Genomic DNA, 113,376 nt, shown 5'->3' on the forward strand with positions numbered 1-113,376 from the left:
CGGCTTCCTGGGTGAGCGACGGGCCCGCCCGATGGTTCCACCACACAGGTGACGAAGAAGACCACTCGCGAGGAGCGCGCCAGCCAGGCAGGTCGAGGGCGCGCAGCGCCTCCCGCGCGTCGGCCACCAGCATCAGCCCTGCGTGCTTGGCCGCGTCGAAGGCCGCCACGTTGATGTTGACGAACCGCGCCTTGCCGAACAGCGTCCGCGAGGCGGTGGTGAAGTCGCTGTAGCGGGTCCCGATCCCGATGACCAGGTCCGCCTCCCTGGCCAGCGCGTTGGCCGCCGACGTCCCCGTGTGCCCGATCGCGCCCACGCACAGCGGGTCGTCGTACGGCAGAGCCCCCTTGCCCGCCTGCGTCTCGGCGACCGGGATGCCGTAGGTCGCCGCGAAGTCCCGCAGGTCGTCCCACGCCTCGCTGTAGATCACCCCGCCACCGGCCACGATCAGCGGCCGCTCGGAAGCCCTGATGGCCTCGATGACCCTGGCCAGCGCCGCCCGCTCGGGCGCCGGACGCGCCACGTGCCAGACCCGGCGATCGAACAGCTCCTCCGGCCAGTCGAAAGCCTCGGCCTGCACGTCCTGCGGCAGCGCCAGCGTGACCGCGCCCGTCTCCGCCGGATCGGTCAGCACCCGCATCGCCGCCAGCAGAGCGGACGGCAGCTGCTCGGGCCGGTTGATCCGGTCGAAGAACCGCGACACCGGGCGGAACGCGTCGTTGACCGACACGTCGTAGGAACGCGGGTCCTCCAGCTCCTGCAGGACCGGGTTCGCCACCCGCGTCGCGAACACGTCGCCGGGCAGCAGCAGCACCGGGATCCTGTTGATCGTGGCGAGCGCCGCCCCGGTGACCATGTTCGTCGCGCCCGGCCCGATCGAGGTCGTGCACGCGAACGTGGACAGGCGGTTGCGCATGCGCGCGAACCCGACGGCCGTGTGCACCATCGCCTGCTCGTTGCGCGCCAGATAGTACGGCAGGGCCGACGACAGCCCCGCGCCCTGCGCCGCCAGCGCCTGCCCGATCCCGGCCACGTTGCCGTGGCCGAAGATGCCGAAGCACCCCTCAAACAGCTTGTGCTCCACGCCGTCGCGCTCGGAGTACTGCACCCCGAGGAACTTCACCAGCGCCTGGGCGACCGTCATCCTCATGAGGCACCTCCGAAGGGAACGCGCGGATCGAGCGGCTGCCCCTCCCACGACGCGCGGATCCACGCGTGCCGCGGATCGTCGCAGAACGCCATCGACCGCTCCTCGGCCGGGCCGGCGAGCACGTTGAGGTAGTACAGGTCGTAGCCGGGAGCGGCCATCGACGGGCCGTGGTAGCCGCGCGGCACCAGGACCACGTCGCCGGACGCGACCTCGGCGAGCACGTCGTGCCCGCCGTACACGCGCTGGTAGCCGGGGCCGCCCTCGAAGTAGTAGATCTCTTCCAGCTCGGCCTCGTGCTCTGAGGCGGTGTCGTGCTTGTGCGGCGGGTAGGACGACCAGTTGCCACCTGGCGTGAGCACCTCGACGGCGACGAGCTTGTCGCATTCGAAGGTGTCGGGGGCGCAGAAGTTGTTGACCTGCCTGCTGGCCTGGCCTGCGCCGCGGATCTCCACGGGCACGGCCGAGGCCGGGCCGTACCTGACCGGGAACCTGTTCCTGGCCATCGCGGACGGCAGCGCGAAGCGCCCTTCGCCGGTGATCCGCACGTGGGCGGAGACGGGCAGGTAGGCGAAGTCCGTGACCTCGGCGAAGACGGACTTGCGCCCGGCCAGCTCGATGCGCACGCCGTCCGCCTCCACGACGCAGCCCCCGCAGAGGGGAAGCACCAGCATCTCCTCGGTGCCCGTGTCGAACTCCACGCTCTCGCCCGAGAGCTGCAGCACGCGCAGGCCGCTGTAGGTCCATCCGGCGGAGATCGGGGTGATCTCCAGCGCCCACGGCGAGCGGGCCGTGGTTCCTGCGGCGATGAAGCTCACGAGGCCTCCAGCATGGAAACGGCGGTGTCGACGGCCGAGGCGACGTCGTCGTCCGGCGGGTAGAGCAGCGCCCGGCCGACCACGAGCCCACGCACGCCGGGCAGCCTCAGCGCCTTGCGCCAGGAGGCGTAGGCCATGTCGGGCGTGTCGCCGGGGTCGCCGCCGAGCAGCAGCGTCGGCAGGGTGGTGGCGCGCATGACGCGCTCCATGTCCTCCACGACGGGGATCTTCAGCCAGGTGCGCGCCGAGGTGGTGCCCAGCGCCTGGCCGACGTTGATGGCGTGGATCACGCCCTCCGGCGACAGGTCGTGCCCCCGCTTGGAGGACCAGAAGGGCTCGACCATCGCCACCAGCCCGTTGCCCGCCAGCTCGGACACGGCCTTGCTGCACGCTTCGAGCGTGGCGGCCGTGCCCATGTCGTCGCGGGCCACGCGGCAGAGCATCTTGCCGCCGTCGAGGCGCATCCTGACGATCGTCGAGGTGTCGTAGGCGGTGAACCGGTCGTCGAACTCGAAGACCGCGCCCTGGATGCCCCCGCGGTTCATCGAGCCGATGACGACCTTGTCGTGCAGCGCGCCGAGCAGCAGGAGGTCCTCGACAATGTCCGGGGTGGCGAGCAGCCCGTCCACGCCCGGCCTGGCCAGGGCCACCCGCAGCCGGTCGAGCAGCTCGAATCTGCTGCCCATGGCCAGCGCGCGCGAGCCGACGCCGAGCGAGCCGCGCGCCGGATGGTCGGCCGCGATGATCATGAGCTGGCCGCGCTCGCCGAGCAGCGGGCGGCGCCGCCGTACGGCTGCCGCCTCCACGATGCGCTCGGGGAACCTGGCCCTGATCTCCTGCAGGTCGTCGTAGTCAGCCAACGTCCAGCACCCCCTCGACCTCAGCTGCGGTGGGCATGGCCGGCGCGCAGGCCAGCCGTCCCGCGACGATCGAACCTGCCGCGTTGGCGAACCTCAGCACCCGCTCCAGCGGCCACCCGGCGAGCAGCCCGTGGCAGAGCGCCCCGCCGAACGCGTCGCCGGCGCCCAGCCCGTTGACCACCTCGACCGGCACCGGCGGCACGGATACCGTCTCGTCCCTGGTCATACCCAGGACGCCGGCGCCGCCCTGCTTGACGACCGCGAGCTCGACGCCCGCGTCGAGCAGCGCCTGCCCTGCCTTGTACGGCTCGCGCAGCCCGGTCGCCACCTCGACCTCGTCGAGGTTGCCCACCGCGACGGTGACGTGCGGCAGCGCCTTGCGCACCTGCTCGCGGGCGGCGTCGGCCGAGTCCCAGAACATCGGGCGGTAGTCCAGGTCGAGCACGGTGAACCCGCGCTTGGCCCGCGCCTCCCAGGCGTGGAAGTGCGCTCCGCGCGAGGGCTCCTGCGACAGCCCGGTGACCGTGGCCCAGAAGAGCTTGGCCTCTCTGACAGCCGAAATATCCAGCTCCTCCGGATTGATCACCAGATCGGGGGCCTTGGGGAAGCGGTAGAAGAACAGCGGGAAGTCCTCCGGTGGCCGGATCTCGCAGAACGTCACCGGTGTGGGCAACCCCTCCACGGCGGTGACGAACGCATCATCAACCCCGTATTCCCGCAACGCGTCGTGGATGAACTCCCCGAAGGGGTCCTTCCCCGTTCTGGTGATCACGGCGGCGGCCCGCCCGAGCTTCGAGGCGGCCACCGCCACGTTGGTCGGGCTGCCGCCCAGGTACTTGCCGAACGTCTCGACCTCGCGCAGCGACACCCCCACCTGCAGCGGATAGATGTCCACGCCCACCCGTCCCATGGTCAGGACGTCTGTCATGCGAGGGTCTCCAGGTAGGCGAGGCTGTGCCGTACGTTCTCCATCGGGTCGTCCTCCGCGTCGGACAGGACCACGTCCTGCTCCATGACATACCACCCCGTGTACCCGTCCTTGTCGAGGCGGGACACGATCCCGGCCACGTCCACGTCGCCCTGGCCGAGTGGCTGGTAGATGCCCTGCGCGACGGCCTCGGTGTAGGTGAGCTCGCCCGCCCGCACCCGCTCGGCCAGCGGCAGCGACACGTCCTTGAGGTGCACGTGCGCCACCCGGCCCGGGTCGACGTCGAGCGGGTCGGTGCCGCCGATGAGCAGGTGTCCCGTGTCGAGGCAGAGGGCGACCCCGCTGCCGTCGAGCACCCTGGTGACCTCCGCGCGGTTCTCGACCATGGTGCCGACGTGCGGGTGGAGGGTGACCATGCGGTCGAGGTCCATGGCCCGGTCGAGGTTGCGCAGCAGCGTCTCCCAGCCGCGCGCGTCCAGGTCGGGCCGCGCGTCGTAGCCGTCCATGCCGGTGGCGGCGGCCAGCACCAGCACCTCGACGCCGGGCTGCGCCAGCAGCGAGGGGATCGGGTCGAAGGACGGGTCGTGCAGGACCACGGGCACGAAGGCGCCGATCCCCCGCAGGCCGTGCTCCTCGAGAACCTCAGCCGTCAGAAAGCCGTCGGGCCCCAGCTCCGTCGCCCGCAGCCCCAGTTCCCGCATCTCGGCGGCCACCCTGGCGGGTGGGAGCTGGTAGCCCCAGCCGGGCACCTCGCACACACCCCACGAGATCGGGGCTCCCGCGATCCTCATCTGCGCACCTCCGCGACCCGCACCGGCCGTCCTTCCGCGCGGGACAGCTCGGCCGCCTCCGCGATGTACAGGGCTTCGAGCGCGTCGTCGACCGAGCACAACGTGCTGTCGGCGCGCAGGAAGCCGTCGATCTCCGCCTCGTAGGCGACCCTGAACCTGGCCACGAAGTCGGGCCACGGGTCGCCGGGCGGCTGGAACCCCTCGGTGCTGGTCAGCGGCGACCACGGGCTCAGCCCCACGGCCTGGGTCCGCTTCGTACCCGCCAGCTCCATGCGCACGTCGTAACCACCGCCGTTGTAACGCGAGCCCTGCACCGTTACTAACGTCCCGTCGTCCAGCGTGAGCAGCGCCACGCTGGTGTCCACGTCGCCCGCCTCGGCGAAGAACGCCTCGCCCCGGTTGGCGCCGGTGGCGTAGACGGTGTCCACCTCGTGGCCGGTGACCCAGCGCAGGATGTCGAAGTCGTGGATGTGGCAGTCGCGGTAGATGCCGCCGGACTTCGGGATGTACTCGGCGGGCGGCGGTTTCGGGTCGGCGGTGATCATGTGGATCCGGTGCAGCGCGCCCAGCTCGCCGGCGCGGCAGGCGGTGGCCGCGGCGACGTAGCCGGGGTCGAAGCGCCGCTGGAAGCCGATCTGCACGAAGGCGCCCCGCGCCGCCTTCAGCACCTCGATCGTCTCCTCGACGCTGCCCGCGACGGGCTTCTCGCAGAAGACCTTGAGTCCTCGCTCGATCGCGCGGGTCAGCAGCTCCGCATGGGTGTCCGTGGGCGTGGCGATCACTAAGGCGTCGGCCTCGAACGGGTCTCCCGGTCTCCCATGCGGCGAGCTGCGCACGGGGTCGGACACGATCAACTCGTCGACCAGCGGGTGCGCGGCCAGGGTTTCGGCGTGGAATGCGCCGATCCTGCCCAGGCCCAGCAGACCAACACGCATGGCGCCTCCAAGGGGTTCGGTTTTCCTTTCTAAGCGAGACCTTCCCCCGCAGTCAATGATTTGTCCTGACATTCTGACTTAGAGCCCCCAACAGAAGGACCTCCCCCACAAAAAACTCTCCTCTCACAAGGGAAAGGAGCAGAGATGGGAGGGTCGCCCCTCCCGGAGGGTTGTGAGCTCTATCGGCGCGACGACGTCAGGGAGCGGAGCGCCGCTATGGCTTCCGCCGTCTTGTGGACCGGCAGCCTGGCGAATCCCACGACGATCGCCGGAGGTCCTGGGGTGAAGCGCATCGGCCCGACCGGCTCGGCAGCCAGCCCGAGGCTCTGCGCCGCCAGCGCCAGCCCGTGCTCGTCCCAGTCCGGCGGCAGCTCCAGGTACACGTGCAGCCCCGCCTCGATGCCGTGCACGCGGACCTCGGGCAGGTGCTCGGCCAGCACCTTGACCAGCGCGTCGCGCCTGCGCCTGTACTCCCTGCGCGCCTTGCGCAGGTGGCGGTCGTAGGCGCCCGTGCGCAGGAAGTGGGCCAGCGCGTACTGGTCGATGACGGGCGAGCCGAGGTCGAGCTCGCCTCTTGCCTGCCGTACGCCATGGGCCAGGTCGGCCGGGGCGGCGACCCAGCCGATGCGCAGGCCGGGGGCCATCGACTTGCTGATGCTGCCCGACAGCACCACCCGGTCGGGCGCGAGCCCCTGAAGACAGCCGACCGGGTCGCGGTCGAAGCGGAACTCGGCGTCGTAGTCGTCCTCCAGGATCAGCCCGCCCCAGGCCATCAGCTCGGCCCTGCGTCCCGGCGACAGCACCACGCCCGTGGGGTACTGGTGCGCCGGGGTGACGAGCACGGCGTCCGCGCCGCTCGCGCGCAGCGCACCGACGTCGATGCCCTGCTCGTCGGCGCGCACGGGGACGATCTCGGCCCCTGCGCGGCGCAGCAGCGGGATCTGGCGGTTGCTCGTCGGGTCCTCGACGGCCAGCCGGATCCCGCCGAGCACGTGCAGCGTCAGGCTCAGCCCCTGGGCGACGCCGCCGACGATCATGAGGTTCTCCGGATGCACGTCGGCCGCCCTGACCCGCCTGAGGTATCCGGCCAGCTCCTCGCGCAGCTCGGGAACGCCACCAGGGTCGCCGTAGTCGAGGGCGTCCGAGGGCACGTGCGCCAGGACGTGGCGCAGCGAGGCGAGCCAGCGCTCGCGCGGGAAACTGCTCAGATCTGGCGAGGTGGCCCGATGTCCGTAGAAGGGCGTGCAGACGGGTGGCGGCTGGGGTGGCGCCGGGGGCTCCTCGCGCGAGCCGGCCGGGGCGACGACGGTGCCCACGCCGACCCGCGACAGCAGGAACCCCTCCGCGACGAGCTGCTCGTAGGCCTCGACCACGACTCCGCGCGAGACCTGCAGATCAGCGGCGAGGTCGCGAGTGGCGGGCAACCGCACTCCTGCTTCCAGCCGCCCCTGCCTGATGGACTCGCGCAGCTCGCAGGCGATCTGCGCCGCGATCCCACCCTCTTCGCGATTTATCGAGATATGCAGGTCAGCCAATTGGTCCACACTTTCGCCGCCCGATTGGACCCTCCCACCGAGCCATTAGCCTCATAACATCCTGACACATGACAAACGGAGTGATCAGAGCGGCGACCGCGATGTTCCTGGTCGGGACGCTCGCGGGGGTCTCCGGCCTCATCAAGGACTATCCGGTGTACGGCGGGCAGGCCGTTCGCTACCTGGTCGCGGCCGTCATCCTCATGGCGGTGATACGGGGGCGGTCCGTCCGGCTGACCGCCCGCGAATGGCTCTATCTGATCGGCCTCGTCGTTCTCGGCCTGGTCGTCTTCAACGTGGCCGTCGTCGAGGCGACCCGCGCCTCGGGCCCCGCACTGGTCGGCACCGTGCTCGGCACCGTCCCGCTGGCGCTCGCGCTGCTCGGCGGGAGGCCCTCGCGCCGCCTGCTGGCCGGGTCCGTGGTGGTGGTCGCGGGCGCGACCATCGCCACCGGGCTCGGCAGCGGGAACCTGACCGGCCTGCTGTGGTCGCTGGCGGCGTTCGTCGGCGAGGTGAGCTTCTCGATGCTGGCCATCCCGCTGCTGCCGAAGCTGGGCGCGGTCCGGCTGTCGGCGTACTCGACGGCGCTGGCCGTCCCCATGCTGGCCGCCGTCGGGCTGGTCGCCGAGGGCGGTTCCATGCTGCGCGTGCCCACGACCGCCGAGGCGCTCGGCTACGCCTACCAGGCGGTCGTGGTCACCGTCGTCGCGTTCTTCCTGTGGTACTCGGCGCTGCCCAAGCTCGGTCCCGGCACGGCCGGGCTGTTCGCCGGGCTGATCCCGGTGGGCGCGATCATCACCGGGCTCGTGCTGGGCGTCGCCGTACCGGCTGGGGCCGACCTGGTCGGGGCCGGGCTGGTGGTCGCCGGGATCGTGGTCGGGCTCAGCGCACGACGAAGCCGCGGTAGATCACCCGCCGCCGTCGCAGTACCGGCCACTCCTGCGTCCTGATGCCCCTGAGCACCAGGACCACCGTCGGCACGGTCAGCGCCAGGCCGACCACCGCGGCCATGATGAGTGCGAAGATCATGATGAGCTCCAATCTAGTTGAACTTTTAACTAGATTGGAGTGACGGTTATTTCCCCGGCTGCAGCAGGCCCGTCTCGTAGGCGGCGATGACGGCCTGGACCCGGTCGCGCAGCCCCAGCTTGCTGAGCACGCTGCTCACGTGGGTCTTGACCGTGTGCTCGCTGACGATCATCTCGGCGGCGATCTCCGCGTTCGACATGCCCCGACCGAGCAGCACCATCGTCTCCCGCTCGCGCTCGGTCAGCACGTCCAGGCTCCGGTGCACCGGGCCAGGCCTGACCTGCTTGCGCACCATGTCGTCGATCAGCCGCCTGGTCACCGCCGGAGCCAGCAGCGAGTCGCCGGCCGCCACGACCCGCACCGCGTGCACGAGGTCGTCGCGGCGCACGTCCTTGAGCAGGAAGCCGCTGGCCCCGGCGTTGAGCGCGTCGTAGACGTAGTCGTCCTGGTCGAAGGTGGTGAGCATGATCACCCGGGTCGGCGTCTCCGCGCAGACCAGCCTGGCCGCCTCGATGCCGTCCATGCGCGGCATGCGGATGTCGAGGAGCAGCACGTCGGGCGCGTGCTCGCGGACCTTGTCCACGGCCTCCTGGCCGTCGCCGACCTCGGCGACCACGTCGATGTCCGGCTGCGCGTCGAGGATCATCGCGAAGCCGCTGCGCACGAGCTCCTGGTCGTCGGCCACCACTACCTTGATGCTCATGCGGGCAACCGTACGGAGACCCGGAAACCACGGCCACCCGGGGCCTGGCCGAACGTGGCGGTGCCGCCGCAGGCCGCCGCGCGCTCGCGGATGCCGATCAGCCCGTGACCGCCGCCGCTGAGGTTGGCCGAGGTCCCGTTGCCGTCGTCGGTGACGGTGATCGTCAACGCGTTGTCCTTCCAGTCGAGCCGCACCTCGACCTCGCCCGCTCCCGCGTGCTTGACTGTGTTGGTGAGCGATTCCTGAACGATCCGGTAGGCGGCCAGCTCGATGTCCTGGCCGATGGGGACGGGCTCGCCGGTGACGACGAGCGTGGCGCCGTCGACCCGCGCGACCAGCTCGGGGAGCCGGTCGAGGGTCGGCTGCGGATCGCGGACGCCCTCCTCCTCCTTGAGCAACCCGAGCATCCTGCGCAGCTGACCCATGGCGTCGCGCCCCGCGGCCGCGATGGCGTCGAACGCCGCCTCGGCCCGCTCGGGCTTCGTCCGTACGGCCAGCGGCCCGGCCTCCGCCTGGACCACCATGACGCTGACCGCATGGGCCAGGATGTCGTGCATCTCGCGCGCGATCCTGGTGCGCTCCCGCTCGGTCGCCTCCTGCTGGCGCATGACCAGCCGCTCCCTGTGCATCGCCGCCGCCCTGCCGATGGCGTACGCGCCGGCCCAGCTCACCAGCCCGCGCACCAGGGTGTCGAACGAGCCGGAGCCGATGACCGAGCCGACCACGGTCAGCACGATCACGCCCATGCGGATCCTGAACGGTGACCGCTCGGCGATCGTGTAGGTCGCGATGAGGAAGGCGTACCAGTTGGGCTGGCTCGGCATGCCGCGGCCGAGCCAGTCGTAGGACGACATCCCGAGCAGGATCACCAGGAAGCTGATCAGCGGGAAGCGCCGCCTGGCCAGGATCGGCAGCGTGGCCACGAGGATGGGCAGATACTGCAGCGGCGTCCAGGTGCCGGCGCGCTCGTCGGAGACGTACGGCGCCGACTGCGCGACGAGCGCGCCGATGGTCAGCGCGAGGTCGATGACGAGCGGCGGCAGCCGTTTCAGGTCATCGACGATCCGCCGCAAGAGGGGGAAATCCGACACAGCGCCCAAAGGTATCTCCCCCGCGCGGGGGAGCCGCACAACCGCCCGCGTCGGCGATGTGCCTGAGGTCGGATTTTTCGAGACTTAAGGCATGAAGATTGCTCTTATCGGCCTGGCCCTTTCCGCACTGCTGCAGCCCACCGGCGCGGACCTGAAGTCCCACGACGTGACGTTCACGACGAGCGACGGCGAGACCCTCGGCGGCCGGATCTTCGAGCCCGCCTCAGCCACGGGGAAGCTCCCCGCGATGCTCCTGGTGCACGGGTCGGGCAAGGGCAACAGCTGGCAGGAGCTGCAGGTCGAGGCGGAGGCGTTCGCCCGCCAGGGCATCGCCGTCCTGGCCCCCGACAAGCGCAGCGGTGGTTACTCCTCGACGAAGCGGGACTTCTCCCAGCTCGCCGACGACGCGCTGAAGGCCTTCGCGGTGCTGCGCCAGCAGCCGGAGGTGGATCCCGCCAAGACCGGCATCTGGGGCATCAGCGAGGGCGGCTGGGTGGCGCCGATCATCGCCTCCCGCTCCTCCGACGTGAAGTTCATGGTCACCGTCGGCGGCCCCGGCTACGGCGCGCTGCGCACCCAGGCGTGGAACATGGCCAACAAGCTCAACCGGGCCGAGGTCAAGGGTTCGGTGGTCGGCGCGCTGGACAGGCAGTTCTTCCGCCTCGTCGGCGACGCCGGGCTCTTCCCCGAGGCCTACCGCGACCCGTCGGCCACGCTGAGCCAGGTCAAGCAGCCGGTGCTGGCCCTGTGGGGCAAGGAAGACAACCAGGTCATGGCCGCGGAGAGCGCCCAGGTGTTCAAGAGGTCGCTGACCGGCAGCCTGACCGTGAAGTTCTTCCCCTCCGGCCACTCGCTGGGCACCGAGGGCGTCCTCGTGAAGGGCTACCCCGAGGCGGTCGGGTCGTGGGTGCGCGACGTGACCTCGGGCGACGTGCCCGCCTCGTCGGCCGAGCCGCTGCCCGTGCAGGAGACCGCCAGCCGCGACCTGCCGCGGTCGGCGTGGTGGGAGTCGTGGCAGGTGCAGATCGGGCTGATGCTGGCGATGACGCTGGCGTTCGCCGGGTACCTGGTCACCGGGCGCGGCAAGGTCCGGTCGTGGCCGGCGCGGATCCTGGCGGTCTGCGGGCTGCTGGCCGTACCCGGGTTCCTGGTCTCCATGGTGCGGATGAACGGCGCGACCGACGGGAGCGGGATCCACCTCGGGCCGCTGCTGGCCGGACGGCCGATCGACTGGATCGTGCTGCAGGTGCTGGCGTTCGTGACGCTGATCTCCGGGGTGGTCCTGGCGACCCGGTGGCGGTCCACGACGGTCAGGCAGCGGGTGCTGCTGGGGGCGTCCGTGCCGTTCGTGGCCTGGGCGCTGTACTGGGGACTGCTGATCCCCTGACAATGGCGCATGCCCCTGATGGTCAACAGCTTCCACCTCGACACCGCCCCCTCGGCGGTGTTCGAGCATCTGACCACCCCGGCGAACTACGTCGGCCTCTCGCCGCTGGTGGTCGAGGTCCGCGACGTGGACACCTCGGCGGCCGGGATGATCCGGTACACCGCGGTCGAACGGTTCCCGCTCGGGATCACCAACCCGATCGACGTGGAGCTCTTCGTCGAGGGACTGTCCGTCTTCGGCCAGGTCCGCAGCCCGGGGAATGTACGGCTGGCCTACCGCTTCGACCTGAGGGCTTCAGGGTCGGGCACTCAGGTGGAGGACCGCCTGGAACTCACCGCCCCCTGGTACCTCGTCCGCTTCGCCTCAGGACAGGCACGCAAGGTCCAACTCGCCAGGGCCCGCATCCTCGAAGAACGGCTGTCGGTGCACTGACCCGTTGCGGCGCCCGGCCACGTCCGCTCGGTGAGCGTCACCCTCCCGAGGACCCCAGCCCCGTGCGGCGGGCGGCGGATCCCACGGCTCCGCCGTACCCACAGAAAGGTCTTGGACACCACCCGGTGGTCGTACCCTCAGAAGGGACCGAAAGGATCGAGTAATGCCCGAGTTCGACTACACCGACCTGCTTCCGCTTGGCGCCGATGAGACCGAGTACCGGTTGATCACCAAGGAGGGGGTGCGGACGGTCGAGGCGGCGGGCAGGACGTTCCTCGAGGTCGACCCCGAGGCCCTGCGCCTGCTCACCGAGACCGCGATCCACGACATCTCGCACTACCTGCGGTCGTCGCACCTCGCCCAGCTCCGCAAGATCATCGATGACCCCGAGTCCAGCGGCAACGACAGGTTCGTCGCGCTCGACCTGCTCAAGAACGCCTCGATCTCGGCCGGCGGCGTGCTGCCCATGTGCCAGGACACCGGCACCGCGATCGTCATGGGCAAGCGCGGCCGCCACGTCCTCACCGACGGCCGCGACGCCGAGCACATCTCGCGCGGCGTCTACGACGCCTACACCAGGCTCAACCTGCGCTACTCGCAGATGGCCCCGCTGACGATGTGGGACGAGAAGAACACCGGCAACAACCTGCCCGCCCAGATCGAGCTGTACGCCGAGGGCGACGACGCCTACAAGCTGCTCTTCATGGCCAAGGGCGGCGGCTCGGCCAACAAGTCGTTCCTCTACCAGGAGACCAAGGCGGTTCTCAACGAGAAGCGCATGCTGGCCTTCCTGGAGGAGAAGATCCGCTCCCTCGGCACGGCCGCCTGCCCGCCGTACCACCTGGCCATCGTCGTGGGCGGCACGTCGGCCGAGTTCGCCCTGAAGACGGCGAAGTACGCCTCGGCCCGCTACCTCGACTCCATCCCCACCGAGGGCAGCGCCTCCGGCCACGGCTTCCGCGACGTCGAGCTGGAGGCCAAGGTCTTCGAGCTGACCCAGAAGCTGGGCATCGGCGCGCAGTTCGGCGGCAAGTACTTCTGCCACGACGTCCGCGTCATCCGCCTCCCTCGCCACGGCGCGTCGTGCCCGGTCGCGATCGCCGTGTCCTGCTCGGCCGACCGCCAGGCGCTCGCCAAGATCACCCGCGAGGGTGTCTTCCTGGAGAAGATGGAGACCGACCCGGCGCGCTTCCTCCCGGAGACCACCGACGAGCACCTGTCGGACGACGTCGTCCGCATCGACCTCAACCGCCCGATGTCCGAAGTGCTGGCCGAGCTCACGAAATATCCGGTGAAGACCCGCCTGTCGCTGTCCGGCCCCCTGGTCGTCGCCCGCGACATCGCGCACGCCAAGATCGCCGAGCTCCTCGACGCGGGCGGCGAGATGCCCGCCTACCTCAAGGACCACGCCGTCTACTACGCCGGACCGGCCAAGACCCCCGAGGGCTACGCCTCCGGCTCCTTCGGCCCGACCACGGCCGGGCGCATGGACTCCTACGTCGAGCGGTTCCAGGCGGCGGGCGGATCCATGGTCATGCTCGCCAAGGGCAACCGCTCCAAGCAGGTGACCGACGCCTGCCAGAAGTACGGCGGCTTCTACCTGGGCTCGATCGGCGGCCCTGCCGCGCGCCTGGCCCAGGACTGCATCAAGAAGGTCGAGGTGCTCGAATACCCCGAGCTGGGCATGGAAGCGGTCTGGAAGATCGAGGTCGAGGACTTCCCGGCGTTCATCGTGGTGGACGACAAGGGCGACGACTTCTTCACCGACAGGACCGGCCCGGTCCTCTCCATCGGCCGCCGCTGACCTTCGTAATTTCTCTCCAAGAGGAGCGTGTCCGTACCCCGGGCCAGGACGCCCGGCCGATCATGGCTGCATGCGAACGGTCATGGCGGTCCTGCTGCTGCTCGGCGGTACGGCGTGCGCGGCCCAGCCGCCCGCGCGGGCCGACGTGGTCCGGGTGCCGCAGGACGCGAGCACGATCGCGCGGGCCGTCACCCAGGTGAACCCGGGCGGGCTCGTGCTGATCTCGCCCGGCCTCTACCGCGAATCCGTGCGCGTCGCCGTACCCGGGGTGACGCTGCGCGGCCTCGACCGCAACACCGTGGTCCTGGACGGCGAGGGCACCCGCCCCGACGGCGTGGTCGTGACCGCGCCCGGGGTGTCGGTGGAGAACCTGACCGTCACGCGCTACGCCTTCAACGGGGTGCTGGTCACCGGCATGACCGACAGTTCCGGGGCCGGGCTGGGCCGGGGCAGCACCGGTTACAAGCCGCTCGACCCGGCCAGGTTCCCCCTGCTGGACGGCTTCGCCGTCCGCTATGTCACCGCGACGGACAACGGCCTCTACGGCATCTACGCCTTCGACGCCAGGAACGGCGTCATCGAGCGCAACCACGCGTCCGGCGGCTCTGACTCGGGCATCTACCTCGGCCAGTGCAAGCCGTGCGACACGGTCATCCGGGACAACGTCGCCGAGCACAACGCGGTCGGTCTGGAGAACGCCAACGCCTCCAAGGGCGTCTACGTGCTGGGCAACCGCCTGGTCGCCAACCGGGTCGGGCTGAGCATCACCTCCGACTACCAGGAGGCGTTCATCCCCCAGCAGGAGTCGGTGGTGGCGGGCAACCTGATCGCCGACAACGCCTCGGCCGACTCCCCCGCGCACGCGGAAGGGGCCTTCGGCGTCGGGATCGGCATCGGCGGCGGGCAGGACAACCTGATCGTCCGCAACCGTATCGAGGGCAACCCGTCCGTGGGCGTGATCGTCTCCTCCAGCGAGGACCTGTCCCCCATCGGCAACCGCGTGACCGGCAACGCCATGACACGCAACGGGACCGACCTGGCCTACGTGCCCTCGCGCCGCGCCCCCGGCAGGGAGAACTGCTTCCTCGCCAACAGCGCGCACCCACCGGCCCGGCTGCCGCGCTGCCCGGGCGGGACGCTGCCGCACACCGCGCCACGGGCCGTGCGGGCACCGGCCGGGATGTCGTTCCTCGAAGTGCCGCCGCCGCCCGCGCAGGTGTCGATGGCCGACCCCGCGACAGCGCCGCACCCGCGCGCGGCGGGCGTCACGGCGGACTGGCGGGCGCTGGCCGTACCGGGACCTGGATTGCTCGCCGAGGGCGGGCGCCGGTGACCTCGCGCCGCACCCTTCTCGGGGCCGGGCTGGCCTGTCTGCTCGGTACGGCGTGCGCACCGGCGTCCGGCCCTGCCCTGCTCACGCGGCTGATGGTCTTCCAGGCCGACCGGCTCCCCACGGGGTTCGCCGAACGGCTGGCGCGGCTCGCCACCGGCGACCTCACCGCGATGTACGGCCTGGGCCCCAGGCTGAGCGGCGAGATCGCCGAGCTTCCCGCGTTCGCCCGCGAGCACATCGCGCCCGAGTGCCGGGGCGGGGACCTCCTCGTGCAGGTGTCCGGGTCGGATCGGACGGCGCTCTCCCGGGCGGCGACGGACGTGAACGCGCTGCTCGGCCGCCGCCCGCGATGGGTCCAGGACGGCTTCCGCTCGGGACGCAACCTGCTGGGATTCCACGACCCGATCGTCAACCCCGCCACCGAGGCCGAGTTCCGGTCCGAGGTGTGGCGTCCCGACGGCTCGACCGTGGCCGTGGTGCGCCGGCTCCGCCTGGACGCCGACCGGTTCCTGGCGCTGACGGTCGAGGAGCAGGAGCGGGTCGTCGGCCGGCGCAGGGACGACGGCGCGCCGCTGTCCGGCGGCCCGCCGCGCGGGCTGGCCGACCTGCATGCCAAGACCCCCGACGGCCAGTGGCTCATCCCCGCCGACGCGCACGTGCGGCGGGCGCACGCGCTCGCGTCGGGCAGCGGCATGATGTTGCGCCGAGGCTTCACCTACGACAACGGCCCAGCCGACCGCGGCCTGCTCTTCGTCTCCTACCAGCGCGACCCGCGCACGTTCACCGCCACCCAGGCCAGGCTGGACGAGGGCGACGCGCTGATGGCCTACGTGACGACCACGGCGTCGGGGATCTTCTGGGTCCCCTCGGCGGTCAGGCCAGCGGTCCCACCGGCGTGATGGCGGGCGGGGACCCCCGCTCCAGCAGCACGGTCATGGGCTCGGCCGTGCCCAGGGTCAGCTCCAGGCGGTGCAACCGGCCGCGCCGGTCGATCCAGTACCTGATGCCGCCGCCGCGCGAGCCGTCCCGCCCCGAGTTCGGGCCGCGGAAGCCGTCCAGCTCGCCGTCCTCGCCGATCCAGGCTGCGCCCTGCTGGAGCAGGAGTTGCGGGTTGTCCGGGCGGTCCGCGGCCAGCCCGAGCATGATCGCCAGGAACGAGTCGAAGGGGCTGCCCTGCGGCCCAGGCCTGAGCGGGCGCGCTCGCCACTGGCCCTGAGGGACCGGCAACGGCGGGACCTCGGCGGGCTGCTGGAGCTCGGCCAGCGCGCCGGGCACCGCCTGGACCAGCATCGCGCCGTTGACCGCCGCGTAGACCATCGGTCTGCGCCAGTCGACCCAGCCGCGGATCGCCAGCTCCCTGCCCTGGTCCACCAGCGTGGTGGAGAACGCGGCGCCGCGCTCGTTGTGGTTGGCCAGCCGGACGAGGGCCAGGCGGTTGGCCTCGTCGCCGGTGACGGGGCGGCTGTCGACGCCCGCACACGCGGTGAGCAGGACCGCGGCGGCGGCGAGGGCGATTCTCACGTCCCTCATCTCTCCCCGGGTGCAGGTTCTCAATCGACCTTGACGTTGACTTGGGCGACTCCCGGGCAAAGCCATCTGGTAACCGCGTGTAATCACACGTGTGCACCTATATTCAGATAGGCACTTCGATGGGGAGATCAGTCCGCAAGGGCCTGGGCGCGGTGACTGCCGTCGCCGCCGGGCTCGCGGGGATGGCCGTGATCGCGGCCCCCGCACAAGCAGATGACGGGGCGGTCAGCGTGACCGTCGTCCGCGACAACGATTCCGACGGCAGCTACACCGCCGCTCGTGAACCGGGCGTGGCCGGCATCACGGTCAAGCTCTACGACGACACCGGGGCCGTGGCGAGCGCCACCACGGACGCCCAGGGCGCGGCCGCCTTCTCGCCCGCGACCGCTGGGCTGACCGGCGGCAGGTACCGGGTCGAGGCGACCATTCCGAGCGGCATGCCGTATCTCAAACCGGCCCCCGCCTACGGTCCAGCGCCGTCGCTGTCCCCCCTGACCAGCTTCGTCGACGTCAGCGGTGGCCAGGCGGCCGCGGTGACGATCGGCGTGCACAACCCGGCCGACTACGTGCAGGCCGACCCCATGCTGGCCTCGCCGCTGCACCGCGGCTTCAACAACGACCAGCAGAAGGAGGTCGACCCCGCCCTGTCCGCGGTGGTGAGCTGGCCCTTCGACAGGACGGGCGACCGCAACAGCGCCCGCCCCGACCTGCGGGCGAACCAGGGAGACGTCGGCACGACGTACGGCCTGGCCTGGCAGCGGCAGAGCAAGCTGCTCTTCACGAGCGCCATGGCCAAGCGGCACACCAAGTACGGCCCGCTGGGCAGCGGCGGCATCTACGTCGTGGACGCCGGTGGCAAGGCCTCCGGCTTCGCCAAGCTCGCCAACGCGGGCAGCACCGAGCACGGTCAGAACGGCATGCTGCACGACTCCGCCTTCTACGACGTGCCGGGCAAGCAGGGCCTCGGTGACCTCGACCTGTCAGAGGACGAGAAGACGCTCTACGCCGTCAACCTCGCCACCCGCCAGCTCCTGACCTTCGACGTCGCCAAGGTCGACCCGGGCACCATGAAGGAGCCCGCCACCACGACGGCCATCCCCGACCCCGGCTGCCCGAACCCCGGCGACTGGCGGCCGTGGGCGCTCGGCGTGCAGGACGGCAAGGTCTACGTCGGCGGCGTCTGCTCGGGCCAGAGCACCCAGAGCAAGGCCGACCTGGCCGTGCACATCCTCACCTTCAACCCGGCCACCAAGACCTTCCGCAAGGTCTTCTCGCACCGCCTCGACTACGTGCGCGGCATGGCCTGGACGGACGCCGCTTCCAAGGGCGAGTGGAACCCCTGGCAGGGTGCCTGGGATCCCAGCAAGTGGCAGGGCAACGTCGGCGGACCCGCCTACCCGCAGCCCATCCTCACCGACCTGGAGTTCGACAGGGGCTCGCTGCTTCTCGGGTTCCGCGACCGCTTCGGCGACCAGCTCGGCAGCCAGGCCCTCGGCGTCGACGCCAACGACGGCCAGAACAGGGAACCCACCTCCGCGGCCGGCGACATCAAGCGCGCCTGCTGGAACGGCAAGGGCTGGGACTTCGAGGGCGAGGGCGCCTGCCCCAACCACTACGACGGCACCTTCGGCGGCAACCAGCCTCCGGGCACCGTCGAGTACTACCCCAACGAGGAGTTCTTCGACGGGGGAGGGCACCAGGAGATGGCGGCCGGGGCGCTGGCCAACGGGCCGCGGTTCGGCGAGGTCATGACCACCATCGTCGACCCGTGGTACGGCGAGGTGTGGGCGAACGGCGTGCGCGCCTTCGACAACAACACCGGCAGGGTGAACCGCAAGCCGTACACCGTGGGCAGCTGGTACAACGACCGCACGCTGTTCGGCAAGGCGAACGGGCTCGGTGACCTGGAGTTCCTCGCAGCGCCCGCGCCGGTCCAGATCGGCGACCGCGTCTGGTTCGACGCCGACGCCGACGGGGTGCAGGACGCTCGTGAGGACGGGGTCGGTGGTGTCGAGGTCGCGCTGGCCTGCGACGACGACACGGCCCGCATCACCACCACGGGGGCCGACGGGTCCTACGCGTTCAACAACGTCCCGGCGGAGACCGCCTGCACGCTCACCTTCGACGCCTCGGACGCCGCAGGGCTGCCCGAGGGGGTCTCCAGCGACGACCTGAAGCTGACCAAGCGGGGGGCGGGGGCGGCGAACACCGACTCCAACGCCGACCCGGCCTCGGGCGTCGCCACGGTCACCGTCGGGGCGGCAGGGGCCAACGACCACACGATCGACGTGGGCTACACGGCGGGCGCGACCACCTCGGAGCCGCCGGTGGTGACGCCTCCGGTCGTGACACCTCCAGTGGTGACGCCCCCGGTCGTGACACCTCCGGTCGTGACGCCCCCGGTGGTCACGCCTCCGGTGGTCACGCCTCCGGTCGTGGCGCCCAAGCCGTACGACAACCGCCCGCCGACGGCGCCGCGGCCGAGCGAGGCGACCGTCGCCGGAGCCGTCGGCACGCCGATCACCGGCCAGCTCACCTCCGAGGACCCGGAGGGCGGCAAGGTCACCTTCGAGGTCTCCAGCGGCTCGCTGCCGCCGGGGGTGAGCCTCGGCAAGGACGGCAAGATCACCGGCACGCCCACGGAAGCCGGTCAGTTCCGGCCCACCATCAAGGCGTGCGACGCGTACGGCCAGTGCAGCTCCACCGTCGTGACGTTCTCGATCTGCGGTTCGTGCGCGCCCGCGCCCGACCCTGACGAGACCGCCGGCAGCGTCTACCGGCGCAAGTGATCCCTCTCCGGCCCAGGTGATCCACCTGGGCCGGAGCCCTCACTCCTTGAACCGCTCGCGCAGCACGTGGATCCCGGCGGCCAGCGCGGGTGGCACGGTGATCACGAGGGTCAGCGCGTCTCCCAACCGGCTCATCGCCGTGTCGACGACCAGCCAGGCGAGCGGAGGCGTCAGCAGTGCCCACACCCGGACGTCAGACGCGACGATCCACCGCGCGAACCCGCCCAGCCGCATCCGGCGCAGCGTGGCGGCCATCCGCGGCATCCCCCAGAGCAACTGCGCAGCGAACCACAGCCGCGCCCGCCCGGCGGGCAGGGCGTGGAGCTCACCGAGCCATTCCCGCAACCAGCGCGCCCGCGCCTCGGCGGGCAGGATGACCGCCCCCGCGGAGATCAGCCGAAAGGAGCCGCCGGGCGGGCCCGCGAGCTGTTCGAGCTCCAGCGCGACCTGGTCCATCCCGAGCCACCTGGCGACGGGCGCGTAGATCTGCAGCGTCTCCCTGGACTTGCGCCGCTGCTTCTCCCGGGGCAGGAAGTGCATCGTCCGCTGGTTGTGCAGGCGATCGGCGAGCTTGAGCGTGAGCACCCGCTCGTCCACCCGCCGCTCCCAGCCACCCTGCCCGTCGAGGGCCGCCACGTCACGCACCAGCCCGGCGATGCCCGGACCGAACTCGCGGGCCAGCTCCTCCTCGCTGAGGCCGGTGTCGTGCAGCAGGGCCGCGCACAGCATCTCGTGGTCCTGCCCCAGCTCGGCCAGGATCGCCGCCACGGCGACCGGATGGGAGATGTACGGCTCGCCGCTCGCCCGCCGCTGATCCCGATGCCAGTAGGAGGCCACCACGTGGGCCCGCTCAACGAGCTCCCGCTGCTGGTCGGGCAGGCCGTCCAGGATCTCCTGAATGCTCACGCCCCACCCCCGGCCCATCCGGGCACCGGCCGGCGCCGTCCCCTGTAGGCCCGCGCGATCGCCTCCCGGGCCAGCGCGGCGCCGTCGGGGGTGATGCGGTAGTAGGTGCGAGGAGGGCGCTTCTCGGCGATGTACGCCTCAGGCGCCTCTCTGCGGCTCTCCAGCCATTTCCGCTCGTCTTCGAGGTAGGCGAGGATCGGGTAGATCGTGCCACTGGCGAGACCGGTCGCCCTGATCACCTCGAGCCCGTAGAACTCCCGGGTGGGATCGGCCAGGAACACCTGGAGCACGGCCTCACGCGTGGAGGTCATCTTCACCGCGGGATCCGACATATCTCGGAACCTACATAGGTAGAACTGACGCGAGAGGTCCCTCGGAAGTAAGGGAAGCAAGGCCTATCCTCGGCGGCGGTCAGGCGGCCGCGAGAGTGCGGGCGCACCGCGAAGGGGTGGGGCGGGTCAGGCGGCGGCGAGGGTGCGGTGGGGGGCGACGACGGTGCCGTCGGGCAGCAGCAGGCCGGTGTCCTCGAAAAGGACGATCCCGTTGCACAGCAGGCTCCAGCCCTGGTCGGGGTGGGCTACGAGCACGTGCGAAGCCTCGCGGTCAGCGGCGTAGGCGGTGGGGCAGGTGGGCTGGTGCTGGCACATCGTGACACCTCTCAGGTGACGCTCCTGTGGATCTGTGTTCAGTAGGGCAGTTGGCGCCCCGATGGTGTGCGGAGGTCGATCGTGTTCTTGGCCGGGCGTTTCGACGGCCGCCTGCTGATCTGCACCTGTCGCATCCTCATCACGTCCTTCAGCGAAGTCGGTGAAACTCGGTCGCACGACCTCATTCTGACGTCCATCACCGACATTTTCCGGCCTGTTCGTCGAGGTCATGTGATGAGCATGCATCCATACGCTTACCAGTCGCCTACAGAACGCTGACGATGGCCTGCAGGGTGCTTGCCCACCTTCACGTTAGGCGCGCAAAAGGCGCCCGGTCCTGAGTAAACCCCTACTCACCACAGGACGATCAGAGGCGGGAACGAGCGCGAGGCCAGGGCCAGGACAGGGCGGATGCGGGCAGGTCGAAGGGCCTGCCCGCATCGCGCTCGGGACCAAACAAGCCCATCGTAGTCCTAGGTCGCAAGGCTGATGCAAGTGCGAATGACTTGCAATAGTGTCGAGATCTCTTGAAAGGAGCACTCGATGGGTGACTACCGCCTGCCCGACATGCCCTACGACTACGCGGCTCTGGAGCCCGCCATCACCGGCGAGATCCTGGAGCTCCACCACGCCAAGCACCACGCCGCGTACGTCAAGGGTGCCAACGACACCGTCGAACGGCTCGCAGAGGCGCGCGACAAGGGCGACTTCTCCAACCTCGTCGGCCTGGAGAAGACGTTCGCGTTCCACCTGTCCGGCCACGTCCTGCACTCGATCTTCTGGGAGAACCTCTCCCCCGACGGCGGCGACCGCCCCGACGGCGCGCTCGGTGACGCCATCACCGAGCATTTCGGCACCTTCGAGGCCTTCCAGAAGCAGCTGACCGCCGCGACGTCCGGCGTGCAGGGTTCCGGGTGGGGCGTGCTGGCCTGGGAGCCGCTCGGCAGGCGCCTCGTGGTCGAGCAGATCTACGACCACCACGGCAACGTGGGCATGAATTCCACACCGCTGCTGGTGTTCGACGCTTGGGAGCACGCTTACTACCTGCAGTACCGCAACGTCCGCCCGGACTACGTGGAGAAGCTGTGGGGCCTCGTGAACTGGGACGATGTGGCGCGCCGCTTTACTGACGTGACGAGTCAGACAGCTTGACAGAAGTTCGCAATATTTTATCGGCCCGGCCTCTACTTGTCAGAATCCACAAATAGGTAAGCTGCCTGCCATGCGTGCGCCGTCCGGTTACCTCCTTGCCGCGCGCTATCGGCTTATGGAGCCGGTCGGGCGCGGCGGCATGGGTACCGTTTGGCGGGCGCACGACGAGCTGCTGAACCGCGACGTGGCCGTCAAGGAGGTCAGGCTGCCGGTGGTCCTCGACGAGGACCTGCGCGCCGAGCTCTGCGCCCGCACCGAGCGTGAGGGCAGGGCGACCGCGATGGTCGCCCACCCCTCGGTGATCACCGTCTTCGACGTGGTGACCGAGGACGAGCGGCCCTGGATCGTGATGGAGCTGCTCCAGGCGAGATCCCTGGAGCAGCTCATCCAGGAGGAGGGCCCGCTGCACCCGCGCAACGCCGCGGAGATCGGGCGGCAGATCCTGGGCGCGCTGCGTGCCGTACACGCCAAGGGGATCCTGCACCGCGACGTGAAGCCCAGCAACGTGCTGGTGACCGAGGACCGCGCGGTCCTGACCGACTTCGGGCTGGCCGCCCTGGAGGGCGACGTCTCGATCACCCAGGCGGGCATCGTGCTCGGCTCTGCCGGTTACATCGCGCCAGAGCGGGTGCTCGGCGCGAAGGCCAGCCCGGCCGCCGACCTGTGGTCGCTCGGCGCGACCCTCTACACGGCCGTCGAGGGCCGGGGTCTGCACGGCAGGCGTACGGCTGCCGCCGCCCTGGCCGCGCTCACCAGCGGCGAACCAATCCCCATGGCCAAGGCGGGCCCGCTCGCGCCGATCCTCGACGCGCTGCTCCGCATCGATCCCGAGACCCGCATCGACTCCGTGCGCGCCTCGCTCATGCTGGCCAGGGTCGCTGCCGGCGGCTCGGCCGAGGAGCCGCTGACGCCCGTCGCGCGCAGACCTGTGCGCATGTCGCCGGTGCTGACCGCGCCCACCTTCGCCAGGAGGCCCGCCCACCGGGGCCTACACAGGGCGGAGGCCACCGCAGCCGCGCTGGCCGTCCCGCCCCCGAGGAGCACCGGTTCGCACAGGAAGCAGGTGGAATCCAAGCCCGCTCCGTCCGCTTATGCCCGCTTCATGGCTGCGGTGATAAAGTTGTGTCTTCCTCGGCGGTTCTGGCCACGAGAACTTCGCAAGCGAGGGTAAAGCACTTCCCAAGCGAGAATCGATATCTTCTTCCCATGCCGGAACAGCAGACCCGCCTGCTCGCGGAGCGCTACGAGCTGATCGCGCCACTTGGTCGGGGGACCATGGGTACCGTCTGGCGCGCCCGCGACCGTGCCCTCGGGCGCGAGGTCGCGGTCAAGGAGATTCGCCAGGATCCGGGTCTCACCGAGGAACAGCGCGCCGAACTGCGCGAGCGCATGGTCCGCGAGGGCCGCACCGCAGCGCGCATCAACCATCCGTCCGTCGCCGCGATCCACGACGTGCTGATCCAGGACAACAGTCCGTGGATCATCATGGAGCTCATCGAGGCCCGCTCGCTGGAGCAGGTGATCGACGAGGAGGGTCCGCTGCCGCCCAGGCTGGTGGCCGAGATCGGCGTCGACCTGCTGGGCGCGCTGCGGGCCGCGCACGCGCAGGGCATCACGCACCGCGACGTGAAGCCGGGCAACGTGCTCATCACCGAGACCGGGCGGGTGGTGCTGACCGACTTCGGCATCGCCAAGTCCGAGGGCGACACGAAGCTCACCAAGACCGGCATGGTGATCGGCTCGCCCGGTTACACGGCGCCCGAGCGGGCGCGGGGTGAGTACACCGGGCCCGAGTCGGACATCTGGTCGCTCGGGGCGACGCTGTACTTCGCCGTCGAGGGGCGTCCCGCCTACGAGCGGGCCACGGTGTCGGAGACGCTGGCGGCGCTGATGACCGAGAGCGCGGACGCGCCCACCCAGGCGGGGGCGTTGCGTCCGGTCCTCGAAGGGCTGTTGCACAAGAACCACAAGCAGCGGTTCACCGCCGCCAAGGCGGAGACGTTGCTGCGCATGGTCGCCGACACGCCGACCAGCGAGATGGCGGCCATCGTCATCGACCCCCCGGCGCCGGAGGAGCCCCCGGCAGCACCGGAGTTCGACGCCGACCGCACGATGGCGGTGAAGCGTCCTGTGCCGCCCAAGCCTCCGGTGCAGGAGCCGCAGAAGCCGCCGCCGTCCGACGACGAGGGTACGGTCACCACGACCCGGTTCCAGCCGCAGCAGCAGAACGGCTCGCCGGGCCAGCAGGTCTACCCGGTCCCCGCGCCTCCCCCGCGGACGCCGTCCGGCTGGCCGACTCCCCCGGGCCAGACCCCGCCGAGCACCCCACCGCGCAGCGCCCCACCGGAATGGCCCCCGGCGGTCCAGCCCCCCGCAAGCCACCCAGCCGCAGGCCAGCCCCCGGCAGGCCAGCCGCCGACGGGCCAGCCCGCCATGGGCCAACCGCCGACAGGCCAGCCACCCACGGGCCAGCCGCCCACGGGTCAGCCGCCCATGGGCCAGCAGCCCCAGAACCAGCCGCCGTTCCCCGGCCAGCAGCCGCCGCGCGAGCTGGAGCCGCAGGACGAGACCATCGCCCACGGGCGCGGCGGGCTGGGCACGGACCTGTTCGCCATCGCCAACACCCCCGAGCAGCCCAAGAGCGCCAAGACCGGCATGCTCGTCCTCATGGCCGTGGCAGCCGTCGCGGCCGTCGTCATCGCCGTCCTGATCATGGCGCTGCTGGCGAGCTGATGCAGACTGGGACTCATGAGTGAGTTCCGCATAGAACATGACTCCATGGGCGAAGTGCGCGTCCCGGCTACCGCCAGGTGGCGCGCGCAGACCCAGCGGGCCGTGGAGAACTTCCCCGTGTCCGGGCGGACCCTGGAGCCGTCCCACATCGCCGCCCTGGGGCTGATCAAGGCGGTGGCCGCCGAGGTCAACGGCGAGCTCGGGGTGATCGACAAGGACCTGGCCGAGGCGATCGCGCAGGCGGCGGCCGACGTGGCGGAGAACGAGCACGACGACCAGTTCCCGATCGACGTGTTCCAGACCGGGTCGGGCACGTCGTCCAACATGAACGCCAACGAGGTGATCGCGAGCCTGGCCGAGGAGCGGCTGGGCCGTCCCGTGCACCCGAACGACCACGTGAACGCCTCGCAGTCGTCGAACGACGTCTTCCCGACCTCGATCAGGGTGGCCGCCGCGACGGAGGTCTCCTATCACCTGTTGCCGTCCTTGCAGCATCTCGCGCGGCGGTTGCGGGTGAAGGCGACGGAGTTCGACGGCGTGGTGAAGGCAGGGCGCACCCACCTGATGGACGCCACCCCCGTCACGCTTCGTCAGGAATTTTCGGGCTATGCCTCGCAGATCGAGCACGGCGTCGAGCGGGTCAGATCGGCCATGGCGCACGTCGTGGAGCTCCCCCTGGGCGGCACAGCGGTGGGCACCGGGATCAACACCCCGCCCGGGTTCGCCGAGGAGGCGATCAAGAAGCTCAGCGCCGCCACGGGCATCGTCTTCGTCGAGGCGCCCGACCACTTCGAGGCACAGAGCGCCCAGGACGCGATCGTGGAGCTGTCCGGCCAGCTCAAGGTCGTCGCCGTCTCGCTGAACAAGATCGCCAACGACCTCCGCTGGATGGGTTCAGGCCCGCGCACCGGTCTCGGCGAGATCAACCTGCCCGACCTCCAGCCCGGCTCCTCGATCATGCCCGGCAAGGTCAACCCGGTGATCCCCGAGGCGACCGTGATGGTCGCGGCGCAGGTCATCGGCAACGACGCGGCCATCACGTTCGCCGGCGCCTCGGGCAGCTTCGAGCTCAACGTGCAGCTCCCGGTGATCGCCCGCAACATCCTGGAGTCCATCAGGCTGCTGGCGAACGTCTCCCGCCTGCTCGCCGACCGCTGCGTCGACGGCATCACGGCCAACGTGGAGCGGATGCGCGAGTACGCCGAGTCGTCGCCGTCGATCGTGACGCCGCTCAACCGGTACGTCGGTTACGAGGAGGCCGCCAAGATCGCCAAGCAGGCCCTGGCCGAGCGCAAGACGATCAAGCAGGTGGTCGTCGAGCGCGGCCACGTCGAGAGCGGCAAGTTCACCGAGGAGCAGCTCGACGCGCTGCTCGATGTCCTCTCGATGACAAAGCCCTAGGGGTACGGCTGTCGCCGTGGGGACGGCCACCCGCCGACGCGGGTGGCCGTCCGTGCGTCATGGCAGGCAGTCTGACGTGGTTGCCCGCCGTGACATCGGGGCGTCCGGCCACATAGGCGGTAAGACCGCTATGTGGGGAGGTGCTATGCCGTGATCCGTGAGCAGGAGTTAGGGTCCGTGGCATGGAGCTGACCGGGCGCACGGCGCTGGTGACGGGGGCCGGGAGCGGGATCGGCCGGGCGTGTGCCGTCAGGCTGGCGGAACAGGGCGCGCGTGTCCTGGCCGTGGACATGAACCCGGAGGCGGCGGAGGCGACGGCCAAGGAGATCCACGGCCAGGCGGTCACGGCCGACCTGAGCGATCCCGGGTTCGTGGAGCGCATCCCCGACGAGCCGATCGACATCGTGGTGAACAACGCAGGGTTCCAGCACGTGGCGCCGATCGAGGACTTCCCGCCCGAGATCTTCGCCAGGATCCTCAAGGTGATGGTCGAGGCGCCGTTCCTCATCGCCAGGCACACGCTGCCCGGCATGTACGCCAGGGGCTGGGGCAGGTTCGTCAACATCTCCTCGGTGCACGGCCTGAGGGCCTCGCCGTACAAGTCTGCTTATGTGGCGGCCAAGCACGCACTCGAAGGCCTGTCCAAGGTCATCGCGCTGGAGGGCGCCGAGCACGGCGTGACCTCCACCTGCGTCAACCCCGCCTACGTCAGGACCGCCCTCGTCGAGGCGCAGATCGCCGACCAGGCCAGGAGCCACGGCATCCCCGAGAGCGAGGTCGTCGAGGACATCATGCTCAGACCGGCCGCCGTCAAGCGCCTCATCGAGCCCGAGGAGGTCGCCGACCTGGTCGCCTACCTGTGCGGCCCGAGCGGCTCGTTCATCACCGGCGTCTCCCTGCCCATAGACGGCGGCTGGTCGGCCAGATGAGCGTCTACCTGGAGCTCCTGGCGCGCGAGGCGTCGGCCGTGGAGTTCGAGGGCCCGGTGCTCAAGGCCAGGGCCGAGGGCGCGAGCGCGCAGGTGATCGAGGAGCTGGAGCAGGCGAAGGTCGCGGCGCTCAAGGTCAGAGCCCTGCTCAGGCGCAGGGCCAGGCGCGAGGCCGAGCTGTCGGCCCTCTACGACACGGCCAGCGACCTGGCCGCGCTCAGGGACCTCGACGCCGTCCTGGAGGCCATCGTGCACCGGGCCAGGCAGTTGCTCGGCACCGACGCCGCCTACCTGACGCTGCACGACCCGGAAAAGGGTGACACCTACATGCGGGTCACCGACGGCACGATCTCCGCCAAGTTCCGTGCGCTCCGGCTGGGGATGGGCGCGGGGCTGGGCGGTCTGGTGGCGCAGACGGCCACGCCGTACGCCACGGCCGACTACTTCGCCGACGCCAGGTTCAAGCACAAGCACCACATCGACGAGGCCGTCCAGGAGGAGGGGCTGGTCGCCATCCTCGGGGTGCCGCTGCGGCTGGGCCAGCGGGTGATCGGCGTGCTCATGGCGGCCAACCGCAGCGCCAGGCCGTTCCTCCAGGAGGAGGTGGCGCTGCTGGGCTCCCTGGCGGCGCACGCGGCCGTCGCCATCGACAACGCCCGCCTGCTCCAGGAGACCAGGAACGCGCTGGAGGAGCTGTCTGAGGCGCACAGGAAGGTACGTGAGCACGGCGACGCGGTCGAGCGGGCCGCGCTGGCGCACGACCGGATGATGTCCCTCGTGCTGCGCGGCGGCGGCATCGAGGACGTCGCGGCCGTCGTCGCCGAGAGCGGCTCGCTGACCGTGCTCGACGACCTGGGCAGGGCGATCACCGGCGACCTGGGCGAGCTCGACCCCGGCGTGTTCGAGGCCGCGCAGGCCTCCAGGGCGCTGGGCCGCACGGTACGGCGGGGCGACCTGCTCATCGCGTCGGTGGACGTCGGCGGGGAGCCGCTGTGCACGCTCATCCTGCGCAGCGACGACGCCGACGAGCGCATCCTGGAGCGGGCGGCGCTGGTGTGCGCGTTGCTGCTGCTGTTCCGCAGGAGCGTGGCCGAGGCCGAGGGGCGGGTGCGCGGCGAGCTGCTCGACGACCTGATCTCCCGCGCCGCCGACGACCCGGACGGGCTGACGGACCGGGCGCGCAGGCTCGGCGTCGACCTCTCGAAACCGCACGTCATGATCGTCGCCAGGCACGGCGGCCAGCGCGAGCGGGCCGCCTTCTGGGCGTCCTCGCAGGCGTCGATGCGCCACGGACTGGCGGCGGGCATCGGCAGTGAGGTGGTCCTGCTGCTGCCCGGCGACAAGCCGGGGCACCTGGCGCAGCGGACGGCGGCCGAGCTGACGGCGTCGCTCGGCACCCCGGCCACGGCCGGCGCAGCCGTACTCGAAGGGGGTCCTGAGCGCGCGGGAGAGGCGCATCGGGAGGCCCAGCGGTGCGCGGAGGCGCTGATCGCGCTGGGCCGGGCGGGAGACGGCGCGAGCGCCGCCGAGCTGGGCTTCGTCGGGCTGCTGATCGGCCAGGGCCAGGACGTCGGCGGCTTCGTCGACTCGGTGCTCGGCCCCGTGCTCGACTACGACGCGCGCCGGGGCACCGCGCTGGCCCGCACGCTCGCCGCCTACTTCGGCTCCGGCTCCTCGCCCTCGCGCACGGCCGACGCCATGCACATCCACGTCAACACCGTCACCCAGCGCCTGGACCGCATCGGCCAGCTCCTCGGCGACGGCTGGCAGGAGCCGGAGCGCGCCCTGGAGGTGCAGCTCGCCCTGCGCCTGCACAAGCTCAGCGACGCCGCCAGTCGTCGCAGCCCCTGACCAGCCGTCCGAGGGGTGAGTCGAGCCGCGCACCGACCGCGCCCACCATCGCGCAGATGACCAGCGCGCCGCAGAGCACGGCCAGCCACGACTCCAGCGCGAAGACGACGCCGATCGCGCCGTACTTGCCCTCGTTGCCCTTGAGCACGATGGGCATGTAGACCGACGAGACCACACCGAGGATCACCACCGCGACGGCGGACATCACCCCGGTGGGCGCCAGCGAGCGCCACCGCACCCGCCCGCCGAGCAGCACGTACGGCGTCCACCACCACAGCAGGAACGCGCACACCAGCACCAGGAGCGGCTTGAGGAAGGCGGCTCCCGAGGTCATGCTCACCGACAGGTAGAGGATCTCCAGGTAGGCGAAGAGCCCGAGCAGCCACACCAGCCCGCGCCAGCTCCCCTTCAGCCCGAGCGGCGGCAGCTCCCAGGACCGTTCGTAGACGCGCTGCAGCGCCCTGGTGAAGCTCGTCGCCGACACCAGCGCCATCAGCAGGCCGATCACCGTCACCCAGCCGTGCCCGCTCGCCTCGGTGCCGCCGATCAGCTCGCGCACCGCGTCGCCCGACGGCCCGCTCAGCCCGAGCCGCTCCCGCATGACCTCCCCGATGCCCGCCACGATCCTCGGCGTGAAGAGCGACATCACCAGCAGCAGCGGGAACACCGACAGGAACAGGTGGGCGGCCAGGATGAACGCGCTCTCGGTCGGCCGCACGTGCCCCCAGGAACGCAACACCGGGCCCGACATGATCGACCTCACCCGTCGAGGCTAACCAGCGCCGGGCCGGATGGCGCCGACCGACATACCACCTGCGAAGACTGTGGAGATATGACCCATATGAGTGACCCCCGTCACTCCTTAGCGTGAGCGGCACACCCCCCGCGACTTTAGGTGCGTGACATGGCCACTCCTCTCAAGAAGATCGTCGGCGCGAGCATGATCGGCACCACCATCGAGTGGTACGACTTCTTCCTCTACGGCCTCGCGGCCGCCTCGGTCTTCCCCAAGCTGTTCTTCCCCACCGCCGACACCTTCGTCGGCACGATGCTCTCGTTCCTCACCTTCGCGCTCGGGTTCGGCGCCCGCCCGATCGGCGGCCTGATCTTCGGTCACTACGGCGACCGCATAGGACGCAAGACGCTGCTGGTGGTCAGCGTGCTGATGATGGGCGGCTCCACCGCCCTGATCGGCGTCCTGCCGACCTACGAGGGCGTCGGCGTCGCCGCTCCCGTCATGCTCGTGGCGCTCCGGCTGATCCAGGGCGTGGCGATCGGCGGCGAGTGGGGCGGTGCGGTGCTGATCGTCTCCGAGCACGGCGACTCGGACAAGCGCGGCTTCTGGGCCTCGATGCCGCAGGCGGGCGTGCCGATCGGCAACCTGCTGGCGACCGTCGTCCTGGCGATCATGTCGGGCGTGCAGTCGGAGGAGGCGTTCCTGTCGTGGGGCTGGCGCGTGCCGTTCCTGCTGTCCGGCCTGCTGGTGCTCATCGGCTTCTGGATCAGGATGTCGATCAGCGAGCCGCCCGTCTTCGAGGCGAGCGAGAAGACCCGCCTCCCGATCGTCGACGTCTTCCGCTTCCACTGGCGCCAGGTGCTTGGCGCGATCGGCGCGCGGCTGGTGGAGAACATCTCCTACTACGTGATCACCGCGTTCGTCATCACCTACGCCACCGCGCCCGCCATCGGGCTGAGCAAGTCGTTCGTGCTCAACTGCCTGATCGTCGCCTCCGTCGCGCACCTGATCACGATCCCGATGTGGGGCGCGCTGTCGGACCGGGTCGGGCGCAAGCCGGTCTACCTCTTCGGCGCCGCCGGGGTCGGGCTGTGGGCCTTCGCGTTCTTCCCGCTGGTCGACTCGGGCTCTCCGGTCAACGTGACGATCGCGGTGACCGTCGGCCTCGTCCTGCACGGCGCGATGTACGGCCCGCAGGCCGCCTTCTTCACCGAGCTGTTCGGCACCAACGTGCGCTACTCCGGCGTCTCGGTCGGCTACCAGCTCGCCTCGATCGTGGCCGGTGCGCCGGCGCCGCTCATCGCGGTGGCGCTGCTCAAGTCGTCGGGCTCCAGCCTGCCGATCTCGATCTACCTGGCGATCGCCGCGGTCCTGACGATCCTGGCCGTGGTGCTGGTCAAGGAGACCCGGGGTCGCGACCTCGCCACTCTGCAGGAGAAAGTGAAGGTATGAGAGTCACCACGTCCAGGCTCGTCCAGAACGTCCTGACCACGGGCAACGACCAGGGCGAGCCTGTCGTGTTCGTGCACGGCAACGTCTCCAGCGCCGCGTTCTGGCGCGACACCATGGCGACGCTCCCCGAGCGCTACCGCCCCCTCGCCCCCGACCTGCGCGGCTTCGGCCAGACCGACCCGGAGCCGGTCGACGCGACCCGCGGGCTGCGCGACTACTCCGACGACCTGCTGGCCCTGCTCGACGCGCTCGGCCTGGAGCGGGTGCACCTGGTCGGCTGGAGCATGGGCGGCGGCGTGGTGCTCCAGGCGCTGCGCGACCGTCCGTCAGTCGTGGCGAGCGTGACGCTGGTCAACCCGGTCTCGCCGTACGGCTACAGCGGCACGGAGGGCGCCGAGGGCAGGCTCACCCACCAGGACGGCACCGGTTCAGGCGCGGGGGCGGCCAACCCCGACTTCGTGGCCAGGCTGCAGGGCGGCGACCGCGGCGACGAGGCCCCCACCTCGCCCAGGTCGGTCTTCCGCAGCTCCTACGTCGCCAAGCCGGTCGCCGACGAGGACTTCTACGTCGAGTCGATGCTGACGACCAGGGTCGGCCCGGCCCACTACCCGGGCGACGCCGTCTCCTCCGACGCCTGGCCTGGCGTGCGCCCGGGGGTGAGCGGCGTGCTCAACGCGCTGGCACCGACCCACTTCCGCCTCGACGACCTGCACGAGCTGGAGGTCAAGCCGCCGATCCTGTGGATCAGGGGCGCGGACGACGTGATCGTCTCGGACACGTCCCTCTTCGACCTGGCCCACCTGGGCGCGCTCGGCGTCGTGCCCGGCTCGCCGGGCACCGCGGCGCAGCCCATGGTCACCCAGACCAGGGCGGTGCTGGAGCGCTACGGCCCGTACACCGAGGTCGTGCTCCCTGAGTGCGGCCACAGCCCGCACCTGGAGTACCCGGCCGAGTTCCAGCAGGCGCTCCAGGCGCATCTCAGTCGGTGAGGTAGCGGTGCTTGCCCGCCCGCGCCAGCCGTACGGCGTGCCGTGCGCCGGGCACGCGGCGGGCGATGCGCCGCAACAGCGTGTCGCGCCCGTACGGCGAGCGCCGCTCGGGGTCGACGTCGCCCGACGGGCACACCTCGACCTTGCTGCCGCGCATCTCCAGCCCGAACCGCAGCTCGGTCTCCTCCTCCTCGGTGCGCAGTGACGACATCCACGCGCCGGGCCCCAGGCTGTCCTTGCCCGGCAGCAGCCGCTTGACCGGCACCTTCGCCACGAGCTGCCCGGCCATCCTGCCCGGCAGCCCAGGCTCGACGAGCGCGGGCGCGCACACCTCGCGCAACCTGCCCTTGGTGGTGCGCAGCACCAGCTCCAGCGCGGGACCGCCGCTGGGCGGCACGTAGGGCACGGGCACGACGACGTAGAGGTGGTCGTCGCGGCGCATGACGCTCGCGCCCGGCGAGACCAGCGCGATCGACTCGGAGAACGAGCGCGGCTCGATGCACAGGCCGAGCTCGCCCGAGTCGGTCCAGCAGGGCACCACCAGGCGCCTGCGCGGGCGCTTGGCCAGCACGCCCAGGCAGTTGAGCGGGCCGTCCGGGCGCCTGACCCTGGTCCTGGCCTGGTGGGCGCCGCCGTACATCCTGACGTGCACCTCCCACTGGCCGGACCGCAGCGGTTCGCCCAGGGCCGCGCTGCCGACGTCGAGGCGCGCCTCGCCGACGATCTGCACGCGCACCTTGCCGCGCTCGGCCACCCGCTCGACCCGGAAGGCGACGGGCGCGAAGTAGTTGACGCCGGTCTCGGTGTGCCGGACGTAGACGTCCATCCTGGCCCGCTCGACCGCGTCGGTGACGTCGGTCAGCTCCTCGGGCAGCAGGCGCGCGTCGACCGAGTCCGGCGGGCACCACGACAGCCCGCCGGCGAACTCCTTGAACAGCGCGGGCCGACCGGTGCCCTCGAAGATCTCCGCGGTCAGCCCCATGACCAGCACGCCCGCGTCCCAGCTCACCTCGCGCAGCTCGGCGCGCAGCGAGCTGCGCCTGGTGGCGTTGGCGAAGCTGGTCAGCATGTCGAGCCGGCCGGCGCGGACCAGCGCGGCCACCGCGCGCAGGTGCACGGGCAGGTATCTGTCGAGGCGCGGCGGGAAGCGCTCGACGACCAGCTCCCGGTAGGCGGTGAACATCGCCCCGCGGTCCACGGACGACCCGGCGAACCTGTTGCTGACGAACGGCTTGAGTACGGCGGAGCGGAACCAGTGGGCGTACATCCGGTCCCGCTGGCGCCCCTGCTCGGTGTAGGCGTCGATGACGTTGAGCAGCCCGCGCACCTCGGCCACCACCAGGCGCGGCTCGTCCGCCACGTCCGGCGTGTCGCCCAGATGGCAGCAGACCTGGTCCGCGACGACCGCGATGACCTTGGCCGTGAGGTAGGCGCGGACCGAGAACGCCTGCTCGGCCACCCGCCCCCCGGGTACGGCGAAGCCGAGCCCGCGCTCCTCCAGGAACGCGCGCCGGTACAGCTTGTGCGGCGTGAGCAGGCCGAGCAGCCGGTCGCGCAGGATGTCGGCCCGCGCCTGGTTGGCGGTGAAGCAGGACATCGGCGGGCCGAAGTCGCGCACCAGCCGCCCGATGAGCACGTCGGCGTCGGCCTCGACGGCCCGCTCGTACATCCGCTCCAGCGCCTGCCGCTCCAGCCGGTCGCCCTGGTCGAGCAGGTAGACGTACTCGCCCTTGGCGCTGGCGATGCCGACGTTGCGCCCGCGGGCGGGCGAGCCGGTGTGCGGCAGGTGCAGGACCCGGACGTTCTGCCTGACCGCCGCCACGGCGTCGAGCCGTTCCGCGATGCCGTCCGTGGACCCGTCGTCCACGAAGATCACCTCGTAGGCGTCCGCCTGCATCGTCTGCTCCAGCACGGAGCGGATGCAGGCGTCTGCGCCGGCACCGGGGTTGTGCACGCTGATGACCACGCTGACCTTCACACCCATGCGGCCTAGCGTGCGACGTCACCCGCTCGCGGGCGCGCAGGCTTGCCGATCTCAGGTGGTGTCAGTACCAGCCCTTGGCCTGCGAGTGGCCCCAGGCACCACAGGGCGTGCCGTACCGGCCCTTGATATAACCCAGGCCCCACTTGATCTGGGTGGCCGCATTGGTCTGCCAGTCGGCGCCCGCGCTGGCCATCTTGCTGCCCGGCAGCGACTGCGGGATGCCGTAGGCGCCGGAGTAACGGTTCATCGCCCGCTCGTTCCAGCCGCTCTCCTTCTGCCAGAGCGCTTCGAGGCAGCCCCACTGGTCGGCGCCGAAGCCGGCCGAGGCGAGCATGGCCTTGGCCGTGGCCTTGTTGGAGCCTGGCGAGGGGTCACTGCCCGCGGGGAAGTTGGCGGGCGGGAAGCCGTCGCCGCCTGGCCCCTTCTTCTCGATGATGATCGGGTCGAGCGCGGCGACGCCCTTGCGCTCGGCCGCGAGCTGCTTCCTCTTCGCCGCCGCCACTCCGGCCGCCTTGAGCTGGTCGGCCTCCGGGTCGGGGGCGTAGAGGTCGCCGTTGGCGATCCTGCCCCAGTCCTCCAGGTCGAGGCCCTCGGGACGCGGAGCGTTGGCGTTCTCGACCGCGCGGTAGGCGACGAAGCCGCCGCCGCCGAACACGATCACCACCGTCGCGCCGATGATCGCCACCCGCTTGGGGGTCAACCGGCGAGCCGCCCGCGATCGCGGGGGCGCCGGACGCTCTCTCAACTGCGGACCTGGGCTCACGAGCAATGAGCTTGCCCTGTCCTGGGGGGTGGTCCGCAACCGAAACGTGGCATTCGGTTGGCGTTCCCTTGGCTAACCGCCAGGTTGGAGAGGACTTTTCGGAAAAGTGTGATTTCCGTCACATTCCCCCTTCGTGCCCCTGTGACCGAAGGGAGTGGAGTAACCAGGATGTCGTTTGATGTTCCACAGCACGTCACAGTTTTATGACGGAACACGGATATTGGCGACATGGAAGAATAATGTGCGCGTGGCTGGCATCCTTCTGGTCGAAGACGACCCCTCCGTCCGCACGGCCCTAGAGCTGGCCCTGACGCGGCAGGGACACTCCGTCACGTCCTACGCGACCGGGGAAGAGGCGCTCGACCACGTACGGTCGCGGCGCCCCGAGATCGCGATCCTCGACGTCATGCTCCCCGGGATCGACGGGGTCGAGGTGTGCCGCAGGATCCGCCGCCTGGACCAGCTCCCGGTGATCCTCCTGACCGCGCGCGGCGACGACCTCGACGTCGTCGTGGGCCTGGAGGCGGGCGCCGACGACTACGTGGTCAAACCGGTCGAACCCCGGGTGCTGGACGCGCGCATCCGCGCGATCCTGCGCCGGGTCGAGTCCGCGACCTCCGACCGCATCGCCTTCGGCGACCTGATGATCGACCGGGGCGCGCTGAAGGTCACGCTGGCCAGCAAGGAGATCCATCTGACGCCCACCGAGCTGCGGCTGCTGCTGGAGCTGGTGCGCCACCCCGGCCAGGTGCTCAACCGCCGCTACCTGCTGCGCGTCGTCTGGGACCACACGCACGTCGCCGACTCGCGGCTGGTCGACGCGTGCGTGCAGCGGGTGCGGGCCAAGATCGAGCCCAGACCGGCCGAGCCGGTCTTCATCCACACCGTCCGCGGTTTCGGCTACCGGTTCAACCCCCCGTGATGCGCCTGCCCACCGGGTTCAGGGCGCGCCTCGTCATCACCTTCACCCTGGTGGCGGTCGCCGCCTCCGTACTCGTGGCCGGAATCGGCTACGAGCTGGCCAAGGCCGCCCTCATCCAGCGGACGGAGGACTCGGCCATCGCCCTGGTGACGCGCGAGCTCACCAGGATCGACTTCCCCATCGGCTACCGGAGCGCGACCGACAGCGACCCCAGCCACGCCGACATGCAGAAGCTGGCCAGCTCGCTCAACGGGTCGGGCAGGTACGTCGCCATCGTCAACGACGCGGGCGACCCCGGCTACAACATGGACCCCCTGACGATCGACGACGTCCCCGCCGACCTTCAGGGCAGGTCCAAGAGCTACCTGACGACCCAGCGGGTCGTGCTCAGGGACGAGCTGTGGCTCATCGTCGGCGCCGAGGTGTACACCCAGCCGCCGGAGACGCCGATCCGCACCGGGCTGCGTGTCTACGTGTTCTTCCCGCTGCGCGACGACGAGGCGCAGCTCGCCGACCTCAGGTTCAAGCTGGCCCAGGGCGGCGCGCTGGTGCTGGTCATCGCCCTGGCCGTGGCCCTGCTGTCGGCCAGGCGCGTCCTGCTGCCGGTCAGGCGGCTCAGCGCGGCCGCCCAGGCGCTGGGCAAGGGCGAGCTCGACACCAGGCTCCCGGTGCACGGGCACGACGAGCTGGCCGAGCTGACGGCCAGGTTCAACGACGCGGCGGCCGCGCTGGAGGTCAGCGTGACGGAGCTGCGCTCGCTGGAGGCGATGTCGCGCAGGTTCGTCGCCGACGTGTCGCACGAGCTGCGCACCCCGCTGACGGCGATGACCGCGGTGGCGGACATGCTGTCCGAGGAGGCCGAGCGGCTGCCCGACGCACCGGCTCAGGCCGTACGGCTGGTTCTGCACGAGGTGGAACGGCTGCGCGAGCTGGTCGAGCACCTCATCGAGGTGAGCAGGTTCGACGCGGGTACGGCGACGCTGAACGTCGAGCGGGTCAACGTGGCCGAGACCATCTCCGACTGCCTGGAGGTGCGCGGCTGGACCGGCCGGGTGAAGGTGAACGTCCAGCAGAACATGGAGTTCATCCTCGACCCGCGCAGGTTCGACGTGATCCTCGCCAACCTGGTGGGCAACGCGCTCAAGCACGGCGCCCCGCCGGTGGTCGTGGCGGCCAGGCGCACGCAGAACGGGCTGGAGGTGAAGGTGCGCGACTACGGGAAGGGCATCCCGATGGAAGCGATGAACCACGTCTTCGACCGCTTCTTCAAGGCGGGCACCGGCAGGGAGCGCAGCCAGGGCAGCGGGCTCGGCCTGTCCATCGCGCGGTCCAACGCCCAGCTGCACGGCGGTTCGATCTCGGTGCGCCAGCAGCGGCCCGGCACCCTCTTCACGGTCTGGCTGCCGCACCGGTGAGGCGATGGAGCACGCCGATCGCCCTGGCCGCGCTGGTCACGGGGTGCGGCATCACCCCCAACTCGGCGGTCGAGAAGGCGCCGCCGCCCGTGGTCACGATGCAGCCGCCGTCCACGCACATCTGGCTGGTCAAGCGCGGCAGGCTGGAGGACGTGCCGGTCAGCACGCCCAAGGACCACGTCGAGGGCCTGCTGGCGAAGCTGTTCGACGCCTCCAAGGAGCCGATGCCCGACGACGAGACCTCGACCCACCTGCGCGGCTTCACCCTCGACCGCACCTACACCGAGCGCGCGCCGCGCGACCCGGACAGCCTGCCCAGGACCGAGACGCTCACGGTCTACATCAAGGGAGAGAGCAAGCTCACCCGCCTGGCCAAGGCCCAGATCGTCTGTACGGCCCAGCAGGACTCCAAGATCGACAGAGTGAAGATCGTCCGGATCTCGGACAACGGGCCCGACCGGTCGGAGGGGAGCAACAACTGCAAGGAGCTGCAGTGACGGTGCTCCCCTCCCGCCCGGCTACATCGTGATGTCCTCCAGCATCTCGGTCACCAGCGCCGCGATCGGCGAGCGCTCCGACCTGGTCAGCGTGATGTGCGCGAACAGCGGGTGGCCCTTGAGCTTCTCCACCACCGCGACCACGCCGTCGTGCCTGCCGACCCGCAGGTTGTCACGCTGGGCGATGTCGTGGGTGAGCACGACCCTGGAGTTGGCGCCGATCCGGCTCAGGACCGTCAGGAGCACCCCGCGCTCCAGCGACTGCGCCTCGTCCACGATCACGAAGGCGTCGTGCAGCGAGCGCCCCCTGATGTGGGTGAGCGGCAGGACCTCGAGCATGCCGCGCTCGAGCACCTCCTCGATCACCTCGGGCGACGTCACCGCGCCGAGGGTGTCGTAGACGGCCTGCGCCCAGGGGCCCATCTTCTCGCCCTCGGAACCCGGCAGGTATCCCAGCTCCTGGCCGCCCACGGCGTACAGGGGGCGGAAGACGATGACCTTGCGGTGCTGGCGGCGCTCCAGGACGGCCTCCAGGCCCGCGCAGAGGGCCAGCGCGGACTTGCCGGTACCCGCCCGCCCGCCGAGCGAGATGATGCCGATCTCGGGGTCCATGAGCAGTTCGAGCGCGATGCGCTGCTCGGCTGAACGGCCGTGCAGACCGAACGCCTCTCGGTCGCCGCGCACGAGCTTGACCGACTTGTCGGGGAGCACGCGGCCGAGCGCCGAGCCCTTGCTCGACAGCAGCCGCAGTCCGGTGTGCGTGGGCAGTTCCCTGGCCTCTTCCAGCTCGGTGACTCCGTGCTCGAACAGGGTCTCGACGTCCTCCGTCGTCACCTGCAGCTCGGCCGTACCCGTCCAGCCTGACTCGATGACGAGCTCGGCGCGGTATTCCTCCGCTGTCAGCCCGATCGAGGCCGCCTTGACGCGCAGCGGCAGATCCTTGGAGACCAGCACGACGTCGCAACCTTCGGCCGCCAGTGAGCGCGCCACTGTCAGGATGCGGGTGTCGTTGTCTCCGAGCCTGAAACCGACAGGCAGGATCGACGGATCGCTGTGATTGAGCTCAACCCTGATGGTTCCTTCGCCGGTGGGCATCGGCTCGTCCAGCCTGCCGTACTGGATGCGCAGGTCGTCGAGGTATCTGAGTGCCTTGCGTGCGAAGTAGCCAAGTTCTGGGTGATGCCGCTTCCCCTCCAGCTCCGTGATCACGACGATCGGGAGGACTACCTCATGCTCCGCGAAGCGGGTCATTGCCGCCGGGTCGGCTAGCAGGACCGAGGTGTCCAGCACATAAGTGCGCTTGCTGGAGTTGGGCGACGGGTTGATCGAGGACACTGCCACACGTTCTCCCCCGGGCACCCGTGGGGGTGGGCGCCCTGCAGACGAGGTGGGATTCGGACCGGACCCGCACCTGCGTGCACGACATGCACGAGGCGCCGGGGTCCGGCCCCCCTCAGCAGGTCGAAGCGCAAAGGCGGGCCCTCTCCGGAGCGTCCGGCCTGTGGCCGGACACTGCCAACGTTACGTACTGAATGCCCCCATCTCCAGGCCCTAAGCCTGACCGAAAGGGGGCGTTCACGTGGCCTTTCAGGAGCCGTAACGTCGATGTCTCGCGGCGTAGTCGCGCAGCGCGCGCAGGAAGTCGACCCTGCGGAAGTCAGGCCAGTAGGCCTCGCAGAAGTAGAACTCCGAGTGCGCGCTCTGCCAGAGCATGAAACCTGACAGACGTTGTTCGCCAGAGGTCCTGATGAGCAGATCAGGGTCGGGCTGGCCGCGAGTGTAGAGATGCTCGGCGATGTGCTCCACATCGAGTACCTCCACGAGGTCCTCGATGCTCGCCCCCTTGCTTGCGTGCTCCTGAAGGAGTGAGCGCACCGCATCGGCAATCTCACGTCTTCCTCCATACCCAACTGCAACGTTCACAATCAGACCTGGACGTTGTGACGTGACTTCTTTTGCATTTTTCAGGACATTCGCCGTCCTGTCCGGCAGAAGGTCGAGCGCCCCCACAGGGCTGACCCGCCACCCCTCCTCCACCAGCTCCTGGACCAGCGCCTCGATGATCCGCATCAGCGGTTCCAGCTCGTCCTTGGGGCGGGAGAGGTTGTCGCTCGACAGCAGCCAGACCGTGACGACCTCCACGCCGGCCTCGCGGCACCAGCCGAGCAGCTCGGAGATCTTGTCAGCGCCCTTGCGATGGCCACGGCTGACGTCGTCGAGGCCCATCGAACGCGCCCAGCGGCGGTTGCCGTCGACGATGACCCCGACGTGCCGGGGGATGCTGTCCTCCTTGGAGAGCTTGGCCTCCAACCGGTGCTCGTACAGCCGGTAGACCAGATCGCGCAGGCCCACGGAGCCCCCTCACAGCGGAAGTATGACCTAACTGGCCATTATCGCCGTCTTTCCGCGCTGCCCGCCCCCTCAACGGGATTACGTCCCAGATCCCTGCCGCCCAGGCACCCTTCCGCCTCGCTGACCAGACCTTGCACGAACCTGGAGAGCTCGGAAGAGGTGAGGACGGCCCGCATGCCGACGCCGGTCGCGCCCCAGGCCTCCAGGTAGGCCCTGCGGGTCACCCGCCACTCGCCGCAGCTGTCCTGGCCCGGGACCCAGAGGGGGATGGTCCTGAGCTGGCAGCGCAGCTCGCCACCGCCGACGGCGCCGGAGCGGGTGCGGTAGCGGAAGGCGAAGAGCTCGCTGTCGGGCTCGTCGTCGGGGAAGCGGTCTTCCGGGTCGGGCCAGAGTCCCGCCTCGCCTCGGCCCGCCCTGGCCTCGTCCACGCCGCGGGCGAGCCTGGCGAGAAACCACCCGCACCGCTCTCCCACGAGGCCGTACGGGGTGCCGTCCCGGTGCAGTTCGAGGGTGATCTCGTACGGCATGCCGACACTGTCCGTGCACGCAACCGGCGTAACGGTCAGATATGAACCATCAACGCAACGTAGTCCCCCCACCCCAGAGAGGGTATCCGGCAGAAAGTCAGTTAAAACCGCAGAAACGCCCACCACCCCCCACGCATTTCCCCACAGCCCCCGGCTCCCCCAAAGCCAAGGGCCCAGAGAACCCCCCACCCCCGCACCCCGAAAGACCCCACCCCCAAAGCCCCAAAAGACCCCAACCTCCAAGAGACCCCGCTCTCAAGGGGATCGTGAACCCCAGTGATCGCGAGGTTTTGTGGGTCTTGTGGGTCGCGCCCCACAAGGGGCCGCGCCTCGGGAGGCCCCAAAACCCCTGAAGCGTCCCAATCTCCAAGGGACATCAGCCCGTGAGGTCGCGAGGCCCGTGAGGTCGCGAGGCCCGCGAGGTCGCGAAGCCCGCGAGGTCGCGAAGCCCGCGAGGTCGCGAAGCCCGCGAGGTCGCGAAGCCCGCGAGGTCGCGAAGCCCGCGAGGTCGCGAAGCCCGTGAGGTCGCGAAGCCCGTGAGGTCGCGAAGCCCGTGAGGTCGCGAAGCCCGTGAGGTCGCGAAGCCCGTGAGGTCGCGAAGCCCGGCGGGGGTGGGGTTATGTGAGGCCGTAGAAGTGGGCGGCGGTGGTGCCGAAGACCTTCTCGCGGTCGGTCGAGCCCAGGAGAGCGCCCATGACGTTCCACACCGTCTGGTAGTCGGCGGCCAGCAGCGAGACCGGCCAGTCGCTGCCGAACATCAGCCGGTCAGGCCCGAAGAGCTCCACAGCGTGCTCCACATACGGCCGCAGGTCCTCGACCGTCCAGTTCTCGTGGTCGGCCTCCGTCACCAGCCCGGACACCTTGGCGTACACGTTGGGAAGAGCAGCCGCCGCCGCGAGCTGGGAGGACCACGGCTCCCACGCACCCGCCTTGATCGCGGGCTTCGAGAGGTGATCGATGACGATCTTCAACCCCGGCAGGCGCTCCGCGATGGAAAGCACGTGCTCCATGTGCCGCGGCAACGCGCTCACCGCGTCAAAGGTCAGCCCGCGCTCCGCCAGCAACTCCAGCGACGAGAACACCGAAGGCTGAGCCAGCCAGTCAGGGTCGGGCTCGTCGTGGATCAGATGCCTGACCCCCACAAACTTCGGATGTCTGCCGTCCAACGCCTCAGCCACCTCGGACGGCCGGGTCAGCGGCACCCACCCCACCACCCCCGCCACGAACGGGTGCGCGTCCGCGATGGCCAGCATCGACTCGGTGTCCGCATAACTGTCCGCGGCCTGGACCAGCACGGTCCTGTCCACCCCCGCCGCAGCCAGCTCGGGCGCCAGGTCGTCAGGTCCGTACGTGCGGTAGAGGACACCGAGGTCCGGCGTGAGCCACGGGTACGACCCCGTCTCGATGTTCCAGAAGTGTTGGTGGGCGTCGACGATCACGGCCCAAACCTAGGATGTCCACCGGTGCCTGCGCCACCCCGGCGGCTGATGCCATTCTGTCCAGCCGTACCCCTGCCTGCCGTCCTCGGCCGTGAACCGGCACAACGCACGAGGGAACTCCGCCGTCCTGCCGTCCTCGGACACGAGCGTCACCGGCGCCCAGTGCAGCGGCGTCACGGTGGTGCGCATGCCGGGGAGGTTCAGCGTCGCCCCTGACGGCAGCCCGTCCTCGGCGAAGGTGCTCGCGGCCGTGAAGTCCACCGCGTGGTGCAGCGCGTCCTTGGCGACGAAGGCGGGCCAGGGCAGGGCCATGCCGACGTTGGCCTGCATCCCGTGCAGGAACGTGCCGTCCCCCAGCCTGCCGCTGCTCCAGAGCCACGACGTGGACCACCAGTCGCGCACGCCCCAGCTGTGGTCCCGCTCGCCGTACCCCTCGAACGGCCGGCCGCCGACGACACCGCTGACCTCGCAGGGGATCTCGTACCGCGGCACCAGCGAGTAGCCGTAGACGCCGTGCGTGCTGCGCCACTCCAGGTCGAGGCCGAGCTCCTCCACGGTGACCCGGACGGCCTCGAACGGCTTGACGGTCCGTACGGTCAAGGCCTGCTGGTCGAGGGGCGCGTGGTTGTCCGCGACCATCGTGAGCTGCCTGCCCTCGCCGACGACGCAGGCCCAGACCCAGGCTCTCTCCCAGTTGGGGTAGAGGCCGAGGCGGACGTATCCGCCCAGCGTGCCGTCTTCCGTGGCGAAGTCGAGGTAGAGGGATTCGTTCCAGAGAAGTTCCGGGCCTGGCTCGTGCAAGTCCTCGCTCAGCGGCCATTCACCCATGTTCACGATCCGCACGCCGCGCTCCCTTCCAAGCGCTTGTTACGGTATCAGCGAACCGCCGGATCCGGCCCTGGGGCGGGGGCGGAGGCCGCATGCGGCCCTTCGCCTGGAGCCATGCGGCGAAGTCGTCGGCGTCCGCGCGGTAGCCGGTCGGCGGGGCCGTCCTGGCCGCGGCGTAGAGGGCGAACTCGGTGGCCAGGTCGGCACCCGCTGCCAGGGCCGCGTCTGGCCTGAGCCTGGCCACGATGCCCCGGCGCTTGGCGACGAGGCTGGCCGCCTGGACCCTGATCCGCTCGGGCGAGAACCCCGGCGGGCTCTCGGCCCCGGCGACGAGCGCCGCGACGAGCCGCTCCTGCGCCTCGGCGAGCTCTTTCCGAGACTCCTCGACGGACATTCAGCCCGCCTTCATGGCGGTCCTGACCCGGTCCAGCTCCCCTGTCAGTGCCGCGTCGCTGGGGTACTCGTCGTCCCACTCCAGCAGCACCCCCGGCGGCGTGACCCGCGCGCAGAGCTCGGACAGGATGTCGAGCACCTCGGCCGGCACGCTCGTGGTGTGGGTGTCGTGCCAGATCCCGTGGCTCTCGTACCCCCCGGCGACGTGCACGTAGGCCAGCTCCGACAGCGGCAGCTCGTCCAGCGCGGCTACGGCGGAAAGCCCCAGGTTGACCTGGTTGGTGTAGAGGTTGGCGACGTCCACCAGGAGCAGCACCCCGGTCCTGTCGACCAGCTCGCGCAGGAACTCGCCGTCCGTCAGCTCGTCCTCCGGCCAGCCGAAGATGGCCGCCACGTTCTCCAGCGCCAGCGGCACGGGCAGCGCGTCCTGCGCCCGCTTCACGTTCTCCGTGATGACGTCGAGCGCCTTCCTGGTGCGCGGGACGGGCAGCAGGTGCCCCGCCTCGACGCCACCAGCGCGCACGAACGCCAGGTGCTCGCTGACCAGCGGCGCCTGGAGCGCCTCGGCGCACGCGGCCAGGTGCGCGAGCCGTCCGGGATCGGGCCGGTCGGCGCCGCCGATGCCCAGGCCGACCCCGTGCGGCACCACCGGGACGCCGCGCCCGCGCAACACCCTGAGCGACTCCGGCAGCCGCTCCGGCCGTACGTTCTCGGCGATCACCTCGACGAAGTCGACGCCGTCCATGCGTTCGACGGTGAGGTCGATCTCCGCGCGCCAGCCGATGCCGACACCCAGCTCGATCACGCTCAGCCCCCTCCGCCGCAGCCGCCGCCACCGCAGCCGCCCCCGCCACCGCACGAGGAGCCCCCGCCGCACGAGGACCCGCCGCCGCACGCGGCGCCTGACCCGCATCCCCCCGAGGAGGAGCCGAAGTCACCGCTGCCGGTGAAGTACGTGTCGGTCGGTGTGTGCCTGGAGTAGGGGTCGATGTCGTTCTGCAGCCCGGGGTCGCCGAGCTCGCCCAGGCCGTAGAGAGCGACGGGGAAGAGCATGGCCCCCGCGGCGTACGAGCCCTGGGTGTGGAGGGTCTGCGCCCTGCGCAGCTCCTCGTGGCCCGCCGAGCTCAGCACGTTCAGCGCGGCGCGCTTGAAGCGGCGGTGCGTGACCAGCCCCCAGACGCCCGAGACGAGGAGGATGGCGGCGCCCACGCCGAGCACGACGCTGTACTCCGTACCGAAGAAGACCGCCGCGCCCATCGAGCCTGCCACGGTCAGCGAGGCGATCGAGAACCCCGCCAGCCGGGTCAGCTGGGTGCGCACCGGCGCCTCCGCCCCGTTGGGGACGAGCAGCCCGGCGCCGGTCAGGTGGTGCTTGAGCGACTCCATCTCCACGCTCCGCACCAGCTCGCGGCGCAGCTCGTTGGACGACACCCCCGCCGACCTGGCCGCGATGGCGGCCATGACGGCCGCGTCGACCGGGTCGCCGGCCGGGGCCGCGTCCTTGACCGCGTAGATGACGCCGCCGCGGGTGAGCCTGATCTGGCCGCTCGTCGACAGGCGCGCGATCGAGGTGTTCACGACCCGGCGCGGTCCTCCCGCGAGGTAGGCCAGCTCGTAGACGCCGAGGTCGCGCGGGATGGTGCTGGCCGCGACGTTGCGCATGCGGTAATGCGCTCGCTTGAGCGAGGTGATGGTATTACCGACGGCCGCGGCCAGGAGCACGGGGATGATGAGGAAGACGAGTGCCACGAGCGACCTCCTTCGTCAGGTACCAAGTAGACGAAGGATTCGTGGCACTGGTTCCCGGTTCGTCAGCCCAGTCTGTCGACCAGGGCGTCGTACTCCTCCCACAGCTCCTTCGGCAGCTGGCTGCCGAACTTGGCGAAGTGCTCGGGGATGAGCGCGGCCTCCTCGCGCCAGACCTCCCTGTCGACGCTGAGCAGCGTGTCGAGGTCCTCCTGCGCGATCTCCAGCCCGTCGGTGTCGAGCTCCTTCGGGAGCAGCCCGATCGGGGTGGGTACGGCTCCCGCCTCGCCGTTCAGCCGGTCCACGATCCACTTGAGCACGCGGCTGTTCTCGCCGAAGCCCGGCCAGATGAACCGGCCCTGGTCGTTCTTGCGGAACCAGTTCACGTAGTAGATGCGCGGCAGCTCGGCGCCCTCGCGCTCGCCCACCCGCAGCCAGTGGGCGAAGTAGTCGCCCATGTTGTAGCCGCAGAACGGAAGCATGGCGAACGGGTCATACCGCAGCTCGCCGACCTTGCCCTCGGCAGCGGCCGTCTTCTCGGAGGCGACGTTGGCTCCGAGGAAGACGCCGTGCTGCCAGCTCAGCGACTCGGTCACCAGCGGCACAGCCGTGGCGCGTCGCCCGCCGAACAGGATCGCGGAGATCGGGACGCCCTTCGGGTCCTGCCATTCCGGCGCGATGGTCGGCGCCTGGCCTGCAGGGGTGGTGAAGCGGGCGTTGGGGTGGGCGGCCGGCTCCTCCGACGAAGGGGTCCAGGAACGGCCCTTCCAGTCGGTCAGGTGCGCGGGCGGCTCGTCGGTCAGGCCCTCCCACCACACGTCGCCGTCGTCGGTGAGCGCGACGTTGGTGAAGATGCTGTTGCCCCAGAGGGTCTTGATCGCGTTGGCGTTGGTGGTCTCGCCGGTGCCCGGCGCGACGCCGAAGAACCCGGCCTCCGGGTTGATCGCGTAGAGGCGGCCGTCCTGGCCGAAGCGCATCCAGGCGATGTCGTCGCCGATCGTCTCGACCTTCCAGCCGGGGATGGTCGGCTGGAGCATGGCCAGGTTGGTCTTGCCACAGGCACTCGGGAAGGCGGCGGCGACGTACCTGGCCTGGCCGGCGGGCGGGGTCAGCTTGAGGATGAGCATGTGCTCGGCCAGCCAGCCGTTGTCGCGGGCCATGACGCTGGCGATGCGCAGGGCGTAGCACTTCTTGCCGAGCAGCGCGTTGCCGCCGTAGCCGGAACCGTACGACCAGATCTCGCGGGTCTCGGGGAAGTGGGAGATGTACTTGGTGGTGCTGCACGGCCACGGGACGTCCTGCTGTCCCGGCTCCAGCGGCGCGCCAACCGTGTGCACGGCCTTGACGAACTCACCCCTGCGCTCGATCTCCTGCAGCGCCTTGGCGCCCATGCGGGTCATGATCTTCATGGAGACCGCGACGTAGGGCGAGTCGGTGATCTCGACGCCGACCTGGGAGATCTCGCCGCCGAGCGGGCCCATGCAGAACGGCACGACGTACATCGTGCGGCCCCGCATGCAGCCCTTGAAGAGCTCGCCGAAGGTGGCGCGCATCTCAGCTGGAGCGATCCAGTTGTTGGTCGGCCCCGCGTCCTCTTCGCGCTCGGAGCAGATGTAGGTGCGGTCCTCGACCCTGGCGACGTCGCTGGGGTCGGACTTCGCGTAGAAGCTGTTCGGGCGCTTGGCCAGTCGGGTGAACGTGCCCTGCTCGACGAGGAGGTTCGTCAGGCGCGTCCACTCCTCCTCCGAGCCGTCGCACCACTCGATCCGGTCTGGCTGGGTCAGCGTTGCGATCTCGTCGACCCAGGCGACCAATGCGCGATTGCTCGTCGGGGCGGGTACTTCCACAGAAAGGGACACGTCTCGAACTCCTCCACTCTTCCTTGCGGAAAAACATCATTGACGACAAGTACCGACAAAAGCCAATTGGCATAGACCTTTGTCCGGCTGTCGCCGCAGGTGATTGGGGGAGCCTACCCACGAAGAACGCGTCTAAAGAAAACGGTGGAGACAGTGGTTTAGGCCAATTCAATAGGTCTAAACCAATCTCCTGAGAGGTCTAATCCATTCGCACGTCCATTTCCCCTGCTCCGTCTAGAGTTCCGGGCCTGCGGCGCGCACGCGGTCGACGTGCTGCAGCGCGTCGCGCAACTCGGCAAGCCAGGTGTCGGTGTGCGTGCCCACCAGCCGTACACACCAGGCGAGGGCGTCACTTCTGCTTCTCGCGACCCCCGCAGCCACAAGAGTGTCGAGAACCTGGCGCTCCGACTGGCGCAAACGGGTCATGACGGGGACCGACAGAGTGGTGAACATCACTGTCTCGCCGCCGCAGGAGACGCCCCAGGAGACCTTCTGGCGGAACTTGCGCTCGGCCTCCTTGGCGATCTCGATGCGCCGCTCCCTGGTCTCCTCGCGGAACCTGCGCACCAGGCCGTCGATCATCGCGGCCTTCTCGACGTCGCTCTCCGCCGTGGGCTCGGGGATGGCGCCGACGACGGCGATCTCCTCGCGGTCGAGGACGATCTCGACAGGACCGGTGAACCAGCCCTCCGGCAGGCGCCCGGAGAACCATCCACGCAACTGCGCTGCTGCTTCTTCGCTTTCCATGTAATTAAGATTACACCGTTTCTGGCGCAAGGCCAGGCTTCGGAAGGGGCTTGCGCTACAAGGGGAAAGGCGAGGGTCAGCGGACCTGGGCGGCCATGGCCGGGTTCACGCGGACGACTCCGGCCAGGTTGCGGGTGTTGACCGGCACCAGCTTGACCACGTCGCCCGTCCTCGGGGCGTGCAGCATCTTGCCGTCGCCCCAGAAGATCGCCACGTGCGAGATGTAGTTCGGGTTCGTCGGGTCGTTGCGCCAGAACAGCAGGTCGCCCGGCTGCGCCTGGGACAGCGGCACCTGCACCCCGGACACCCACTGCTGGTGCGTCACGCGGGGCATCCTGATGCCCGCCTGGGCGTACGCCCACTGCACGAGACCCGAGCAGTCGAACGTGTCAGGACCCTCCGCCCCCCACACGTACGGCCGGCCGAGCTTGGAGATGGCCGCGCGCAACGCCGTCGTCATCTGGTCGCCGGAGATGAACGTCCCGGACTGCACCGGCGTGACCTGCGGCGCCACCGGGTTGACCGTGGCGATCTGGGTCCCTCTGGGCAGCACCTTCGCCAGGCCCCTGCGCAGCGCAGCGGTGTCGGCCGAGGGGGCGCTGACGATGAGCGCGTTGTCCCTGGGCAGCCCGAGCGCCCGGCCCGTGGCCTTGGAGACCACCGCGTCCACGGCGCCGAACCCGGTCGTGGCGTAGGCGCCGATCCGCAGCGATCCGGCCGGTCCCTGCACGCTCTTGCCTAGCGTGAGCCCGCCGTCGTGACCGAGCACGAACGACACGGCGAGGTCGCCCGCCGCGACGTTGGACCAGAGCGAGTCCGAGGCTGCCGTCACCTTGGGGGTGTAGGCGCGGAAGGACGAGGGGTCGACGCCCAGCGTCTGGACCCGCTTGCCGTCGATGGTCACCGTCGCCGCATCGGCGAGTTCGAGGGCGCGCACGCCGCTCAGCCTGGCGACCTTGCGCAGCAGCGGCATGGTCAGCGGCCGCCGGGTCACCACGAACAGCTGGGGCTCGCGCAGGGTGCCGAGCGGCTTGACGGAGACGTCGGCGCGCGACTGGGCGACGAGGCTCTGGTCGGGGACCGTACGGAACCTGACGGCGGAAGTCGGGGGTTTATCTGGAGATAATTCTTGTAAAAGCAGAATGTCGGCGGTCAGCACCGCCACCAAGGTCACCACGATGAACGGGATCAACCTTCTGAGATCACGACGCTTTGCCGATCTCAGGAGAAATGCCAGATCCCCTCTGATGCCATCGGAAAAATCCGCCGGACGCTGTGGCGCCCGGCGGATCTGTTCTTCTCGCGTCAGTTGCCGATGTACGGCACGGCCTCGAGGATCTCGACCGTGATCTGACGGCCGTTCGGCATGGAGTACGTCGCCTTCTCACCGATCTTCTTGCCATTGATGGCGGCGCCGAGAGGCGACTTGGGCGAGTAGACGTCTATCGGGGCGCCGCTCTCCTCGCGGGAGGCGAGCAGGAACGTCACCTCGTCGTCGTCGCCCACGAAATTGATGGTCACCGTCATACCGGGACCAACTACGCCCTCGGTCTTGGGCGCCTCCCCCACCTTGGCGTTGTCGATGATCTGGCGGAGGTGGAAGATGCGGGCCTCCATCTTGCCCTGCTCGTCCTTGGCCGCGTGGTAGCCGCCGTTCTCCTTCAGGTCACCCTCTTCACGGGCGGCCTCGATCTTCTTGGCGATGTCGACGCGCCCGGGGCCCGAGAGGTATTCGTACTCCGCCTTCAGGCGGTCGTACGCCTCCTGCGTCAGCCAGGTGACGTTCTCATCCCGAGAGTCGGCCACGGGTTCTCCTTGCTTACTTAGGGGGCCCTGAGATCACTGGGGGTAGCGTACGGTTGAATTGCGAAAGGCTAACAAGTCAGCCGCCCGAACGCTTCCCCAAATGTCTCACTATACGAGATTGCAGTACTGGATGTGGACGGAAGTCGCCTGGGCACTGGTGTCCAGGCGCTCCTTGAGGTGGTTAATACCCTCACCAGCAGGAATCCTTACTTCCTTGCTTCCCACTTCCACGTGCTCCGTATCAGTCGCCCTGATCCTGCACACCGCGACCCGGTCCTCGGGCTTGACGATGTTGAAGGTGATCTCGGCCTGGGTGGGGCTCTTCACGCTGAAGGTCACGACTTCCTTCACCACGCCGACGTTGCCGGTGGCCGACCACATCACGTAGCCCCAGCCACCTGCGACGATGGCGACCAGGACGCCGATGACGGCGTGCACGACGAACCTTCCACGGCGCTCGGGGCGGTCGGGGAAGTCGTCGGGGGTGCCGAGAACCGGACCGTTCTCGACATCTCTGGTGGCCATGGCGGAATCTCCCTGCACTACCTCGGCGTTATCCGAGACAATTGTCGCCCGCGGGGGCCGCGCCCCTGCGACCGCCCAAGAGAAACTAACCTCTCAGGTGGAGTGACCTGGTACCAACTGAGGAGACATCGAGCCCGTGAGTGCACCGCTGAGGCTGATGGCCGTCCACGCCCACCCCGACGACGAGTCGAGCAAGGGCGCCGCGACGATGGCGCGCTATGTCGCGGAAGGCGTGGAAGTGCTGGTCTGTACGCTCACGGGCGGCGAGCGCGGTTCCGTGCTCAACCCCAAGATGGACCGGCCCGAGATCGTGGCCAACATCGCGGAGGTACGGCGGGCCGAGATGGACCGCGCGCGGGAGATCCTGGGGGTGCAGCAGCGGTTCATGGGGTTCGTGGACTCGGGGCTGCCGGAGAACGAGGACGAGGAGCTTCCCGAGGGGTGCTTCGCGCTGCAGCCCTTGGAGACGGCTTCCGCTCCGTTGGTGGCTGCTGTGCGGGAGTTCAGGCCGCACGTGATCGTCACGTATGACGACGACGGTGGGTACCCGCACCCGGACCACATCATGACCAACCGGGTCTCCGTGGAGGCCTTCGAGGCCGCTGGTGACCCTGACCGGTATCCGGGGACCGGGGAGCCTTGGCAGCCGCTCAAGATGTACTACCAGATGGGGTTCACCAAGGAGCGGTTCGAGGCGCTGCACGAGGCGATGACGTCTCGGGGGATGGGCTCGCCTTACGCGGACTGGATCTCTCGGTGGGAGGACCGGCCTGCGAAGTGGCCGGTGACGACTCGGGTGCCGTGCGCTGACTACTTCGCGGTGCGGGACGAGGCGCTGCTTGCGCATGCGACGCAGATCGACCCTGATGGGTTCTTCTTCAGCTGCCCTCGGGAGTTGCAGCAGGAGATCTGGCCGACGGAGGACTACCACCTGGCTCGCTCGCTGGTGGACACGGACCTTCCTGAGGACGACCTGTTCACCGGCATCCACGCCGACGAGGTCTCCCCCGCCTGCCACTGACCACCGCAACGACCCAAGGCCCTCAACCCCTTGAGGACCTCACGGTCTTCAGGACCTCAGGGGCTTAGGTCCTTTTGGGGTTGGAGGACCGAGGGCCCGGCGCGCAACCTCAAGGACCTCAGGGGGTTGGATGGCCGCAAAGGGTCCAGGCGACCGTGCGGCTTCTCAGGGACGACCACGGGTTGAAGGGACCTCAGCGCCAGAGGTCCTCAAGACCCCACGACCTGGGACGCCACCGTGAGTGCGGGGGCATGGCCTTCAGGTGGCAGACTGGAGGGGTGAATGCACTCGCCGCTGGAGAAAACATCGGGCCGGGCCTCCTCGGCTTCACGATCGTGGCCCTCATCGGAGTGGCGCTGTTCTTCCTCGTCAAGTCGATGAACAAGCAGATCTCCAAGATCGAGGTCCCCCACGAGGCAGACATCGACAAGAAGGCCGGCTAAGTGCCCATCGAGATCACCGACAACGCCGACCAGAGCAGGTTCGAGATCACGGTGGACGGCCGGCTGGCCGGTTTCGCCGAATACCGCCTCCTCCCCGATCGCATCGTCTTCACCCACACCGAGGTGGCCGACGAGTTCGAAGGCCAGGGCCTGGCGGGCAAGCTGGTCGCACGCGCCCTCGACGTGAGCCGCGACACCGGCCTCAAGGTCGTCCCCCTGTGTCCGTATGTCGCCAAATACATCACCCGTCACCCGGAATATCAGGACCTGGTGGCGGAATCCGCACACTGAACGTCGCCCCCCGACCAGGGAGTGACACCACGGTCGCCGCCCCGCCGTGCGCCTGCGCCACGGCAGCCACGATGGCCAGCCCGAGCCCGACCCCTCCCTGGTCCCGCGAGCGCGACCGCGAGGCGTCCACCCGGTAGAACCGCTCGAAGACGTGCGAAGCGTCCTCAGGAGCCAGCCCCGGCCCCTCGTCGCCGACCTCGATGACCCCCTCAGCCACCCGGACCGTGGCCGGAGTGCCGGGCGGCGTGTGCTGCCTGACGTTGGCCAGCAGGTTGTCCAGGACCTGGCGCAGCCGTACGGCGTCGCCGTACACCACAGCGGGCGCCACCTCCAGCGACAGCGGCCGCCCCGGCTCCACCACGTGCGCAGCCGCGACCGCCTCGGTGGCGAGCACCGCCAGGTCGACCGGCTCGCGCTCCAGCGGGCGCCCCTGGTCGAGCCTGGCCAGCAGGAGCAGCTCGTCCACCAGCACGCCCATCCGCGTCGCCTCGGACTCGATCCTGGCCATCGTGGTGGCCAGGTCGTCGGGCCTGGTGGCCGCGCCGCGCCGGAACAGCTCGGCATAGCCCCTGATCGCCGCGACCGGCGTGCGGAGCTCGTGCGAGGCGTCGGCGATGAAGCGGCGCAGCCGGTCCTCCGAGGCGGTGCGCTGGTGGAAGGCGGCCTCGATGTGCCCGAGCATGGCGTTGAGCGCCAGCCCGAGCCGTCCAGCCTCCGTCCTGTCCTCGGCTGGTTCCACGCGGCGGGTGAGGTCGCCCTCGCCGATGGCCTTGGCGGTGACGGCGATCTCCTCGAGCGGCCTGACGACCCTGCTCACCATCCGGTAGGCCACGATGGCCAGCGCCAGGAGTACCAAGGTGGTGATGACGGCCACGACGCCGACGATCCTGCCGGACAGGTCGTCGAAGCCGGTGCTCGGCGTGCCGACGGCGAGGATGCGGCCGTCCGGCAGCCACGACGAGCGCACCCACCACACGGGGGCTTTGCCGTTCCCGCCGCTCTTGGTGAACAGCGGCTGGCCCTTCGGTGGAGGCAGGACGAGGAGCCGCTCGCGCCCCGTGGAGACCGTACGCAGGACGCGGCCCTCGGCTGAGCGCACCTCGATGAACCACTGCCCCGTGGCGCCGATCAGCGCGGCGGTCTGCCCGCTCAGTGCGGCGGGCAGGGCGCCGTTCTCCAGCAGCGGCCCGAGCCGCGCGGCCATCGCGTCGAGCTCGCGCCTGGCGCCGTCCGCCGCCGCCTCCCTGGCCACGCCGAAGGCGGCGGCCGGGATCGCGATCATGCCCACGGCCATCAGGGCGAGCACGATGAGGGTGAGCCGTTTGCGCAGGCTCATCGGGGCAGCCGCATGACGTAGCCGACGCGCGGGATGGTGTGGATCAGCTGTTGCTCGCGCCCGTCGACCTTGCGTCTCAGGTAGCTGACGTAGGTCTGGACGACGCCGTCGTTGCCGCCGAAGTCGTAGTCCCAGACGTGGTCGAGGATCTGCTGCTTGGTGAGCACCCGGTTGGCGTTGACCATGAGGTAACGCAGCAGCCGGTACTCGGTCGGCGTGAGCTCCACCAGCTCGCCGCCCCGCCGTACCTCGTAAAGCTCCTCGTCGATCGACAGGTCGGCGAAGACCAGCCGGGGGTTGTCCGAAGGCTTGGTACGGCGCAGCACCACGTGCACCCGCGCGATGAGCTCCTCCAGGCTGAACGGCTTGGTCACGTAGTCGTCGCCACCCGAGGTCAGCCCGGTGATCTTGTCTTCCGTCGCGTCTCTGGCGGTCAGGAAGATCACCGGAATGTGCACGGCCTGCCTGCGCAGCCTGCGGCACACCTCGACCCCGGTGAAGTCGGGCAGCATGACGTCGAGCACGATCAGGTCGGGCCCGAAGTCGGCCACCCGGGCGAGCGCGGCGGTGCCTGAAGCGGCGGTCACCGTATCGAACCCCTCGTAACGCAGCGCCATGGCGACCAGGTCGGCGAGGTTCTGCTCGTCGTCGACAACCAGAATGCGAGCTTTCACCCCTTCAGTGTGGTGGCCCGTTCTTAGAGAACTCTATGAACGGGCCCACAGCCGCCGCAGAGCGCGCTGATCCACTCGTGGCCATGGAACGACTCACGGATTTCGTGCTGCGGCACAAGCTCGTCGTCGTGCTCGCCTGGTTGGCGATCGCGATCGCGGGGATCTTCGCCACGGCCGGGGTGGAAGACCGGTTCACCAGCGACTTCGGCACGCCTGGCCGGCCTGCCTACGAGGCCAACCAGGCCATCAAGCAGAAGTACGGCGAGGGCGGCAACGTCACGCCGATGGTCGTCGTGGCCACGGGCCAGGCCGACTTCGCCAAGCTGGAACCCTTGGGGAGGGTCGTCGCCGATCCCGCGTTCGTCTCCCAGGACGGGCGCACGACGTACGCGCTGCTCTATCCGGAGCAGGGCGACCACGAGGACGACTCCGCGGACCTTTCCGGCCAGATCATCAGGACGCTGCAGACCCCGGGCTCGACGGTCAAGGTCACCGGGCTCGAACAGCTGGAGCCCGAGGGCGGCGGCGACGGGCTCAGCGTGGTCGCCGAGATGGTGATCGGCGGGGTCGGCGCGCTGGTCGTGCTGGCCTTCGTGTTCGGCTCGCTGCTGGCCCTGGTGCCGCTCGTGATCGCCCTGGTGGCGATCCTCGGTTCCTTCCTGGCCGTCTACGGGCTGACCCTGTTCACCGACATCAGCATGTTCGTGCAGTTCATCGTGGCCCTGATCGGGCTCGGCGTGGCCATCGACTACTCGCTGCTGCTCATCACCAGGTGGCGCGAGGAGGACCACGACGTGCGCAGGGCGATGGCGGGCGCGGGCAGGGCCGTGCTGGTCAGCGCGGCGACGGTCGCGATCGGGCTGGTCGCGATGGTCGTGCTGCCCGTGCCGTTCCTGCGCAGCGTCGGCTACGGCGGGATGATCGTGCCGCTGGTGTGCATGCTGGCCGTGGTGACACTGCTGCCGATCCTGCTGGCGACCGCGGGCCCGCGCCTCGACAGGCGCAGGCGCGGTACGGCGAGCGGTCGCTGGGGCGCCTGGGCCCGCCTGGTCGTGCGCTTCCGCCGGCTCGCCCTGGCCGCCTCAACCGCAGTGCTGCTCGCCCTCGGCGGCGGCGCGCTGGGCCTGAACCTCGGGGAACCGGCCAGCGGCGCGCTGGCCACCTCGGGCCCCGCCTACGAGGGGCTGGCGATGCTGCGTGACGCCGAGCTGCCGACCGGCGCGCTCACCCCCGTCGAGGTGCTCGCCCCCGAGCCGGCGCTGGAGACCTTCCGCTCCGTGCCCGGCGTGCGCGCGGCCGTCGTGGCGGAGCCCGGGTTGCTCACGCTGGTCCCCGACGACGAGGGCGGCACGGCGGCCGGGCAGGAGACGGTGAAGCGGGTGCTGGCTGCCGCGCCTGGCGGGGCGCGGGTCGGCGGGGTCACCGCGGCCAACCTGGACTTCGCCGACGCCGTCTACGGCAGCTTCCCGCTGATGCTCGGCCTGATCATGTTCATCACGTTCGTGGTGCTCGCGCGGTCGTTCAGGTCGCTGGTGCTGGCGCTGAAGGCGGTGGTGCTCAACCTGCTCTCGCTGGCGGCCGCGATGGGCGCGATGGTGCTGGTGTGGCAGTACGGCTACGGGTCAGAGCTGCTGTGGGGCATCTCGGGGCTGGGCGCGATCGACGAGTTCATCCCGGTGATGGTCTTCGCGTTCCTGTACGGGCTGTCGATGGACTACGAGGTGTTCATCCTGGCCAGGATGCGTGAGGAGTACGACAGGTCGGGGTCGACCACGGTCGCGGTCGTCGAGGGGCTGGGCCGTACGGGAAGGCTGGTCACCAGCGCCGCGCTGGTGCTCTTCCTGGCCTTCGCCTCGCTGGCCGCGGCGCCGATCCTGCAGATCAAGCTGTTCGCCACCGCACTCGGCATCGGCATCCTCCTGGACGCGACCGTCGTGCGCGCCCTGCTGGTGCCCGCGCTGGTCTCGGTCATGGGCCGGTGGAACTGGTGGCTGCCCGGCTGGGCGGCCAGGGTGCTGCGGGTTCAGTCCTCCGCCGACCAGGAGTGCTCCAGCGCCTTGGGCAGCCCCCACCAGCCGAGTGGCGTCAGCACCTCGTCCGCGTCCACGATCCCCAAATAGGTCCAGAGCGCCACGACGGGCACGAACAGCACCTCGGTGGCCTCGACGTCGTCGATGTCGTCCTGGTCGATGTCCTCGGACTCGGCGATGAGCCTGGCCAGCCGCTCCGGCGAGGCGAGCACGCCTGGGCCGAGCCTGAGCAGGGCGCCCACGGCGGCCAGCCAGTCGGCGTGGTCGATCGAGCAGAGGGCGGCCAGCACGGTGTCCTCGTGGCTCAGGTCGCCGCTGAGGTCGGCGAACTCCGCCGGGTCGTCGTCGTCATCGGACAGGTCGGAGATGGGCCCCGCGACCCCGGCCGCGAGCGTCACCCACAACTCCTCGTCGTCGTCGGGCAGCGGCCGGTCGGCGAGCCCGGCGCAGGCGCGCAGCACGTTGCCCGGGTAGCCGGGCAGGTCGACGAGGGCGCGCAGCCGTACTGCCGCCTCCTCCAGGTCGCGTTCCGGCCGGTCGGGCTGCTTGGGCAGCTCGTCGATGATCCGCTGAAGCTCGGAGAGCGCGTAGGCCTCCTCCTCGTCCCAGGCGGCGAACAGCTCCTCGTCCTGCTCGTCGTTCACGGCGAAGCTGGGCACGCGGCCGTCGGGGAGCGGCTGGGTGAGCCACTCCTCCTGGATCTGCTCGTAGGAGTGGCGGGCGGCCGGGTTGCCCTCGACGAGCGCGTCCGGGTCGATGTCACCGGCCGCGATGCGCTCCTCCAGGTATTGGACGAAGCGCGCGTGGATCTCCCTGGCCACCGGGCCGCGCTCGTCCTCCTCGGGCCAGACGAAGTAGCTGGAGGTCACCAGGACGGGTTCGCTGCCCGTGGCCTCCATCCAGCGCTGCACGTCGCCGACCGTGGCCTGGCCTGACTCGATGTCGCTGAGTATCTGCTTGGCGCTGGCCCAGAACACCGGCGACAGCGGGTTGCCCGCGGCGAGGAGCGCCCTGCGCAGGTCCTGCAGCGCGACCAGGGCGACGCCTGAGGGCACGGCCAGCAGGGCGCGTGCGACGTCCCTGCGGGTCAGAGTCTGAGCGGGCCGCCCTGAGTGCACGCAGACGAAGTCGAGATCCACGCTCGTTGAGCCTACGCGTCGGCGGGCGTTGTGACACCTTTCTGGGCGCGGCGCGCGATGCGCGCGGCGGCGTAGGCGATCAGAGGCGTGCCGAACCACAGGTAGGCCACGGGGAATTCGGAGTGGTCCGGCAGGTTGAACGCCAGGACGGCCGTCGCCACCCAGTAGAGGCCGATCGCGATGTTCACCACGGTCTCCACGCGGAGCCTGGGCACATCGGCATCTTCCTTGTACAGGCCCTGCCTCACCACCGCCTCGCTGATCAAACCGAGGCTGAGCATCATGACGCCCTCGGTCCCGGCGAACAGCGCCGTGGCGAGCGAGCCTGCCTCCCCCGCGCCGAAGACCTCCGTCGGGTAGGGCATCCACACCGCGGCCAGCAGCAGCGGGATGTGCAGCGTCATCACCAGCGGCGAGACGTCCTTGACCTGGTCGAAGGTGCCGTGGTGGGTCCGCCAGATCCACCAGAGCATGAGGAAGGCGAGCACGAAGGCGAAGAAGGAGCCGCCGTGCTCTGCCAGGAAGGTCCCGAACGGCACCTTGCTGTCCTCGGGCGGCCGGGGCAGCTCGATGGCCAGGAGCGTGATGGCGATCGCCAGGACGGCGTCGACGAACATGACGACGCGCTCCGGCGAACGTCCAGGTCGGACCACGGACATGTCCGGAACCTCCAGAGGGGAAGGGCATTTGTCGGAGAAGACCATAGCGGTCGTCGTGAGAGCCTGGACACATGAACCGGCTCGGCGGCGAAACCTCGCCCTACCTGCTTCAACATGCCGACAATCCCGTTGACTGGCAGCCGTGGGGAGAGGCGGCGATGCGTGAGGCGCGCGAGCGCGACGTGCCCCTGCTGATCTCCGTCGGATACAGCGCCTGCCACTGGTGCCACGTCATGGCGCACGAGAGCTTCGAAGACGCCGAGACCGCCGCGCTCATGAACGCCTACTTCGTCAACGTCAAGGTCGACCGCGAGGAGCGGCCGGACGTCGACGCGGTCTACATGAACGCCACGCAGGCCATGACCCAGCACGGCGGCTGGCCGATGACGGTGTTCGCCACCCCGGACGGCCACCCCTTCTACTGCGGCACCTACTTCCCCAGGCCGCAGTTCCAGCGGCTCCTCCAGGGCGTCCACAACGCGTGGACCGAGGACAGGGACAACGTCGTCACCCAGGGCGCCAAGGTGGTCGAGGCGCTCAACGAGAACACCGCGCTGCCCAGCGGCCCGCTGCCGACGCAGGAGACGCTGGCGACAGCCGTACAGAACCTTCGCGACACCTTCGACCCCGTCAACGGCGGCTTCGGCCGCGCGCCGAAGTTCCCGCCGTCGATGGCGCTGGAATTCCTGATCAGGTACCAGAGCGCAGGAGCTCGGGGGGAGAGCGCGAGGCTTCACCCGATGCCAACGAGCCCCGAAGCGGGCGCGACCATGAGCACAGCGCGGGAGATGAGCGGGTTCACCCTGGAGCGGATGGCCAGAGGCGGGATGTACGACCAGCTCGGGGGCGGGTTCGCCCGCTACAGCGTCGACGCCGAGTGGGTCGTGCCGCACTTCGAGAAGATGCTCTACGACAACGCCCTGCTGCTGCGCGTCTACACGCACTGGTGGCGCGCGACGGGCACGCCGCTGGCCCGCAGGATCGCGCTGGAGACCGCCGACTGGATGCTCCGCGAGCTGCGCACCGAGCAGGGCGGCTTCGCCTCGGCGCTCGACGCGGACAGCGAGGGCGAGGAGGGCAGGTTCTACGTCTGGACCCCGGAGCAGCTCCGCGAGGTGCTGGGCGACGAGGACGGCGCGTGGGCGACCGGCCTCTTCGAGGTGACCGGCACGTTCGAGCACGGATCCTCCGTACTCCAGCTCCTCAACGACCCCGACGACCTCCCGCGCTTCGACCGGGTGCGCGCCCGCCTGCTGGAGGCCCGAGCCCAGCGCGTACGGCCGGGCCGCGACGACAAGGTGGTCGCCGCCTGGAACGGCCTGGCGATCGCGGCGCTCGCCGAGACCGGCGCCGTCTTCGAGCGCCCCGACTACGTGGAGGCCGCAGAGACCGCTGCCGGACTGCTCGCCCGGCTGCACGTCGACGGCGAACGCCTGGTCAGGACGTCGCTCGCGGGCCAGGCGGGCGACCACGCCGGGGTGCTGGAGGACTACGCCGACGTCGCCGAGGGCTTCCTCGCCCTGTACGGCGTGACAGGGAACGACGCCTGGTACGTGCTCGCCGAGCTCCTGCTCGGCACGGTCCTCGACCGCTTCCCCGACGGCTCGGGCGGTTTCTACGACACCGCCGACGACGCCGAGCGGCTGTTCCAGCGCCCGCAGGACCCGACCGACAACGCGACCCCGTCGGGACAGTTCGCCGCGGCGGGCGCGCTGCTCTCCTACGCCGCGCTCTCCGGCTCCGCCAGGCACCGCGAGGCAGCGCACGAGGCGCTCGGCGCGGTCTCCGTGCTGGCCAAGGGGCACGCCCGCTTCGCCGGCTGGGGCCTGGCCGTGGCGCAGGCAGCGCTGAAGGGACCGGTCGAGGTGGCGATCACCGGCGACCTCGGCGACCCGGCCACCCGGGCGCTGCACCGCGCCGCGCTGCTCGCCGACGTGCCCGGCCTGGTGATCGCGGCGGGCGCGGGAGACGTGCCGCTGCTCCAGGGCCGCGGCACGGCTCCAGCCGCCTACGTGTGCAGGAACTTCACCTGCAGGATGCCGGTCACGACCCCAGAGGAGCTGCGGGCGGAGCTACTGGCGGCCGGTTGATCGGCCGGTCTCGCCGCCGCCGTCGCCCATCTGCGTCGGCCCTGAAGACGGCTCGCCGCTGGGCGGGCCGTCGTCGGGGCCGTTGGTCTCCACGTCGGTCGTGGGCTCGTCCGACGGGGTGTCCGACGGCTCCTGGGTCGGGGTGTCCTCGTCGTCCTCGAAGTCCTCGTCGCTGAACCCGTCGTCGTCGGAGTTGTCGTTGTTACCCCGGTCGCGGGTGTCGTCCGAGGTGTCGTAGGAGTCGTAGCCGTACTGCGACGGCTCGGGGAAGTCCACGACCGGCTTGCCCGCCATGGCCTCGCTCATGAACGCGCGCCAGATCTGCGCGGGCAACTGCCCACCGAACTGGGCGCTGCCGTTGACGACGACGCTCTTGTTGTCGTCGCGGAACATGTTCACGGCCGTGGCGAGCTGCCCGGTGAACCCGTTGAACCAGACCGCGCCGGAGGCGTCCGTGGTGCCCGTCTTGCCGGCCACCGGCCGGTCGTAGAGGCGGGCAGCGGTGCCCGTGCCGTACTTCACGACCTGCTCCATGGCGTAGATCGTGTCGGCCGCCGCCTGCTTGCTGACCACCTGGGTGGCCTTCGGCTTGATGACGGTCTTCTTGCCCTTGGCGTCGGTCACGGCCTTGATGACGTGCGCCTCCTCGTGCACGCCGCCGTTGACGAACGAGGAGAAGCCCGAGGCGTTCTGCACGGCGCTGAGCGAGGCGACGCCGAGCGGGAACGACGCCGCCGAGCGCTGCTCGGGGGTGAGCTGCGCGGCGGGCACCCCGGCCGCCTCGACCGTCTTGGCGACCTTGTCCAGGCCGACCTTCTGGCCGAGGTCGACGAAGGCGGTGTTGACCGAGTTCTGCGTCGCCTTGACCAGGTTGATCGGGCCGTAGGAGCGGCCGCTGTCGTTGGGGATGGGGTGGTCGGGCGCCGAGGCGACCCTGATGGGCGAGTTGCCGTGCACCCGGGTGGAGAGGGTGAAGCCGTTGTCGAGCGCGGTGGCCAGCGTGTACGGCTTGAAGGTGGAGCCCGCCATGACCTTGGCGGAGAAGGCGTTGTCGTACTTGTACTTCGCCGGGTCGCCGCCGTAGAAGGCCACGACCTCGCCGGTGGCCGGGTCGACCGCCGCCAGACCCGCGCGGACCTTCTTGTTGGTGCCCTCGGGCAGCACGGACTTGACCGCGCGCTGCGCCGCGCCCATGAGGTTCTTGTCGAACGTCGTGACGATCTTCAAGCCGCCGCTGGAGATGGCCTCGTCGGAGTAGCCGCGCGCGTTGAGCTCGGCGGTGACCTGGGCCAGCATGTACTGCGCCTGGCCCTTGAGCTCGAACGGCTTCTTGGCCTTGGCGAGCTTGGGGAACTTCATCGTGGCCGCCTGCTCGGCGGTGATCGTGCCCGTCTGCTTCATGGCGTCGACGACCGACTGCCAGCGCGCCTGGGCGGCGGTGAGCTCGTTGCCGGTGGGGCTGGCGAACCTGCTCGGCTGCTGGATGACCGCGGCCAGGTAGGCGCCCTCGGACGGGGTCAGCTCCTCGACGTCCTTGGCGAAGTAGGCCTGCGCGGCCGCCTGGATGCCGTTGGCGCCGCGGCCGAAGTAGATCGTGTTGAGGTATTGCTCCAGCACCCAGTCCTTCGACTTGGACTGGTCGACCTTGATCGAGATCAGGATCTCTTTGAACTTGCGGGTGATGGAGCGTTCCTGGCTGAGGCCGCTGTAGTAGTTGCGGACCATCTGCTGGGTGATCGTCGAGCCGCCCTGCAGCTGCTGGCCGGAGACCGTCGACCAGAGCGCGCGCATGGTGCCCTTGAACGACACGCCGCTGTCCTCGTAGAACGAGCGGTTCTCCGCCGCGATCACCGCGTTGCGCACCGGCTGGGGGACCTTGGCCAGCTCGACGAGCTTGCGGTTGACGCCCTGCTTGGCCAGGACGGTCTTGCCGTCCCTGTAGTAGATGACAGAGCCCTGGGCCGTGGCCTGTTTCTGCGTGCTGTCCGGAATCGGAGTCATGGCGTAGGCCACGGCGAAAAGCCCGACCGCCGCGATGATCCCCGCGCCGAATGTGATGAGCACATAGCGGAGAATCCGCCGCTTTCGCATGCCCTTCTCCCCATCATCCTGCACGCGCAACCCCCGATCGCTCCCGCCAAACCCCCGTCAGCTGGGAGAATGTCAAGAGTAAACGATTGATAACGGTGCTCGTCCCCCCGTGGCGATGGTACGACTATCGACCGGCATGCCGTGGGACATCCGCGACCAATGGCAGCACTCGGTATGGGACGGGCGTGTCGAGCGCGATCGTGGACGAGGTCCTGAGCACGCCCTGCACGTCCACGATGAGGTCGATGACGCGCTGCAGATCGGCGTTGCTGCGCGCCACGACGCGGCAGAGCAGGTCGCTGCCGCCGGTGATCGTGTGCACCTCCAGCACCTCGGGGATCAGCGCCAGCCGGTCGGCCACCGGGTCGTGCCCGGCGACCTGCCTGATCTCCATGGTCACGAACGCGGTGACGTCGTAGCCGAGCGCGGCCGGCGACACGTCGGGGCCGAACCCGGTGACGACCCCTCTGGCGATCATCCGGTCGAGCCTGGCCTGTACGGTCCCCCGCGCCACATTGAGCCGCCGCGAGCACTCCAGTACACCGAGCCTCGGCTCAGCGGCGAGCAAACTGAGCAGTTTGGCGTCCAGTTCGTCGATAGACATGTACACATTGTCCACTAAAACAAGTCACTCTTGCGCAGGTCGTCCATCCAAAACAACAGTGGCCCTTATGACTGACGTATTTCCGGTGAACGGCATGGACGCCGTGGTGTTCGCGGTCGGCAACGCGAAGCAGGCGGCCCACTACTACTCGACCGCGTTCGGCATGAGGCTCGTGGCCTACCGCGGGCCGGAGAACGGCAGCCGTGAGGAGGTCGCCTACGTCCTGACCTCGGGCGGCGCCCGTTTCGAGCTGCGCGGAGCCGTACGGCCGGGGACCGGGGTGTCCAGGCACGTGGCCGAGCACGGCGACGGGGTGATCGACCTGGCCATCGAGGTGCCCGACGTCGAGGCGGCCTACAAGCACGCCCTCGCTCAGGGCGCCACCGGGCTGGCTGAGCCGTACACGCTTGAGGACGACCACGGCAAGGTCGTGCTCGCGGCCATCGCCACCTACGGCGAGACGCGCCACACGCTGGTCGACAGGTCCAACTACTCGGGCGTCTACCTGCCCGGATACGTCCCGGCGCAGCCGATCGTGGAGCCGCCGGACAAGCGGTTCTTCCAGGCGGTCGACCACTGCGTCGGCAACGTCGAGCTCGGCAAGATGGACGAGTGGGTCGAGTTCTACAAGCGCGTCATGGGCTTCACCAACATGGCGGAGTTCGTCGGCGACGACATCGCGACCGAGTACTCGGCGCTGATGTCCAAGGTCGTCGCGGACGGCACGCGCAAGGTCAAGTTCCCGCTGAACGAGCCGGCGATCTCGAAGAAGAAGTCGCAGATCGACGAGTACCTCGAGTTCTACGGCGGCCCTGGCGTGCAGCACATCGCGCTGGCCACCAACGACATCCTGCGTACGGTCGACCGCATGCGCGCCGCCGGGGTGCAGTTCCTCGACACGCCGGACTCCTACTACGACGACCCCGAGCTGCGCGCCCGCATCGGTGAGGTGCGCGCGCCGATCGAGGAGCTGAAGAAGCGCAAGATCCTCGTGGACCGCGACGAGGACGGCTACCTGCTGCAGATCTTCACCAAGCCGGTGCAGGACCGCCCGACGGTGTTCTTCGAGCTCATCGAGCGGCACGGCTCGCTCGGCTTCGGCAAGGGCAACTTCAAGGCGCTGTTCGAGGCGATCGAGCGCGAGCAGGAACTCAGGGGGAACCTTTAGTTTGTCGTGACGCGGTGGTGGTGATCTTGCTTGCATGACACCACCACTCGCAGGTCGCTGGCGACGACTCTTCGCCGGGTTCATCGACGGCGTCATCGTCGCCGTCATCTCGGCGCCCTTCATCTGGACCACCTACACGACGGTCTGGGACAGCAGCAAGGGCATGGCGGAACGCGTCGAGATCAAGCACGTCTTCATCGCAGGCGTGATCTCCTTCCTCTACTACTGGCTGCTGCACTCCTACTGGAACGGCCAGACGCTGGGCAAGAAGCTGTTCGGCATGCGCGTCGTCATGGACACCGGTGAGCCGGTCACCGTCCTGGCCGCCGCCATCCGCCAGGGCACCGTCGTCATCCTCGACTGGCTGTGCTGCCTGGGCATCGTCAACCTCGCCTGGATCCTGTTCGACCCGCGCAAGCAGGCCCTCCACGACAAGGCGGCGAAGACGCTCGTCGTAGATGCCTGATCAGCGGCGTTACCTCGCGTAGGCTTCTGGTCTCATGAGGTCAACGCCGTTGGTGCCCGTCATGCTGCTGAGCCTGCTGGCCTGCTCGCCGTCCAACGCCGCCGCTCCGGTGCCCACCGCGCGCCAGCAACCGCCGGTGAAGGACGCGGGGGCGCCCGGCATCGGCGACCGCGATTTCCCGCTCGACGGCAACGGCGGCTACGACGTCGCCCACTACGGTCTCAACCTCGCCTACGACCCCAAGAGCAAGCACCTGGCCGGTACGGCCACCATCCAGGCGACCGCCACGCAGCGCCTGGCGCGCTTCAACCTCGACCTGTCCGGGCTCGACGTCGGCGCGGTGAAGATCGACGGCAGGGACGTCACGTTCTCCCGCAAGGGCGACGAGCTGACCCTGGTCCCGGCCGCGCCGCTGGAGAAGGGCGCCCGCTTCACCGCGGTGATCGCCTACTCGGGCGAGCCCAAGCCGATCAAGGACGCGGGCAACCTCGGCATCTACGGGTTCGTGCCGACCGGCGACGGGGCCTTCGTGACCTGCGAGCCCAGCGGCGCCAAGACGTGGTTCCCGGCCAACGACCACCCGGCGGACAAGGCGCGCTTCGACTTCTCGATCACCGTGCCGCAGGGGCTGACCGCGCTGGCCAACGGCGAGATGACCAAACCGCCCGCCACGGCGTCCGGCAAGACCACGTTCACGTGGAGCGAGCGGCACCCGATGGTCACCTACCTGGCCACGATGACGCTGGGCAAGTTCGAGCTGCGCCAGGGCAAGACCCCCGCGGGCACGGCCAACCTGACGGCGGTCGACCCGAAGTTCCACTCCGAGCTGAACAAGCTGTACACCACCTCCGGCGAGGTCACCGACTACTGGAGCAAGGTGTTCGGCCCCTACCCGTTCTCCTCGACGGGCGGCGTGATCGACGACTTCGCCGCCGGTTACGCGCTGGAGAACCAGACCAAGCCGATCTACGGCGGCTTCGAGCCTGACGAGAGCATCGTCGCGCACGAGCTGGCCCACCAGTGGTTCGGCGACAGCCTCAGCATCAAGCGCTGGCGCGACCTCTGGCTGAACGAGGGCTTCGCGACGTACGCCGAGTGGCTCTGGTCGGAGCACAAGGGGCGCAACACCGCCGAGACCATCTTCAAGTCCTTCTACGAGCGCGGCGCCACCGACCCGATGTGGGCCTACCCGCCCGGCGTCGCCCAGCCGAAGGACCTGTTCAACGAGTCCGTCTACACCAGGGGCGGGATGACGCTGCACGCGCTGCGCAAGGCGATCGGCGACACCGCGTTCTTCAAGCTCATCAAGGACTGGACGGCCGGTCACCGCTACGGCTACGTGACGACGCAGCAGTTCATCGCGCTGGCGGAGAAGGTCTCCGGCAAGCAGCTCGACAAGCTCTTCGACGCGTGGCTCTTCCAGGCCAAGCGACCGACTTCTTGGTAGATGCAACAGTTTGGCGGCTGACCCCGTCTTAGTCGTGTGCTTGACCCCTTCGAGCAGTTCGTGATGGAGCGCGGCGACGCGCTGCTCCGGTACGGCTACGTGCTCACCGGCAACCCGCACGACGCGGCCGACCTCGTCCAGGAGTCCCTGGTACGGCTGCGCGGCGCGTGGGGCAGGGTGCGGCGCAAAGGCGACCCGGAGAGTTACGTCCGCACCACGATGACCAGGCTGCACGTCAACGCCTGGCGGGCGCGGTTACGCGAGTACGTGACCGGCAGCCCGCCCGACCGCGCGCACACTGACGCCTACGACGAGGGCTCTCCCCTGTGGGACGCGGTGGCTTTGTTGCCGCGCAAGCAGCGGGCCGTCCTCGTGCTGCGTTACCACGAGCAGTTGAGCGACGCGGAGATCGCGGCGCTGATGGGGATCTCCCGGGGGACCGTACGCAGCCAGGCGGCGCGCGCCCTCGACAAGCTCCGCGCCGACCTACCGGAGGTGAGGTTCGCATGACGTACTTGGAAGAGTCGCTGGCCGCCGAGTTCAGGCGGGCCTCGGACCGCGCCCCCTCTCCCTCCCCCGACCTCCGCGCGCGCGTCGAGACCGGCTACCGCAGGCGCAGGAACCGGCGGGTCGCGCTCGCCGCCGCCGTCACGGTGGCCGCGATCGCGGCGGGCACCTCCTTCGCGCTGTCTCCCAGGCCTGTCGAACGGGTCGCCACGCCCAAGGCGGTGCGACCGATGAGCGGGCCGATCGAGAAGGTGTGGCCGGAGGCGCTGCACACGATCGACGCCAAGCTTCCCAACGGCCGGTTCTTCCAGCCCGAGCTGTTCCTCGACGCCAACACCGTGCTGGTGCGCGAGCTCCGTCCCCAGCCTGGGGACATCTGGTCGATCGACCTGCGCACCAACGCGGCCAAGCTGCTGGTCCGGGTCACTCCCCCGCCGGGCCACCTGATCTTCCGCGCCGCTCCGGCGGTGGGCGACGGTCAGCTGGCCTGGTACACCGTGGGCAAGGGGCGGATGGAGATCTGGGCGGCTCCCCTCGCGGGCGGGGAGGCGCACCGGGTCACCTCCCAGGCGGGATCCACCGTGCGCATGGACATCGCCGACGGCCACGTGCTCTGGTCGCGAGGAGGTGCGCCCGGCGTCTTCCGCGCGCCGCTGACCGGTGGCACGCCAGAACTGATCCCGGGTACGGCCAAGCAGTGGCTCGCGTCGTGGCCCTGGGCCGGATCGCCGAGCCCCACGACGCCCGATGCCTTCCGGCACCTGGTCAACCTGTCCACCGGCGAGAAGCTGGAGGCGAAGGGCGGATACTGCGACGTCGTCTGGTGCAGGACCGACAAGATCGGCGGGATGGCGAAGCGCGACGGATCCCCCCAGCGCACACCGCCCGGGGTGATCCCCGAGTTCCCGCCCGCCCTCGACAGGTTCGCGACCGTCGTCCTCCTCGCCAAGGACGGCATCCAGACCACCGGTCAGGTGCTCTACGACCTCAAGACCGGCAGGACGGGCGACCTCGGCTACCGGGTGAAGAACGGGAGGATCGAGACAGCCCGGATGCTCGCCGGGCGCAACGGGCTGTTCAGCTTCACCAGCCAGGGCAAGGTGGTGCTCGTCGACCTGAAGGCCATCGCTAGTGGGAGCTGACCTTCTTGTACTTCTGGACCGCCCAGAAGAGGCAGACCGCCGTGATCCCGAGACACCAGCACAGTGACTGGACCAGGGGCGTGGCGATCGGCCCTCCGGCGAACATCCCGCGGAGCGCGTTGATCGTCACCGTCACCGGCTGGTTGTTGGCGAACGGCTGGATCCAGCTCGGCATCGTCTCCACAGGGACGAACGCGCTCGACACGAACGTCAGCGGGAACAACCACACCATCCCCGCCATGTTCGCCGCCTCCACCGACTTCACGCTGAGCCCGATCAGCGCGCCGATCGTGGAGAACGCGAACGAGAACAGCAGCAGCAACCCGATGCCGCCCAGCGCGGGCAGGAACCCGTTGGAGAACCGGAACCCCACGACGTAACCCACGATGATCATGATGATGAGGATGAGCAGGCTGCGCACGGTGTCGGCCAGCAACCTTCCGACGAGGACGGCCGCGCGCGACATCGGCAGCGCGCGGAACCGGTCGACGAGCCCCTTGTGCAGGTCCTCCGCCAGGCCCACGCAGGTGGACGTGGTGGAGAAGGCCATGGTCTGCACGAAGATGCCGGGCATCATGTAGTTGATGTAGTTCTCGCCCGGCACCTTGATCGCGTTCCCGAAGACGATCGAGAACAGCAGGATGAAGATGATGGGCTGGATGATGGTGAAGAAGAGCAGCTCGGGGATCCGCGGGATGTGGATCAGGTGCCGCTTGGTGATCACCAGGCTGTCGGAGACGAGCCAGCTGCTCATGTCTTCCTCCCGGTCAGGGACAGGAACACCTCGTCGAGCGTGGGCCTGCGCAGGGCCAGGTCGCTCGGCTCGATGTGGTCGGCGTCGAGCCTTCTGACCAGCTCCACCAGCGAGCGCGCGCCGTCGCTGACCGCGACGGTGACCGCGTGGGCCTCCTCGTCGATCTCCGGCTCGCCCACGCCGACGGCGGCCGCGATGCCCGCGAGCTCCTTGAGCCTGTCGCGCTCCTTGACGGCCACGACCATGCGCTCGCCGCCTACCTGGGACTTGAGCGCGTCCGCCGTGCCCTCGGCGATCACCCGGCCGTGGTCGATGATGATGATGTTGTCGGCCAGGGCGTCGGCCTCTTCGAGGTACTGGGTGGTGAGGAGCAGGGTGGCGCCCTCGTCGACGAGGTCCCTGATGACGTCCCACATGCCGTTGCGGCTGCGCGGGTCGAGGCCGGTGGTGGGCTCGTCCAGGAAGATCACCCTCGGGCTGACGACGAGGGAGGCGGCGAGGTCGAGCCGCCTGCGCATGCCTCCCGAGTACGTCTTCGCCGGTCTGTCGGCCGCGTCGGTGAGGTTGAAGCGGTCGAGGAGCTCTTCTGCTCTGGCTCGGGCTCTGGCCTTCTTCATGTGGTAGAGGCGGCCGAACATGTCGAGGTTCTCGCGGCCGGTGAGCTGCTCGTCCACGGCGGCGTACTGCCCGGAGAGCCCGATGACCTCGCGGACAGCGTCGGGATCCTTGATGACGTCGATCCCGGCGATGTGCGCGTTGCCCGCATCGGGCCTGAGCAGCGTGCACAGGATCCTGACCGTCGTGGTCTTTCCCGCACCGTTGGGCCCGAGAACACCCAGCACGGTTCCCGGCTCTACGGACAGGCTCACCCCGTTGAGCGCCTGCACCTTGCCGAAGTGCTTGACCAGGCCTTCCGCCTGGATGATCGGTTCCCCCACCCCGTGGGACATGCCCCGATATATCCGCACATCTAACCCAACCCACCCCCATAACCCCTTTGCCCGCCCCTCCCACACGAACGACCTCCTCCCAAGAGGACCTCCAGGAATCTCACAAAGGACGTCCAGGAGGGTCCCGAGGAGGTGTCGAGGTCCCGAGGAGGTGTCGAGGGGAAGGCCCGGCGGCCTCGCTGCTCGGGGAGGGCCGCCGGGCCTTTGGGGAGAGGGTCAGCCGCTGGTGGACGTGCCCTCGTTGGTCGACAGGGTCGGCTCGCCGCCACCCGACTCCTCGTGGGTGGAGGGGCCCTGGTCCCCACCCTTCGCGGGAACCGGAAGGGCTGTCGGCTCGCAGGCGGAGACCGGGCCCGACACGACCTCGATCGACGTCGCGAACGGGCCGTCGGACGACTCGTTGCCCGAGACGGCCAGGACCAGGGTCTCGCCCGCCCCGACCATCCCCTTCGTGATCGAGAACGTGGCGCCCTTGGCGTTCGCCGACATCCCGACCGTGGACTTCTCCCCGTTGCCCTTGCCCCGCGCACCCCTGCCCGGCTTGCAGGTCTGACCGGCGGGCACGTAGTCGACGACCGCGTCGACCCCCTTCTCCCTCAGCGCAGCCGCCAGCCCGGACGCGTCCGTCAGGCTGTTGATCTGCACCTCGATCGTCCCGTCACCGCCCTTGGTGACGGCGAACGCCGGAGTGTTGGCCCCGCCGTACAGCAAGGCCACCACGGTGGTGGCCGCGGCGACCCCTGTCACCGCTGCGGCCAGCCCCACGACCCGGCGGCTGCGCCGTACGGGCTCCAGGGCGACCGGAGCTGGCGCGGGCGCCATGATGTCTTCCTTGAGTGCACTGAGCAGACGATCTTCGAAGTTGCTCATACCTGTCCCTCCACGTACTCGGCGGATGGTGAGGCGACGTTCTCAAGAGCACGTCTCGCCCTGTGCAGCCGGACTCGTGCGGTCACCTGCCTGATGCCCAGTGCGGCCGCTGCCTCCGTGACGGTGAGCTGGTCGATCGCCACGAGCTCCAGCACGGCCCGCTCGCCCTCGGGCAGGCCCGCCATCGCTTCGAGAGCGCGCCGCATCTGGCGCTCGGCGTCGATCCGCTCTTCCATCCGGCTGAGATCGTTGTCGTCCATCATGCGGCGGCCGGCGATGCGGCTGGTTGCCCGCATCTCCCGCGCCGACTGCCTGAACTGGGCTGACACGACGTTGCGCGCCACACCGTACAGCCATGCGATCTCGCTGCCCCGCCCTGGGCGGTAGGTATGAGCCGAGTCCAAAACCGCCACGAAGATATCGGCCGTCAAATCGGCCGCCAGATGGGGATCATTCACCCGGCGTACGACAAACCGCAGTACTGCATCGACGTGGCGGCGATAAAAGGCCTCAAAGGCCACGGGGTCCTCGTTGAGGCGCACTGGCCTCTCTCCCTTCCGTCGCTCACCTGTACCCCTTCTTGGACCGAGGACCGGAAAGCGTTTCAGCCGGAGTACACGTCGCCCAGATAGTAGGTCTTGGGGTCGACGTCGCCCTTGAGCTTGCCGAAGGACGTGAAGAGCCTGTTCATCGACGCCAGCCAGCCGACCACGGTGCCGTCGGCGGTCTTGGCGTCCAGCTCGGCCGTGGTCATCAGCTTGACGTTGGCCGCCTCGGAGGCGAGCTTGTCCGCGGGGACCTTGAGGAACGCCGCCGTGGTGGCCACGGCCGCCTTGGTGTCGGCGGCGCGCAGGTCGTTGGCCTCGCGCAGCACCTTGACCACCTTCCTGGCCATCTCCGGGTCGACCTCGTTGCGCGCGACGAAGGCGGAGGGGAACGTGGTCTCGGGGTAGAAGTCCTCGTTCTTGGCCAGCTCCACCAGGTCGGGCACCTGCTTCTTGATCGTGTCGATCAGCGGGTACCAGAGTCCAGCCGCGTCGATCTGCTTGTTGGCGAACGCGGTGACGATGGTCGGCGGGTCCATGACGACCTTCTGCACGTCGTCGATGGTGAGCCCCTGCCTGGCCAGCGCCAGCCGCAGGATCATGTCGCCCGAGGTGCCTTCCGGCACGCCGACCTTGAGCCCTTTCAGCGACGTGACGCCCTTCTGGGCGATGACGCGGTCGGCCTGGGCGATCGAGTTCACCGCGACGATCTTGGCTTTGCCGGACGGCGGCAGCCACAGGGCGCCGGGACCGACGTAGCCGAAGTCGAGGTTGCCCGCGCCGAGCGCCTGGACCTGCAGCGGGCCGTTGGTGAACACCTTGGGCTCGGCGGTGAGCCCGTTCTTGGCCCACAGCCCCTTCTCCTGGGCGATCGCCATGAGGCTGGCGCCGTTGAAGTCCGCGATATAGCCAAATTTCACGGTTTCGCCGGAGGAGGAGCAGGCGGACAGGCAGAGCACGAGGACGAGGAGGATGCGTTTCATGGGGGGTGTGTCCAATCACTGGTGATAGACGGCGTGCCATACCTGGTTGCGGATCGCGGCGAACTCGGGCGACAGCCGGATCTCCTCGGTCCTCGGATAGGGCAGGTCCACCTCGATGACCTGCTGGATACGGCCGGGGCGGGCCGCCATGACGACGACCCTGCGGGCGAGGTAGACGGCCTCGTCCACGTCGTGCGTGATGAACATGACCGTCCTGCGGTCGCTGCTCCAGGTCCTGAGCAGCTGGTCCTGCAACTGCACCCGGGTCAGCGCGTCGAGGGCGCCGAAGGGCTCGTCCATGAGCAGGATCTTGGGGTCGACCGCGTACGCCCTGGCGATCGCGCAGCGCTGCTTCATCCCGCCGGACAGCGTCTTGGGCAGCGCGTCGGCGAAGTCGGACAGGCCGACCAGGTCGATGTAGTGCTCGGCGACCTCCCTGCGCCGCGCCCTGGGCATTCCCGCCAGGCGCAGGCCGAACTCCACGTTGCCGCGCACGGTCAGCCACGGGAACAACGCGTACTGCTGGAAGATCACCCCGCGGTCCGGGCCAGGCCCGTGTACCTCCTCGCCGTCCACGGCGACCCGCCCGGACGTGGGCGAGACGAGCCCTGCCGCGATGTTCATCAGCGTGCTCTTGCCGCACCCCGAGGGGCCGACGACGGTGACGAACTCCTCGATGTCCAGCGAGACCCGGTCGAGGGCGGTGAACGTGCCGCCCTGGAGCGGGAAGCTCTGCGACACCTGCTGGAATGAGATCTTCATCGCCGCTCCTGCCATCCGGTCAGCTTCCGCTCGGCCAGGAGCAGCAGCCTGTCCATCACCAGGCCGAGCACGCCGATCGTGATCAGCGCGACGAAGATCGTCGGAAGGTCGTAGTAGATCTGCGCCTGCTGCATGCGGAAGCCGAGCCCCTGCTGGGCCGCGATCAGCTCGGCTGCGACGAGCGTGGCCCAGGCGGACCCGAGGCCGATGCGCATGCCGACGAGGATGAACGGCGCCGAGGCCGGGACCACGACCCTGGCGAAGACGACGCGGTCACGGGCGCCGAGCACCCTGGCGGCGTTGATCAGCGTGGCGTCGGTGCTGACCACCCCCTGGAAGGTGGAGATCACGCAGCTCAGGAACGCGGCGAGGAAGATGACGAAGATCTTCGGGGTCTCGTCGATGCCGAGCAGCACCACGGCGAGCGGGATGATCGCCAGGGGCGGGATGGTGCGGAAGAACTGCACGTAGGGCTCGATGAGGCCCCTGGCCGTGCCGTACCAGCCCATCAGGAAGCCGACGGGGACGGCGGCAGCCGACCCGAGCAGGAACCCGATCATGACGCGCCGCAGGCTCGCCAGGACGTCGGTGAGCAGGGTGCCGTCGGCGATCAGCTCCCCACCGCGGACCAGGACCTCCATGGGCCCCGGCAGCCCCTGCACACCGGCCGCCGCCAGCCCGGACCACGCGCCGACCCCCAGCACCACCGCGACGGCCCCGAGCACCGTCGCGGGAACCTTCGGCGCGGTACGGCGGGCCGGCGCGGCCGGGCGGCGGGCGGTGATGGTCATGTCAGCTCACCGGCACGCGCGCGAGCCGCAGCTCGTGCGCGCCGTCGGCCCGGGTGAGCTCGTAGTAGAGCCACCACTCTCCGTCCTCGACCAGCGCGTCCACGTAACGCACCGAGCCCGTGCCCCACGGCGAGGTCACCCACGGGGTGTCGCCCGACAGGCGCTTCCAGGTGAACAGGTCGCCCGAGACGGCGATCCCACAACGTTCCTCATAGTTCTCCTCAGCCGAGGACGAACCATCATAGAAGCCGACATATCCGCCCTTAACTGGCACGATGCTGTTGAGGCGGGCCTGGTAGCTGTCCCACGTGGAGCCGACCGGCAGGACCTCGCCCTGCCAGGTGAAGTCGCGCCCGTTGAGGCTCGTCGCGACGCCGGTCGGGCAGGTGGTCACGCCCACGTTGTAGATGTCGGCCGTGCCGTGCGCGTCGGGCGCGGCGAACGCGCCCGCTGCGGCGAAGCTGGCGAACAGATAGGTGACCGGCCCGGACCGGAACACGTAGGGGTCCTTGACGCCCTCGGTCCCGGTGGAGGCGGCGGTCAGGACGGGCGTGCACCGTGCCAGGTCGAAGCCCTCGATCGTGGCCGACTCGATGGCGTCGACGCGCCACCGGTTGTCCACGGGGTCCACGTACGACAGGTAGAGCCGGTAGCCGCCCTCGAAGGGCACGACGCTGAAGCGCTCCATGGACGGGGTGCCGAGCTCGCGCTTCTCCACCGACCACACGTCGGTGAACTTCTCCCCGTCGTCGCTGACGGCGATCGCGCAGCGCCAGCCGCGCTCCTGGTCGGCGCCGCGTGGACGGCGCTCGCGGTAGGTGAGCACGAAGCGGTCCGCCTCGCGCAGCACGCCCGCGCAACCGGCCCAGTAGCCGGGCTCGGCGAGTTCCGGGGTCAGGATGAGCGTGCCCTGGGTGGGGTCGAAGGGGAGCAAATGCGTTCCTTTCAGAGGTAGAAGAACCGGTCGAGAGCGACCGCCGCTCCCCCGGCCACGCCCGCGTCCATGCCGAGGCTGGAGCGGTCGAGGTGGACGGAGTCGCGGAGGACGGGGAAGGTCTTGTCGCGCAGCGCGCCGCGGATGCGGTCGAGCAGCGCGTCAGGCGCGTCGCAGAAGATGCCGCCGAGCCTGATGTGTTCCGGGTTGAGCAGGTTGACCGCTGCGGCCAGCCCGGTGCTGAGGTAGTCGACGAGCTCGTCGCGCACCTCGGGGTGGTCGTCGAGCGCCGCCATGATCGGGGCGCCGACCTTGGCCGCCAGGTAGGGCTCGGAGACCACGGTCTCCAGGCAGCCGGTGCTCCCGCAGGCGCATTTGCGCCCCCGCTCGACCACCCGGAGGTGGCCGAGCTCGGTCACGCCGTACACGCCCGGCTGGAACGGCCGGCCGTTGAGCACGACGCCCGCGCCGAGACCGGTGCGTACGTGCACGTAGAGCAGGTTGCGCTCGCGGCAGCCGTACCGCGCCTCGGCCAGGGCCATGGCGCGGACGTTGTGGTCGACCACGGTCGCCAGCCCGAGCGCGCCCTCCAGCAGGTCGGCGAAGCGCACGTCGTGCCAGCCGGCGTTGACCGACAGCAGGTTGACGCGGTGGTCGGGGTCGACGGGGCCCGGCGCGGCCACGCCGATGCCCAGCACCCGCTCCACGCCGGACTCCTTGACGAGCTCGTCGATCGCGCCGGCCAGCCGGTCGAGCATCGGGTCCACCGGGGCGTCGGCGGCGAACTCGAACCCGCTCGTCCACCCGGCCCTGCCGAGCAGGTCGCAGAGCCCGATCTGCACCGCGCCCACCCCGACCTGGACGCCGACCACCCACGCTGAGCCGGGCACGAGCGCCACGTCGGTGGCAGGCCGGCCGATCCTGGGTTCCGGCGAGTCGGTCACCGAGCGCTCGGCGAGGTTACCCTCCTCGATGAGCTGGGCGACGACCTTGGTCATCGTGGTGGCCGACAGGCCGGTACGGCGGGCCAGCTCGGCCCTGGGCAGCGGCCCCTCGTCGCGGAGGAGCCGCAGCACCAGTCCGCGGTTGTGGGCGCGGAGGTCCTGAGCAGTGGCTGGGACTTTGTTCGTCATGGTGAGAAACTTAGTCAGTCCTTCAAAGTCCCGCATTTGACCTGTGCCTGGAGGCACGTCCTCACCCGCTCCTTCAACGTCTTGGGGTCCCAGGCGTTGAGGAAGTCCATGTGCGCGGTGTAGATGCCCGCCTCCTTGCCGGGCGCCGTCGACAGCGTGAGCGTGCCGAGGTCGCCGTTGATCGGGTAGTGGATGTGGGTGATCATGCGCGGGAGGTCCACTGGGTAGCCCCTGGGGCAGCCGTCGGCCGTCCGGTAGGCGACGTTGCGCTGGCTGCGCCCGGCGAGCGTGTGGCCGTCCCAGCATTCGGGGAAGCGGAAGTTGATCTGGAACTCGGTGTTCGCCGGGCACGCCTTCGGCGCCTCGCGCTGCGGGCCGCTGATCGCCTCGTCGCCCCTGGCGCAGCTGAACCACACGGTCCAGTCGTCGTGCGGAGTGGTGCCCGCCTTGTCGCCGACGAGCATCTGCAGGCCCACCGGGAACGGTTCGACGTGCTTGGCGGTCTCTTCGGTGCTCTGGTAGTAGATCTTGGTCTTGACCGGCACGACCTGCTTGCCGTTCCGGTAGAGGGACGGCGCCCAGTAGGCGGAGGGGTCGTGCTTCGACGTGCAGGTGGTGCCGGTGCCGAGCAGGTCGGGGCCCTGGGAGGTGGCGGAGACGCGGGTGGCGCCGAAGAAGTCGTGTTTCATCGACATACCGACGTGTCCGTACATGGCGATGGGGTCGATGTTGGCACTCTTGGCGTAGGCGCAGACGACGTTGAAGATGCCGGTCGCCTTGGGCGTCTCTCCGGACATCAGGAGGAGGCTCGCCGCTGCGAGGATGCGGATGATCACTGGATCTCCATGGCGAAGAGGTGCATGGTCGCCACCGGTCCCACCGGGGTGGGGGCGAGGGTCGGCAGGACCACGCCCGCGACCTCCTTGGCAGGGTCGAGCGGCACCTTGACGGTGCTCAGTCCGACGTCGCGCACGCACTTGGTGCCGTCGAGCGTGCCGCCCGCGCACAGCGGCTGGGCCGCGTTGACGTAGGGGAAGGTGACCTCGCCGCCGCGCCACCAGTCCGGCGCGCGCACCACGGTCTCCGCGCTGGAGCCGTCGGTGTACAGGACCGTGAACCGGCCTGCCGTACGTTCGCCGGTGCTGGTCACGAGCAGGTTGAGGGTGTTGCCCCGGCCGTTCAGCCTGACCGTCTGGCCGTAGGTGGCGACGTTGGCGGCCGCCCAGGTGTAGGTCGCGCCGCCGACCTCGACGCGGGCGCCGGGGGTGAACCCCTTGGCGGCCAGGGCCTGCGCGGACAGGGTGTGGCCACGTCCGTCGAGGTCGCCGGTGGTCACAGCGGCGTCGTCGGTGACCCCCGCGTTGTTTCTGGCCGCGTTCAGGTCCGGGTACGGCACGCGCACGGTCGCGGTCGTCCTGCTGGTCGCCTTGGCGAACCTCAGCGTGGCGGTGAGCTTGTAGTCGCCCGGGGGCGTCGCGGGCATTCCGATGCGCCATTCGACCGGGGCGCTCTGTCCTGCCGCGATGGTCGCGGGCAGCCGCCCGCCGGTGACCGTCCACCCCTCGGGTACGGCGAGCGTCGCCTTGGGGGTGTTCAGGGCCAGCGTGCCGTCGTTCACCACGGTTCCGCGCACCACGGTCGCGCCCAGGGCGGGGGCCTGGAGCTCCACGCGGGGCGCGCCCTGGGTGACCCGCACCTTGACCTTGGCGGTGAGCTTGGGCGTGATGGCCGAGTCCGCCACCTCGACCGTGAAGTCACCCTGCGGGATGCGCCACTGGTCGGCCTTGGGCTCGTAGACGGCGAACGCCTGCTGGTCGAGCGCGATCGTCACGCGCTTGGACTCGCCCGGCGCCAGCCGTACCTTCTGGAACCCCTTGAGCTGCCGCTGCACGTACACCTGCGGGACGGCTTCGCCGTACCTGGCGCCGGTGTTCTTGACGGTGAACGAGGCGGTCACGGCCGCGCGCCCGTCGAAGCCGCCGTGGTCGGCAGCAGCCCCGGCCACGAAGGCCGAGCGGTCCAGGGCGAGGCCCTCGTAGGAGAAGGACGTGTAGGACAGGCCGTGGCCGAAGGCGTAGAGCGGGTTCTCGACGCCGCGGTAGCCGACCTTCATGCCCTCGCCGTAGACCGCGAGGCGGTCGATGCCGGGGAAACGTTCCTTGGCCGCGGTCTGCAGGTCCTCGTGCGACCTGGGGAAGGTGATCGGGAGGTGACCGCCGGGGTCGACGTCGCCGAAGAGCACGCGGGCGAGGGCTGCGCCGCCCGCGCTTCCGCCGTACCACGCCTCGACGATCGCGGGGACCTGGTCGGCCCACGGCATGGCGACCGCGCTGCCGGTGGTGAGGACGACGATCGTGTTGGGCTGCGCCTTGGCCACGGCGGCGACCAGCGCGTCCTGGCTGTTGGGGAGGGCGAGGGTGGTGCGGTCGGTGGCCTCGCTGGCGTAGTCGCGGACGACGACGATGGCGACCTCGGCGTCCTTGGCGGTCTGCGCTGCCTGGGCGATGGCAGGGTCCTGCGCCTCTGCTGGAGGCTGCCAGCCGAGTTTGAGCTTGCGGCTGACGTCGACGAAGTCGTTGTCCTGCGCGATCACATAGTCGATCTTGATGGGTAGGGGTTGTCCGGCTTTGAGTACGGCATTTCCCGATTTAGGGGTAGCTGGGTGGGTTCCTGAGTTGTCGATGATCTTTTCGTTGTTGATGAAGAGCTGGGCCGAGTCGAAGCTGGACAGGTCGAAGCTGTAGGTGCCGTCGGCCGGGGCGGTGATCGTACCGGTCCACCTGGCGGAGCGCGGCTTGCCCGGCGGCTTGAGGATCACCGTGCCGCCGTCGGCGTACCAGCCGTCGTCGATGCAGACGCACGGCTCGACCCGCTGGGCGATGCGGTTGGTGAAGTCGGGTTCGCGGTAGTAGGAGGCGGTCAGGCCTGGGGTGCCGTCGTTGGCACGCATGACCGAGGAGGGGGCGACGTCGTAGCCGGGGAGGACGCTCGCCGGGCCGATCGGGTCCACCCCTGGCGCGTACGTCGTGCCGGGGACCCGCTGCCTGATCGCGTCGAGGATGGTGTCCTTGACGGCCGGCTTGATGTTGGCGCTGCCGCCGCCGTACGTCGCCGTGTTCGCCGCGTCCGCGCCGATCACCGCGACCTTCTGGGGGGTTTTGAGGGGGAGGGCGTTGTTCTGGTTGCGCAGCAGGACGATGCCGTCCTCGGCGAGCTCCTGGGCCTTGGCCAGCCCGTCCTGGACGTCCACCCCGGTGCGCTCCGGCGGGTTGTCGTAGACGCCGCTCTTGACCATCGTGCGCAGGATCCTGGTGACCGCGGTGTCGACGGCCCGCTCGCTCACCTGGCCGTCGCGCACCGCCTTGACCAGGTCGTCGTCGAGCGTCCAGCTGTTGGGGAGCTCCTGGTCGAGGCCGTGTTCCACGGATTTCATGGTGTGGTGGGCGTTGGCGTCGGTCCTGACGAAGCCCTTGAAGCCCCAGCGGTCGCGCAGGAGGCGGTTGAGGAGGTCGTCGTCGTCGCAGGCGTGGACGCCGTTGATCTTGTTGAAGGAGCACATGAGGCTGCCGAGGTCCGTCTTCATGACGACGTCCTTGAAGTGCGGCAGGTAGAGCTCGTTCAGCACTCGCTCGTCGATGGAGACGTCGAGGGTCTCGCGGTCGTTCTCGACGTTGTTGACCGCGAGGTGCTTGGCGTCGGCGATGACGTCGTGCGCCTGGATGGCGGTCGTCTGCGGTACGGCGAGCGTTCCGATGAGGAAGGGATCCTCCCCGAACCCCTCGAAGGTCCGCCCATGCCGTGGGTCCCGGGCGAGGTTCACGGTAGGCGCGAGCAGCACCCCGTACCCCATGGCCCGGGTCTCCGCTCCCAGCAGATCCCCGTACTTTCTGGCTGCCTCGACATCGAACGAGGCTCCCAGGGCGATGGGCGCGGGAAGCTGGGTCCCGCCGCGGAGGCCGGTGGAGCCGTCGGCCATGGTCAGGTCGGGGATGCCGAGCCGTTCGATCCCTTTGACATGGACCTGCCAGGTCTGATCCCCGACGACCTTGCGGCCGGAGGCGTGCAGCATGGCCGCTTTTTCTTCGAGCGTCATTTGCGCGAGGAGGGCTGCGGCGCGCTGATCGGGATCGAGGGTGGACGCTTGGGCGGCGACCGGGTGAAGCGCTAACGCCAGGAGTGCACCAACCACTAACAACCTCACCGGGAACCTCCGCGTGATGTGAGTTTGTTTCTGAGGTTGAGAAACTAACCCACCCACCCCCACCCCCACAACCCCAACCTCGCAACCCACCTCCCCACCCACCAACCTCGCAACCCACCTCCCCACCCACCAACCTCGCAACCCACCTCCCCACCCACCAACCTCGCAACCCACCTCCCCACCCATCAACCTCGCTCCCACCTCCCCACCTTCCGAACCTCGTAGCCCGCCTGCCCGCCCTCCGCCCGCCCCCGGTCCTGCTGTGGCTGGCGACCTCTGGCAGTTCCCGTCCGCGCAGCGACGGTCTCAACAAACCGCTACACACGGCGCCGGTCAGAGATCAGGATCGTCTGCGCCGCTCCAGTCGCCCACTGCCACCACCGAGGCATGCCCACCCGACGTCGCCCCCGCACGCTCGGCCTTCAGTCAGGCGTAGGTCGGTTACGGCGACAGCGCAAGCACCACGTGCGGGCGGAAACTGCCAGAGGTGGCCAGCCACAGCGGGACCGGGGGCGGGCGGGTGGGCGGGCGGAGGGTGGGCAGGCGGGTTGCGGCGTGGGAGGTTGGGAAGCGGAGTCGCGGGGTGGGATGGGCGGGAGGCGGGGTTGGGAGGGGTGGAGAGGCGGGGCTGTGGAGGGGTGTGGGGTTGGGGGTGGGGAAAGGGGGGAAGGGTTGGGTGTTTGGGTTAAATGTTGCGAATGCTTCGTTTAACGTAATACGTTCGTGACCATGACGGCACTCGAGCGGCGCTACAGGCGGCTACTGCTGGCCTACCCGCGCACCTATCGATCGGCCCACGGTGATGAGCTGATCGATCTCCTGCTGGATACCGCACCCCCCGCCCGCACCCTTCCCGAGCCCCGCGAGGCGGCCGGGCTGATCATCGGGGGCCTGGCATTACGCGCCAAGAGTGCCACCCAGGGCAGCCCCTGGACCGATGGGCTTCATCTGGGACTCACCGGGCTCATGGCGGCCAACCTGGCCGCACTTCTCCCCTATGCGCGGGCCGTTCCCGTCTGGACAGCCATGTGCGCCCTCGCGCTGCTTGCCGTCATGCGGGGTAAAGCGCTGCTCGCGCTTCCGCTGGTGCTGCTCACCGGAGCCAAGGCGGTCTCGATCGCCCACGGAGGGCAGCTGTTCGAGGCGACCCTCCTGCCGGTCGATCCCACCTTCCTGACCGACAAGGCCCTGTACGGCGACGCCGGGACGATCGTCGTCATGACCACCTACGCGCTCACCGCCTTCGGCCTCCTGGCGCTGGCGATCCGCGGCAACACCCGGCGGACGAGGTCGTGGTGGTGGCTGGTCACCGTACCCATCGCCGCCTGGCAGGGCCCCGCCTGGCTGTCCGAGGACAGCTTCTACACCCCCAGCCTCAGCAAGCTGGCCCTGGAGCTCTCCCTTCTCGCGCTCGCCGTCTGGGCCGGGCACCAGACCCGCGACCCGCGCTGGGGCCTGGGCGCCGCCATCTACCTCCTGGTCACCTCGGCGGCCGTCGGCCAGCACGCGACGGAGCTCACCCAGCAACATCTCGCCTACTGGGGCCTGCTCGTCCTGATGACCGCGGCCACCGCCCTCGCCCCGTACGGCTACCGCCGCCGCGCTCTCCGTTGAGCGTACTACATTCAACGGAGTATATGAGTGCCGAAGAGACTGGCGATAGCCGCCCTGGCCTTGCTCACCGCCTGCGCAGCCCCCGCCCAACCCCCCGCACAGCAGCAAAAAGGCAGGGCGCAGCAGATGGAGTCCGTCAAGGCCGACTGCATGAAGCGCAAGGGCTTCAAGTACGTCGCCTACGTGGCCCCCATGCGGATCAACGACACCGAAGACGACAAACGCCGCCGCGCAGGCGACTACCAAGCGATGTTGAAATTTCGGCAGAAACGGGGGTTCGGGGTCTTCGACAAGTTCGTGTATCCCGAGCTCGACAAATCCTCGCTGTTCCCCGCAAACCCCAACGACAAGATCATGGCCAGGCTCTCCGACGACCAGGCCGACGCCTACCTCAACGCCAAGGATGCCTGCTTCACCCTGGCGGCCAAGCAGGTCCTCGGCAAGACGGTGAGGTCCGAGGCCGACTACCTCCAGCAGATGAACAGGCGCGGCGAGCAGTTGGAGGCCGGAAGGCTCGACACCGACCCCCTCCTGATCGAGCTCGCCGCGAGGACCGCAGACTGCCTCAGGGCCAAGGGCTACTCCATCGCCAGGTCCAACCCCAGCTCACTCCCCTACCGCGGCCTGTTCGCCTTCCTCAAGGAACGCAACGCCATCGGCAGGAGCCAGCAGAAGGAGCCCAGGAACAACGAGCTGTCGTACCGGCCGTCGCTCACCCCGAAGGAGGCCAGGCCGTACCTCGACAGGGAGATCGCGGCGGCGCTCGACGACCTGGAGTGCGGCACGGACTTCTACGCCGCCTACAACCCCAGGGGCGTGGAGATCGACAGGCAGATCGACGAAGAGTTCGGGATGAGCTCCGATTAGTTGCAATGCTCCGTTGAACGAAATACCGTCTGAGGTATGCCCAGGGGTACCTCCGAAGTAAGCGAGCCGATGTACTTCGTGCTCACCGCCCTCCTAGACGGCCCCATGCACGGGCACGCGATCATGAAGGAGATCGGCGACCTCTCGGCCGGTCGGGTCAAGCCGTCGGTCGGCACGCTCTACGGCATCCTGGAGCGCCTGAGCGACCGCGGCGTGATCATGGTCGACCGCGAAGAGATCGTCAACGGCCGCAGCCGACGCTACTTCCGCATCACCGCGGAGGGCCACGCGCTGGTCGAGGCGGAGGCCAAGCGCATGCACGAGGCCGCGTCCCTGGTCATGAGGCGCTCCCTGGGCACAAGCTCCGCATGACGCCGCTGGAGCGGCGCTATCGCCGCATCATGCTCGCCTACCCGCTCCCCTACCGCAGGGCGCACGGTGACGAGCTGCTCGACGTGCTGATCGAGTCCGCGGAACCGGACCGCAGGCTCCCCGACCCCAGGGAGGCGGCCGGGCTGATCGTCGGCGGGCTGCGCGCGCGTGCCCTCGCGGCCACGGAAGGCAACCCGTGGTGGGACGGCCTGCACCTGGGCGTCACCGCGATCGCCGCGGCCAACCTGGCGGGCTTCCTGCCCTACGCGAACTCCCTGCCGGTCTGGACGCTCCTGTCCGCGCTGGCGCTGCTGGCCGTCATGCGCGGGATGCCGCTCGTGGCGCTACCGTTCATCCTCGTCACGGGCGCCAAGGCGGTCGCCGTCGCGAGCGGCGCCCAGCTGTTCGACCTGACGCTGATCCCGGTCTTTCCCGGCTTCCTCACCGGCGAGGCCCTCTTCTCGACCAGCAGTCCAGGAGCCGTCACCATCATGTACGGCCTGGCCGCCTGCTGCCTGCTCGCCCTGGCCGCCAGGAGGGCACGACCACGCACCCGGTCGTGGTGGTGGCTCGCCGCCGTCCCGATCGCCGCCTGGGCGGGACCCGCCTGGATGGACGAGAGCGTCCCCTTCCCGCCGAGCCTGCCCAGGACCGCGCTCGAACTGGCCGTCCTGGGCGTCGCCGTCTGGCTGGGCCGCGAGGCGAACGACCCGCGCTGGGGGTTCGGCGCCGCCCTCTACCTGGCCGCCGTCACCGTCTCTCTGGGCCAGCACCTCGACGCGCTGGCGCGGCCCCACTTCGCCTACTGGGGCCTGCTGGCGTTCCTGACGGTCCTGGCCGCGGCCATGCCGTACGGTCACCGCCGCCGTGCCCTTCATTGACCATACTTCGTTCCACGTAGTATCGTTGGCGACATGCCAACGAGAACCTTGGCGTGTCTGGCGCTTGCCGTACTGACCGGTTGCTCAGCCACGCCTGCCGCGGTCGGGACACCCCCCGCCAAGCAGGACAAGCGTCACCAGATCGAGGCCGCTCAGGCCGACTGCATGAAGCAGAAGGGGTTCAGATATGTCCCCTACGTGCATAAGAATGATCTCCCCGAGCAGCGCAGGAAGGCCTTCGCCGGCGACTACGCCGCCATGAAGGCCGAGCGCACCAAGTACGGCTTCTTCGTCTTCGCCGCGTTCGTCTACCCCAAGGAGATGAACAGCCCGGCCGTGAAGCCCGACAACCCGGACATCGACCCCAACTGGGCGATCCTCAACGCGCTCTCCCCCGCGCAGCGCAAGGCCTACCAGAACGCCTCCACCACCTGCGAGCTCGACGCCATCGCCAAGGTCACCGGCAAGCGGGTCACCTCGCTGCAGGACTGGACCACGCAGATGGACGACGCGATCAAGGCCAGGACCGAGCGCGAGCTGGACGGCGACCCCACGATCGTCGACCTGGCCGCCACCATGGCCGACTGCCTCAAGGCGAAGGGCTACCGGATCGACTCGAACAAGCCCACGGCCATGGCGGACCGGGGACGCGTGGCGTTCGAGGCACAGAAGACCGAGATCGCCAAGAACGACGACATCCCCGACACCGGGCTGGCGAAGGGGCAGTACTTCGAGCCCACCAACCTCACCCCCGACGAGGCCAGGAAGTACCTGAACAAGGAGGTCAAAGCGGCGCTCGAAGACCTGGAGTGCGGCAAGGACTTCTACGCCGCCTACCTGCCGAAGTCCGACGAGATCGAGCGGCAGGCCAGTGCGGAGTTCGGCATGCTTGTTTGACCATACTTCGCATGGCGAAGTATGGTCGCCTCAGCCAAACAGAGGAGATTCGTGCCATGAAGACGCCCTTGACGATACTTCGCATATCGAAGTATTTTCTCGGCCATGACTAAGGGATCATCCGGGCTGAGCGAGCAGACCTATTTCGTGCTCGCCGCGCTTCTGGACGGCCCGCTCCACGGGCACGCGATCATCAAACGCGTCGTGGATCTGTCCCAGGGGAGGATCACCCTCGCCGTCGGCACCCTCTACGGGGCGCTCGACCGGCTCGCGACCAACGGGGTCATCGTCGTGGACCGGGAAGAGGTCGTGAACGGCCGCAAGCGCCGATATTTCAGGATCACCGATGAGGGCTCAGCCATGGTCCAGGCCGAGGCCCAGCGCATGCAGCAAGCCGCATCGGTGGTCACCAGACGCATCCTCGGAGCACTGTTCACATGACGACTCTCGAGCGGCGATACCGCTGGCTGTTACGGGCCTACCCGACCGGATACCGGTCCGACTACGGCGATGAGCTGCTCGACGTCCTGCTGGACACGGCCGAGCCGGGACGGGCCGTCCCCTCGCTCAGGGAGACGCTCGCGCTGCTGGCCGGCGGCTTACGCACCCGGATCACCCAGGCGGCACAGGGGCCCGCCTGGGCGGACGGAATCCACCTCGCGGTGACCGCGCTCTCCCTGTTCAACCTGGCGGTCCTCATCCCCTACGCCTCGACGATCCCGTTGTGGCTGGGGTTGTCGGCCGCCGGCTTCGTGCTCATCCTGCTCGGCCGGGTACGGCCGGCGCTCCCGGTGGTCGCGCTCACCGGGGTGAAGGTGGCCGCCGTCGCGCTGGCGCAGCCGTGGCTGGACCGGACGCTGCTGCCGGTCTTCCCCGACGACCTGTGGAGCTCCGGCCCCGCGCTGTACGGGAGCGGCGGTCCGATCGCCCCGATCACCTCCTACCTGCTCGTCCTCCTCGGCCTGCTGGCGCTGGCCATGCGGAGAGAGCCGCCACGTCGTCGTTCGTGGTGGTGGATCCTCGCTGTGCCGCTGGTCGCGGGCGCGGATCCAGCCTGGCTCGACATCGTCGGCGGCACTCCTAGCGCCGTGATGCGGGTCGGGCTGGAATCCGCCCTCCTGTGCGCGGCCGCGTACGCCGGTCATCTCACCGCCGACCTGCGCTGGGCCATCGCCGCGGGCATCTACCTGCTGCCGGCGTCAGCCGTGCTCGCGGAGAACATCGAGATGATCAGCCGCCAGGACCTGGCGCACGCCGGCCTGGTCATCGTGCTCACCATGGCCGCGGCCGCCGTGCCCCTCAGGGCGGGCAAGCGCGTCCTGCTCTGAGCCCATCGCGCCACCTGTTCTGTTCTGCATGCCCATTTACGGAGACCTTCGATGTCCTCCCGCGCCCTGCTCTGCCTGTTATTACTCACGGCCTGCTCCGCCACACCCGGCGCGCGTGACGACGCCGGCCTGCTTCGCGGCAGAGCGCGCGAGGCCGCGCTGGACGGTGACCCGGAGCTCGTCGGGCTCGCCGGGCCCTTCGGCGACTGCCCGAGGGCCAGGGGGTTCCGCGCGCCGTCGACCAGGCCGTACCTGGACAAGGAGATCGCGGACGCCGAGGCCGACCTGGAGTGCGGCAAGGCCTTCCACGCCGCGCTCGCGTCCAGGAGCCACCGCGTCAACGCCGACTACGGCCTGCCGGACAGCTGAGCATGTACAAGGAGAGCTCCGGATGAGATCACCACGCAGGGTCCTGGTGGCGACCGTCGCCGGTGTCGTCGTCGTGGCGGGGATCGGCTGGGGGGTGAGCACCAGGCTGCGCTCGCCCGCCGACGAGGCGGCGCTGCGCAAGGCGCCGAAGGCGTCGCTGGTCACCGCCCCGGTGGAGCGGCGCAAGCTGGTCAGCAACGTGGTCGTCGCCGGCACCCTGGAGTACGGCTCGCCGCTGCCGGTGACGCTCGCCGGGGTGGTCGGCGGCGCCGGCGAGGCGCAGCGGGTGACCAGGGCGCCGCGCGTCGGCAAGGTGAAGCAGGGCGCGGTGCTGATGGAGGTCAACGGCCGCCCGGTCTTCGTCCTGAAGGGCGCCATCCCGATGCACCGCACGATCGGCCCCGGAGCCAAGGGGCCGGACGTGAAGCAGCTCCAGAGGGGGTTGCGCACCCGGGTCACCGGCGTCTTCGACCAGGCCACCGTGGCCGCCGTCACCAGGTGGTACGCGGCCAGGGGGTACGAGGCGCAGAAGCCGAGCCTGGCCGACCGGCAGTCGCTCGACACGTTGCGCAAGGCCGTACAGACCGCTCAGGAGACGCTCGTCACCGAGCAGAAGGCGCTGGACGCCGGGCGCGACGTGCTGCCGCTGAAGGTGAAGCTGAGCAACGCCAGGAAGGACCTGAAGGCCGCCGAGGGCGCGCTGGAGGACGCGGAGTCGCGCGAGTACACCCCGGAGGACGAGGTCAAGTACGAGGCCGCAGAGGCGGCCGTGCGCGCCGCCGAGGAGAAGCTGCTGGAGGCCGAACAGGCGCTGGCCGCGGCCAGGGCACAGCCCACCACGAGCCCGACGGCCACGCCGGCGCCCTCGGCGCAGCCGTCCGCCGACACCCGCCTGCTGGAGCTGCGGGTGACCAACGCCCGCCAGGAGCTCGAAGCGGCGCGGCGCTCGTTCGGCCGCATCCAGGAGGAGGCGAAGATCGCCCGTACGGCGCTGCTGGAGCAGCGGCGCAAGGCGGTGCGGGACGCGCAGGAGGCGGTGGTGTCCGCCGAGCAGGCGTTGCGCCAGGCGCGCCAGGTGTCGCCGGCCAAGCTCAAGGTGGCCAACGCGCGCAAGGACGTGGCGGCGGCCCAGGGGCTGCTGGGCGAGTTCATGCGCACCTTCGGCACGTCGATTCCGCCGGGCGAGCTGGTGTTCCTGTCGCAGCTCCCGGCGCGGGTGAACAAGGTCAAGGTCAAGCCGGGCGAGACGATCGAGGCAGAGGTGGCAACCGTGACGAGCTCGTCGTTCGTGGTGGTCGGCTCGGTGCAGTCCACCGAGACCGAGCTGCTCAAGGACGGCCTTCCAGCGACGATCGAGGACGCGTCGGGGAAGACGTACCCGGCGACGCTGACCGCCTTCGGCGCGAAGGCGCGGGCGGCGACCGGTGAGAAGGCCGACGGCGAGCAGGGCTCGGAGCCGGTGATCGTCACGCCGCTGTCGATGAAGGGACTCAAGGGCCTTTCGGGCGCCGCGGTCACGGTCAAGGTGACCGTGGGCGCGACGGACGACGAGGTGCTGGTGGTGCCGGTCGCGGCCGTGGTCACCTCGGCGGACGGCAAGCCGCGCGTGCAGGTGGAGGTGTCCACCGACAGGACGCGGGACGTCGAGGTGCGCACCGGGCTGACCGCGGACGGGAACGTCCAGGTCACCGGCGACCTCAAGGAAGGCGACCGGGTGGTGGTCAGCGGTGCGTGAACCCGTCATCGAGCTGTCCTCGGTCTCCAGGTCCTTCCCCGCGGAGCCGCCGGTGCTCGCCCTTCAGGACGTGTCGCTGCGCGTGGAGTGGGCCGACTACCTGGCCATCGTCGGCCCGTCAGGGTCGGGGAAGTCGACGCTGCTCAACGTGATCGGCCTGCTGGACAGGCCGACCAGCGGCACCTACCGCCTGGACGGCATCGAGACCACCTCGCTCAGGGACGGCGCCCGCACCAAGCTGCGCGGCAGCCGGATCGGCTTCGTCTTCCAGTCCTTCCACCTGCTGGCCCACCGCAGCGTGGTGGAGAACGTCATGCTCGCGGAGATCTACGCGAGACACGATCGCAAAGGGCGCAAGAGGCGGGCACTGGAGGCGCTCGACCAGGTCGGCATGGGGCACCGCGTCGACTTCCCGACCGACCGCCTGTCCGGCGGCGAGCGGCAGCGCGCCGCGATCGCCCGCGCGCTGCTCGGCAAGCCGTCCCTGCTGCTGTGCGACGAGCCGACGGGCAACCTCGACTCCCGCAACACCGCGGCCGTCCTCGACCTGTTCGACCAGCTGCGCGAGCAGGGGCTGACCATCGTCGTCATCACCCACGAGGACGAGGTGAGCACCCGGGCCAAGCGCAGGGTCCGCATCACCGACGGCGTCCTCACCGAGGAGTAGCGCCGTGTACCTGCGCGATCTGGGCAACGAGGCGCTGGCCGCGATGCTGGCCCGCCCGGTCCGCTCGGCGCTGACGACGCTGGGGACCGTACTCGGGATCACCACGCTGGTCATCACGCTCGGGGTGGCCGCGACGGCGGGCAACCAGATCGTGGGCAGGTTCGACGAGCTCGTCGCCACCGCCATCACCGTCGAGGTGCCGGAGGCCGACGTGCCGCTCGTCGGCTGGAACAGCGTCGAGGAGGTCACCCGGCTGCGCGGCGTCACCTCGGCCGCCGCGCTCGCCGAGAGCAAGGACTCGGCCAACCTGTCGGTGCGCTCCAACCGGCTCGTCGACCCGACCAGGGTCACCGACCAGACCCTCACCGTCCTGGCCGCCACGCCCGGCCTGCCGGACGCCGCGCGCGGCCGCATGGTCGCCGGCCGCTTCTTCGACCGCGGCCACCTGGACCGCAAGGACCACGTGGTCGTGCTCGGCGACCAGGCGGCCGAGATGCTCGGCGTCACCCGCCTGGACAAGGCTCCCGCCGTCTTCATCGGCGACCGCGCCTACACCGTGATCGGCATCCTGGGCGACCTGCGCCGCGAGCGGAACCTGTCCACGGCCGTGCTGGTCCCGCCGACGATCGGCAGGCAGTTCGGGCTCAAGGACGTCACCCGCGTCCTCATCAACACCAGCCTCGGCGCCGCCGACCTCATCGCCAGGCAGGCGCCCACGGCGCTCAGTCCCGGCAACGGCGACAGCCTCCAGGTCATCGCTCCGCCCACCCCGACCAAGGCGAGGGACGGTGTGCAGGACGACGTGAACGGCCTGTTCCTCATCCTGGGGCTGGTCTCCCTCGTCGTCGGCGCGGTCGGCATCGCCAACGTCACCCTGGTGACCGTCATGGAACGGATCACCGAGATCGGCCTGCGCCGCGCGCTGGGCGCGGCCAGGCGGCACGTCGCCGCCCAGTTCCTGCTGGAGTCCACGCTCATCGGCCTGACCGGCGGCGTCATCGGCGCCAGCCTCGGCATCGTCGCCGTCGTCGCCATCTCGGCGGCCAAGCAGTGGACGCCCGTCCTCGACCTCACCCTGGCCCTGACCGCACCCCTGGCCGGCGCTCTCGTCGGACTGCTGGCGGGCTTGTACCCCTCCCTCCGCGCCGCGCGGATGGAACCCGTCGACGCCCTCAGATAGGAGCGCCCATGCGCAGAGCAGCAACAGGGTTGGCCCTGGCCGTACTGGTGGCCGGATGCTCGGCCGGCGAGGTGCGGAGCGCCGCCTCTCCGCCACCCACAGGGGAGTCGTCTAAGGCCAAGGAGCAGCGCAAGGAGAACCTGCGGGCCACCTGCATGAAGGGCAAGGGCTTCACCTACATCCCGTGGATCTTCCCCGACGAGCCGGTGACCGACGAGGAGCTCAAGGCCTCGTCGGGGGACTACGAGGCCTTGAAGGCGGAGCGGTCGCGGCGCGGGTTCGGGATGTACTACTCGATGGTCAACACGAAGGACGAGAAGGGGAAGGAGACCATGATCGAGGACCCGAACAACAAGATCACCGCCAAGCTCTCCAAGACCCAGGTGAAGGCCTGGACCAAGGCCAACACCGAGTGCTACGTCCAGGTGGCCAAGACCGTCTACGACAAGGTCGTCAAGGACGAGTCCGACCTGTGGTCGCAATACTGGGAGATGTCGAAGAAGGCGCTCTCGCGCGAGCTGGACGGCGACGCCGAGCTGGTCGACCTCGCGCAGAAGTTCGGCGACTGCCTCAAGTCCAAGGGCTACAAGGTGACCTCCCTGCGCCCGACCGAGCTGAACGAGCGCGGCAGGAACGCCATCCAGGAGGAGATGACGGAGCTGGCGCAGAAACAGCAGGGCAGGAAGGAGAAGATGGATCCGGGCACGTTTATGATGCCCGAGTTGTCCCAGCAGGACGCGCGGCCGTACCTGCAGCGGGAGATCAAGGCGGCGCTCGACGACCTGGAGTGCGGCAAGGACTTCTACGCCGCCTTCATGCCCAGGCGGACGACGGTCAGCAAGCGGGTCAGCGTCGAATTCGGCCTGGGGTCCACGCAATGAGGGCCGTCCTCGTCCTCGCCTGCCTCCTGCTCTCCGCCTGTACGGCCGCGCCGCCCGCGCCCGCTCCGTCGGCGGCGGGCGAGTCGGCCAAGACCAAGAAGCAGCGCGTGGAGAACATGAAGGCCGACTGCATGAAGAGCAAGGGCTTCAAGTACATCCCGTGGGTCATCCAGCGCCGCGAGCCGACCGAAGGGGAGAAGAAGCAGGCGGAGGGCGACTACGCCGCGATGCGGGCCGACCGCGCCAGGAACGGCTTCTACGTCTACATCACCTTCGTCACCAACAAGTCGGAACAGGGCGAGGACCTGGTCTTCGAGAGCCCCAACAACAAGCTGACGGCCAAGCTCTCGCGGACCCAGCAGGCCGCCTGGTACGAGGCGGAGGGCGCCTGCTTCGCCGAGGCGGCCAAGGTCGTCTACGGCAAGACGGTCAAGGACGAGCAGGAGTTCTGGAAGCAGTACTCCGACCTGGTCGAGAAGCTGGCCGAGCGGGAGCTCGACGGCGACCAGCACCTCGTGGAGCTGGGCCGCACGTTCGGCGACTGCCTCAAGGCCAAGGGCTACAAGGTGACCTCATTGCGCCCCACGGACCTGGCCGAGCGCGGCAGGAAGCAGGTGGAACAGGAGTCGAGCGAGCTGGGCCAGAAGCAGCAGGGCTCGACGAAGAAGCTGGAGGAGGGCTCCTTCGCGGTTCCGCAACTGACTCCGGCCGAGGCGAAGCCGTACCTGGACAAGGAGATCAAGGCGGCGCTGGACGACCTCGACTGCGGGCGCGACTTCTACGCGAGCTTCATACCGAAGCAGGGAAAGCTCCACGACCGCGCGGGCGCGGAGTACGGAATGGGATAGCGCGAACTGGAAAGCGGTCGAGTGGCGAGATATCCGTGTGATGACACGAACGCTGGCGTCCTGTGCACTGGTGATGTTCCTCGGGGGATGCGCCGCCACCACGGGCCAGGCCGCGCAACCGGTTACCGCGGGCAAGGAGCAGTTACGGGAGAGCTCGATCGCCGACTGCATGAAGGCGAGCGGGTTCACCTACGTCTCCACGCCGCGCACCCGTATCTCGAGCGACCCCGATGGCAAGCGCGCCGCCGGTGACTACGCGGCGATGAAGACCCATCGCACGAAATATGGCTTCATGATCTTCTCCGCTCTCGTCTATCCCAAGGACGAGAAGGCCGGCGGCCTGGACACCGGCGCGGAGAACCCCAACGACAGGAACGTCAGGGCCCTCTCGGCCGCCCAGCAGGGCGCCTACAGGAAGGCGCGCGACGCCTGTTTCTCCCAGGCGACCAAGCAGATCTTCGGCAAGGACGTGAAGAGCTTCGACGACTACTACGCGAAATACGCCAAGGCCTACGAGACCACCGTGCTCAGCCGGTTGGACTCCGACCCCGAGCTGGTCCCCCTCGCCCAGAAGTACGCGGACTGCCTCAAATCCCAGGGCGTCCGCGTCGACTCGGCCAAGCCGTCCGCGATCGGCGAGCAGGCACAAAAGCCGTTCTACGACGAGCTGTTCGCCCTCGGCAGGAAGGAGCACCCCAAGTCCAAGGCCGAGAACTGGTGGCCGAGCTTCACCCCGGCGGAGGCCAGGCCCTACCTGAACCGCGAGGTCAAGGCCGCCCTGGCCGACCTGGAGTGCGGCAAGGACTTCTTCCCCGTCCTGTCGCCGAAGCGGACGGCGGCGTCAGCGGCGTTCGACGCCGACTGGGGGATGTCCTAGCCAGTAACGCTCCTCGGCCAGGATGAGGGCGGCTCCGCCGACCAGCCCGGCGTCCTGGCCGAGCGCGGCGGGCACGACCTTCACGCGCTTGGCGAAGTCCATCCTGGCGTGCTCGCGCAGCGCCTCCTCCAGCGGGTCGAACAGCAGGTCGCCGGTCTGCGCGAGGCCACCGCCGATGGTGACGACGTCGAGGTCGCACAGGTGGGTGGCCGAGGCGATCGCGATCCCCAGCGCCCGTCCCGCCCGCCGCATGGCCGCCGTCGCGACCGCGTCGCCCGCGCGGGCGTCGGCGGCCAGGTCCCGCGCCGTGACCTCCCGATCCTCCCTGTACGGCCGGGCCTCGGACGAGGTCCGCTCGCCCGGGGTCCAGCCGTGGGCCAGCGCCCATTCCACCAGCCCCGGCCCGCGCGCCACCGCCTCCAGGCAGCCGCGCCCGCCGCACCCGCACGGCACCCCACCGGGCTCCACGATCACGTGCCCGATGTGTCCCGCGTTCCCCGTGCCGCCGTCAATCAGCCTGTCGCCCAGGATGAGCCCGCCGCCCACCCCTGTGGACACGACCATGCCGAGCATGTTCGCGCTCCCCTGGCCCGCGCCCCGCCAGTGCTCGGCAGCCGCCACGCAGATCGCGTCGTTGTGCAACCGTACGGGCAGGCCGGGAAAGAGGGCCTGGAGCCGGGAACGCACGGGAAAGCCGCGCCACGCGGGGATGTTGAGCGGCGAGACCTCACCGGAGGGCCACACCATCGGCCCGCCACAGCCGACGCCGACCCCGTCGACCCCGGCGGCGAGCGGCTCGATCAGGTCCGTCAGCGCCGTCCACAGATCTTCGGCGTCGCCGCTCTGCGGGGTGGCCACGCGGCGGGAGGTCACCAGGGCGCCGTCGTCGGAGACCAGTCCGGCGGCCAGCTTGGTGCCGCCGATGTCGATGGCGAGGATCACCTGCTGGAAAATATCAGCACAGAAGCCGTGAAGCCGTGCACGTGGTTCACCCCGGCGACCGGCCCGACCTCACCCGCGGCGAAGAACCCCGCCACGCCGATCGGACCCAGCGTGTCGCGCAGCGCGACCGCGTCGTGGTCGGCTGTGCCGAACATCGCGGAACCCCGGCCGTTGCAGGAGAACAGCAGCGCGCCGTCGATGCGGCCCAGCTCCTCGCGGTGGGCGTCGAGCAGGTCGTAGAGGTCCTCGTCCGCCGTCGCCGCGTCACGCACCTGGAACCGTACGGTCCTGCCGACCTCGACGACGTCGCCGATGGCCACACCCTCGCGGTCCGGGTCGATGCCGAGCACGCCCCTGATGAGGAAGTCGCCGCGCTCGTGGCGCTCGGCGTACTCGTTCATCGCCACGCCGATCTGCAGCCCCGAGGCGACCAGCTCGCGGTCGTCCTCGTCGAGCTCGCTGACGATCTCCTCCAGCCTGGCGAGCGCCGGCTGCCCGGCCAGCTCCAGCAGCAGGTTGTCCTCGGAGCGGGTCACCGCCATCGTCGGGCCGATCGGCCTGCACCCCTGGCTGACGACCGTGCTGACGTGTACGGCTCCGCTGAGCATGACGCCGATCGCGCCCTCGCTGTAGATCTCCCCGTCGGCGAACAGCCGCACCGAACCCCTGCCGTGCAGCCCGTTGGCCAGCCCGCCGATCAGCGGCAGGTCGCCCAGGACGTCGGCGGAACGCTCGACGAAGGCGTCGGTGGGGAAGCTGTAGGGGTCGGCCAGCAGGATGGCCACGTGGTCGTCCTGGCCGCGCTCCGGCAGCCCGATGACCACGAAGCGGTCTTCGGCCGTCAGCGTCTCCAGGGCGAACGTGGTGAGCTTTGCCCCGTCGAGGGTGGCCGCCCAGGCGCTGACCGACGGGGTGAGCTCGACGCCCTGCCCGTCGCCGATCACGCCGGTGGCACTGCAGCCGATCACGTGCGCGCCGGGCGCGAGCGCCATGGCCCGCATGCCCGCCATGGCGACGTCGTCCGGGTCGTCCCCGCAGACGAAGAAGCAGACCAGGTCGGGCGGGCCGCTGAGGCGCGACATGGCCTGGCGCACCGCGGTCTCCGCGTCCGCGACCAGGTCAGATCCCACGGCGAGGCCATCGGCGAAGCGGCTCGTCAACAGTGCCACGCGTCTCGCCTCCCTTGACATGAATAGTTCCCTAGGCCCGATTCTCCCCACTGGAGCCACAAGCACGCGCATCAAGCGCCACACAATAGTCAAGATCCGGAATGCGCGTTCATGGGGGAAGGACGTAGTCTCGATCCCGTGCATCAGCCTCGTATTCTCCGCGAGTTGCGAGAGAGCGGCCACGTTCATCGCACCGTCAAGCAAGAGGTCCGCGAGAACCTGCTGGCCAAGCTGCGGGCAGGTGAGCCGCGCTTTCCAGGCATCGTGGGCTTCGAAGACTCGGTCCTGCCTCACCTCGAACGCGCGTTACTGGCCGGGCATGACCTGGTCCTCCTCGGTGAGCGCGGCCAGGGCAAGACCCGGCTCATCCGTACCGTCACCCAGCTTCTCGACGAGTGGACTCCGGTCATCGAGGGCTGCGAGATCAACGACCATCCCTATGCGCCCGTCTGCGCCCGCTGCGTCCGACTTTCCAAGGAAATGTCGGAAGATCTACCGGTGGCGTGGAAGCACCGCGACGAGCGCTACGGCGAGAAGCTCGCGACCCCGGACACCTCGGTCGGTGACCTGATCGGCGACGTCGACCCGATCAAGATCGCCGAGGGGCGCACGCTCGGCGACCCGGAAACCGTCCACTACGGCCTCGTCCCGCGCACCAACCGCGGCATCTTCTCCGTCAACGAGCTGCCCGACCTGGCGGAACGCATCCAGGTCTCGCTGCTCAACGTCCTGGAGGAGCGCGACATCCAGGTGCGCGGCTACAACCTGCGCCTCCCTCTCGACGTGCTGCTCATCGCCAGCGCCAACCCGGAGGACTACACCAACCGCGGGCGGATCATCACGCCGCTCAAGGACCGGTTCGGCGCGGAGATCCGCACCCACTACCCGCGCACGATCGAGGACGAGCTGGTCCTCATCAAGCAGGAGATCACGCCCGACATCGGCGCCGACATCCCCGAGCACCTGGTCGAGGTGATCGCCAGGTTCACCAGGCTCGTCCGCGAGTCCACCGCCGTGGACGCGCGGTCCGGGGTGTCCGCCCGGTTCTCCATCGCGGCCGCCGAGACCGCCTCGGCCTCCGCCGTACGCAGGGCTGCTCTGACGGGTGAGGAGCGCGCGGTCACCCGCGTGTGCGACCTCGCCTCCGTCGTCCACAGCCTGCGCGGGAAGGTGGAGTTCGAGGTCAGCGAGGAGGGCAGGGAGACCGAGATCCTGGCCCACCTGCTGCGCAGGGCCACGGCCGAGACGTTCCGCGGCAGGCTCGGCGGGCAGGACCTCGCGCCGCTCACCGACAGGTTCGCCGAGGGCAGCCAGGTGGAGTCCGGGGAACTGGTTCCCGCCGCCGAGCTGCTGCGCAGGATCGGGCCTGTCAACGGACTGTCCAAGATCATGTCGCGGCTGGGCATCGAGGAGGAGTCCCCCGGCCACGCGGCGGCGGCCCTGGAGTTCGCGCTCGAAGGGCTGTACCTGATGCGGCGGCTGTCGAAGGACGACCTCGACGGCACAGCGGTGTATCGGACGTAAACAAATCGGCGGTCTCCCGCGTCCAACCTGACAAGACCTTCTCGGGGGAGACCGCCCAATGCACGCACTGCTCACCGCCGCACTCGTCCTCGGCGGCATCACCACACCCACGTCGACCACGGTGTACGGCTACGCCTGGCTCGACGGCCAGGGCGCCATGCGCATCACGCCGGTGACGGCGACGCTGGTCACGAAGCAGAACATCCCGCGCTACGCGCTGAAGGCGCTGGCGGGCGCCAAGGAGCTCAAGCTCGACTACAGCGGCGCCGACTACCGGCGGCTCACGGTCGCGTGCGACCTCAAGGAGACCGAGGGACGGCTGGCGCTCGACTCGCGCGGTCTGGGCAAGACCAGGTGCGCGCCGTCCGACCTCGACTTCGCGCTGACGCTCCAGCCGACGCCGGTCCGCGTCGTCTACAACGGCGGCAAGGCGACCAAGGTCAACGAGTTCCTCCCGGCGAAGTACTACACCAAGACCGCCAAGGGCGTGATCAAGCGGGTCGACGCCGACACGATCGCGCTCAAGGGTCGCGACCTCTCCTACAACTGGCAGCTGACCTTCAACCGGGTCACCGCGAAGTGCTCGGACGGCTGGCTCAGCGGGAAGCCCGTCAACGCCGACGACGACGGCCTGGGCACCAAGGGCTGTACCAACAAGGACTTCTCCCGCGTGCTCAAGCACCCCTCGCTCGCCGTGGTCCACTACAACCCGTTCAGCAATCAGCTTCTCAGCGTCTGGGAAGTCTTCGGCGACGCGTGATCGGCGAGGTAGCGTGGGGGGATGGGCTACCGGTATGGGGAGTATCACGACGGTCCCGACCCCCTTGCACCTCCTTACGACGTACGTGCCGCCCTGGACGAGATGGGGGACGCGATCCTCTCTGGCTCTACGCCCGTCCACGCGCTGCGCGACCTGCTCAAACGCGGCCTCCCCGGCGCCCAGGACCGCCGCGGCCTCGACGACATGCTCAAAGAGGTACGGCGCCGCCGCCGCGAGCTACGCGAGAGCGGCAGGCTCGACGGCACCCTGGAGCGGGCGCGGGCGCTGCTCGACAAGGCCATCGGCCAGGAGCGCGCCGAGCTGTTCCCCGACCCGTCCGACGACGCCCGGCTGCGCGAGTCCGAGCTCGACGCCCTGCCTGACGACACGGCGAGCGCCATCCAGCAGCTGAGCAGCTACGAGTGGCGCTCCGACGCCGCCAGGCAGACCTTCGAGGAGCTGCGCGACCTGCTGCGCCGCGAGGTGCTCGACAGCCAGTTCAGGGGCATGCGCGACGCCCTGGCCAACCCGGACCCTGCCGCGATGGAGCGGGTCAGGGAGATGATGGCCGCGCTCAACGACATGCTGGAGAAGGACGCGCGCGGCGAACACACCCAGGCCGACTTCGACGCGTTCATGGCTTCTTACGGGGAGATGTTCCCCGAGAAGCCACGCAACCTCGAAGAGCTCGTCGACATCCTCGCCCGGCGGGCAGCCGCCACCCAGCGCATGCTCGCCTCGCTCACGCCGCGCCAGCGCGAGGAGCTCGGCAACCTCATCAACCAGACGCTCGACCAGGCCGGGCTGTCGGAGCAGATGCGGCGGCTCGGCGACGCCCTCTACGCCCGCCGTCCCGACCTGGCCTGGGGCACCCCGGAACGGCTGACCGGCGAGGAGCCCATGGGCATGGGCGACGCCGTCACCGCGCTGGAGGAGCTGGCCAACCTCAGCCAGCTCGAATCCGCCCTGCGCCAGGACTACCCGGGCGCGCGCCTCGACGACATCGACGAGGCGGCCGTACGGCGGGCACTCGGGCGCTCGGCCGTGGACGACCTGGAGGCGCTCAAGCGCATCGAGCGGGAGCTGGAGGAGCAGGGCTACCTGCTGCGGCGCAGGGGCAAGCTGGAGCTCACCCCCAAGGCGGTGCGCAGGCTCGGGGAGACGGCGCTGCGCCGGGTGTTCTCCTCGCTCGACGCCGGGCGCAGGGGGGACCACGACCAGCACGACGCGGGGGCGGCGGGCGAGCTGACCGGCTCGTCGCGGCCGTGGCGGTTCGGTGACGAGCAGCCCATCGACGTGGTCCGTACGCTGGTCAACGGCGTGCGCAACAGCGCAGCCACGACCCTCGACCGGCCGGGCCCGCGCAAGGGCGTGCGGCTGTCGGTGGACGACTTCGAGGTGGCGGAGACGGAACGGCGCAGCGCGGCAGCGGTGTGCCTGCTGGTCGACCTGTCGTACTCGATGGCCCTGCGCGGCACCTGGGCGGCGGCCAAGCAGACCGCGCTCGCGCTGCAGGCGCTGGTGGCGTCCAAGTTCCCGCAGGACGCGGTGCAGATCGTGGGGTTCTCCAACTACGCCAGGGTGCTGCAGCCGGACGAGCTCGCGGGGCTCGACTGGGACATGGTCCAGGGGACGAACCTGCACCACGCGCTGCTCATCGCCGGGCGGCACCTCGACAGGCACCCGGACTTCGAACCCGTCGTCCTGGTGGTCACCGACGGTGAGCCGACGGCCCACCTGCTGCGCAACGGCCGCTCCGCCTTCGAGTGGCCGCCGTCGCACGAGACGCTGGAGCTGACGCTGGCCGAGGTCGACAAGATGACCAGGCGGAGGGCCACGATCAACATCTTCATGCTCGCGGGGGACGATCGGCTCAAGGAGTTCGTCGACGAGGTGGCCAGGCGCAACGGCGGCCGCGTGTTCGCCCCGGACGCGGAGAAGCTCGGCGAGTACGTGGTCAGCGACTTCCTCCGCGTCAGACGCGCCCGCTGAAAGCCCCCCAACTCTCAGCCCAGGGAGGTCTTCCCTCCAGGTGTTGCCTCTAGGCGTCGACGAGGCCGATGTAGAAGTCGAGGGCGACGTCGAAGCCGTCGCGGCAGTTGCGGTGCGAGCGGTAGCACGGACGCCAGGCCGAGCTGGCGCCGATCCCCGCGCGGGCGTCGGTCAGCAGATCCGGCACGCGCTCCGGCTTGGGCAGCAGCCCGCCGTTCAGATAGCGGGCGTCCGAGAGCTCCACGTGCTCGCCACGAACGCCGGAAACGAGCAGCCCGAGACGCCAGCCGCTCTCTTCGTCCCACACCAGCGCGTTGCCGTCGGACAGCAGGACGGTGGCGTCACGAGGGTCGCACGGACCCTCCCACCAGTCGGCGACCTGGCCGGCGAGCTGTTCGACTACCTGCTGGACGTAGCTGACCGGCTGCCGAAGCCACTCGTCGCTGTATGGCTCGACGTGCCTGATGGCCACGACGACACCCCCTTGTGGCGCGCTGGTAACGAAAGTAGAGAACTACAAACCATACCTGCGGCGAACTTATTCCGTTGCACCAGCGTCTAGTCATTACGGACGATATTTGTCCGCGCTACGGGGAAGCGCTTCGGGAAGGAGGGGAGCCTGATGATCGCAATGGTGCTCTTGGTCGTCCTGATGGTTGCCACGGTCGCCGCGTTCGAGCTCTGCATGCGCAGCTCCTCCGAGGACGCCTTCGAAGAGGAGGAGCCCGAGGTTCAGAGCGCCGAGTAAATGAGTGTCGGCCTCCCGGGGAGATCACCGGGGGGCTAATCTCTCCGGCATGTCGACCTTCCTGCTCTGGCTCCACATAGGCTTCGCCATCTTCGCGCTCGGCCCGCTCACCGCCGTCACTTCGGCCGCGCCGCGTGCCATCCGCACCAAGAACGTCCCCGTGCTGGAGAACCTCCAGCGCATGACCCGCATCTACAGCATCGGCTCGCTCGGCGTGCTGGTCTTCGGCCTGTGGCTGGGCGGCTCGCTCGGCGTCCTCGGCAAGTGGTACATGACGGCGTCGATGACGCTGTTCATCGTGGCCGTGGTGCTGCTCGTCATCATGGACCGCGACCTGCGCACCGCCGTCCGGGTGCTCTCCTCGGAGTCCCCGGACGACGACGCGAAGGTCCAGAACGGCCGGATCGCCGCGCTGGGCGGCCTGGTCGCCCTCATCTGGCTGGTGATCCTGGCCCTGATGGTCTTCCCGCAGCCCTAGCCGAGCGCCTGCGTCAGGTCCTCGAGGAGGTCGTCGACCGTCTCGATGCCGACGGACAGGCGCACCAGGTCGGCCGGCACCTCCAGCGGTGACCCGGCAGCGGAAGCGTGCGTCATCCGCCCCGGGTGCTCGATCAGGGACTCGACGCCGCCGAGCGACTCCCCCAGCGTGAACAGCTTGGCCCTGTTGCACACGTCGACAGCGGCCTGCTCGCCGCCCTCGACGCGGAACGACACCATGCCGCCGAACCGCTTCATCTGCTTGGCCGCCACCTCGTGCCCGGCGTGCTCAGGCAGGCCCGGGTAGAGCACCTCGGTCACGCGCGGGTGGGCCAGCAGCAGGTCGACGACGCGCTCGGCGTTGTCGCAGTGCCTGTCCATGCGGACGCCGAGCGTCTTGAGCCCGCGCAGCGTCAGCCAGGCGTCGAACGGCCCGGCCACCGCGCCCATGGCGTTCTGGTGGTAGGCCAGCTCGTCGGCCAGGCCCTGGTCGCGGGCGATCAGCGCGCCACCGACCACGTCGGAGTGGCCGCCGACGTATTTCGTCGTGGAGTGGACCACGATGTCGGCCCCCAGCGCGAGGGGCTGCTGCAGGTACGGCGAGGCGAACGTGTTGTCCACGACCAGCAGCGCGCCGCAGGAGTGGGCGAGCTCGGCCAGCGCGGCGATGTCGGCGATGCCGAGCAGCGGGTTGGTCGGCGTCTCCACCCAGATGATCTTCGTCTTCTGCGTCACCGCCGCGGCGACCGCGTCGATGTCGCCCAGCGGCGCCGGGTCGTAACGCAGGCCCCAGCGCTCGTTCACCTTGGCGAACAGGCGGTAGGTGCCACCGTAGGCGTCGTTGGGGATGACGACGTGGTCGTTGGGCTTGCACACCGTGCGCAGGATGGTGTCCTCGGCGGCCAGGCCTGACGCGAACGCCAGCCCGCGCACGCCCCCTTCGACGGCGGCCAGCGCCTCTTCGAGCGCGGTCCGCGTCGGGTTGGCCGACCTGCTGTACTCGTAGCCCGACCGCAGCCCGCCGACGCCGTCCTGCTTGTAGGTGGACGTCGCGTAGATCGGCGGGACCACCGCGCCGGTCAGCGGGTCAGGCTCCTGGCCTGCATGGATCGCCAGGGTCTCGAAACCGTTGCTCATCCTCCCACGCTATCGCGAGGGAGCGCCGTTCTCTGGACTGAGGAGCGCAGGGAGCGAAGCGAGTGGACGGCTCAAGGCGACCGAGCCGCGGCGCGTGAGCGTCGCCATGAACGCGGATCGACCCGTGAGACCGCCTCCCCAGGCGGTTCACGGGTCGATGTTTCCCCCAGTCACCATGGCCGGTCCCCCAACCGGCGTGTGGTGACGATCCGGACGTTCGCGCCATGCCGCGCAGTCCGGATGTTCAGGCGGCCTTGGGCTCTCCGTGGTTGTCGCGTCGCGGCAGGTGCACCACGTCAGCGTCGCCCGTCCGAGGCGCGTTGATGTGGCGGCCACTGCTGCCCTCCGCCGGCTCCCCGTTGATCCGGGAGAGCATCACGGGGTCGGCAAGCGCGAGCAGCACTCCTACGACCAGTCCGACACCCAACAGAACGAACCCGATAACGACCATTTCTCCCCGTCTCCCTTCCGACTCCTCAAGCATCGGCGACGGACCACCCCCGCCACCTCCGCTAAAGGACTGGTCCATGACAGGGCAGGTCGGCCGAACGGCTGATATGTCTTGTCAGACTTCCGGCTTAGGCTCAGGTGCCGTGGGGGACACCAAACGCTTCGTCTACTGGGTCAGGCGCCTCAGCGAGATCGCCATGATCTGCTGGCTCGTCCTGCTGTGGATGGTCGACCTGGCCGTGGCGACGACCATCAAGGGCCCCCAGTTCCTGATCCCGATCATCGGCGCCGGCGGCATCGTGGCCGTGTTCCTGCGCCGCCGCTACCGGGTCGAGGGCTTCACCATCCTCCTGGCCTGCTCCTTCGGGGCGTCCGTGCTGATCGGCGCCACCGACTTCCCCGGCGTGCCCGGCATGGCCGAGTCGGGGGCGGTGCTGCTGCTGACGATCGGCGTCCTGCGCCACGTCGAACCCCTGCGCAAGGCCGTCGTCCTCACCATCGCGGCCATGGTCGTGCTGATGTTCTCCGGCGGCGGGCGCGACTACGTCAACTCGGGGCTGGCGTTCTCGTTCACGCTGTTCTTCGCGTGGGCGGTGGCGGCGGGCATCGGGGCATACCTGCGCTTCCTGGCCGAGCGCCGCACCGAGGCCGTCCATTCCGTACGGCGGGCGGAGCGGCTGGAGCTCGCCAGGGAGCTGCACGACCTGGTGGCGCACCACATCACCGGCATCGTCGTCCAGGCCCAGGCGGCGCGTACGGTCGCCGAGATGAAACCGGAAGCCGTCGTGCCCGCCCTCGACGCGATCGCCAACGCCGGGGCGGAGGCGCTGACGTCGATGCGGCGGCTGGTGACCGTGTTGCGTGCGGAGGACGAGGCGGCGCGGACGCCTGGGACGTCGCTCGGGGACCTGCGGCTGCTGACGGAGCGGTTCTCGGAGAGCGGGCCCGGGGTGGCGTTCGAGATCGGCTACGGGATCGACGACCAGACGCTGCCGCCGGAGGTGATGACCACGTTGCACCGGGTGTTGCAGGAGTCGCTGACGAACGTCCGCAGGCACGCGCCGGGCACGGGGTGGGTCGAGGCGGACCTCAGGCTGGTGGACAGGGGGGTGCGGTTGCGGGTGCGCAACTTCGGGTCCGCCGCCGATCCGCGGGTGTCGCGGCTTGGGGGTGGCTTTGGGCTGGTCGGGATGGCTGAGCGCGTCGAGGCGCTCGGCGGCAGGCTCTACGCGGGCCCCAACCCCGAGGGCGCCTGGGAAGTCACCGCCGACTTCCCCCTCTGACCCCACACACCCGAAACCCGCCCATCCCCCAACCCCTCGGATCTGTCTCAAAGAGGCTGCCCCCGCCACGCGACCGCCACCTAAGGCTCTCCCAAAAGAGACCGTCAGCAGCGAAAAGACGGTAAGCCAACGGGGTCGCGGCCCCCTCGATGATCATGCCCCCACGGGGTCGTGAGGTGGTGGGGGTCGTGAGGTGGTGGGCGTCGTGAAGCATCGTGAAGCGTCGTGGGGTCGCGGGTCGCGGGTCGCGGGTCGCGGGTCGCGGGTCGCGGGTCGCGGGTCGCGGGTCGCGGGTCGCGGGTCGCGGGTCGCGGGTCGCGGGTCGTCGCGGGTGACCGTGGGTGGTCACCCGCGAAAGCCGTACGTCAGTGGTTGGCGAGGAAGGCCAGGAGGTCCTGCCGCGTGAGGAGCCCGGCGGGCTTGCCGTCCTCCAGCACCACCGCCGCGTCCGCCTTCTCCAGCGCCTCCACCGCCCGCGCCACCGGCTCCCCCGCACCGATCATCGGCAACGGCAGCGACATGTGATCCGCGATCGAGTCCTCGGAAGAGACCCGCCCCCGATACAGCGCCTCCAGCAGATCCCGCTCCACGATCGACCCGACCACCTCGGCCGCCATCACCGGCGGCTCCTCCTTCATGACCGGAAGCTGCGACACCGAGTACTCCCGCATGATCGCGATAGCCGTACCCACCGTCTCGTGCGGGTGGGCGTGCACGAACGACGGCATCCCAGGCCCCTTGCGCGACAGCACGTCACGCACCAGCGACTCGTCGGAACTCGACGTCAGGAAGCCGTAGTCCGCCATCCACTCGTCGTTGAAGATCTTCGACAGGTACCCGCGCCCGCCGTCCGGCAGCAGCACCACGACCACGTCGTCCGGCCCCGCCGCCGCGGCCACCCGGAGCGCCGCCACCGCCGCCATCCCGCACGACCCGCCGACCAGCAGCGCCTCCTCGCGCGCCAGCCGCCGTGTCATGTTGAACGAGTCCTTGTCGGACACCGCGATGATCTCGTCGCAGATCGTCGTGTCGTAGGTGGCGGGCCAGATGTCCTCGCCGACCCCCTCCACGAGGTACGGCCGGCCGCTGCCGCCGGAGTAGACCGACCCCTCGGGGTCAGCGCCGATGATCTTCACGCGCCCGTTGGAGACCTCCTTGAGGTAGCGCCCGGTCCCGCTGATCGTGCCGCCCGTCCCGACTCCTGCGACGAAGTGCGTGATGCGCCCCTCTGTCTGCTCCCACAGCTCGGGGCCGGTGGAGCGGTAGTGGGACTCGGGGTTCTGGACGTTGGAGTACTGGTCCGGCTTCCACGCGTTCGGGATGTCGCGGGCCAGCCGGTCGGAGACCGAGTAGTAGGACTCCGGGTGGTCGGGCGAGACGGCCGTCGGGCAGACCACGACCTCTGCGCCGTAGGCGCGGAGCACCGAAATCTTGTCCTGGGCCACCTTGTCCGGCACCACGAAGACGCACTTGTAGCCGCGCTGCTGGGCCACGATGGCCAGCCCGACGCCGGTGTTGCCGGACGTCGGCTCGACGATCGTCCCGCCGGGCCTGAGCGCTCCCGACGCCTCAGCGGCGTCGATCATGCGGACGGCGATCCTGTCCTTCACGGAACCGCCAGGGTTGAAGTATTCAACCTTCGCGAGCACCTGGGCGGGCAGTCCCGCAGCCACCTTGTGCAGTCTGACGAGCGGAGTGTTGCCCATCAGCTCGACCAGGGAATCGTAAACGCGCACCGAGGTGTTCACCTTCTTTGCCGAAGCTTGGTCAGCTTGCCATGGGCCGTGGTCCCGAGGGGGTAGTCGGGACTCGGCTAGTTTTCGATTCAAACGCTACCGTCGCTGGAAGACGAGGGGGGCGCGCTAGGTGATCTGGACGCCGGGTGTGGCGCGCGCCGCGCGCAGAATCGCCGCTGCCGCCGCGGTCGGCGGCGGGGGGCTGACCGCTCTGGGTGCCACCGCGTACGGCCTGCTGGTCGTCGAGGGCCTCGTGGCGAGGAAGGTCATCGGCCGCCCGCACGGCATGGAGGGCCCCGACTCCGACGGCGTCTACGGCCATTTCACCGGCACGCCCATCCACCTGGCGATGCTGGGCGACTCGACCTCCGTCGGGCTGGGCATGAGCGACCCGGCCACCACCCCCGGGGTGCTCCTGGCGTACGGCCTGGCCGCCGTGTCGGAGCGTCCCGTACGGCTGAGCGTCTTCGGCAGGTCGGGCGCCACCTCGGCGCAACTGGCCCCGCAGGTGGACAAGGCGGTGAAGGTCAGGCCGGACGTCGCGGTCGTCTTCGTCGGCGCCAACGACGTGAGCACGCAGACGCCGCCGGCGACAGCCGTACGCCATCTGTCCAAGGCGGTGCGGAGGCTGCGCGAGGCGGGGGCCGAGGTGGTGGTGGGCACCTGCCCGGACATCGGGACGGTCAGGCCCATCGCCCAGCCGCTGCGCTGGGTGATGCGGCGCTGGAGCCGCCAGCTCGCCGCGGCGCAGACGGTGTCCGTGATCGAGACGGGCGGGCGGACCGTGGCGTTCGCCGACCTCCTGGGGCCAGAATTCGCCACAAACCCCGGAGAAATGTTCGGACCGGATCGTTTCCATCCATCTGACCGAGGTTACGCACAGGCTGCTTACGCGGTGCTACCTTCTGTATGCGCTGCGTTGGGGTTGTGGCCCGAGCCACAACCCGCACGTGGCGAAGGACTGCAACCGATTTACCTTGCGGCGGCTACGGCCGCGGAGGAGCCTGGCACCGAGGTCACTGCGACCCGGGTGGCCGGCCGCGCGACGGGCCCCCACGGAAGATGGGTCACGTTGCTCCGCCGGAAGCTCGGGGACAACGACGCCTGACTCCGGTCACCCTCCGAGCCATAGCCGTCACTCCTCGTCCCCATTGGAGTGGTATGCCCGTGCTCCGGCCCCTCACGACACCGGCCCTCGTGCTCGCCGGAACCCTGGCACTGGCAGGATGTTCCGGCTCAGACGCCGCCACAGCCGACTTCCCGACCTGGCAGAACGCCACGGTCAACGCGGTCAGCCGCCTGTCCTCCTCGGGAGGCGTCGTCACGACGACCTCCATGAAGCAGGACGGCTCCCTCGAAACCGTCGCCCTCGACCTGGCCAGCGGGAAGAAGTTGTGGGGCTACCCCGCGACGATGTCCGGCAGGCTGCCCGGCATGGGCGTCTCGGCGCCCGCGATCGTCAGCGGCGTCGTCGTCGCCCTCGACCCGGCCAAGAAGGGGCGCTGGAACGCCACCCTGATGGCCCGCGACGCCCGCACCGGCAAGCAGAAATGGGTCAGGCCGGTGCACTCGACGTTCGGGCCGCAGCGCTGCGGGCCGTACATCTGCCTGTCCGAGCACACCGCGCTGCGCAACGCGCGGGTCGTCGTGCTCGACCCGGCCACGGGCAAGCAGCTGTGGAAGCTGCCAGGGATCGCCGAGGTGGAGTGGTCCGACGCGGGGCGCGTCCTGCTGCTGCGGCTGGCCGCCAACCCGATGATCGAGTCGTACGAGCTGAAGACCGGCAAGCTGCAGTGGCAGCAGCCGATCGAGCAGGCGCTCGGCCCTGGCATCGACATGTCGGGCGGCTGGGCGTTCGGCGCCACCGGCGACAACCTGGTCGGCTACATCGCGCCCTACACGAACCCGCAGACCAAGCGGGTCTCGACCTTCGGCCTGTTCTCGCTGAAGATCGCGGACGGGTCGATCAACTGGATGCGCCCGTCGGTCGTGCGCGTCTACCCCAGCGGGAGCCCCGGCTACGCGCCCGTGGTGCGGCCCGTCGACCAGCAGGGGCAGTACGGCGGGTTCGCCAGGCTCGACTCGGAGAGCGGGCGGGTCATCGGCCAGATCACGGCGGCGCAGGTGCCGGGGTCGGGATGGTGGCTGGCGTTCCCCGAGCGGATGGAGCGGCTGGGCTTCCTCAAGCACAACACCAAGGGCACGGCGTTCGACCTGGCGACGGGGAAGGGGGTGGCGGTGGAGGAGCAGCACGGCTGGTCGTTCTGCGTCACCGACCCCAAGCCGCTGGCGCTGCGTCAGCAGATACCGGGGTTCTACTCGGTGGCTGCGGTGTGCGAGTACGACCTGGCGACGGGCAAGCGCATCGCGGAGCCCGCGGCGCCGCCGTCGTGGTTCACCGGCAGCCAGGACGGGTGGCGGCTCTGGCGCGACGAGAAGGGCGCCATCCACGGCATCAAGGACAACACCGCCAACTCCCCCGGGATGTATGGCTAGATCTCTCCTCTTGTACGGCTGTCGCCCGGTGGAGCACCGCGCGACAGCCGTCTTCTTTTGCGGAGACGGTCCCTTGGAGGTTCACCAACGGTCTTCGAGAGCGCCGAGTCCTGCGGTGGCGCAAAGGGGACGGCGTGCAGCCGTACCCCGGGAGGTTGTGACTGGCGAGTAGTGAAATATAGTTCTGGAGAATCGCCAACAGTCTCTGGAGGGCCCTATGCCTGAGGCAGTCATTGTCGCTACCGCGCGCTCGCCCATCGGCCGAGCCTTCAAGGGATCGCTGAAGGACATCCGCCCAGACGACCTCGTCGTCCAGATGATCCAGGCCGCCCTCGCCAAGGTGCCCCAGCTCGACCCCAACACCGTCGACGACCTCATGCTCGGCTGCGGCCTCCCCGGCGGTGAGCAGGGCTTCAACATGGGCCGCGTGGTCTCCGTGATGCTCGGCCTCGACAGGGTCCCCGGCACCACGATCACCCGCTACTGCTCCTCCTCCCTCCAGACCACCCGCATGGCCTTCCACGCCATCAAGGCCGGCGAGGGCGACGTGTTCATCTCCGCCGGCGTCGAGGCCGTCTCCCGCTTCGTCAAGGGCAACTCAGACTCCCTGCCCGACACCACGAACCCGATCTTCAACGACGCCGTGGCCCGCACGCAGACGTTCGCCGGCGGCGGCCAGACCTGGGGCGACCCCCGCGAGTCCGGAAACATCCCGGACATCTACATCGCGATGGGCCAGACCGCCGAGAACCTCGCCCAGCTCAAGGGCGTCACCCGACAGGAGCAGGACGAGTTCGGCGTCCGCTCGCAGAACCTCGCCGAGAAGGCGCTCGCCGACGGCTTCTGGCAGAAGGACATCACCCCCGTCACGCTCCCCGACGGCACCGTGGTCAGCAAGGACGACGGCCCCCGCGCCGGCACCACCTACGAGGCCGTCAGCGGCCTCAAGCCCGTCTTCCGCCCCGACGGCACCGTCACGGCCGGCAACTGCTGCCCGCTCAACGACGGCGCGGCAGCGGTGATCGTGATGAGCGACACCAAGGCGGCAGAGCTGGGCCTCACCCCGCTGGCCCGCATCATCTCGACCGGCGTCACCGGCCTGTCCCCCGAGATCATGGGCCTGGGCCCGGTCGAGGCGTCCAAGCAGGCGCTGGCCCGCGCCGGCATGGCGATCGAGGACGTCGACCTGGTCGAGATCAACGAGGCGTTCGCCGCCCAGGTGATCCCGTCGTACAAGGACCTGGGCATCGACCTCGACCGCCTGAACGTCAACGGCGGCGCGATCGCGGTCGGCCACCCGTTCGGCATGACCGGCGCCCGCATCACCTCGACGCTGATCAACAGCCTCCAGCACCACGACAAGACCATCGGCCTGGAGACCATGTGCGTCGGCGGCGGCCAGGGCATGGCCATGCTGCTCGAAAGGCTCAGCTAGTACGGCCCAGCCCCCGGTCTGAGAAGCTGCCCTGGTGGAAATTGTCCTTCTTGGGCCGGTTGGGGCGTTTGACCATGCGAAGCCGGTCGACATCAGCGGTGTCCGGCTGCGCATGCTGCTGGCCAGGCTGGCCCTGGAGGCCGGTCGCCCGGTGTCCGCCGACGCGCTGATCGACGACCTGTGGGGCGAGCAGGCGCCCTCGGGCGCGGCCAGCGCGCTGCAGGCGCTGGTGTACCGGCTGCGGAAGGCGCTGGGCGAGGCGGGAACGCTGACGTCCGTGGCGGGTGGCTACCGGCTGTCCGCCCGGACGCAGGACGTGGACGCGCTCAGGTTCGAGGAGCTAGCCGCGCAGGGCAGGCGGGAGCTGGCCGCGGGCAGGCACGAGGAGGCCGCGGCCGTGCTCGGCGCGGCCCTGGGGTTGTGGCGGGGCGCGGCGCTGGCCGACGTGCTGGACGCGCCCTTCGCCCCCGGTGTCGCGGCGCGGCTGGACGAGGTCCGCGCTTCGGCCGTCGAGGACCGTTTCGACGCGGCGCTGCGGCTGGGCGGGCACGCCGAGGCCCTGGCCGGGCTCGCGGTGGCGGGCGCGGAACACCCGCTGAGCGAGCGGCTGGCCGGGCTGCGGATGCGGGCGCTGTCGGCGACGGGACGCCAGTCGGACGCGCTGGCGGTGTTCGAGGAGATCCGCGGCAGGCTGGCAGAGGAGCTCGGCGTCGACCCCTCGACCGAGCTGCGGGAGATCCATCTGGCGCTGCTCCGCGGCGAGCTGGCCCCGCCTTCCGCGCGGGCCGAGGCCGTGCCGTGCCGCCTCCCCGCGCAGCTCAGCAGCTTCGTCGGCAGGGAGCGCGAGCTGGAGCAGCTGGCCGTGCTGATGGACTCCTCGCGGCTGGTCACCATCGTCGGGCCGGGCGGCGCGGGCAAGACGAGGTTGTCGATCGAGGCGGCGGCCCGGGATCGGCGGCGGGCGTGGTTCGTGCCGCTGGCCGGGGTGACCGCCCCCGACCAGCTCGCGGACGCGATGCTCGGCGCGCTCAGCTCCCAGGGGCAGACGCAGCAAGCCACGCCGGTCGACCGGCTGGCCGAGCTGCTCGACGTCGGCGAGGCCGTCCTCATCCTGGACAACTGCGAGCACGTCCTCGACGCGGCGGCCGAGCTCGCCCACGAGCTGCTCGACCGGTTGCCGCAGCTCGGGATCCTCGCCACCAGCCGGGAACCGCTGGCGATCACCGGGGAGGCGCTGTGCCATCTCGGCCCGCTGGAGCTGCCCTCGCGGCCCGCCGACGCGGCGGAGTCGGCTGCCGTGCGGCTGTTCGTCGACCGGGCGACAGGTGTCCGTCCCGACTTCGTGCTCGACGGCTCCACGGTGGGCGCGGTGGTGGAGATCTGCTGCCGCCTGGACGGCCTGCCGCTGGCGCTGGAGCTGGCGGCGGCCAAGCTACGGGCGATGAGCGTGAACCAGGTCGCGCAGCGCCTCGACGATCGTTTCCGGCTGCTGACCTCGGGGAGCAGGACGGCGCTGCCGCGCCAGCGGACGCTGCTCGCGGTGGTGGAGTGGAGCTGGGACCTGCTGGAGGAGGCCGAGCGCGTGCTGGCCCGCCGGTTGTCCGCCTTCCCCGGCGGGGCGACCCTCGCCGCGCTGGAGGCGGTGTGCGCCGGCGAGCTGCTGCCTGCCGGTGACATCCCGTACCTGCTCGACGCGCTGGTGGAGAAGTCGCTGCTGAGCACCTCCGACGAGCCTCGCTTCCGGATGCTGGAGACCGTACGCGCCTATGGGGCGGCCAGGCTGGCCGAGTCGGGCGAGGACCTGTCTGCGCGGTTCGTCGCGTACTTCCTGGCGCTGGCAGAGGAGCACGAACCGCTGCTGCGTACCGGAGGCCAGCTCGACGCGATCGCGCTGTTCGACGCCGAGCACGGCAACCTGGTCGCCGCGCTGCGGATGGCCGTGGCCGCCGGGGACGGGGCGACCGCGTCCCGGTTCGTCGGCGCGTTGTTCTGGTACTGGGGCATCAGGGGGATGTGCGGCCAGTTCGGGACGTTCCTGTCCGAGGTGCGGAGGCTCGGTCACGAGCTGCCCGACCACGCCCTCGCGACCATGCATGCCGTACGGCTGGCAGCGAGCGGACCCGCGGTCGACTCGGCCGCGGCGCGCGAGTTCCACCCGGCGTTGCCGCTGGTGCGCATGTCCCTCGCCGCCGGTGGCACCGGCCACGCGGAGCCGAGGGACGCGTGGGCGCGGGCCAGCGCTCACTGGGCGCGCGACGTCGCCCTCACCGAGCAGGGCGAACTGGCGGCGGGCGCGCACGACCGGCGGGAGGCGTTGCGCGGCTTCGAGGAGGTGGGCGACCGCTGGGGCCTGGTCATGAGCCTGCTCCCGCTGAGCCGCGACCACTCCCTGCTGGGCGAGTACGGCCAGGCGATCGCCCTGCTGGAACGCGCCGTGGCGATCAGCTCGGAGCTGGGCGCCGAGGACTACCTGTATCTCACCAGGGCCAGGCTCGCCCGCGAGCGCAGGCGCAGCGGCGACCTGGACGGCGCGCTGTGCGACATCCTCGTGGCGCGCCGCCAGGCAGCGGAGAAGGGCCACCGGCGGCTGGAGGCCAACATCCTGGTCGGCCTGGCCAACCTCCAGCGCCGCGCGGGCGAGCTGGAGCGGGCCGACCGCACCCTCGACGAGCTGGAGTCGCTCGCCATCCCCGAGGATCTGGCCAGGGACCTGATCGTGAGCACCAGGATGGAGAACCGCCTCGCCGAGGGCGCGGCGGCCGAGGCCCGGCTGCTGCTGCCCCAGGCGGCCGGTTCGCTGTTCGCGCAGGGTTCGAGCGCCGGGCTGGCCTGGGCGGCCGAGCTGCTCGGCGGGGTGCTCGCGCTGGAGGGCGACCCGTCTGGAGCAGCCACCGCGCTCGGCATGAGCCAGGCGATCCGCGGCGCCTTCGACCACGGCGAACCCGAGCTGCGCGAGCTCGCCGTACGCCTGACCGGAAAGCTCGGCGAGCCCGGCTACGAGCGGGCCTATCGCCTGGGCGCGGACCTGCCGCGTAAGGACGCGCTCACCCGGCTGGCCGGGGCGACAGCGCCGTGAAGACCTCGTCCTGGCCTGGCGGGCGGAGCCCCAGCTCGTCGAGGCCGACACCGGCCCGGTCCAGCCGCCTGACCAGGGCGGAGACCAGGATCGGATCGACGATCGGCACGGTCAGCAGCCCGGTGTGCGGATCGTGGGCGGGGACGGTCCCGGTGAGCTCGGCCAGGATCGGGCGCACGATGTCGAGGTCGGACAGCAGGCTCGTGCGCACCTGGAGCCGCTGACCGACGCGCCGCTTCAGCTCCTGCGGGCTGCCCTCGGCGACCACTCTGCCCCGGTCGATCACGGTGATCCGGTCGGCGAGCTGGTCGGCCTCCTCCAACTGCCGCGTGGTCAGCAGCAACGTGCAGTCTTGGGCCAGCAGCGGCCGCGCGAGCGCCCAGACCTCCTTGCGCGCGTGGGCGTCCAGCCCCCTGGTCGGCTCGTCCAGGAGCAGCACCCTCGGCCGTCCTGCCAGGCCGGTGGCCAGGTGGAGCCTGCTGCGCATCTCCGTGGAGAGCGCCCTGACCGGACGGTCGGCGACCTCGGCCAGCCCGAACCGCTCCATCATCGCGGCGGACGCCAGGTTCTCCCGGCAGGTCAGGCTCTCGTCCACCCGCGCGACGCGGACCCGCACCGGACCGTCGGCCACGTCGTGCCCGCCGACCGTGGCGCGGCCCGCGTCCGGCCTCAGCAGCGCGGCCAGGATCCGCACGAGGGTGGTCTTGCCCGCCCCTTCAGGGCCGAGGAGCCCGACCGCCTGTCCCGCGGGGACCTCCAGGTCCACCCCGTCCAGCGCGAGCGTCTCCCCGTACCGCTTGACCAGCCCCTCGGCGCGGATCGTGTACGTCATGGACCCGACCGTGACAGGTCCCGCTGATATCCCGATGACAGCCCCTGTTCCCCGGATGTCAGCGGCGGCCGCCATCGTCGGCGTCCATGAACAACGAGTCATCCCGTCCCTGGCACCGCCCGCTGGTGGTGTGCGCCGCCCTCATGCTCGGCCTCGTGGCCGTCGCCGGCGTCGGGACCCTGGTGGACGGCCGGACCCTGCTCGGCGAGCCGGTCTGGGTCAAGCCGCTGAAGTTCGCCTTCGCCTTCGCCCTCTACTCGGGCACGCTGGCCTGGCTGCTCACCAAGCTGAACAAGGGCAGGCGGCTGGCCCGGTGGGTCGGCACGGTCTTCGCGGTGACCGCGGTCGTCGAGGTCGGCGCCATCACCGTCCAGGCGGCCAGGGGCACCGTCAGCCACTTCAACGCCGACCAGAGCGACCCGGTCACCCTGGCCCTGGTCCCGATCCTCACCTACGGCGTGATGATCATCCTGATCGCCCAGCTGATCCTCGCCGTGGTCGTGCTGGTCCAGCGCACCGGCGGCGCCGCCCTGGCCAGGGCGATCCGCGCCGGCCTCGGCCTGGCCACGTTCGGCATGCTCGTGCCGCTCTTCTGGATGGTCACCGAGATCCACCCGCGTACGGTCACCGACGCCAACGGCCACCGGGTGCCCATGTTCCAGGGCCACGGCATCGGCGACCCGGACGGCAACGGCATGCCCCTGACCGGGTGGAGCGTGACCGGCGGCGACTTCCGCGTGCCGCACTTCTTCGCCCTGCACGGGATCCAGGCGCTCCTCCTGCTGGCCGCCGTCCTGGGCGCGCTCGCCGCCAGGCACGCCTGGCTGCGTGAGGAGAGGGTGCGCGCCCGCCTGGTCGGCGCGGCGGCCTTCGGCTACGCGGGGCTGGTCGCGACCGTGACCTGGCAGGCGGGGCGCGGGCAGTCCCTCGTCCACCCGGACGCGGCGACCCTGGCCGTGGCGGGCGCGGTGCTGCTGGTCACGGCGGCGGCAGCCGTACTGGTGACCCTGTCAGCCAGGCGGGCCGCCGTCGCGCCGATCAGGACCCTGCAGCCCCAGCACTAACCGTGGACGGTCGGGCCCGCCTTGGTCAGGGTGATGCGGACGATCACCCGCCTGTCCCTGACCATGGCGGCGCGGTAGTCGTCCCAGTCCGGGTGTTCGCCCGAGATGTCCCTGTAGTAGCTCTCCAGGGCCTCCATGGCGTCCGGGAGGGAGATGACCTCGGCCTCCCCCTCCAACTGCGCCCACTCCCCGTAGAAGCCGTTGTTGAGCACGCACAGCGACACCTGGGGGTCACGGCGGATGTTCCGCGTCTTCACCGCCGTTTCCCTGGTGCTGATGACCACACGCCCCTCAGCGTCGACGCCTACCGTCACGGGTGACAGTTGCGGCCGCCCGTCTGCGCGGGCGGTGGCGAGGACGGCGTTGTGGTTGTCGCGGACGAACGCGCGAGCCTTGTCGAGATCCATGGCTCAATGATGCGCGCCCGCACCGGTCTGCCGGTACGGGCGCGAAGGCTGAGGACGGCTCAGATGAAGCCCATCCGGGTACGGCGGTGCCGCTCGTGCTCGAGAACGATGGCGGCGGCGTAGCCGTGGGTGATCCCATGCTCCTCGGCGAGCCAGTGAGCCCGCTCTTCGCACCTGAGGAAGCTTGGACCGTTGTCGATGGCTTGGAACCACTCGGGGAGTTCGCGTCCCGTTATCGTGGGGACCCTTGCGATGAGCTTCGTCTGCGTCTCCATTGAGTGGTTCAAGGACATGGGCACCTCCGCGGATTAAGGTCCTTTGCTCGACACTGCAACACGAGTTCACGAATGGCAACCCCCCAACCGACATCGTTTCGTTACGGGATGTAGATCAACAGTTGCGTGCTGTTCACATCGCCCCTGCGCCAGGCCGTTAAAGGTGGGGCTGGTGCGGCAAAAGAAAAGAGGCCCCGCCGTACGGCGGGGCCCCAGATCAGCGCTGGTGCGGGGTCAGTCCCTGAAGTAGCTGAGGAAACGCAGCACCTCGAGGTAGATCCAGACCAGGGTCAGCGTGAGGCCGAAGGCGCACTGC

Annotated in this window: 110 protein-coding genes (2 of these 110 cut by a window edge); 53 read left to right on the forward strand and 57 right to left on the reverse strand. The window is 69.8% G+C overall.

Annotated features, from left to right (window positions below; genetic code table 11):
• The 7 genes from iolD to ACIBG8_RS47850 all read right to left on the reverse strand — a co-directional run.
• Positions 1-1,150 carry the 5' portion of a 3D-(3,5/4)-trihydroxycyclohexane-1,2-dione acylhydrolase (decyclizing) gene (gene iolD, locus ACIBG8_RS47820; protein WP_397349982.1) on the reverse strand. The gene continues 653 nt to the left of window position 1, outside the view, so 1,150 of the gene's 1,803 nt are visible here — the first part of the coding sequence; the start codon lies at positions 1,148-1,150; the stop codon falls past the left edge of the window.
• Positions 1,147-1,965 carry a 5-deoxy-glucuronate isomerase gene (gene iolB / locus ACIBG8_RS47825; RefSeq protein WP_397349983.1) on the reverse strand — a complete coding sequence of 273 codons (819 nt, stop codon included), beginning with the start codon at positions 1,963-1,965 and terminating at the stop codon, positions 1,147-1,149. The genes iolD and iolB overlap by 4 nt, the downstream gene beginning before the upstream one ends.
• Positions 1,962-2,825, reverse strand: coding sequence for a deoxyribose-phosphate aldolase (locus ACIBG8_RS47830; protein ID WP_397349984.1), 864 nt, complete (start codon positions 2,823-2,825; stop codon positions 1,962-1,964). Before ACIBG8_RS47830 ends, iolB begins: the two co-directional genes overlap by 4 nt.
• Complete coding sequence (gene iolC / locus ACIBG8_RS47835) at positions 2,818-3,753, reverse strand: 5-dehydro-2-deoxygluconokinase (RefSeq protein ID WP_397349985.1); 936 nt, start codon at positions 3,751-3,753, stop codon at positions 2,818-2,820. Before iolC ends, ACIBG8_RS47830 begins: the two co-directional genes overlap by 8 nt.
• Positions 3,750-4,544 carry a sugar phosphate isomerase/epimerase family protein gene (locus ACIBG8_RS47840; protein WP_397349986.1) on the reverse strand — a complete coding sequence of 265 codons (795 nt, stop codon included), beginning with the start codon at positions 4,542-4,544 and terminating at the stop codon, positions 3,750-3,752. Before ACIBG8_RS47840 ends, iolC begins: the two co-directional genes overlap by 4 nt.
• Positions 4,541-5,479 (reverse strand): Gfo/Idh/MocA family oxidoreductase, encoded by a 939-nt coding sequence (locus ACIBG8_RS47845; protein WP_397349987.1) that lies wholly within the window; start codon positions 5,477-5,479, stop codon positions 4,541-4,543. The genes ACIBG8_RS47840 and ACIBG8_RS47845 overlap by 4 nt, the downstream gene beginning before the upstream one ends.
• A gap of 179 nt (positions 5,480-5,658) precedes the next feature.
• Positions 5,659-7,023 carry a PLP-dependent aminotransferase family protein gene (locus ACIBG8_RS47850; protein WP_397349988.1) on the reverse strand — a complete coding sequence of 455 codons (1,365 nt, stop codon included), beginning with the start codon at positions 7,021-7,023 and terminating at the stop codon, positions 5,659-5,661.
• A 59-nt stretch (positions 7,024-7,082) separates the two neighbouring features.
• Here ACIBG8_RS47850 and ACIBG8_RS47855 point away from each other — a divergent pair, with 59 nt between their 5' ends.
• Positions 7,083-7,964, forward strand: a complete 882-nt coding sequence (locus ACIBG8_RS47855; protein WP_397349989.1) for a DMT family transporter — start codon at positions 7,083-7,085, stop codon at positions 7,962-7,964.
• Here the strand turns inward: ACIBG8_RS47855 and ACIBG8_RS47860 are convergent.
• Genes ACIBG8_RS47860 through ACIBG8_RS47870 form a run of 3 tightly spaced genes read right to left on the reverse strand, consistent with a single transcriptional unit; the run spans position 7,897 to position 9,837 of the window.
• Positions 7,897-8,043 (reverse strand): hypothetical protein, encoded by a 147-nt coding sequence (locus ACIBG8_RS47860; RefSeq protein WP_397349990.1) that lies wholly within the window; start codon positions 8,041-8,043, stop codon positions 7,897-7,899. The genes ACIBG8_RS47855 and ACIBG8_RS47860 overlap by 68 nt on opposite strands.
• A gap of 46 nt (positions 8,044-8,089) precedes the next feature.
• Entirely contained in the window at positions 8,090-8,746 is a 657-nt protein-coding gene (locus tag ACIBG8_RS47865; protein WP_397349991.1) for a response regulator, read from the reverse strand.
• Positions 8,743-9,837 carry a sensor histidine kinase gene (locus ACIBG8_RS47870; RefSeq protein ID WP_397349992.1) on the reverse strand — a complete coding sequence of 365 codons (1,095 nt, stop codon included), beginning with the start codon at positions 9,835-9,837 and terminating at the stop codon, positions 8,743-8,745. The genes ACIBG8_RS47865 and ACIBG8_RS47870 overlap by 4 nt, the downstream gene beginning before the upstream one ends.
• 91 nt (positions 9,838-9,928) lie before the next feature.
• Between ACIBG8_RS47870 and ACIBG8_RS47875 the strand changes: the two genes are divergently transcribed.
• From ACIBG8_RS47875 to ACIBG8_RS47895, 5 genes are all read left to right on the forward strand, one after another.
• Entirely contained in the window at positions 9,929-11,224 is a 1,296-nt protein-coding gene (locus ACIBG8_RS47875) for an alpha/beta hydrolase family protein (RefSeq protein ID WP_397349993.1), read from the forward strand.
• Between the two features lie 9 nt (positions 11,225-11,233).
• Positions 11,234-11,656 (forward strand): SRPBCC family protein, encoded by a 423-nt coding sequence (locus ACIBG8_RS47880; protein ID WP_397349994.1) that lies wholly within the window; start codon positions 11,234-11,236, stop codon positions 11,654-11,656.
• A 163-nt stretch (positions 11,657-11,819) separates the two neighbouring features.
• Entirely contained in the window at positions 11,820-13,460 is a 1,641-nt protein-coding gene (locus ACIBG8_RS47885; RefSeq protein WP_397349995.1) for a fumarate hydratase, read from the forward strand.
• Positions 13,461-13,530: 70 nt separating this feature from the next.
• A complete protein-coding gene (locus ACIBG8_RS47890) occupies positions 13,531-14,793 on the forward strand; it encodes a nitrous oxide reductase family maturation protein NosD (protein WP_397349996.1) in 1,263 nt (420 codons plus the stop codon).
• A complete protein-coding gene (locus ACIBG8_RS47895; protein ID WP_397349997.1) occupies positions 14,790-15,692 on the forward strand; it encodes a Dyp-type peroxidase in 903 nt (300 codons plus the stop codon). The genes ACIBG8_RS47890 and ACIBG8_RS47895 overlap by 4 nt, the downstream gene beginning before the upstream one ends.
• Here ACIBG8_RS47895 and ACIBG8_RS47900 read toward each other — a convergent pair.
• Positions 15,667-16,314, reverse strand: a complete 648-nt coding sequence (locus ACIBG8_RS47900) for a hypothetical protein (RefSeq protein WP_397349998.1) — start codon at positions 16,312-16,314, stop codon at positions 15,667-15,669. The genes ACIBG8_RS47895 and ACIBG8_RS47900 overlap by 26 nt on opposite strands.
• Before the next feature lie 128 nt (positions 16,315-16,442).
• Here ACIBG8_RS47900 and ACIBG8_RS47905 point away from each other — a divergent pair, with 128 nt between their 5' ends.
• A complete protein-coding gene (locus tag ACIBG8_RS47905) occupies positions 16,443-19,112 on the forward strand; it encodes an SdrD B-like domain-containing protein (RefSeq protein WP_397349999.1) in 2,670 nt (889 codons plus the stop codon).
• 39 nt (positions 19,113-19,151) lie between these two features.
• On the opposite strand, the gene ACIBG8_RS47910 is transcribed toward ACIBG8_RS47905, so the two are convergent.
• The 3 genes from ACIBG8_RS47910 to ACIBG8_RS47920 all read right to left on the reverse strand — a co-directional run bounded on the left by ACIBG8_RS47910 (position 19,152) and on the right by ACIBG8_RS47920 (position 20,665).
• Positions 19,152-20,018 carry an HD domain-containing protein gene (locus tag ACIBG8_RS47910; RefSeq protein ID WP_397350000.1) on the reverse strand — a complete coding sequence of 289 codons (867 nt, stop codon included), beginning with the start codon at positions 20,016-20,018 and terminating at the stop codon, positions 19,152-19,154.
• A complete protein-coding gene (locus ACIBG8_RS47915; protein WP_397350001.1) occupies positions 20,015-20,350 on the reverse strand; it encodes a PadR family transcriptional regulator in 336 nt (111 codons plus the stop codon). The genes ACIBG8_RS47910 and ACIBG8_RS47915 overlap by 4 nt, the downstream gene beginning before the upstream one ends.
• 126 nt (positions 20,351-20,476) lie before the next feature.
• The gene (locus ACIBG8_RS47920; RefSeq protein ID WP_397350002.1) at positions 20,477-20,665 is read right to left on the reverse strand and encodes a DUF5999 family protein; all 189 of its coding nucleotides are present in this window, start codon (positions 20,663-20,665) and stop codon (positions 20,477-20,479) included.
• A gap of 543 nt (positions 20,666-21,208) precedes the next feature.
• Between ACIBG8_RS47920 and ACIBG8_RS47925 the strand changes: the two genes are divergently transcribed.
• The 6 genes from ACIBG8_RS47925 to ACIBG8_RS47950 all read left to right on the forward strand — a co-directional run bounded on the left by ACIBG8_RS47925 (position 21,209) and on the right by ACIBG8_RS47950 (position 28,730).
• The gene (locus tag ACIBG8_RS47925) at positions 21,209-21,817 is read left to right on the forward strand and encodes a superoxide dismutase (RefSeq protein WP_397350003.1); all 609 of its coding nucleotides are present in this window, start codon (positions 21,209-21,211) and stop codon (positions 21,815-21,817) included.
• Positions 21,818-21,887: 70 nt separating this feature from the next.
• The gene (locus tag ACIBG8_RS47930) at positions 21,888-22,988 is read left to right on the forward strand and encodes a serine/threonine-protein kinase (RefSeq protein ID WP_397350004.1); all 1,101 of its coding nucleotides are present in this window, start codon (positions 21,888-21,890) and stop codon (positions 22,986-22,988) included.
• Between the two features lie 35 nt (positions 22,989-23,023).
• Complete coding sequence (locus tag ACIBG8_RS47935; protein ID WP_397350005.1) at positions 23,024-24,550, forward strand: protein kinase; 1,527 nt, start codon at positions 23,024-23,026, stop codon at positions 24,548-24,550.
• A gap of 15 nt (positions 24,551-24,565) precedes the next feature.
• Positions 24,566-25,951 carry a class II fumarate hydratase gene (locus tag ACIBG8_RS47940; RefSeq protein ID WP_397350006.1) on the forward strand — a complete coding sequence of 462 codons (1,386 nt, stop codon included), beginning with the start codon at positions 24,566-24,568 and terminating at the stop codon, positions 25,949-25,951.
• Positions 25,952-26,133: 182 nt separating this feature from the next.
• On the forward strand, positions 26,134-26,880 hold the full coding sequence (locus tag ACIBG8_RS47945; RefSeq protein WP_397350007.1) for a 3-hydroxybutyrate dehydrogenase: 747 nt from the start codon (positions 26,134-26,136) through the stop codon (positions 26,878-26,880).
• Positions 26,877-28,730: a helix-turn-helix domain-containing protein gene (locus ACIBG8_RS47950; protein ID WP_397350008.1), complete on the forward strand. Its 1,854-nt coding sequence runs from the start codon at positions 26,877-26,879 to the stop codon at positions 28,728-28,730. Before ACIBG8_RS47945 ends, ACIBG8_RS47950 begins: the two co-directional genes overlap by 4 nt.
• Here the strand turns inward: ACIBG8_RS47950 and ACIBG8_RS47955 are convergent.
• Positions 28,699-29,493 (reverse strand): YhjD/YihY/BrkB family envelope integrity protein, encoded by a 795-nt coding sequence (locus tag ACIBG8_RS47955; protein WP_397350009.1) that lies wholly within the window; start codon positions 29,491-29,493, stop codon positions 28,699-28,701. The two genes, ACIBG8_RS47950 and ACIBG8_RS47955, sit on opposite strands and share 32 nt — an antisense overlap.
• A 141-nt stretch (positions 29,494-29,634) precedes the next feature.
• Here ACIBG8_RS47955 and ACIBG8_RS47960 point away from each other — a divergent pair, with 141 nt between their 5' ends.
• Positions 29,635-30,918 carry an MFS transporter gene (locus tag ACIBG8_RS47960; RefSeq protein ID WP_397350010.1) on the forward strand — a complete coding sequence of 428 codons (1,284 nt, stop codon included), beginning with the start codon at positions 29,635-29,637 and terminating at the stop codon, positions 30,916-30,918.
• Entirely contained in the window at positions 30,915-31,907 is a 993-nt protein-coding gene (locus ACIBG8_RS47965; RefSeq protein WP_397350011.1) for an alpha/beta fold hydrolase, read from the forward strand. The genes ACIBG8_RS47960 and ACIBG8_RS47965 overlap by 4 nt, the downstream gene beginning before the upstream one ends.
• On the opposite strand, the gene ACIBG8_RS47970 is transcribed toward ACIBG8_RS47965, so the two are convergent.
• Positions 31,897-33,891 carry a glycosyltransferase family 2 protein gene (locus ACIBG8_RS47970; RefSeq protein WP_397350012.1) on the reverse strand — a complete coding sequence of 665 codons (1,995 nt, stop codon included), beginning with the start codon at positions 33,889-33,891 and terminating at the stop codon, positions 31,897-31,899. The two genes, ACIBG8_RS47965 and ACIBG8_RS47970, sit on opposite strands and share 11 nt — an antisense overlap.
• 61 nt (positions 33,892-33,952) lie before the next feature.
• Complete coding sequence (locus ACIBG8_RS47975) at positions 33,953-34,591, reverse strand: lytic transglycosylase domain-containing protein (protein WP_397350013.1); 639 nt, start codon at positions 34,589-34,591, stop codon at positions 33,953-33,955.
• 310 nt (positions 34,592-34,901) lie between these two features.
• On the opposite strand from ACIBG8_RS47975, the gene ACIBG8_RS47980 reads away from it, so the two are divergent.
• From ACIBG8_RS47980 to ACIBG8_RS47990, 3 genes are read left to right on the forward strand one after another with little or no spacing between them, the layout of a single operon-like run.
• Positions 34,902-35,576, forward strand: coding sequence for a response regulator (locus ACIBG8_RS47980; protein WP_397350014.1), 675 nt, complete (start codon positions 34,902-34,904; stop codon positions 35,574-35,576).
• A complete protein-coding gene (locus ACIBG8_RS47985) occupies positions 35,576-36,991 on the forward strand; it encodes an ATP-binding protein (protein WP_397350015.1) in 1,416 nt (471 codons plus the stop codon). Before ACIBG8_RS47980 ends, ACIBG8_RS47985 begins: the two co-directional genes overlap by 1 nt.
• Positions 36,988-37,488, forward strand: coding sequence for a hypothetical protein (locus ACIBG8_RS47990; protein WP_397350016.1), 501 nt, complete (start codon positions 36,988-36,990; stop codon positions 37,486-37,488). Before ACIBG8_RS47985 ends, ACIBG8_RS47990 begins: the two co-directional genes overlap by 4 nt.
• Positions 37,489-37,509: 21 nt before the next feature.
• On the opposite strand, the gene ACIBG8_RS47995 is transcribed toward ACIBG8_RS47990, so the two are convergent.
• From ACIBG8_RS47995 to ACIBG8_RS48055, 13 genes are all read right to left on the reverse strand, one after another.
• Positions 37,510-38,829 (reverse strand): PhoH family protein, encoded by a 1,320-nt coding sequence (locus tag ACIBG8_RS47995; RefSeq protein ID WP_397350017.1) that lies wholly within the window; start codon positions 38,827-38,829, stop codon positions 37,510-37,512.
• A gap of 246 nt (positions 38,830-39,075) precedes the next feature.
• Positions 39,076-39,840 carry an isoprenyl transferase gene (locus tag ACIBG8_RS48000; protein WP_397350018.1) on the reverse strand — a complete coding sequence of 255 codons (765 nt, stop codon included), beginning with the start codon at positions 39,838-39,840 and terminating at the stop codon, positions 39,076-39,078.
• A gap of 38 nt (positions 39,841-39,878) precedes the next feature.
• Entirely contained in the window at positions 39,879-40,367 is a 489-nt protein-coding gene (locus ACIBG8_RS48005; protein WP_397350019.1) for a hypothetical protein, read from the reverse strand.
• A 617-nt stretch (positions 40,368-40,984) separates the two neighbouring features.
• Positions 40,985-41,806, reverse strand: a complete 822-nt coding sequence (locus ACIBG8_RS48010) for an amidohydrolase family protein (protein WP_397350020.1) — start codon at positions 41,804-41,806, stop codon at positions 40,985-40,987.
• 9 nt (positions 41,807-41,815) lie between these two features.
• Positions 41,816-42,649: a hypothetical protein gene (locus ACIBG8_RS48015; RefSeq protein WP_397350021.1), complete on the reverse strand. Its 834-nt coding sequence runs from the start codon at positions 42,647-42,649 to the stop codon at positions 41,816-41,818.
• The gene (locus ACIBG8_RS48020; protein WP_397350022.1) at positions 42,627-43,028 is read right to left on the reverse strand and encodes a hypothetical protein; all 402 of its coding nucleotides are present in this window, start codon (positions 43,026-43,028) and stop codon (positions 42,627-42,629) included. Before ACIBG8_RS48020 ends, ACIBG8_RS48015 begins: the two co-directional genes overlap by 23 nt.
• On the reverse strand, positions 43,029-43,832 hold the full coding sequence (locus ACIBG8_RS48025; RefSeq protein ID WP_397350023.1) for a DUF692 domain-containing protein: 804 nt from the start codon (positions 43,830-43,832) through the stop codon (positions 43,029-43,031).
• A 2-nt stretch (positions 43,833-43,834) separates the two neighbouring features.
• Positions 43,835-44,776, reverse strand: a complete 942-nt coding sequence (locus ACIBG8_RS48030; RefSeq protein WP_397350024.1) for a TIGR04222 domain-containing membrane protein — start codon at positions 44,774-44,776, stop codon at positions 43,835-43,837.
• 62 nt (positions 44,777-44,838) lie between these two features.
• A complete protein-coding gene (locus ACIBG8_RS48035) occupies positions 44,839-46,632 on the reverse strand; it encodes a phosphoenolpyruvate carboxykinase (GTP) (protein ID WP_397350025.1) in 1,794 nt (597 codons plus the stop codon).
• A 234-nt stretch (positions 46,633-46,866) separates the two neighbouring features.
• Positions 46,867-47,379 carry a hypothetical protein gene (locus ACIBG8_RS48040; protein ID WP_397350026.1) on the reverse strand — a complete coding sequence of 171 codons (513 nt, stop codon included), beginning with the start codon at positions 47,377-47,379 and terminating at the stop codon, positions 46,867-46,869.
• A gap of 76 nt (positions 47,380-47,455) precedes the next feature.
• Positions 47,456-48,571 carry a C40 family peptidase gene (locus ACIBG8_RS48045; RefSeq protein ID WP_397350027.1) on the reverse strand — a complete coding sequence of 372 codons (1,116 nt, stop codon included), beginning with the start codon at positions 48,569-48,571 and terminating at the stop codon, positions 47,456-47,458.
• 113 nt (positions 48,572-48,684) lie between these two features.
• The gene (gene greA / locus ACIBG8_RS48050; RefSeq protein WP_397350028.1) at positions 48,685-49,185 is read right to left on the reverse strand and encodes a transcription elongation factor GreA; all 501 of its coding nucleotides are present in this window, start codon (positions 49,183-49,185) and stop codon (positions 48,685-48,687) included.
• 108 nt (positions 49,186-49,293) lie between these two features.
• Positions 49,294-49,710, reverse strand: coding sequence for a DUF4307 domain-containing protein (locus ACIBG8_RS48055; RefSeq protein ID WP_397350029.1), 417 nt, complete (start codon positions 49,708-49,710; stop codon positions 49,294-49,296).
• Positions 49,711-49,846: 136 nt separating this feature from the next.
• On the opposite strand from ACIBG8_RS48055, the gene mca reads away from it, so the two are divergent.
• The 3 genes from mca to ACIBG8_RS48070 all read left to right on the forward strand — a co-directional run bounded on the left by mca (position 49,847) and on the right by ACIBG8_RS48070 (position 51,465).
• Positions 49,847-50,731: a mycothiol conjugate amidase Mca gene (gene mca / locus ACIBG8_RS48060; protein ID WP_397350030.1), complete on the forward strand. Its 885-nt coding sequence runs from the start codon at positions 49,847-49,849 to the stop codon at positions 50,729-50,731.
• Between the two features lie 278 nt (positions 50,732-51,009).
• On the forward strand, positions 51,010-51,174 hold the full coding sequence (locus ACIBG8_RS48065; protein WP_397350031.1) for a hypothetical protein: 165 nt from the start codon (positions 51,010-51,012) through the stop codon (positions 51,172-51,174).
• Positions 51,175-51,465, forward strand: a complete 291-nt coding sequence (locus ACIBG8_RS48070) for a GNAT family N-acetyltransferase (protein WP_397350032.1) — start codon at positions 51,175-51,177, stop codon at positions 51,463-51,465. It begins immediately after the preceding gene.
• Here the strand turns inward: ACIBG8_RS48070 and ACIBG8_RS48075 are convergent.
• On the reverse strand, positions 51,416-52,801 hold the full coding sequence (locus ACIBG8_RS48075) for a sensor histidine kinase (RefSeq protein ID WP_397350033.1): 1,386 nt from the start codon (positions 52,799-52,801) through the stop codon (positions 51,416-51,418). The two genes, ACIBG8_RS48070 and ACIBG8_RS48075, sit on opposite strands and share 50 nt — an antisense overlap.
• A complete protein-coding gene (locus tag ACIBG8_RS48080) occupies positions 52,798-53,475 on the reverse strand; it encodes a response regulator transcription factor (protein WP_397350034.1) in 678 nt (225 codons plus the stop codon). Before ACIBG8_RS48080 ends, ACIBG8_RS48075 begins: the two co-directional genes overlap by 4 nt.
• An 83-nt stretch (positions 53,476-53,558) precedes the next feature.
• Between ACIBG8_RS48080 and ACIBG8_RS48085 the strand changes: the two genes are divergently transcribed.
• Positions 53,559-55,595 carry an MMPL family transporter gene (locus tag ACIBG8_RS48085; RefSeq protein ID WP_397350035.1) on the forward strand — a complete coding sequence of 679 codons (2,037 nt, stop codon included), beginning with the start codon at positions 53,559-53,561 and terminating at the stop codon, positions 55,593-55,595.
• Here the strand turns inward: ACIBG8_RS48085 and ACIBG8_RS48090 are convergent.
• Complete coding sequence (locus ACIBG8_RS48090) at positions 55,499-56,644, reverse strand: hypothetical protein (protein ID WP_397350036.1); 1,146 nt, start codon at positions 56,642-56,644, stop codon at positions 55,499-55,501. The two genes, ACIBG8_RS48085 and ACIBG8_RS48090, sit on opposite strands and share 97 nt — an antisense overlap.
• Before the next feature lie 11 nt (positions 56,645-56,655).
• The gene (locus ACIBG8_RS48095) at positions 56,656-57,303 is read right to left on the reverse strand and encodes a TMEM175 family protein (RefSeq protein WP_397350037.1); all 648 of its coding nucleotides are present in this window, start codon (positions 57,301-57,303) and stop codon (positions 56,656-56,658) included.
• Positions 57,304-57,374: 71 nt separating this feature from the next.
• Here ACIBG8_RS48095 and ACIBG8_RS48100 point away from each other — a divergent pair, with 71 nt between their 5' ends.
• Positions 57,375-59,393 carry a thioredoxin domain-containing protein gene (locus ACIBG8_RS48100; protein ID WP_397350038.1) on the forward strand — a complete coding sequence of 673 codons (2,019 nt, stop codon included), beginning with the start codon at positions 57,375-57,377 and terminating at the stop codon, positions 59,391-59,393.
• Here the strand turns inward: ACIBG8_RS48100 and ACIBG8_RS48105 are convergent.
• Both ACIBG8_RS48105 and ACIBG8_RS48110 read right to left on the reverse strand, forming a co-directional pair.
• A complete protein-coding gene (locus tag ACIBG8_RS48105) occupies positions 59,376-61,484 on the reverse strand; it encodes a transglycosylase domain-containing protein (protein ID WP_397350039.1) in 2,109 nt (702 codons plus the stop codon). The genes ACIBG8_RS48100 and ACIBG8_RS48105 overlap by 18 nt on opposite strands.
• Before the next feature lie 124 nt (positions 61,485-61,608).
• Positions 61,609-62,088, reverse strand: a complete 480-nt coding sequence (locus ACIBG8_RS48110) for an Lrp/AsnC family transcriptional regulator (RefSeq protein WP_397350040.1) — start codon at positions 62,086-62,088, stop codon at positions 61,609-61,611.
• Positions 62,089-62,155: 67 nt separating this feature from the next.
• Between ACIBG8_RS48110 and hppD the strand changes: the two genes are divergently transcribed.
• The 5 genes from hppD to ACIBG8_RS48135 are packed head-to-tail and all read left to right on the forward strand — an operon-like array spanning position 62,156 to position 66,818.
• Positions 62,156-63,256, forward strand: a complete 1,101-nt coding sequence (gene hppD / locus ACIBG8_RS48115) for a 4-hydroxyphenylpyruvate dioxygenase (protein ID WP_397350041.1) — start codon at positions 62,156-62,158, stop codon at positions 63,254-63,256.
• Between the two features lie 34 nt (positions 63,257-63,290).
• Entirely contained in the window at positions 63,291-63,722 is a 432-nt protein-coding gene (locus tag ACIBG8_RS48120; protein WP_397350042.1) for an RDD family protein, read from the forward strand.
• A gap of 34 nt (positions 63,723-63,756) precedes the next feature.
• Positions 63,757-65,169, forward strand: coding sequence for a M1 family metallopeptidase (locus tag ACIBG8_RS48125; RefSeq protein ID WP_397350043.1), 1,413 nt, complete (start codon positions 63,757-63,759; stop codon positions 65,167-65,169).
• Between the two features lie 36 nt (positions 65,170-65,205).
• Complete coding sequence (locus ACIBG8_RS48130; RefSeq protein WP_397350044.1) at positions 65,206-65,679, forward strand: SigE family RNA polymerase sigma factor; 474 nt, start codon at positions 65,206-65,208, stop codon at positions 65,677-65,679.
• Complete coding sequence (locus tag ACIBG8_RS48135) at positions 65,676-66,818, forward strand: TolB family protein (protein ID WP_397350045.1); 1,143 nt, start codon at positions 65,676-65,678, stop codon at positions 66,816-66,818. The genes ACIBG8_RS48130 and ACIBG8_RS48135 overlap by 4 nt, the downstream gene beginning before the upstream one ends.
• On the opposite strand, the gene ACIBG8_RS48140 is transcribed toward ACIBG8_RS48135, so the two are convergent.
• The 11 genes from ACIBG8_RS48140 to ACIBG8_RS48190 all read right to left on the reverse strand — a co-directional run bounded on the left by ACIBG8_RS48140 (position 66,805) and on the right by ACIBG8_RS48190 (position 78,633).
• Positions 66,805-67,572 (reverse strand): ABC transporter permease, encoded by a 768-nt coding sequence (locus ACIBG8_RS48140; RefSeq protein ID WP_397350046.1) that lies wholly within the window; start codon positions 67,570-67,572, stop codon positions 66,805-66,807. The two genes, ACIBG8_RS48135 and ACIBG8_RS48140, sit on opposite strands and share 14 nt — an antisense overlap.
• Complete coding sequence (locus ACIBG8_RS48145; RefSeq protein WP_397350047.1) at positions 67,569-68,522, reverse strand: ATP-binding cassette domain-containing protein; 954 nt, start codon at positions 68,520-68,522, stop codon at positions 67,569-67,571. Before ACIBG8_RS48145 ends, ACIBG8_RS48140 begins: the two co-directional genes overlap by 4 nt.
• Before the next feature lie 216 nt (positions 68,523-68,738).
• Positions 68,739-69,392, reverse strand: coding sequence for a hypothetical protein (locus ACIBG8_RS48150; protein ID WP_397350048.1), 654 nt, complete (start codon positions 69,390-69,392; stop codon positions 68,739-68,741).
• Entirely contained in the window at positions 69,389-69,934 is a 546-nt protein-coding gene (locus ACIBG8_RS48155; protein WP_397350049.1) for an RNA polymerase sigma factor, read from the reverse strand. Before ACIBG8_RS48155 ends, ACIBG8_RS48150 begins: the two co-directional genes overlap by 4 nt.
• Positions 69,935-69,996: 62 nt before the next feature.
• Positions 69,997-70,920: an aliphatic sulfonate ABC transporter substrate-binding protein gene (locus ACIBG8_RS48160; protein WP_397350050.1), complete on the reverse strand. Its 924-nt coding sequence runs from the start codon at positions 70,918-70,920 to the stop codon at positions 69,997-69,999.
• Positions 70,921-70,935: 15 nt separating this feature from the next.
• Positions 70,936-71,682, reverse strand: coding sequence for an ABC transporter ATP-binding protein (locus ACIBG8_RS48165; protein WP_397350051.1), 747 nt, complete (start codon positions 71,680-71,682; stop codon positions 70,936-70,938).
• Positions 71,679-72,473, reverse strand: coding sequence for an ABC transporter permease (locus tag ACIBG8_RS48170; protein WP_397350052.1), 795 nt, complete (start codon positions 72,471-72,473; stop codon positions 71,679-71,681). The genes ACIBG8_RS48165 and ACIBG8_RS48170 overlap by 4 nt, the downstream gene beginning before the upstream one ends.
• Position 72,474: 1 nt before the next feature.
• Positions 72,475-73,407: a hypothetical protein gene (locus tag ACIBG8_RS48175; RefSeq protein ID WP_397350053.1), complete on the reverse strand. Its 933-nt coding sequence runs from the start codon at positions 73,405-73,407 to the stop codon at positions 72,475-72,477.
• 11 nt (positions 73,408-73,418) lie between these two features.
• Complete coding sequence (locus ACIBG8_RS48180; protein WP_397350054.1) at positions 73,419-74,540, reverse strand: ROK family protein; 1,122 nt, start codon at positions 74,538-74,540, stop codon at positions 73,419-73,421.
• 14 nt (positions 74,541-74,554) lie between these two features.
• Positions 74,555-75,376, reverse strand: a complete 822-nt coding sequence (locus ACIBG8_RS48185; protein ID WP_397350055.1) for a DUF1996 domain-containing protein — start codon at positions 75,374-75,376, stop codon at positions 74,555-74,557.
• A complete protein-coding gene (locus tag ACIBG8_RS48190) occupies positions 75,373-78,633 on the reverse strand; it encodes a glycoside hydrolase family 3 C-terminal domain-containing protein (protein WP_397350056.1) in 3,261 nt (1,086 codons plus the stop codon). Before ACIBG8_RS48190 ends, ACIBG8_RS48185 begins: the two co-directional genes overlap by 4 nt.
• An 837-nt stretch (positions 78,634-79,470) precedes the next feature.
• Here ACIBG8_RS48190 and ACIBG8_RS48195 point away from each other — a divergent pair.
• The 14 genes from ACIBG8_RS48195 (at position 79,471) to ACIBG8_RS48260 (ending at position 91,257) form a co-directional block, all read left to right on the forward strand.
• Positions 79,471-80,355: a hypothetical protein gene (locus ACIBG8_RS48195; RefSeq protein WP_397350057.1), complete on the forward strand. Its 885-nt coding sequence runs from the start codon at positions 79,471-79,473 to the stop codon at positions 80,353-80,355.
• Between the two features lie 27 nt (positions 80,356-80,382).
• Complete coding sequence (locus ACIBG8_RS48200) at positions 80,383-81,222, forward strand: hypothetical protein (protein ID WP_397350059.1); 840 nt, start codon at positions 80,383-80,385, stop codon at positions 81,220-81,222.
• 36 nt (positions 81,223-81,258) lie between these two features.
• The gene (locus ACIBG8_RS48205) at positions 81,259-81,594 is read left to right on the forward strand and encodes a PadR family transcriptional regulator (RefSeq protein WP_397350060.1); all 336 of its coding nucleotides are present in this window, start codon (positions 81,259-81,261) and stop codon (positions 81,592-81,594) included.
• Positions 81,591-82,475, forward strand: coding sequence for a hypothetical protein (locus ACIBG8_RS48210; RefSeq protein ID WP_397350061.1), 885 nt, complete (start codon positions 81,591-81,593; stop codon positions 82,473-82,475). The genes ACIBG8_RS48205 and ACIBG8_RS48210 overlap by 4 nt, the downstream gene beginning before the upstream one ends.
• 33 nt (positions 82,476-82,508) lie before the next feature.
• Positions 82,509-83,372 carry a hypothetical protein gene (locus ACIBG8_RS48215; protein WP_397350062.1) on the forward strand — a complete coding sequence of 288 codons (864 nt, stop codon included), beginning with the start codon at positions 82,509-82,511 and terminating at the stop codon, positions 83,370-83,372.
• Positions 83,373-83,477: 105 nt separating this feature from the next.
• On the forward strand, positions 83,478-83,813 hold the full coding sequence (locus tag ACIBG8_RS48220) for a PadR family transcriptional regulator (protein ID WP_397350063.1): 336 nt from the start codon (positions 83,478-83,480) through the stop codon (positions 83,811-83,813).
• Positions 83,810-84,700 carry a hypothetical protein gene (locus ACIBG8_RS48225; protein ID WP_397350064.1) on the forward strand — a complete coding sequence of 297 codons (891 nt, stop codon included), beginning with the start codon at positions 83,810-83,812 and terminating at the stop codon, positions 84,698-84,700. Before ACIBG8_RS48220 ends, ACIBG8_RS48225 begins: the two co-directional genes overlap by 4 nt.
• Before the next feature lie 51 nt (positions 84,701-84,751).
• Positions 84,752-85,069, forward strand: a complete 318-nt coding sequence (locus ACIBG8_RS48230; RefSeq protein WP_397350065.1) for a hypothetical protein — start codon at positions 84,752-84,754, stop codon at positions 85,067-85,069.
• A 22-nt stretch (positions 85,070-85,091) separates the two neighbouring features.
• On the forward strand, positions 85,092-86,804 hold the full coding sequence (locus ACIBG8_RS48235; RefSeq protein WP_397350066.1) for a peptidoglycan-binding protein: 1,713 nt from the start codon (positions 85,092-85,094) through the stop codon (positions 86,802-86,804).
• The gene (locus ACIBG8_RS48240; protein WP_397350067.1) at positions 86,797-87,471 is read left to right on the forward strand and encodes an ABC transporter ATP-binding protein; all 675 of its coding nucleotides are present in this window, start codon (positions 86,797-86,799) and stop codon (positions 87,469-87,471) included. Before ACIBG8_RS48235 ends, ACIBG8_RS48240 begins: the two co-directional genes overlap by 8 nt.
• 4 nt (positions 87,472-87,475) lie before the next feature.
• Complete coding sequence (locus ACIBG8_RS48245; RefSeq protein ID WP_397350068.1) at positions 87,476-88,651, forward strand: ABC transporter permease; 1,176 nt, start codon at positions 87,476-87,478, stop codon at positions 88,649-88,651.
• A gap of 8 nt (positions 88,652-88,659) precedes the next feature.
• Positions 88,660-89,532: a hypothetical protein gene (locus ACIBG8_RS48250; protein WP_397350069.1), complete on the forward strand. Its 873-nt coding sequence runs from the start codon at positions 88,660-88,662 to the stop codon at positions 89,530-89,532.
• Entirely contained in the window at positions 89,529-90,380 is an 852-nt protein-coding gene (locus ACIBG8_RS48255) for a hypothetical protein (RefSeq protein ID WP_397350070.1), read from the forward strand. Before ACIBG8_RS48250 ends, ACIBG8_RS48255 begins: the two co-directional genes overlap by 4 nt.
• 40 nt (positions 90,381-90,420) lie before the next feature.
• Positions 90,421-91,257 (forward strand): hypothetical protein, encoded by an 837-nt coding sequence (locus ACIBG8_RS48260; RefSeq protein WP_397350071.1) that lies wholly within the window; start codon positions 90,421-90,423, stop codon positions 91,255-91,257.
• On the opposite strand, the gene ACIBG8_RS48265 is transcribed toward ACIBG8_RS48260, so the two are convergent.
• Together ACIBG8_RS48265 and ACIBG8_RS48270 are read right to left on the reverse strand one after the other, a co-directional pair.
• Positions 91,222-92,199, reverse strand: coding sequence for an ROK family protein (locus ACIBG8_RS48265; RefSeq protein ID WP_397350072.1), 978 nt, complete (start codon positions 92,197-92,199; stop codon positions 91,222-91,224). The two genes, ACIBG8_RS48260 and ACIBG8_RS48265, sit on opposite strands and share 36 nt — an antisense overlap.
• Entirely contained in the window at positions 92,196-93,359 is a 1,164-nt protein-coding gene (locus ACIBG8_RS48270) for an FIST N-terminal domain-containing protein (protein ID WP_397350466.1), read from the reverse strand. The genes ACIBG8_RS48265 and ACIBG8_RS48270 overlap by 4 nt, the downstream gene beginning before the upstream one ends.
• A gap of 120 nt (positions 93,360-93,479) precedes the next feature.
• On the opposite strand from ACIBG8_RS48270, the gene ACIBG8_RS48275 reads away from it, so the two are divergent.
• The 3 genes from ACIBG8_RS48275 to ACIBG8_RS48285 are packed head-to-tail and all read left to right on the forward strand — an operon-like array spanning position 93,480 to position 97,644.
• Positions 93,480-94,892 (forward strand): sigma 54-interacting transcriptional regulator, encoded by a 1,413-nt coding sequence (locus tag ACIBG8_RS48275; protein WP_397350073.1) that lies wholly within the window; start codon positions 93,480-93,482, stop codon positions 94,890-94,892.
• A gap of 58 nt (positions 94,893-94,950) precedes the next feature.
• Complete coding sequence (locus ACIBG8_RS48280) at positions 94,951-95,652, forward strand: hypothetical protein (protein ID WP_397350074.1); 702 nt, start codon at positions 94,951-94,953, stop codon at positions 95,650-95,652.
• 21 nt (positions 95,653-95,673) lie between these two features.
• Positions 95,674-97,644, forward strand: coding sequence for a VWA domain-containing protein (locus tag ACIBG8_RS48285; RefSeq protein WP_397350075.1), 1,971 nt, complete (start codon positions 95,674-95,676; stop codon positions 97,642-97,644).
• A 49-nt stretch (positions 97,645-97,693) separates the two neighbouring features.
• On the opposite strand, the gene ACIBG8_RS48290 is transcribed toward ACIBG8_RS48285, so the two are convergent.
• Positions 97,694-98,116 (reverse strand): DUF6292 family protein, encoded by a 423-nt coding sequence (locus ACIBG8_RS48290; RefSeq protein WP_397350076.1) that lies wholly within the window; start codon positions 98,114-98,116, stop codon positions 97,694-97,696.
• Between the two features lie 150 nt (positions 98,117-98,266).
• On the opposite strand from ACIBG8_RS48290, the gene ACIBG8_RS48295 reads away from it, so the two are divergent.
• Positions 98,267-98,392 carry a hypothetical protein gene (locus ACIBG8_RS48295; protein WP_397350077.1) on the forward strand — a complete coding sequence of 42 codons (126 nt, stop codon included), beginning with the start codon at positions 98,267-98,269 and terminating at the stop codon, positions 98,390-98,392.
• Between the two features lie 49 nt (positions 98,393-98,441).
• Positions 98,442-98,870 (forward strand): hypothetical protein, encoded by a 429-nt coding sequence (locus tag ACIBG8_RS48300; protein WP_397350078.1) that lies wholly within the window; start codon positions 98,442-98,444, stop codon positions 98,868-98,870.
• Here the strand turns inward: ACIBG8_RS48300 and ACIBG8_RS48305 are convergent.
• Together ACIBG8_RS48305 and ACIBG8_RS48310 are read right to left on the reverse strand one after the other, a co-directional pair.
• Complete coding sequence (locus ACIBG8_RS48305) at positions 98,867-100,006, reverse strand: cystathionine gamma-synthase (RefSeq protein WP_397350079.1); 1,140 nt, start codon at positions 100,004-100,006, stop codon at positions 98,867-98,869. The two genes, ACIBG8_RS48300 and ACIBG8_RS48305, sit on opposite strands and share 4 nt — an antisense overlap.
• A 244-nt stretch (positions 100,007-100,250) precedes the next feature.
• Positions 100,251-100,433 carry a hypothetical protein gene (locus ACIBG8_RS48310; protein WP_397350080.1) on the reverse strand — a complete coding sequence of 61 codons (183 nt, stop codon included), beginning with the start codon at positions 100,431-100,433 and terminating at the stop codon, positions 100,251-100,253.
• Positions 100,434-100,599: 166 nt separating this feature from the next.
• On the opposite strand from ACIBG8_RS48310, the gene ACIBG8_RS48315 reads away from it, so the two are divergent.
• Entirely contained in the window at positions 100,600-101,739 is a 1,140-nt protein-coding gene (locus ACIBG8_RS48315; RefSeq protein ID WP_397350081.1) for a sensor histidine kinase, read from the forward strand.
• A 365-nt stretch (positions 101,740-102,104) separates the two neighbouring features.
• On the opposite strand, the gene ACIBG8_RS48320 is transcribed toward ACIBG8_RS48315, so the two are convergent.
• Positions 102,105-103,475 carry a cystathionine beta-synthase gene (locus ACIBG8_RS48320; protein ID WP_397350082.1) on the reverse strand — a complete coding sequence of 457 codons (1,371 nt, stop codon included), beginning with the start codon at positions 103,473-103,475 and terminating at the stop codon, positions 102,105-102,107.
• Between the two features lie 130 nt (positions 103,476-103,605).
• On the opposite strand from ACIBG8_RS48320, the gene ACIBG8_RS48325 reads away from it, so the two are divergent.
• The 4 genes from ACIBG8_RS48325 to ACIBG8_RS48340 all read left to right on the forward strand — a co-directional run bounded on the left by ACIBG8_RS48325 (position 103,606) and on the right by ACIBG8_RS48340 (position 110,482).
• Positions 103,606-104,583 (forward strand): SGNH/GDSL hydrolase family protein, encoded by a 978-nt coding sequence (locus ACIBG8_RS48325; RefSeq protein ID WP_397350083.1) that lies wholly within the window; start codon positions 103,606-103,608, stop codon positions 104,581-104,583.
• 53 nt (positions 104,584-104,636) lie between these two features.
• Complete coding sequence (locus ACIBG8_RS48330; RefSeq protein ID WP_397350084.1) at positions 104,637-105,971, forward strand: PQQ-binding-like beta-propeller repeat protein; 1,335 nt, start codon at positions 104,637-104,639, stop codon at positions 105,969-105,971.
• Between the two features lie 217 nt (positions 105,972-106,188).
• The gene (locus ACIBG8_RS48335; protein WP_397350085.1) at positions 106,189-107,406 is read left to right on the forward strand and encodes an acetyl-CoA C-acetyltransferase; all 1,218 of its coding nucleotides are present in this window, start codon (positions 106,189-106,191) and stop codon (positions 107,404-107,406) included.
• Positions 107,407-107,440: 34 nt separating this feature from the next.
• Positions 107,441-110,482 carry a BTAD domain-containing putative transcriptional regulator gene (locus ACIBG8_RS48340; RefSeq protein ID WP_397350086.1) on the forward strand — a complete coding sequence of 1,014 codons (3,042 nt, stop codon included), beginning with the start codon at positions 107,441-107,443 and terminating at the stop codon, positions 110,480-110,482.
• Here the strand turns inward: ACIBG8_RS48340 and ACIBG8_RS48345 are convergent.
• On the reverse strand, positions 110,451-111,314 hold the full coding sequence (locus ACIBG8_RS48345) for an ABC transporter ATP-binding protein (protein ID WP_397350087.1): 864 nt from the start codon (positions 111,312-111,314) through the stop codon (positions 110,451-110,453). The genes ACIBG8_RS48340 and ACIBG8_RS48345 overlap by 32 nt on opposite strands.
• Before the next feature lie 86 nt (positions 111,315-111,400).
• Here ACIBG8_RS48345 and ACIBG8_RS48350 point away from each other — a divergent pair, with 86 nt between their 5' ends.
• Positions 111,401-112,378: a hypothetical protein gene (locus tag ACIBG8_RS48350; protein ID WP_397350088.1), complete on the forward strand. Its 978-nt coding sequence runs from the start codon at positions 111,401-111,403 to the stop codon at positions 112,376-112,378.
• Here ACIBG8_RS48350 and ACIBG8_RS48355 read toward each other — a convergent pair.
• From ACIBG8_RS48355 to ACIBG8_RS48365, 3 genes are all read right to left on the reverse strand, one after another.
• On the reverse strand, positions 112,375-112,785 hold the full coding sequence (locus ACIBG8_RS48355; protein WP_397350089.1) for a PPOX class F420-dependent oxidoreductase: 411 nt from the start codon (positions 112,783-112,785) through the stop codon (positions 112,375-112,377). The two genes, ACIBG8_RS48350 and ACIBG8_RS48355, sit on opposite strands and share 4 nt — an antisense overlap.
• Before the next feature lie 59 nt (positions 112,786-112,844).
• Positions 112,845-113,078 (reverse strand): DUF4287 domain-containing protein, encoded by a 234-nt coding sequence (locus tag ACIBG8_RS48360; RefSeq protein WP_397350090.1) that lies wholly within the window; start codon positions 113,076-113,078, stop codon positions 112,845-112,847.
• Between the two features lie 216 nt (positions 113,079-113,294).
• Positions 113,295-113,376, reverse strand: partial view of a Bax inhibitor-1/YccA family protein gene (locus ACIBG8_RS48365; protein ID WP_397350091.1) — the 3' portion only. Its footprint extends 707 nt past the window's final position; only the last 82 of its 789 coding nucleotides appear in the window; the start codon falls outside the window, past its right edge; its stop codon occupies positions 113,295-113,297.

This window comes from Nonomuraea sp. NPDC050556, assembly GCF_044457355.1.
GTDB lineage: Bacteria > Actinomycetota > Actinomycetes > Streptosporangiales > Streptosporangiaceae > Nonomuraea.

Coding starts and splice junctions, on each gene's coding strand:
- ACIBG8_RS48260 (WP_397350071.1), top strand. CDS start 90,421: ATGACACGAACGCTGGCGTCCTGTGCACTGGTGATGTTCCTCGGGGGA.
- ACIBG8_RS47860 (WP_397349990.1), bottom strand. CDS start 8,043: ATGATCTTCGCACTCATCATGGCCGCGGTGGTCGGCCTGGCGCTGACC.
- ACIBG8_RS48110 (WP_397350040.1), bottom strand. CDS start 62,088: ATGTCTATCGACGAACTGGACGCCAAACTGCTCAGTTTGCTCGCCGCT.
- ACIBG8_RS48255 (WP_397350070.1), top strand. CDS start 89,529: ATGAGGGCCGTCCTCGTCCTCGCCTGCCTCCTGCTCTCCGCCTGTACG.
- ACIBG8_RS48250 (WP_397350069.1), top strand. CDS start 88,660: ATGCGCAGAGCAGCAACAGGGTTGGCCCTGGCCGTACTGGTGGCCGGA.
- ACIBG8_RS47950 (WP_397350008.1), top strand. CDS start 26,877: ATGAGCGTCTACCTGGAGCTCCTGGCGCGCGAGGCGTCGGCCGTGGAG.
- ACIBG8_RS47875 (WP_397349993.1), top strand. CDS start 9,929: ATGAAGATTGCTCTTATCGGCCTGGCCCTTTCCGCACTGCTGCAGCCC.
- ACIBG8_RS48205 (WP_397350060.1), top strand. CDS start 81,259: ATGCCCAGGGGTACCTCCGAAGTAAGCGAGCCGATGTACTTCGTGCTC.
- ACIBG8_RS48085 (WP_397350035.1), top strand. CDS start 53,559: ATGGAACGACTCACGGATTTCGTGCTGCGGCACAAGCTCGTCGTCGTG.
- ACIBG8_RS48355 (WP_397350089.1), bottom strand. CDS start 112,785: ATGGATCTCGACAAGGCTCGCGCGTTCGTCCGCGACAACCACAACGCC.
- ACIBG8_RS48075 (WP_397350033.1), bottom strand. CDS start 52,801: ATGAGCCTGCGCAAACGGCTCACCCTCATCGTGCTCGCCCTGATGGCC.
- ACIBG8_RS47940 (WP_397350006.1), top strand. CDS start 24,566: ATGAGTGAGTTCCGCATAGAACATGACTCCATGGGCGAAGTGCGCGTC.
- ACIBG8_RS48140 (WP_397350046.1), bottom strand. CDS start 67,572: ATGAGCAGCTGGCTCGTCTCCGACAGCCTGGTGATCACCAAGCGGCAC.
- hppD (WP_397350041.1), top strand. CDS start 62,156: ATGACTGACGTATTTCCGGTGAACGGCATGGACGCCGTGGTGTTCGCG.
- ACIBG8_RS48220 (WP_397350063.1), top strand. CDS start 83,478: ATGACTAAGGGATCATCCGGGCTGAGCGAGCAGACCTATTTCGTGCTC.
- ACIBG8_RS48095 (WP_397350037.1), bottom strand. CDS start 57,303: ATGTCCGTGGTCCGACCTGGACGTTCGCCGGAGCGCGTCGTCATGTTC.
- ACIBG8_RS48040 (WP_397350026.1), bottom strand. CDS start 47,379: ATGGAAAGCGAAGAAGCAGCAGCGCAGTTGCGTGGATGGTTCTCCGGG.
- ACIBG8_RS47935 (WP_397350005.1), top strand. CDS start 23,024: ATGCCGGAACAGCAGACCCGCCTGCTCGCGGAGCGCTACGAGCTGATC.
- ACIBG8_RS48280 (WP_397350074.1), top strand. CDS start 94,951: ATGCACGCACTGCTCACCGCCGCACTCGTCCTCGGCGGCATCACCACA.
- ACIBG8_RS47920 (WP_397350002.1), bottom strand. CDS start 20,665: ATGTGCCAGCACCAGCCCACCTGCCCCACCGCCTACGCCGCTGACCGC.
- ACIBG8_RS47925 (WP_397350003.1), top strand. CDS start 21,209: ATGGGTGACTACCGCCTGCCCGACATGCCCTACGACTACGCGGCTCTG.
- ACIBG8_RS47845 (WP_397349987.1), bottom strand. CDS start 5,479: ATGCGTGTTGGTCTGCTGGGCCTGGGCAGGATCGGCGCATTCCACGCC.
- ACIBG8_RS48350 (WP_397350088.1), top strand. CDS start 111,401: ATGAACAACGAGTCATCCCGTCCCTGGCACCGCCCGCTGGTGGTGTGC.
- ACIBG8_RS48300 (WP_397350078.1), top strand. CDS start 98,442: ATGTCGACCTTCCTGCTCTGGCTCCACATAGGCTTCGCCATCTTCGCG.
- ACIBG8_RS47855 (WP_397349989.1), top strand. CDS start 7,083: ATGACAAACGGAGTGATCAGAGCGGCGACCGCGATGTTCCTGGTCGGG.
- iolC (WP_397349985.1), bottom strand. CDS start 3,753: ATGACAGACGTCCTGACCATGGGACGGGTGGGCGTGGACATCTATCCG.
- ACIBG8_RS48360 (WP_397350090.1), bottom strand. CDS start 113,078: ATGTCCTTGAACCACTCAATGGAGACGCAGACGAAGCTCATCGCAAGG.
- ACIBG8_RS48145 (WP_397350047.1), bottom strand. CDS start 68,522: ATGTCCCACGGGGTGGGGGAACCGATCATCCAGGCGGAAGGCCTGGTC.
- ACIBG8_RS48285 (WP_397350075.1), top strand. CDS start 95,674: ATGGGCTACCGGTATGGGGAGTATCACGACGGTCCCGACCCCCTTGCA.
- ACIBG8_RS48295 (WP_397350077.1), top strand. CDS start 98,267: ATGATCGCAATGGTGCTCTTGGTCGTCCTGATGGTTGCCACGGTCGCC.
- ACIBG8_RS47930 (WP_397350004.1), top strand. CDS start 21,888: ATGCGTGCGCCGTCCGGTTACCTCCTTGCCGCGCGCTATCGGCTTATG.
- ACIBG8_RS48210 (WP_397350061.1), top strand. CDS start 81,591: ATGACGCCGCTGGAGCGGCGCTATCGCCGCATCATGCTCGCCTACCCG.
- ACIBG8_RS48215 (WP_397350062.1), top strand. CDS start 82,509: ATGCCAACGAGAACCTTGGCGTGTCTGGCGCTTGCCGTACTGACCGGT.
- ACIBG8_RS47960 (WP_397350010.1), top strand. CDS start 29,635: ATGGCCACTCCTCTCAAGAAGATCGTCGGCGCGAGCATGATCGGCACC.
- ACIBG8_RS47905 (WP_397349999.1), top strand. CDS start 16,443: ATGGGGAGATCAGTCCGCAAGGGCCTGGGCGCGGTGACTGCCGTCGCC.
- ACIBG8_RS48150 (WP_397350048.1), bottom strand. CDS start 69,392: ATGAGCAACTTCGAAGATCGTCTGCTCAGTGCACTCAAGGAAGACATC.
- ACIBG8_RS48335 (WP_397350085.1), top strand. CDS start 106,189: ATGCCTGAGGCAGTCATTGTCGCTACCGCGCGCTCGCCCATCGGCCGA.
- ACIBG8_RS48180 (WP_397350054.1), bottom strand. CDS start 74,540: ATGACGAACAAAGTCCCAGCCACTGCTCAGGACCTCCGCGCCCACAAC.
- ACIBG8_RS47840 (WP_397349986.1), bottom strand. CDS start 4,544: ATGAGGATCGCGGGAGCCCCGATCTCGTGGGGTGTGTGCGAGGTGCCC.
- ACIBG8_RS48190 (WP_397350056.1), bottom strand. CDS start 78,633: ATGACGCTCGAAGAAAAAGCGGCCATGCTGCACGCCTCCGGCCGCAAG.
- ACIBG8_RS48330 (WP_397350084.1), top strand. CDS start 104,637: ATGCCCGTGCTCCGGCCCCTCACGACACCGGCCCTCGTGCTCGCCGGA.
- ACIBG8_RS47885 (WP_397349995.1), top strand. CDS start 11,820: ATGCCCGAGTTCGACTACACCGACCTGCTTCCGCTTGGCGCCGATGAG.
- ACIBG8_RS47915 (WP_397350001.1), bottom strand. CDS start 20,350: ATGTCGGATCCCGCGGTGAAGATGACCTCCACGCGTGAGGCCGTGCTC.
- ACIBG8_RS48135 (WP_397350045.1), top strand. CDS start 65,676: ATGACGTACTTGGAAGAGTCGCTGGCCGCCGAGTTCAGGCGGGCCTCG.
- ACIBG8_RS47865 (WP_397349991.1), bottom strand. CDS start 8,746: ATGAGCATCAAGGTAGTGGTGGCCGACGACCAGGAGCTCGTGCGCAGC.
- ACIBG8_RS48230 (WP_397350065.1), top strand. CDS start 84,752: ATGTCCTCCCGCGCCCTGCTCTGCCTGTTATTACTCACGGCCTGCTCC.
- ACIBG8_RS48100 (WP_397350038.1), top strand. CDS start 57,375: ATGAACCGGCTCGGCGGCGAAACCTCGCCCTACCTGCTTCAACATGCC.
- ACIBG8_RS48120 (WP_397350042.1), top strand. CDS start 63,291: ATGACACCACCACTCGCAGGTCGCTGGCGACGACTCTTCGCCGGGTTC.
- ACIBG8_RS47890 (WP_397349996.1), top strand. CDS start 13,531: ATGCGAACGGTCATGGCGGTCCTGCTGCTGCTCGGCGGTACGGCGTGC.
- ACIBG8_RS48165 (WP_397350051.1), bottom strand. CDS start 71,682: ATGAAGATCTCATTCCAGCAGGTGTCGCAGAGCTTCCCGCTCCAGGGC.
- ACIBG8_RS48020 (WP_397350022.1), bottom strand. CDS start 43,028: ATGTCCGTCGAGGAGTCTCGGAAAGAGCTCGCCGAGGCGCAGGAGCGG.
- ACIBG8_RS48235 (WP_397350066.1), top strand. CDS start 85,092: ATGAGATCACCACGCAGGGTCCTGGTGGCGACCGTCGCCGGTGTCGTC.
- ACIBG8_RS48225 (WP_397350064.1), top strand. CDS start 83,810: ATGACGACTCTCGAGCGGCGATACCGCTGGCTGTTACGGGCCTACCCG.
- ACIBG8_RS48105 (WP_397350039.1), bottom strand. CDS start 61,484: ATGCGAAAGCGGCGGATTCTCCGCTATGTGCTCATCACATTCGGCGCG.
- ACIBG8_RS47965 (WP_397350011.1), top strand. CDS start 30,915: ATGAGAGTCACCACGTCCAGGCTCGTCCAGAACGTCCTGACCACGGGC.
- ACIBG8_RS48170 (WP_397350052.1), bottom strand. CDS start 72,473: ATGACCATCACCGCCCGCCGCCCGGCCGCGCCGGCCCGCCGTACCGCG.
- ACIBG8_RS47945 (WP_397350007.1), top strand. CDS start 26,134: ATGGAGCTGACCGGGCGCACGGCGCTGGTGACGGGGGCCGGGAGCGGG.
- ACIBG8_RS48055 (WP_397350029.1), bottom strand. CDS start 49,710: ATGGCCACCAGAGATGTCGAGAACGGTCCGGTTCTCGGCACCCCCGAC.
- ACIBG8_RS48195 (WP_397350057.1), top strand. CDS start 79,471: ATGACGGCACTCGAGCGGCGCTACAGGCGGCTACTGCTGGCCTACCCG.
- ACIBG8_RS48345 (WP_397350087.1), bottom strand. CDS start 111,314: ATGACGTACACGATCCGCGCCGAGGGGCTGGTCAAGCGGTACGGGGAG.
- ACIBG8_RS47970 (WP_397350012.1), bottom strand. CDS start 33,891: ATGGGTGTGAAGGTCAGCGTGGTCATCAGCGTGCACAACCCCGGTGCC.
- ACIBG8_RS47985 (WP_397350015.1), top strand. CDS start 35,576: ATGCGCCTGCCCACCGGGTTCAGGGCGCGCCTCGTCATCACCTTCACC.
- ACIBG8_RS48275 (WP_397350073.1), top strand. CDS start 93,480: ATGGGGGAAGGACGTAGTCTCGATCCCGTGCATCAGCCTCGTATTCTC.
- ACIBG8_RS48305 (WP_397350079.1), bottom strand. CDS start 100,006: ATGAGCAACGGTTTCGAGACCCTGGCGATCCATGCAGGCCAGGAGCCT.
- ACIBG8_RS47880 (WP_397349994.1), top strand. CDS start 11,234: ATGCCCCTGATGGTCAACAGCTTCCACCTCGACACCGCCCCCTCGGCG.
- ACIBG8_RS48160 (WP_397350050.1), bottom strand. CDS start 70,920: ATGAAACGCATCCTCCTCGTCCTCGTGCTCTGCCTGTCCGCCTGCTCC.
- ACIBG8_RS48005 (WP_397350019.1), bottom strand. CDS start 40,367: ATGCCGTACGAGATCACCCTCGAACTGCACCGGGACGGCACCCCGTAC.
- ACIBG8_RS48125 (WP_397350043.1), top strand. CDS start 63,757: ATGAGGTCAACGCCGTTGGTGCCCGTCATGCTGCTGAGCCTGCTGGCC.